We start from the raw sequence: 85,891 nt of genomic DNA, 5'->3' as shown, positions 1-85,891 counted from the left end.
AAACCGCTTCCTGTTCGTCAGGCCAGCATTTTGCCTTCGGCTTCCTTCAGATTTCACCTCGCGGTGAACACCCTTGCCGTTCGGCTAACACTTCCCCTTGCCGGGTGTGCAGAGGACTTTCACCTCCAAGTCATCAACTCACCACCACAGTGAGTTAAACGGTGTCGAAACACCACGCGCCATGCCCGGCGCACGACAGAAAAGGGAGCCGAAGCTCCCTTTGTCACGCATCAGGCTAAGCTTAGCGAGTGCGTGGACAGATTTCTTCTTCTGAGAAGAAATACGCAATTTCACGCGCTGCAGATTCTGGTGCATCTGAACCGTGAACCGCATTCTCATCGATGGATACAGCGTAATCAGCACGCAATGTGCCGGCAGCTGCTTCAGCCGGGTTAGTAGCCCCCATGATTTCACGGTTTTTAACCACAGCGTTTTCGCCTTCCAGCACCTGAACCATTACCGGACCAGACGTCATGAAGTCTACCAGGGCGCCAAAGAAAGGACGCTCTTTGTGTTCAGCATAAAAGCCTTCAGCTTGCTCTTTGCTCATATGAACCATTTTAGAAGCAACGATGCGCAGACCAGCAGATTCGAAGCGGTTATAGATTGCACCGATTACGTTCTTTGCAACGGCATCAGGCTTAATAATTGAAAACGTACGCTCAAGAGCCATTTTCTGTCTCCGGGTTTAATTGTAAAATTTTGGTCGCGAATTATAGGCAATCTTTCTGCCCGTGCCTAGGGGGTAACGGGCAAATATCAAAAAATCTTCATAAAGGCGGCGATAAAGGCGGGCTATCCGCCGTGTTGGGCGGCTAAATGTTGGATTTTACCCACGATGGCACGTAAGCCGTTGCCCCGTGTAGGCGTAATATGACGTTCCAGATCGAGCGCTTCGAAGTACGCATCAATGTCAAAGGCGGTAATTTCGGCCGGCGTTTTATCGTTGTATGCCGCCATCACCAGTGCCAGCAGACCGTGAACAATCACCGCATCACTGTCGACTTCGAAGTGGAGTTTATCCCCGTCCATTGAGGTCATCAGCCACACGCTGCTCTGGCAGCCTTTGACTAACCGCTCAGGGGTTTTCTGAGCATCATCAAGGCGCGGTAACGCTTTACCCAAATCAATGATGTACTGGTACTTTTGTTCCCAATCATCAAAGAATTCCAAATCTTCAACGATTTCCTGACTAGATGGTAACTGCATGATTTACTCTCGAATTAAAAAAACAGGCCGGCTTCGAGCTGGGCTTCTTCACTCATTTTATCCCGCGACCAGGGCGGATCAAACACCAGTTCTACTTTGACATTCTCAACAAATGGCACCAGTCCCACGCGGTATTCCACATCGCCAACCAGCACCGGGCCCATACCGCAACCCGGTGCGGTGAGGGTCATGTCGATAGTGACCTGCTGAGTATCCTGATTAATGTCGACGTTGTAGATCAGGCCGAGTGATACCAGATTAATCGGAATTTCCGGATCGTAGATGGTTTCCAGCGCGTCCCAGACCTGCTGCTTATCGATATTGCCATCGGCCGGCGCGATAAAATCCAGGGCTTGGGGTTTACGACCAATGGCATCGGCGTCGGTACCGTCGATACGCAACATATTTCCTTGCCACGTGACGGTGTAGTTACCACCTAAGTCCTGAGTGATATTAACAAATTCACCATCAGGAATGATCACTGTCTCGCCGGAAGGCACTTTGCGCGACTTCACTTCACGTTCAGTCACTACCATTTTTTGCTTCATAGGTACTCTTATCCGACGTTAAAGCTTTCGCCGCAACCGCATTCATCTACAACATTAGGGTTGTAGTATTTAATCACGCCGTTTACGCCTTCCATCACATAGTCGATTTCGGTGTTCTGTAACAATGATACGGCGTCTTTGGCAATGGCGACAGTTAGCTTATCGGACACGTTAAGCACCTCGTCACCTTCAACCGAGGCATCGGCAAAATCGAGCACATAAGCATAGCCGGTACAGCCACTGACTTTAGTCGATAAACGAATAATCTTGCCCGGCTGATTTTTAAGTTTGCCCTCAAAGTGCTTAATCGCACCCGGAGTGAGGGTAACAACGTCTTTACTGGGTACAAAAGTTTCTACTGACATGGTTATCTCTCCTAGCCCAACATGGTTTGAGCTTTGCGTAAGCCCGCAAAGAATGCAGAGACTTCTTCCAGCGTGTTATACAACGAGAAAGAAGCGCGGGCAGTGCCATTAATTCCGAGGCGATGCATCAGTGGTTGTGCGCAGTTATCGCCGGTACGGATAGCTATGCCCTGACGATCCAGAATAAAGCCAATATCGGCCGGGTGTGCATTGTCCATCACAAAACTGAGGATACCGATTTTGTTTGGTGCCGTGCCAATTAAGCGCATGCCCTGAACATCTGCGGCTTGTGCCATGGCAGAATCAATGAGTGCTTTTTCGTGAGCCTGGACGGCAGCAATATCCAATTGGCTGAACCACTCAAGCGCGGTGCCCAGGCCAATAGCGCCAGCAATGTTTGGCGTACCGGCTTCGAGGCGGTTAGGCAATGCGCCCCAGGTGGCACTCTGATAGGTCACATCGGCAATCATTTCGCCACCGGTTAACCATACCGGCCAGTTTTCCAGCACGTCTTGTTTGCCCCACAGCACGCCAATGCCGGTTGGGCCAAATACTTTGTGACCAGAAAACGCGTAAAAATCACAGCCCAGTGTCTGCACATCTACGTCACCATGAGCAATCCCCTGAGCGCCGTCAACCAGCACTAATGCGCCGTAGGCCTTGGCCATTGCAGTGAGTTCTTTAACCGGGTTAACGGTACCTAGTGCATTGGATACATGCGGGAACGCCACCATGCGTGTATTCGGCCCCAGCGACGCCTTGAAAGTTTCAAGGTCAAGCTCCCCGTTATCAAAAATCGGCGCAACACGCAGCGTGGCTCCGCTTTGCAAACAAGCTTGTTGCCAGGTAACCAGGTTGGCGTGGTGTTCCATTTCGGTTACCACCACTTCGTCACCGGCTTCAAGCTGCTGGGCGAGGCCCTTTGCAACCAGGTTAATGCCTTCGGTAGTACCGCTGGTCCAGATAACTTCGTTACGGTTTGCCGCATTAATGAAACGAGCTACCTGATCACGAGCTTTTTCGTAACGGCGGGTCGCTTCGTCAGATAACTGATGAGCGCCACGGTGCACGTTGGCATTACACTGGGTATAAAAATCCACCAGTGAGTCAATCACGACCTGAGGTTTTTGCGTGGTGGCACCATTATCCAGATACACCAACGGTTTACCGTCTACCGTTTGCGATAAAATAGGGAACTCAGCACGAACTGCCGCTACATCAAAACTCATTTAACCTCCATGCCCACAAAGCGGTCATGTAACTGAGTTAACAACCAGCCAGCGATATCTTGGTTGGGGATCTGATTGATCAGTTCCTGAATAAAGCCAAAGTTGAGCATGATTAACGCCTGACTGCGACTGATGCCGCGAGTGAGCAGGTAATACAATGCTGTATCATCAATCTCTGCCACAGTGGCACCGTGGGCGCATTTAACGTCATCGGCATAAATTTCCAGTTCAGGCTTGGTATTTATTACCGCCCGACGTGACAATAACAGGTTACGGTTATTCAGTTCCGCCAAGGTTTTCTGCGCGTCACGATGAATATGAATGCGGCCGTTGAATACTGCTTTAGCGCGGTCGCCAACGATACCCCGTGCATTTTCCTCGGTAGTACAGTTTGGTACGGCATGCTCAATGGTGGTATGCAAGTCAAACAGCTCGCCTTCGGCCAGCAAATAAATCGCATTGATATTCGCGTTGGCAAATTCGCCAGTGTAGATAACATCCACATCAAGCCGCGATAGCTGACTACCATAGCCAATTAATGTGCTGTTGAGCTGCGCTTTTTCCGCCACTTTAAAATGACAGCCGCCAACGTGCATGGCTTGCTGAGTGAACATAGCAAAACGATAATGCTCCAAATGGGCTTCGCTGTGCAGGATATATTCGCTAAAAGCCGTGTTTACGCCACTGGCATCGCCATAGCCGTCTTCAAGTACAGTGGCTCGCGCACCGGCTTCGACCTGCATCAGTACCCGCAGATGTTGATCGCCTTCGTTACTGGCCAGCTGTGAAATACGAATCGGCGTATCGATAGTTTTGCCGGCAGCAACTTTAATGTACAGACCATCGGCCAGCAATGCGTCATTAACCTGACCAAACAAATGCCTGGCAGGTTTTACGTCTGACAACAGGCTTTCGATTTCCTGTTGTTGCTCAGCGGTAGCTGATGAAAAACGGGCAATTTCCAAGCCTTCCGGTAAAGACAGTGCGTTCACGTCGGTGAGCAATTCATTGCCACTAAACACTATCTCAATGGCGCTTAACTCGCCTATTTTCGGCGCGCTAAATTCGGAATTCCCAGGCTTAGCCAGTGACACGCTGCGTTTTTCTACCGGGATAAGCGGCGTAAAACGCCAGTCTTCCACTTTGCGTAGCGGCCAGCGGACTTTTTCCAGTTCAGCCAGCGCCGCCTGACGATGAGGAGCCAGCCAGTCGTGATGTGTTTGCGCCGAGGCGATTACTTCAGACAGCCATTGGCTCATGCATCGGCCTCCTCATAGGCTTTACCTAAAAAGGCATAACCTGATTTTTCAACTTCCAGCGCCAGAGACGCATCGCCACTTTTAACAATCTTGCCGTCAGCCAGAATATGGACAAAATCCGGCTTGATGTAATCAAGCAAACGCTGATAGTGAGTCACAACAATAAAGCTGCGCTGCCCGTCACGCTGGCTGTTTACACCATCAGCCACCACTTGCAGGGCGTCAACGTCGAGGCCCGAGTCAGACTCGTCAAGAATACACAGCGACGGCTCAAGCAGGATCATCTGCATGATCTCGTTACGCTTTTTCTCACCGCCAGAGAAACCTTCGTTAACACCACGTTTTAAGAAATCCAGTGGCAGATTCACCTGTTTACAGGCCGCCTTGGCTTTCTTTAAAAACTCAGCTGCGGTCAGTGGCTCTTCACCACGGTGCTCGCGCAGGGCGTTAACCGATTCTTTTAAGAATTCCATGTTGCTAACGCCAGGGATCTCAACCGGATACTGAAAGGCCAGGAATAACCCCTCGCGGGCACGCTCTTCCACGTCCAGATCCAGTAAATCTTTACCATTTAGCGTGGCGGCGCCTTCGTTGACTTCGTAGCCTTCACGGCCAGACAACACATAGCCAAGGGTGCTTTTACCGGCGCCGTTAGGCCCCATGATGGCATGAACTTCACCAGGCTTAACGTCCAGATTCAGCCCTTTGATAATGGTTTTATCTTCAACACTGGCGTGTAAATTATCGATAGATAACATTAAATTCTTTACCCCACAGAACCTTCTAAACTAATTTCGAGTAACTTGCCGGCTTCCACCGCAAATTCCATTGGTAATTCTTTAAAGACTTCCTTACAGAAGCCATTGACGATCATGGATACCGCTTTCTCAGCGTCCAGGCCCCGTTGCTGAGCCAGGAATAACTGTTCGTCGCTCACTTTAGATGTAGTGGCTTCGTGCTCAACAATGGCAGACGGATTGCGGCTTTCAATATACGGGAACGTATGCGCGCCACACTGATCGCCAATTAGCAGCGAATCACACTGCGTAAAATTACGGGCGCCATCTGATTTCGGCCCCATTTGTACCAGACCGCGGTAGGCGTTATTACTTTTGCCTGCCGAGATCCCTTTTGAAATAATGGTTGAGCGGGTGTTTTTCCCCAGATGAATCATCTTGGTGCCGGTGTCCGCCTGCTGGCGTCCACGGGTTAAGGCAACTGAGTAGAATTCACCAACACTGTTATCCCCTTTCAGCACGCAACTCGGATATTTCCAGGTAACGGCTGAGCCGGTTTCTACCTGGGTCCAGCTGATTTTTGCGTCGTTATGGCAAATACCGCGCTTGGTCACAAAGTTATAAATACCGCCCTTGCCGTTTTCATCCCCGGGGTACCAGTTTTGTACCGTTGAGTATTTGATGTTGGCTTTATCCAGCGCAACCAGCTCTACAACGGCTGCGTGTAACTGGTTTTCATCACGTTGTGGTGCCGTACACCCTTCCAGATAGCTTACATGGCTGCCTTCGTCAGCAACAATCAGTGTACGTTCAAACTGACCGGTGTTTTGCTCGTTGATGCGGAAATACGTAGACAGCTCCATTGGGCAACGCACGCCCTTAGGGATATACACAAACGAGCCATCGGTAAATACGGCACTGTTCAGCGCCGCGAAGTAGTTATCGGTACGAGGAACCACAGAGCCGATGTACTTTTTAACCAGCTCAGGATATTTCTGGATAGCTTCCGAAATCGGGCAGAATATAACGCCCGCTTCGTGCAGCTTTTCGCGGAAAGTTGTCACTACTGATACCGAGTCAAATACCGCATCAACGGCAACACCAGCCAGCATTTCCTGCTCGTGCAGCGGAATGCCCAGCTTGTTATACACATCCAGTAGTTCCGGGTCGACTTCGTCGAGGGACTTTGGTTTGTCCTTCATACTCTTAGGTGATGAGTAGTACGAAATGGCCTGATAATCCACTTTGGGATAATCGACATGAGCCCAGTCCGGCTCTTCCATTTCCAGCCATGAATGATAGGCTTTCAGGCGCCATTCGAGCATCCATTCCGGCTCATTTTTCATGGCTGATATACGGCGGATAATGGATTCGTCCAGACCATTTTCGAAGGTATCAGACTCGATTTCAGAATAGAAACCCGCCTCGTATTGTTTCGATAGCGCCTGTTCGATTTGCTCGCTCATTGACTCATCTCACTGTTATTGAACATTTCGCCGCGATAATCACCCTGTAGTATCTTCACTACAGCTGTTCAGCGTTTTCGCTGTCACCGCGACATGGATGCCACATTATATAATACCCGAGTATTTCACTCAACTATTCACCCGGGGCGTTTCTGCTCTCTATCAAACCGAATCTCATGACAGTCTGGTATGGCAACGTGGCGCTTTGTATGCACTGAAATCTGGGGGCCGCAATCTTGCCTGAATATTGGTTTAACTGCAATCTTAGCGGCTCCGACTTAGGTCTGAATAAAGCACTGTGACAGGCGGCTGTGTTAACCTGCCTGTCTGACCTCGCGTAATGTTTTTACTGTTTCTATTACTCTCTGCGCGGCAAAACGGATGTCTTCTTCACTGGTAAAACGACCAGCAGAAAAGCGTAAACCCGCGTGGGCTAATTCTGCACTGCGGCCCAGCGCCGTTAACACATAAGAAGGTTCCATACTCGCCGAGGTACAGGCCGAACCGGTAGAGATAGCAAGATCATGCAGTCCCATCACCAGACTTTCACCGTCTACCCCACCAAAACTGATATTGATAATGCCAGGCACGCGTTGGGTGAGGTGACCGTTCAGATACACATTGTCAAGGCAGCTAACCTCCTCCCACAACAACTCGGTATAGCTGCGCAGCCTGGAAGCTTCTTTATTCAGAGATTGCCCGGCAAGCTCACAGGCCTCACCGAAGCCAACTATCTGATGGGTCGGTAGCGTTCCCGAGCGCATGCCCCGCTCATGACCACCGCCATGGATTTGAGCGGCAATTTGAACCTTAGGTCGGCGGCGAACATACAACGCGCCAATTCCTTTCGGGCCATAACACTTATGTGCAGAGAAAGACATTAAATCCACAGGCAGGGCTGTCAGGTCGATAGGCAACTTACCCAGACTCTGCGCGGCATCAACATGAAAATACACTTGATGCTCGCGACATAACTCACCAATAGCCGCAATATCCTGAATAACGCCGGATTCGTTATTTACGTGCATCACCGAGACCAGCACGGTGTCATCGCCTATCGCCTCAGCCACTTGCTCGACCGATATTAATCCATGGGCATCGGGCGCTAGTAGCGTAACTCTGACGCCTTGCCCGGCAAGAAACTCAACCGTATCGAGTACTGCTTTGTGCTCAGTGGTTACGGTAATAACGTGCTTTTGTTGTTTATCCGCGGCGTCGACCACACCTTTAATGGCCAGATTATCCGACTCGGTGGCGCCGGAGGTAAAGACAATTTCGCGGGGATCGCAATTAACCAAATCGGCAACTTGATTGCGCGCCACATCAACTGCTTCTTCAGCTACCCAGCCAAAACGGTGTGAGCGCGAAGCCGGGTTGCCAAAATTGCCTTCCATCGTAAGGCAGGCAGCCATTTGCGCTGCAACCTCAGGATCTACCGGCGTGGTAGAGGCATAATCTAAATAAACGGGAGTACGCGTCATGACCTGTCTTTATAACTGAAAACTGACCTGAATTTTACCGTCAACCGGCATGTTGTGCTTGTCCTGACGACCAGCGACTTCTTGCACATCGCCTTTAGCCATCAATTCTCCAAGGCTTATGCCATCAAGAAAGTGGCTGATGCGATCGCTCAGGTCCTGCCACAGGCTATGGGTAAGACAACGCTCACCGGCCTGACAATCTCCCTGCCCCTGACAGCGCGTAGCATCTACTGATTCATCTACCGCTCTGATCACCTCACCAATAGCGATAAGCTCGGCTTCCCGGCCCAGTTGGTAACCGCCACCCGGTCCGCGCACACTCAATACCAGATTCTCTTTGCGTAAACGCGAAAAAAGCTGCTCTAAGTAAGACAAGGATATTTCCTGCCTGGCAGAAATATCAGCCAGCGATACCGGCCCCTGCTTGGAATGGAGTGCCACGTCTAACATTGCCGTTACAGCGTAGCGGCCTTTTGAAGTCAGTTTCATAACCAAATACGGATAGTGAACAATAGCAAAATTGTTCCATACCTGAGTAAATTGGTCAAGTATAAAACCCTACTATTTACTCAAGTATTATGCCGCACACCGGTACGTCCCGGAGCCAATTTCGTCAGGTACTCAGATCTGCGGATCGAATTCGTCATGATTCGCCTGTTTCGAATTAGGCACAACAGGGGAGATACCGGTGCTGGCGAAGTCTTCTGCGGTCATTGCACTAAGGCGCTCCTTGGATACCTCGCCGCCCATGCCCTGAATAACCTGACACAGCTCTTCGATGCGACCGTCCATAGCGTGGATATGTTCCACCATAATGCCCATGGCATTCGCCACGGGATCAGGATTGTCAGAAGCCACCGCGTAAGCATCAAAGCCGTACTTTTTGGCAATGGCATTACGCTTCTCCTTACCGGTGTCGGTCTCCTTGGCGGGCTGCAGTATATGCCCTGGAATACCCAGCACGGTGGTCCCGGGCGGTGCATCTTTTACTACCACAGAGTTACTGCCAATCTTCGCCCCTTCACCAATGGTGATAGGGCCTAAAACCTTGGCACCCGCACCAACCACAACGTTCTTTTCCAGAGTTGGGTGGCGTTTACCGGCACTCCAGGTAGTACCGCCAAGGGTAACGCCATGGTAAAGGGTAACATCATCACCAATATCAGCCGTTTCCCCAATCACCACGCCCATGCCGTGGTCAATAAAGAAGCGCCGACCGATGGTTGCGCCCGGGTGGATTTCAATGCCAGTCAGCCAACGGCTGAACGTTGATAGTGAGCGGGCCAGCCATTTCAATTCCAGCCGCCAGAGCTTATTGCTTACCCGGTGTAACCAAACCGCGTGCAACCCGGGGTAGTTGGTAAGCACTTCAAAAGCGTTTCGCGCCGCCGGATCGCGGTGGAAGACCGCTCTGATATCTTCTTTCATTCGGCTGAACATGGCTATTTCTCTGCTGATTTATCCACTGATGCCAGAATTCCGCGTAAAATATTCAGTTCCTGAGACTCAGGGCGGGCCCGGTTAAATAAGCGGCGCAGGCGGGTCATTACAATGCCCGGGTGATTTTCATTAATAAAACTGACTTTTTTTAACGTTGATTCCAGGTGCACATAAAAACGCTCTAAGTCGTCGTTTAACGGATACTCAGTTTCTTCGGTTGGAATGGCTTCTTTATTTAAGAATGCCATGCGTATTTCATAACACAGGGTTTGTACCGCAGCCGCGAGGTTTAACGAGCTGTAGTCGGGATTAGCCGGAATGCATACATGAAAATGGCATTGCTGAAGCTCTTCATTGGTCAGTCCATTGTTTTCACGACCAAACACCAGTGCCACCGGATAGTTATCAACCTCTTTGATCAGCTTTTCGCCACAACTACGAGGCTCCAGCATGGGCCAGCTTAAGGTTCTTGAGCGGGCCGAAGTCCCCACAACCAGACCACAGCCCGCCACCGCTTCTTCCAGTTTATTCACGATTTTAGCATTCGCTAATACGTCGCCGGCACCGGCCGCCAGTGCACTGGCTTTGCCATCAGGCGGGCTAACCGGATCCACCAGATACAGGTTACTTAAGCCCATGGTTTTCATCGCCCGGGCGGTAGAACCGATGTTGCCGGTATGTGACGTATTTACTAATACAATTCTGATATTTTCTAACATGCTTAAAACAGTACGGCTGTAAATGGCGCAGAGTGTAGCATACCGCTTACACATTCTCACCGCTTAGCTGCTTATTTCCTCTGTGCTGGCATTGCATTGTGAAGTGGAACTGGTACACTCCGCGGCGTTTATTTTTTGATCTTTTACAATTGGTGGTTTTGTTATGCATCCGATGCTGAACATTGCGGTGCGCGCTGCGCGCGTGGCTGGCTCTCTTATTGTCCGCGGTTTCGAAAATCGTGACGACCTGGTAAAACAGGTAAAGGGCGCAAACGATTATGTTACCCAAATCGATAAAGAAGCCGAGATGGCAATTATTCACAAAATTAAGCAGTCGTACCCCGAGCATAGTTTCTTAGGTGAGGAAAGCGGCGAAACGGCAGGCGATAACGCTGAATTCCAGTGGATCATTGATCCCCTTGACGGCACCACCAATTTTATAAAAGGCATTCCTCATTTTGCCGTTTCGATTGCGCTACTGCATAAAGGTCGTCTCGATCAGGGCGTAGTTTTCGATCCTATCCGTGGTGAGTTGTTCACTGCCTCTCGTGGCCAGGGCGCCCAGTTAAATGGTTATCGCATTCGTGCCAGCAAGGCCCGTGATTTATCTGAAACCGTTTTAGCTACCGGGTTACCGTTTAGGAACAAAACCCAGTATGCGGACTACGCCATTCGTTTAAATAAAATTTTCCATGACTGTGGTGACATTCGTCGTGCCGGTAGTGCAGCGCTGGACTTAGCCTACGTTGCAGCAGGCCGACATGACGGTTATTGGGAACGCGGCATTAAACCTTGGGATATTGCAGCCGGTGAACTGTTGGTTCGTGAAGCCGGTGGCCTGGTAACCGATTTCAGCGGGAATAACGACCCACTTTATAAAGGTGAGATCGTTGCCGGTAGCGTAAAAGTCGTTCAAGGTTTGGTGAAACACTTAAAATAAGCCAATACATACCTAAATAAGAAAAAGGCCACTTCAATGAAGTGGCCTTTTTAATTTAGTGAATATCACTAGCCGTTCAGCGAGGCCAGGTACTCTTTGAAGTCTTCGCCCAGGCTCGGATGGCGCAGCGCATATTCAACATTGGCTTTCATGTAGCCCAGTTTACTACCGCAGTCATGACTCTTACCTTTCATGTAGTAAGCATCAACCTGCTCAACTTTCATCAGTGAAGTGATGGCATCTGTTAACTGGATTTCACCACCAGCTCCCGGCGGTGTGTATTCAAGCAATGGCCAGATTTCATGTGACAACACGTAACGACCTACAACGGCCAGATCAGATGGCGCTTCTTCCAGTGGCGGCTTTTCAACCATGTCATGGATCTTGGCAGATTCACCAGGCTTAATGCTCGCGCCTTCTAAGTCAACAATACCAAACTTAGAAATGTTCTCTTGTGGTACCTGCTCTACCATAACCTGGCTCACCCGGCTGGTATTGAAGCGCGCGACCATGTCTGCCAGATTATCTTTTTTCAGGTTACTGGCGTAATCGTCAATGATCACATCCGGCAAAACTACCGCGAATGGTGCATCACCCACCATAGGATGCGCACACATGATTGCGTGACCCAAACCTTTAGCAGCGCCCTGACGAACGTGCATAATCGTTACGTCTTTCGGGCAAATAGCCTGTACTTCTTCGAGTAACTGACGCTTAACCCGCTGTTCCAGCGTGGTTTCAAGTTCGAAAGAGGTATCAAAGTGGTTTTCGATGCTGTTCTTACTCGCGTGAGTAACCAGAATAATTTCTTTTAACCCCGCCTGCACACACTCGTTAACCACGTATTGGATTAATGGTTTATCGACAACCGGCAGCATTTCCTTTGGAATCGCCTTGGTTGCTGGCAGCATACGCGTACCTAGGCCGGCAACAGGAATAACCGCTTTTTTTACCTGACTCATAGTTTATGTCCTTTTATTGATAGTCCTCGACCAATGGCGTAGTAATGCAATCCGTATTCCGACATGATTTTCGGATCATATAAATTCCGGCCATCGAAAATTAACGGAATGCTCAGTTTTTCTTTAATCAGATCAAAATCCGGTGCCCGGAATGACTGCCACTCAGTACAAATCACCAGGAAATCCGCACTATCAAGAGCAGCTTCTTTCGTGCCAGTTAATTTAAGGTCCGGGCGGCTGCCATAGATACGCTGGGTTTCTTCCATTGCTTCAGGATCGTAGGCCTGAACCGTAGCGCCTTGTTCCCATAACAGCTCCATCAGCACTCGGCTGGAAGCTTCACGCATATCATCGGTATTTGGCTTGAACGACAGGCCCCATAATGCAATAGTCTTGCCTTTCAGGTCACCATCGAAATGGCCAGAGATGTATTCGAACAGTTTTTCTTTTTGGGTGTAGTTAACCGCTTCCACTGATTCCAGGACTTTCGCCTGGTAGCCCACCTGATTTGCACTACGAATGAGCGCCTGCACATCTTTGGGGAAACATGAGCCACCATAACCACAGCCCGGGTAGATGAACTGATAACCTATTCTGGGATCAGAACCGATACCACGACGTACGTTCTCAATATCGGCGCCAAAACGCTCTGCCAGGTTGGCCATCTCATTCATAAAGCTGATTTTAGTGGCCAGCATACAGTTGGCAGCATATTTGGTCAGCTCTGCTGAGCGAATGTCCATCACGATGACTTTGTCATGGTTACGGTTAAACGGTGCATAGAGTTCGCGCAGCTTCTTTTCGGCTGTCTCACTTTGAGTGCCGATGATAATTCGGTCTGGCCGCATACAATCGTTGACCGCTGCGCCTTCTTTTAAAAACTCAGGGTTAGATACCACATCGAAAGTTACCGCTTTCCCTAAAGATTCCAGCGTCTCGCTAACCTTTGCACTCACTCTGTCGGCAGTGCCAACCGGGACAGTAGATTTGTTGATGATGATCTTATGGTTTTGCATATAAGTCGCTACTGTTTCCGCTACTGCCAACACGTACTTCAGATCGGCTGAACCATCTTCATCCGGCGGTGTACCCACTGCGATAAAAATCAGCTCTCCATGTTCGATACCCATCTTGGCATCGGTAGTAAAGTCTACCCGGCCACCTTCATAGTTGCTGGTGACCAGCGGCGTTAAGCCCGGCTCATAAATGGGGATAAGGCCTTTTTTCAGGTTATCAACCTTGACCTGATCCACATCCACACAAACTACGTCGTGGCCCACTTCAGCTAACACTGCTGCCTGCACGAGGCCTACATAGCCAATTCCAAAGACTGTTACCTTCACTTGTTCCCTTCCTTCTAAAACTTAGCAGTGCCTGGGTTAATCAGGCATATCTAATAATACAACTCAATCATTAAAGCATCATGACGTTACAGGCTCAACAGAAAACTTATTGGTCAGCCCTGTAACGGCCCGCACGCTTTCGCAAGCCATCTGTAAGGCCCTGCCGCATGTAGCGCCGGCGTTCCTTGCTTTGCTCCAGACACCAACCATTAATTACCCACCTGACTGGCAGGGCTACACAATTTCTGACTTTCCAGTAGAGGGGCACATATGAGCGACGAAGTAGAATGAGGATATTGCGGTATTGATAGTAAAGCCTGACAGGGCTCCCTACTTTAAACGTCATCCCCAACACGCGCTTACGGGACTCACCTTGTTTATGGCGTAATAAGACTTGTGTATCGCTAATAATCCGAAAACCCTTACGGCTGGCCCGCCAACACCATTCATGATCCACGCCATCTATGAATAATGCATCTTCCATCAAACCAACATCAGAGAGCACTGCCAGCGGAATAATCTTCCCCGATGCGATAATTTGCCTGCTATGCAGAAAACCATGTTCATCGGGTACAGCGCGCTGCACCTTTGCCCGCACAACTTGCCCATCAAACTCACTGACGATTGTCGGGCCATAAGCGGCAAGGTCAGGATAACGAGACTGTGCCTCAATAACCCGCTGCTTTGCCGTTTGAAGTAGATGTTCGGTAAGGTGACTGTCCTGATCAAGCAACATGGCATAATCACGCCCCTGTTGTCTGGCTAATAGCAACCCGATATTCTGCGCGTGGGCAATGCCAGCATTTTCAGGACAATGCCTGAACTCAACGGAAGATGATAACCAGCTCTTATGGCTTTGCGGGGAATTATCCACCACAACGACCTGCCAGCCGTTGTTCTCCAGCAACCTGATGTTGTTGAGCAGAATAGGACGCTCAGGATAAAAGAGAATGATAATAGCCGAGAATTTCAATGCTTTATTATTTTTTCAAGTAGATGCCTGTCGAGCTTGTAAGCCATTTTGACAACCCCTGATGGCATCATGCGCAGACCTAATACCATGCAGGCATAAACAAGGTTATAAGGTGTCAGGCGTTTAAGCCAGCGCATCGCCCGAAAGCGGGCCCGAAATTCATTTAATGATTTTATCAGCCCGCGGCGTTTATAAAAATCATTTACCCGCCGAAAACGCAGCAACTTATCTTTTAAATTACAAAAAATGTAGCCGGCCGCGGCGAGTTCAATCCAGAGGAAATAATCCTGGGTGTTTTGCAGTGCATCGTCATAACGATAGCCGTCGGTAAACACTTTGTAGCGAATACATACTGTAGGGTGATTAATGGTACAACGGCGCGGTAACAGACGGGTGATTTGTCGATTGGTCTGTGGCATCACCCGCGACCCTACCTGATTATTTTGCTCATTAATTTCAATCAGGCCGGTACCTAAAATGGCAACGTGTGCATGTTTGGTCAGGTAGGTTATCTGCTTTTCTAATCGATTAAATTCAGAGATGTCATCAGCATCCATACGAAAAAAGTACTGCGGCTTTAACGACAAGGACCAGTCGATAGCGAAGTTCATACAGGTTGCCAATCCTCTGTTGGCGCTACCTTCAATGATCACCAGACGCTCATCGTTATCAGCATGCTGCATGATGACAGCCAGTAATTCCGGCGAAATATGCCCGTCGATAACAATGACATAAAGAAAATCGCTATAGCTTTGCTGACGAATGCTACCAATTGCCTGATCCACCCAATCCGCGCAATCCTTTTCGTAAACGGCCATAGCAACAATGGCGGGGATTTCATGCACCCGGTAGTTGCTATGTTTAATTGAAAAGTTGGGGGTCAAGGTATAATCCGACTATCGACAGTAGCGCGAAGTGTACCGGATTTTACAACAAATATGCACCACTGTGATGCAATTTATGCAGGTAGAAGGCGCTTTACCGCCCGGAAAAACCGTATGATTTTCCAGATATTCATAATTGCCGCACTGTAAATGACTAACAGCACCATAAATCCCCAGAACATGATGTATGCCGGAACCTGGTACACCTCACCGAGGATACCAATAAGACAATATCCCGCGCCCATCAGAAGGATGGCGACCAGTGAACGGCGAGAACTAAAGCCTGCCCGCATGAAAATATTATGCAGGTGCTTACGATCCGGTTTTAGCACTGACTGACCTTTTCTGGCTCGTCTGAACATAATGGCTGCCATATCCATTAGCGGCAGACCGATTAGCCAAACACCCGTAATCGGGCGTAGTGACGCACCAGGCCCCTGGGTATGATCAACCAGCAGCCACACTATGGTAAGGCCGACAAACATACTGCCGGCATCACCCATAAATATCTTATTCCCCTTGAAACCTTTGAGGCTAAGGTTAAATGCCAGAAACGGCACTATGGCAGCAATGATAACCAACGGTTCCATAATGGCGGCGCCGTTATCTGACAGCAATAGCAAACTGACAACACTCAACAGTACTACAAGACTCATACCGCCTGCCAGACCATCGATACCATCAATCATGTTGATGGCGTTAATGACCCCTACAACACAAACCAGGGTGAAGAAATAGCCAGACAAACCAAGGTAAACTGAACCAAAGCCGAAGATATCGCCAAGGGATGTAATGTAATTTTGCGCACTCCACGCCATAATCGAGGCGACGCCAAACTGACAAACCAAACGACCTTTAGCACTCAGATCAAATCGATCATCAAGCATACCGAGCAAAACAATAAAGGCGGACGCGGTAAAAAACAGCGGATTATTTTTCATCCACACGTCAGTTAGCACGCTGGCTACCAGTACTGCAACAAAAATAGCTACACCGCCCGTCAATGGCACTATACCATTGTGACGTTTTCTGTATGACGGCTGATCAACAAGCCCAAACTGATGGGCCAGGGGTGTCATCACCACCAGCAAAATCAATGCTACAAAAAATGCTGTAAATAACGGAATAAACTGCAGATAGTCCATCATGCCTTACTTTTCTCCACAGAATCCTTACCCACCTGTGTTCTCACGCCCACACTACAAACAGGAAAATCCATTTACTTACAAACTCCGTTGAGAATATCGCCGAACCTATATATGGCTACACCAGCCACCTGAGGCTTCGTGGAGAGGTCACTATAATCACCCGATATAATAGTAAACATTAGTATAACTGACTACCCCCCCAATTAAATTTAAATTTAAACGCACGTTTTTTACACAGTCGGTGTTATTTCTGTTCAGCGTTTACCCAGGCTGTTAATCAGTGCATGCCTTTTTGCTCGGTTATGTTATGCTACGACCACTTTTTTAAATGGACGCATTACTGTCAGGCAATGAGAAGACAAGTTATTTTATCCGCTCTACTTTTCAGCACTATGACAATGCTGGGATGTGTGTCACAACCTCAGAGTGTCAAGGCCAATCTGCCGCTGGTTAATCCAAGCTTTACGCATAACCTTAGCGATACTGGCACCGGTTTACAGGAAAGTGAAGCAAAAGCTATTCCAGAGTTAAACATCAATGCCAATGAGGCTATTGTGATAGATGGAAATAGCTACGCAGTTTCTGATAGTTATATCTCTGCCATGGGTAATCAATGTTATCGGCTAAAACGTCAGGGACGTTCAGGATCAACGGAAGTTCGTCCTATCTGTAACAATCAAACGCACTGGCTGCTATACCCGGCGTTGGTTTTTAGTAACACCCTATAAAGGTTTAATTCGCTTATGCGTATCTCTATCTGGTTAACGCTTACGGCTTTATCGCTATCTGCTTTCAGTAGCGTCCAGGCACAAACAGCTGAGCAAATTCAACAAATTCAACAGCAACTAAGTCAACGAGGGGCCGATAATTCAGCAGCGGCCAACACCGGCAATGCAGGCGTTAGCCCGGTGCAGTTGTCTGCATCCCCTACCTTGCAAGGCAACAGTCAGACTGGTACCCGGCCAAGCTCCGGCCAGTATAGTACACAGCCCCGCAATGGTCTGGTATTACCAGGCGAGCCGACTATGGATATGGTTTTTCCTCTGCAGGAAGCCATGGAGAATCCGCCGTTCGCTGCAAACCTGTTTGTCGGTGGCTTTGAGTCAGAACGCACAAACTCGGTGAACCCCAATTATCTGGTTGCCCCCGGCGACCAAATTTCAATTTGGCTTTGGGGTGCTGTCGATTATTCCGATGTTGCAACCGTCGATAGTCAGGGCAATATTTTTATTCCCAATATTGGCCCGGTTAATCTGCTTAACGTGCCGTCCAGCCAGGTCAATGCCACAGTTACCAGAAGCATCAAACAGGTCTATACCAATGATGTAAATGTTTATGTCAACTTACTGACGGCAACGCCGGTATCTGTTTATGTCTCGGGGCCAGTATTAAGGCCAGGCCAATATGCCGGCCAGGCAACCGATAGCCCGCTATATTTCCTCAAACGTGCCGGCGGCGTTGATTTTCTGCGCGGCAGCTTCCGTAGTATCGATATTTTACGCGCCGGCGAAGTCATTCACTCAATTGATTTATATAACTTTGTTACCGAAGGCGAATTACCAGCGATTTCGTTTCAGGATAAAGACGTCATTCTGGTTCGCCCTATCGGCCCAACTATCACCGTCAGCGAAGGCGCTAGAAACAGCTTCACCTTTGAGTTGAAACCCTCTGACTTAACCGGCGAGGCGCTGGTCGATTACGCCAAACCTGGTGACTTTATCAGCCACGTATCGGTCAGCGGCCTTCGTGACGGCGCACAATTTGCCCGCTATGCCCCACTAACTGATTTTAAACAATTCAGTTTGCATCCTGGCGATCATGTCGAATTCAAAAACGACTATGAAATACAAATTTATCCGATTAATGTAGCTGGCAGTTTCCGCGGCGCCTCAAGGGTCATGGTATCCAAAGGTGCGAGATTGCATCAGGTTCTTAGCAATATTGCGATCGATCCGAACCTGGCAGACTTTAAGAATGTGTATTTGTTACGTGAAAGTGTCGCTGATCAACAACAGTTGATTATCAATCAGGCGTTGGATCGTCTCGAGCGGAGCATTTACACCGCGCCGGTACGCTCTACCGGTGAAGGCTCGATTCGGGTTCAGGAAGCACAGCTGGTAACCGACTTTATCGCCAGAGCCAGGCAGGTAAAGCCCCTCGGTAAAGTCATTATTGCCGAAAACGATAACGTGGCCGACATTCTGCTGGAAGAGAATGACACCATTGTCATTCCAACCAAAACGGATTTGGTCCACGTTGGTGGTGAAGTATTAATGCCTCAGTCGGTAGTCTTTAATCCGGACGCAGAACTTTCCGATTACGTTGCCTGGGCGGGAGGCTTTAGCGAGAGAGCTAATGATGCCCGAATTCTGGTTATCCGGGCCAACGGCATGGTCGATTTCTATGATGTTGATGATAACTCAGATGTGGCAGCAGGCGATCAGGTGATCGTTTTACCTAGGGTTGATGCCAAAACATTGCAGGCAGTCAAAGATATCACTCAGATCATTTACCAGATTGCTGTGGCGGCCAACGTAGCACTCAACTAATGTCAGATATTGTAAGCGTCTCATTTCGCTCTCAACTCAAAGTATGGAAAAGTGTTTGTTTTGCACTTTTCCTGCGAGAGCTTAGGTCCCAGTTTAGCGACAGGCTAGGCTTAGCCTGGGGTTTTCTCGAGCCCTTTGCTTTCATATTTGGTTTATCTTACGTAAGAAGCCTAGTCCGTGAAGGAGATGCTCACGGCATACCTATATTCATATTTATGTTGATTGGTATGGTTGCTATCCAATCGTTTCTGCAACCTTTTACAAAAGTCGCCAGTGCATTTAGCAAGAATAAGCCACTATATGCTTTCAGGCAGGTTCAGCCAATATCAGCGCTGTTGGTGTCAGCATTTGTTGAATATACAATAAAAGTTATAGTTATTGTGCTGGCTATGCTAACTATTTACCTACTTGGGGTAACCTTCCCAGTTCATGATCCCTTACTGCTGTTTTTGTTGTTTCATCTCCTCTGGATTATGACAATAAGTATGAGTTGCATATTGGGCATCGCTTCTTCATATCTACCCGAAGTCAAAAAGATCGTAGGCGTATTCACCCGACCTTTATTTTTTATCTCCTGCGTATTTTTTAGCTTGCAGGATATCCCTGTTGAATATTGGCATTGGTTTACCTGGAATCCACTAGTTCATTTTGTTGAACTTGGCCGTTATGCTTGTTTTGAGTCTTATGGCGATCGCGGCGTCAGCCTCCAATACGCATTTCAATTTACTTTGATTGTGTTTTTCTTTGCTGTTTCGTTGTATCACCTGACCTGGAAAGGCTTGTTATCACGATGACTATCCGTTTAATTAACCTGACTAAGTCTTATCCAAGCCGTTTGGGACCCCAATACATATTCAGAAACCTCAATTTCGACTTCCCGACTGAGAATAATGTTGCCATTCTGGGAAAAAATGGCGCTGGTAAGTCGACCTTATTTCGCATGCTGGCCAAGAGTGAATATCCAGATAAGGGGCAGATTTATACCAATAAATCCATGTCCTGGCCGGTAGCATTGGCAACCGGGGTACATCCGCAAATGACCGGAAGGGAAAACACACGTTTTATTGGCCGTATTAATGATGTGAAAGACTTATCCGTCTATGAAGAAGCCGTGCAGGATTTTGCTGAAATTGGTAAACGGTTTGACTTACCGGTTAAAACCTATTCTTCTGGTATGCGTGCCCGCCTGGTATTTGCCTGTTGCGTGAATATTCATTTCGATATCTACCTTATAGATGAAGCAACCTCAGTCGGTGATCCTAAATTTCGCCGCAAAGCGAGGGAAGCTTTAGAAGTTAAAGCCAAAGAAGCGGGACTGATTATGGTCAGTCACGAAATGGATCAAATACGTGAGTTTTGCACCTCAGCAATCATCATTGAAGACGGCCAACTTAATTACTACGGTGACCTTGAAGAAGGTATCGCAGCCTACATGGAATAAACGAGCAGAAACATGAAACAAGTGCTAGATAATATTACCGCTCAAATTAAAAAGCGCCCTGTACTTTTGGTGGTTATCCCTTGGCTGATTTACGCAGTTTATCTGACGTTTATTGCTGCACCCAAATATGAGAGCACCAGTCAGCTAGTGGTTAAATCTGCCGATGGCGCTAATAGTTTTGACCCTTCTTCGATGCTAATGAGCAGCGTCACCGGAGTAGCCAGTACCAATGACAGTCAATTGGTTGTTGCCTTCGTACAATCTGCCGACATGCTCCACTACCTCGATAAAACGATAGGCTTACGTGAGCACTATATTTCTTCAGAAGGAGACTTTATTAGTAGGCTCTCCTCGAATCACAGCGAAGAGGATTTTATCGAATATTACCTTGCCAACACCGAAGTAATAATTGATTCAAACACCAGCGTGATTGAGCTCTCGGCCAGAGCATATGACCCTGCTTATGCACAGTTGATTAGTCAGACCATAGTTAAGCGTGCAGAACAGTTCATCAACGAGATTAGTAACAACCTGGCTAAGTCACGGCTGGCTTTTGCACAAAGCGAACACGATATTGTTGAAGAGAAATTACAAAATGCCAAACTTGCTCTAATCGATTTTCAAACAAAATATAACGTGTTGGACCCAAATGCTGAAGGTCTTGCCATTCAAAATATTGCGTTTTCTTTGGAAGCCACAATGGCCCAAAAGGAAGCCGAGCTGAACACCTTAAAAAGAATCATGTCTGACTCTGCGCCGGAGATAATCTCTCTGAAACGTCAAATCAGAGCACTGGAAGAGCAAATTAGCAGTCAGAAAACCAAAATCAGTGATGCCCTAAACGGTGATGAAAAACTATCGATTAACCAGCTAATGGCGCAGTATTCTAATTTACAGGTGCAAGCCGAGCTTGCCATGCAAGCATATGGCTCATCTCTGATGACTCTGGAAAATGCACGTGTCGATACTTACCAACAAATTCAGCATCTGGTCACCATCGAATCACCAACGCTACCCGATGAGGCCGCCTACCCTAAAACAGTTTATAACCTGGTTTTGTTTGGCGTTATGCTCATAATGGCTTTCATCGCGGGCCGCATTATTATTGCCACTATCAAAGAATTGTAAGTCAAACGCTACAATAAGATGATAACCGATTTCCCGCCACGAGCAGTGCTTTAACTAAGGTAGCTTGTGTCGGGAATCATCCTCTAGTATAAGAGGGATAACCCGTGTACAAGCAGCTCCTGCCTGCAGACAGTGCACCCAGACGATAATAAATTTAAATAAAAACTATATGGAACTCTGTTGTGACAACAAAAACTTCTAACGACACCAGGTTTTTCGGCCATCCTAAGGGTCTGAAAACGTTATTTTTTACCGAAATGTGGGAGCGCATGAGCTACTACGGCATGCGTGCTCTGCTCGTGCTGTTTATGACAGCCAGCTTGCAAACACAAGGCCTTGGCTTCACCGTAGCATCAGCCGGCGCCATATATGGCTTGTATACCGGAGCGGTATATTTTCTTGGCTTACCCGGCGGCTGGTTTGCTGACCGTCTGATTGGCGGTAAAAAAGCCGTATGGTATGGCGGTTTAATTATCTTCGCCGGACACATTGTACTGGCTGTCGACCTGCAAAACCTTTTCTTCGTTGGACTTATACTGGTTGCCACTGGTACAGGCTTGCTTAAGCCAAACATTTCGGCCATGGTTGGTCAGCAATATGGTGACGATGATAGCCGCCGGGACAGTGGCTATGCCCTTTATTACATGGGCATAAACATCGGCTCTTTGATTGCGTATCTGGTCACGGGTTACTTGCAGGAGAACTGGGGCTGGCACTATGCATTTGGCGCCGCTGCAGTGGGTATGGGCTTTGGTCTCGTGCAGTACTACTTTAGTAACCGTTCTTTAGCTGCAGAGTCGGTTGAACCTGCAAACCCATATGTTGGTGCCGCGAAACAACGTGCCTGGCTAAGCGTATTCGGTGTACTGGCAGCAGCCATTGTGGTCATTATCCTGGCACACATGGGCACCATCGTTATCGAGCCTGTCGCTCTCGCGGAAAAAGTCGCTATTATTTTCACCGCCATTTTCTTTCTTTATTTCGGCTTCATCTATTTTAAAGGTGAGTTAAGCGACAATGAAAAACAACGCATGTGGGCACTGTTCTTAGTCTGTGTTGCCTCTGCGTGCTTCTGGTCAGGTTTCGAACAAGCCGGCTCTTCACTGAATTTATTTGCCCAAAACTATACCGATCGCGCGCTGGAAAGTGGCTCATGGCTGACGTCGTGGTTTGGTATGGATGCTATCCCTACCGTGTGGTTCCAGCTCTCTAATTCGCTCTTTATTATCATTCTTTCACCGTTTTTTGCAGCACTTTGGATTAATCTTGCCAAGCGCATGATTGATCCCTCTTATACCATTAAGTGTGCAATTGGTATTGTAATCATGGCTTCAGGCTTCCTGGTCATGTTTATGGCATCTCAGTATGCGGCGCAGGGACTTAAAGTAGCCCCTATGTGGCTGGTAACAACCTACTTCCTGCATACCGTGGGCGAACTTTGCCTTAGCCCGGTAGCACTAAGTGCGGTAAGTAAATTGTCACCTAAGCGTTTTGCCGGTCAAATGATGGGCGTATTCGTGCTCACCTACTCAATTGGTAATATTATTGCAGGCCTGCTTTCAGGCAACTTTGACCCTGAGAACGTGCAGGAAATGCCAAACCTGTATTTGCAAATCGCCCTGTTTAGTATTGCTATTGCTATTGTGATTGGTCTTATGAGCTTTAAATCACGATTCTGGGAAAAAGCCGGTATCGGGGAAAAGACGCAATAACGCCCCCTGTGTTTTAAACACTGGCTGATTGCCATACAATAACCGCCGTGACGTCATGTCCCGGCGGTTTTTTATTAAGAGCACTTTATGCATTTATATTTTTCGACGCGCAATATTCCTGGTTTAGCTGGCCTGCCTTTAGCAGAACGTATGCGCAGACTGGAACGAGCGGCAAAAAAACTCACGGTTCCGGAAAAGACCGTACTGAACATTCTTAAACTACTGGTGATTGTACCTGCGTTTGCACTACTCCTTCGTGTTGCAGCAGACTGGACGTCACTTTTATGGGCATTGCTGGTTTTCCTGCTGTATCCCATTATTGTGAAACCTGTACAATACTCGTTAAGCGCCAAATATTTAGAATCGTTGTCACACAAGGATAAGCAATGAAAACAATACTTGTCACCGGTGGAGCTGGCTATATCGGCAGCCACACCGTACTGCAATTACTGGAAGCGGATTATGAGGTTGTAGTATTTGATAACCTCAGTAATGCCTCAGAGGAATCTCTCAAGCGCGTGTCAGCCTTAACAGGCAAAGCCGTAACATTTGTACAGGGTGATATCCGTGACACTGAGCAGCTCGATGAGGTGTTCTCAAACCATGACATCGATGCCGTCATTCACTTCGCCGGCTTAAAAGCCGTTGGAGAATCGGTTCAAAAGCCATTGGAATACTATGAAAACAATGTCTACGGCTCTGTCGCGCTATGTGATGTAATGCGCAAACACAACGTTAAGAACATTGTTTTCAGTTCATCAGCCACCGTTTATGGCGATCCGGTTTCATTACCGTTACGTGAAGATATGGCTACTGGTCAGCCAACGAACCCTTACGGTATGTCCAAACTGATGGTAGAGACTATTCTGACCGATCTGTATCAGTCAGACGAAGCCTGGAATATCGTGTTACTACGCTATTTCAATCCTGTGGGGGCGCATCCTTCCGGTCAGATTGGCGAAGACCCTAACGGTATTCCCAATAATCTGATGCCATATATCTCCCAGGTCGCGTCTGGCAAACTCGAACAATTAGCCGTATTTGGTGATGACTATGACACCCCGGATGGCACCGGTGTACGGGATTATATTCATGTAGAAGATTTAGCTAATGGCCATTTGAAAGCCATTGAACGTCTTGACCTGAATATGGGACTGGATATCTATAATCTGGGTACCGGTCAGGGTTACTCCGTTCTGGAAATGATTAAGGCCTTCGAAAAAGCCTGTGGCAAGTCTATAAACTACAAGATTGCACCGCGTCGTTCAGGCGACGTAGCAGCCTGTTATGCCGATCCCACCAAAGCGGCTACCGAGCTTAACTGGAACGCTCAGAAAACCCTCGAGAATATGTGTGAAAATGCCTGGCACTGGCAATCACAAAACCCACAGGGTTATTAACCCTTAAAATAACAAAGGCGCTTAACGCGCCTTTTGTTTAACTCTCTAATTATCTTTTGCTTCGTCCAGTGGCTCACTTTCCAGGTCCACATCGTCAAACAACGCCTCAAATTCGTCGAACTCTTCGGCTTCTTCTTCATCGGGCTGCGCATCGAGGTTTTTACCATCGGTCACCCGAAACTCAAGGTTCTGAAAATAGATGTTTTTAACCTGCTCGTAAGGGTCTCTGGCGTTTTCGATCTGCCCTTCCTGACCAAGCAGCTGAGCACGAGCTTCCAGCGCGCCAATGGTAAACCTTAACACGTTAAGATTACCAGTCATCAGGGTCATCGGAAAATAAAGGTTATCCACAATATCCCCGGTAAAGCTGCGCGGATCGCTGGGCCCCCGAGCGGGTAACATTAAAAATGGACCGCTTCCTACTCCCCACTTTCCGAGGGTCTCGCCAAACTCTTCTTCCTGCCGTTGTAAGCCCATAGCTCCCGCAACATCAAAGAAACCCGCGACACCAACCGTCGAGTTAATAACAAAACGGGTAAAGCTATCAAAAGAAGGCCCTACCTTCCCCTGCAAGAGGTTATTCAGCATATTGGCAGGTTCGGCCAGGTTTTCCACCGCATTAGAGAGGCCGGTACGGGCAAAACCGGGAACTACGGTGACATAAGTGGTTGCGGCAGGACGCAGCAGATACTTATCGAGGATTTCCCAGTTAAAATCCCACACAACGCGGTTAACGCTCTCCAGCGGGTCGCGCGGATCAGAGTAGTCAGACGGTGCGCTGGCAGAGTTGGCCTGCGCGCTGGCCTGTGCCTGCTGCTCAGCATTATTGCTGGCGCAGCCCGAAAGAAACAAAGCGCCAGAGAAAAGGAGAAATATCGAAAAGCGACGCATAGATAATGTCACATTAATTCCTTGTTGATTACGATGGTTTGATCGATAACTTTGCCGTTTTCCACAGCAGCCTCCGTAGTACCTTCAAGATCGCCAGGTTGAGCAGGCGCTTCCTGATCCGTTGAAATACGGGCAATCAGGCGGGCTGTTGAAAGTTGTTCCAGTGAATAATTAGGTGCCATAGCATTCTCACTGGTTAACGTCACAGTTAACGGTAAATTTTCTAAAGGTAACCTTAATACCGCAGCGGGCATCCGGTTGTCACTGTTAGCATCCTGGGCAAACACAAATAAAAACCCATTATCCGGCAGATTGGCTACCAACTCTTCACTGATTTCTACAGTCAGATTGAAGCCGGTGATGGCCGCTTTTGCCGGTTGCTCTCCATTTAAACTGGCCAACCTTTCAGTTAACTGCATGGCGATAGGACTGTCAGCAGGAAGCTTCCCCTCCAGCCTGGCAAGACTATCAGCCAATAGTACCTTATCGCCTAACCGGCCAGCTACAACTGCCTGCATTAGTACCAGGTTATCATTTTGTTGTTGCTCTTCAATCAGTGAGGCTAATAAACGCCGGGCGTTTTCAAGCTGAGCCTTGTCATCACTCATCATCAGTGCACGGGCATAGGTCATGCGCACGTTTTCGTCATCAGGCGAGAAATGCAGCGCTTTCTCTAGCGCCGCGTAGGCTTCTTCTGTCTGACTCAGTACCATCCAGATACGGCCCAGATACATCCACCCCTGACCATCTTCAGGGTTTTCCTGCAGACGCTTTCGGATAGCCAGCGTCAACTGCTGAAAATCCTGCGGGGTAAAGTTTTCGCCCTGCCCATCAGCCAGCTTGGCACTGAGCTTGGGTAACGCATCAAGCGCTGCCTGTGCGTCCTGTAAATGCTCAATATTACTGGCTTTAAAATAAGCAAAGCCACCCACGAGCAAGGCCAACAACGCGCCACTAGCTAATACGAAGGAAGCGTTTGCCGATCCTTTAGAATCTGTCTGTTGCTCTTCCACCAGCGAAATTTTAATTTCGTCACTGGCCTGACGCATATCCTGCTCACTGAGCAAGCCTTCGTCGACTTCGCGCTGCAATTCCTTTAAGCGCTCCTTCACCACGGCAATGTTAGCCTGGGTCAGGTTTTCCTGTTCCGGACGCTGCTTTAACCAGGGTAAAACCACCAGCAGCACCAACACGGCTATCAATACAACGACAGCCCCAATAAACATCCACGACATTACTTATCACCCTGCTTTAACATCGCCTCGGCTTTGGCCAGCTTGGCAGCCATGTCTTCCGGCGGTGTCGATTTACGTCGAACAATAACCATTACAAACGCCAACAAGGCGAATAACACCGGCGCCAGCCATAACCACATTGTCACCGGCGTTACCGGTGGTTTATAACTGATAAAATCGCCGTAGCGGGTCTTCATGTAGTCAATGACTTCATCGCCGGTTTTACCCTGCTTTACCAGGTTATACACCTTACGGCGCATGTCATGGGCAATCATGGCGTCAGAATCGGCAATATTCTGGTTCTGACACATAGGGCAGCGAAGCTCCTCGGTAAGCGACAAAAACAACTGACGCTGCTGCGGCGTATCAAACTCATAGCTATCTTCAGTGGCCACAACCGATGCAGAGATAAGTAGTAAGACCGTGAGTATTACTGTTTTCATTCAGCTGAATTCTCCTGCGCCATTTCCTGTTGTAACTGCGCGTATAACGGGCCTACTTTATTGTTCCAGACACGTTCGTTGATATCACCGATATAATGCATACGGATCACACCGTTGTGGTCGATAAGAAAATGCTCTGGCGCGCCGGTCACGCCCAGGTCCAGTGCCGTATCACGGTACACATCGAAAATATGAAACTGGTAAGGATTACCAAAGCGACTGGTGATCTCTTCCACTTCCTGCTGGACCCGGTTTAAGGTCTTGGTACCAAACTCCGGATCAAGATCCTGATCGAAATATAAACCAACGATGCTGATCCCTTCCTGTTCAGTAAGCTCAGTCAGATAAGGCAATTCCACGGCGCAGGTCACGCACCAGACGCCCCACACATTCAGTAAAGTTACCTTACCTTTGAATACCTCAGGCGTATAAGTCGTTTCCGGTTTCATCAGGTCCGGCAACGAAAAAGCCGGCATGGGTTTGCCTTTAACCTGGGAATCAAGCTCCCTGGGATCAGAAAACAAACCACTGAACAAAAACACCACCAATACCAGAAAGGCCAGCAGCGGTACGCCGAAAATCATTATCTTCTTCATGCTTCAACCTCCTCGCCGGTTGCTACACCGCCTACCGCAGTGCGTACTTTAGCCACTTTAGCCATGCGATAACGTTTATCACTCATCGAGCATATTCCGCCAATGGCCATGATGACAGCCCCGGCCCAAATCCAGGTGACAAAGGGTTTGATATAAACGCGTATCGCCCAGGCACCATCGTCCAGAGGTTCTCCCATAGCGATAAACAGATCCCTGAAGATAGTCGAATAAATACCGGCTTCCGTCATCGGCATACGCTGTACCAGATACAAGCGCTTCTCAGGCTCAAGATGCACCAGCTTATCACCCGACTCGTATACATCAAAAATGCCCACATCGGCGGTATAATTCGGCCCGTTGCGTTGCTCTACCTTGCGGAAGGCAAACTCGTAGCCCGATAAGGTGACGGACTCGCCCGGCATCATACGAACGTCTCTTTCCACTTCGTAATTACTCACCAGCGTGATGCCAATCAGCGTTACCGCAAAGCCCAGGTGACCCAGAATCATCCCCCAATGACTCGGCGTAAGCTTACGCAGCCGTTCAAATGCACTGAGGCTGGTATCCATGGCAGACACTCTTTGCACCACTTCTAACGTCGTTGTAATGAGGATCCAGGCACTTAGCACCAACCCCAACGCCGCCATGTAAGTGGGCGCATCGTAGGTATAGTTAATTAATACCCCGGCACTTACGCTTAAGCCAAAGGCAATTAATAGCGTTTTTTGCACCTGAGAGGCTGGTTGGTGTTTCCAGCGGGTTAGTGGTCCAAGACCCAAAAACAACACAAAGGGCACAATCAGCAGCGTGAACATCTGATTAAAGAACGGTGCGCCGATGGAAATAGACCCCAGTCCAAGCTCTTTATGCACCAGTGGTAAAAGTGTGCCCAGTAACACTACCAGCGTTGCTGCGCACAGGAACACGTTATTCCCCATCAGTAAGACTTCACGAGAAAACAGTTGGTAACGGCCCGGGCTTTTTAACTGCTGTGCACGCAGTGTATACAACACTAGACTGAAGCCGGTTAATAATACCAGAATGCCCAGAATAAAGAGTCCGCGTGCCGGGTCGCTGGCAAAGGAGTGTACCGAGACAATTACCCCCGAGCGCACCAGGAAAGTCCCCAATAAACTTAACGAGAAGGTGGCAATAGCCAACAATACTGTCCAGGATTTAAACGCCTTACGTTTCTCCGTTACCGCCAGTGAGTGCATTAATGCGGTGCCCACCAGCCACGGCATAAAGGAGGCATTTTCAACCGGATCCCAGAACCACCAGCCACCCCAGCCTAGCTCGTAATAGGCCCACCAGCTCCCGAGCGCAATGCCTACTGAGAGGAAGCTCCAGGCGGCAATTACCCAGGGCCGTGACCATCTCGCCCAGGTTGAATCAAGCTGTCCTGAAAGCAGCGCCGATACGGCAAACGCGAAAGCCACAGAAAACCCGACATACCCCATATACAGCATAGGTGGGTGAATGATCATGCCAAAGTCCTGCAGCAGCGGATTCAAATCCCGGCCATCTACCGGAAAATAAGGCAACATGCTGTCGAATGGATTAGAGGTCAGCAGAATAAACATATAAAAACCCACCGACACCAAGCCAAGTACTGCCAGCACCCGCGCAATCATAATTTGCGGAATACCGCGGCTAAACAGGGCTACGGCCACTGTCCATAATGACAACATCAGCACCCAGAGTAAAAACGAACCTTCGTGCCCGCCCCAGACGGCCGTGACCTTATAGTACACCGGCAAACGGCTGTTAGAATTTTGCGCAACATAATTAAGCGAAAAGTCGTCGGTCACAAAGGCATAGACTAAACAGCCAAATGCCAGGGCAGTAAAACTAAACATGGCAATGGCCAGAGGACGGGCGGTGCCAATCATGGCATTGTGCCCTTTGAACGCTCCCCACAGCGGATAGACCGACAATAAAATGGAAGCAACCAGCGCCAGCGCGACGGCAATATTACCTATTTCGGGGATCACGAGCCTGTATTTCCTTGATTGGGGTTAACATGCTTAATACCTTTCATCTTCTCGGCGAGTTCCGGCGGCATGTATTCTTCGTCGTGTTTAGCCAGAACTTCTTCGGCTTCAATCACACCGGATTCCAGCAACACACCGGTAGCGACGATGCCCTGCCCTTCACGAAACAAATCAGGCAGGATACCGGCATAACGTACCGTAACCTGCGGACCGGTATCGATAAGATTAAAGCTCACCGCCAGTGATTCTGAATCCCGACTCACAGTGCCCGGTACCACCATGCCACCAATTCTCAGGCGCTGACCGACCGTCGGTTTCCCCCCTTCTTTGCCTTCAACGATTTCAGAGGGCGTGTAAAACAAATCGATGTTGTCGGTTAATGCGAATAGCATCAGCGTGATCGCACCAACAATCAGTAAACCAATGCCACCAACGGCAGCGAGTCGCTTTTGTCGTCTTGGATTCATACTGCTTAACTACCTGTCTGTTGTGATTCAGATTGCACTGCCTGAGCCTTTCGCGCCGCCGCAATTCGGGCTTGCCGCGCTTGTTCTTCACGGGCATTGCGCAACAACTTTTTATGGGTGCCGGCACTGTCGATAACTACCCACACCAGCGCCAGTAAAGACACACCAAACGACAGCCAAACATAAAGGGCATAGCCGCCCATGGCCAGAAAATCCTGCAAACTATCAAACTGCATGGTCATCTCCGAGCGCTCGCGCCGCCAGATCTTTCACCCAGGGGCGGTGATATTCTCGCCGAATGATTTCATTTTTCATACGCATTACGGTCACTGCTGCAATAAATAAGGCCAAACCCAGTAAAGCGATCAATAATGGCCAAAGCATCTCAGGCGCAATAGAGGGTTTATCAAACTTACTGATTGTCGCTCCCTGATGCAGGGTATTCCACCACTCAACCGAATAATGAATGATAGGGACATTGACCACACCAACAAGAGCCATTACCCCGGCCGCCTTCCCCGCCTGTTGCTTATCTTCAAACGCGCCATACAGGGCAATCACGCCAAGGTAAAGAAATAACAGGATCAGCTCTGAAGTAAGTCTGGCATCCCATACCCACCAGGTCCCCCACATAGGTTTACCCCAGGCCGCGCCGGTAAACAACGCAATAAAGGTCACCACCGCTCCAACAGGCGCCATCGCAATCATGGCCATAAACGCGGTTCGCCATTGCCACACAATGCCCACCAACGCGGCAACCGCCATGGCTACATAGGTACTCATCGACAAAATGGCGCTGGGTACATGGATATAAATAATCCGAAAAGAATCACCCTGCTGATAGTCCTGCGGGGCAAAGGCCAGCCCCCAGATGCTGCCGGCGATTAAGCATAGAATACCAGGCCAGAGAAAATAGGGCTGAAGCATTACGCACAGTTGATACGCTCGCTCAGGTTTCGCATACGGATGTAACCACTTCCACATCAGTTTTGACTCACTTTAAGTGCATAAGCAATTGCAAAGGGGGCTGATGACATCGCCAGCATCAGCATGGCGCCAATAATAGCAAGTTGTGCCCGGTAAGGTAATTGGAGTGCGGCAGAATCTACTGCTGAGGTGGCAAATATCAACAACGGAATAAACACCGGTATTAACAATAACGCCAACAACACACCGCCACGTTGTAAACCTACCGTTAACCCTACTGCAATTGCCCCAACCAGCGACAATAGTGGCGTGCCCAGCACCAGGGTTAGCATTAAGGCGATATACATATCGACCGTCAGGTTCAAAAATAGTGCCAGTAACGGTGAAAAAAGTGCCAGCGGTAAGAAACTCACTAACCAGTGCACCAGTACCTTAACCGCGGCTATAGCCGCCACGGATTGACCACTCAGCATATACTGCTCCAGCGATCCATCCCAGAAATCATCACGAAACAGGCGCTCCATGGCCAGCAGGGAGGAGAGAATCGCTGCTATCCAGATTACGCCTGGTCCTATCTTTTGCAGCGTTACCGGCCCAGGCCCAATGCCGAGAGGAAAAAGCGTGATAACCATGAGCAAAAACATCAGCGGCTGGGCCAGCTCAGAACGCTGTCGAAAAGCCAGCGCCATGTCCCGCTTAAAGATACCGTTTATCAACGTATTCATAATCGATACTCCAGCACTAACTCGGTAAACGGACCTGCGTGCTTGCTAAGCGGCTGATGCGAGGTAGTAATAATCGCGCCCTGATTAGCAACATGCTCGCGCATATGGGATTCAAGCAATTCAATGCCATCGGTATCCAGCGCCGTAAAGGGCTCGTCAAGGATCCAAAAGGTCGCTTGTTTTAGCCATAAACGGGAAAGCGCGACCCGGCGCTGTTGTCCGGCCGACAGCATTCTTACCGGCACATCCTCAAGTCCAACAAGCCCTAGCCTGGCAAGGACTTCATAGGCCTGTTGCGCAATAAAGCCGGTGCTGTGTTGGGCACACCAGAAGCGCAGATTTTCCATTGCAGTCAGCGCACCATTAATACCAGCCTTGTGGCCTACATAGATCAGTTGCTGATTAAATCTGTCCCGCACTTTATCGAGCGGCTCGTCATCGAGCAGTAACTGGCCGCTCTCCGGCGCCGACAAACCGGTTAAGATCCGCAATAAACTGGTTTTACCCGCGCCGTTAGGACCCCGCAGGTAGATGAGCTGACCGGGCGATAAGCAAAACGACAGGTCAGTAAACAATACTCTGTCACGTTTAATACAGGTTAAATTGTCTGCAGCAAGTCCTGCCAAGATGCATCCCGTTCTGTTAGCAAAAAAATCCGTCGCATTCTATCATAAACCAGCGGCTTCGCATCTTACCCAAAGGGCGGATCGGCAAATTTCTGATCTATTTCAATCTTTGGCACGATTGACATTATACTTAACTGTTGAAACTGACTGCCGATAACGACTTATGCAATCATCCAATCTGCCCCCACAAGCAAGCGCCGAAAGCAGTCGAGTCAACGCTGCAGAGTCAGCGAACGTGACAACCAAAAGCCAGGCAATTGCCAGAATTGCTCAGGTTTTACAGCCAGTGCAGATTAACGCCTCTGCCGCCGTTCAGGTATCAGCCTCATCAGCAGGACAGCAAAAAACTTCCAGGGCCTTACCGTCGAATAATGCCAGCGTGTTTATGGCCACAAACCAGCAGTTACTGCAGGTTAGCCCTGCCTTCCGCGTGGCCAGTGCCGAGAACTTGTTGCTGGTTCGATTGCCTGCAGAAGCACCGATTCAGCCGCCGCAGGGTTCCGCGGTCCCATTTAAGAGCGTATTACCGCCGGATGCCGGGTCGATAGCATTACCCACGTTAGTAAAACTATCGCCGGAAACCGTTCGCCAACAGGTTTCCCAGGCGCAGTTTCAATCGCTAATGACGGCATTATCCCGAGCTTTGACTACACCAGTCACGCTACAGGCCACGGTTATTCAGCAAGATAATGCCTCAATAAGGGTTAATGCCGGTGCCCAGCGGCCTTTAATTATCGATATTCCGTTAGCAAAAGCGCCCAAACAGAGCGATGCATTATTAGCCAGTCCCTCAGGTAACAAACCTGTTTTACAGGCATCAGTAACGCTAACCGTTTCAACACGGCAAAACCAGCTACAAGTGCAAATTACTCCGCCTGCGTCATCTTTACAAACAGCGCAAGCGGCGCAACCCAGTGTACAAGGTTCAGCTTCAGTCCAGAATACGCCGGTTAGTTCATCGCGTGTTGTTAACGTGCCGCTGAACTCGCCTCTGGCGAATAAACTCACTCAGGCAGTGACTCAGCAAATGCCACTTAACGTGGAGCTGCCTAAACTGGCAAGTTGGGTAACTCAGTCACTCCCGCCTGCCGCAGCAAAGTCATTTCAGCAATTGAGTCCCATGCTCCCTGCGACAGTGAGTATAAAAGGCAATGAAGTAACCATTACCGGTAGCAAGACTCAGCTTTTAGCCGTTACTACAAATTCAACCACCGCTACCACGCAATTAGCACCAAAGGTCAGTCCTCAGCAAATGGGGCAACTTAATATTCAAAGCACGACTGCCAGGAACATCCCCCAGGTTACGATCAAGCCATTAGCAACCGAGCTTCAATCGAACGCAGGACAATCAACTCAACAAACATTTTCATTGTCGACGAAAGCGGCAGCGCCTAAAGCGGATATCAGCCCGCCTCAGAAGGAAATGGTGCGTTCTGGTGCACCGGACAACGTAGTAGGCAAGCCAGTGATACCGTCAGACGTAGAAAGTATTGCGAAGCATAAACTGGAGCAGCTCCCCGCCGAGGCAAAAACTGCACTCATGCAATTCATTCGCTCTGCGAATCGCATTAATGTCAGTAACACGGATTCGTTACAATCGAGTCTTAATGTGCTTATTACTGCACTGCAAAAATTCGCTAGTGCCAACCCGGCCCTTGCCAAACCCGTTAACTCAGTGATTGCGCAGCTACAACTTAATTTATCAGCGGCCAACAAACTGCCCACGGCAGAATCGTCAGTGCTTAAGCCTGAAGTCACTGGCTCTGCTGAGCCGGTGACTGCAAAAGCCGGTATCGACTCAGCTCAGCAAAGCACTGCGCTTAAACAACTACTTACATCACCAGCCTGGGTTCAGTCTCCGTTAATGCTCTCATCCCCCCCGGCCGGGCAGAACTTTTTAAGCGGGCTTATTCAGTTATTACAGGTGTCGCTGCTCGGCAGACACTTTAAAGGCCATGAGGATCTCGATCAGGCGCTTAACCGCCAGCGAACCTCAACGCCAAAAGGCAATGCACCAAACAGCCTGCTAGGTTCCATAACCGGCCGACAGGTAAGGGAGTTTGCCCAGCTCGACAGCCAGCAAAACCTGTTAAAACAGCTTAAGGGATTACTTGCCGGCCACCAAAGTGCCAAGCTTGGCAATATGGAACAAACGCTACAAGGCAATGACAGTTTTTATTATGTGCTACCCGGACTATTACCTCAGCAAAAGCCGGCTGAATTACTTATCCGCCGCGAGCGTGAACGCCAGACTGAACAGGATAACGAGTCAACTCAAACCCAATGGCACCTCACCATGAAGCTGGACATCGGTGAACAAGGAGAGCTGCTCACTAAAGCGAAAATCCGCGATGAACAGCTTTATCTTGATATTTATTCGTCGAATCAGGCATTACTGGAGAAAGTAGGCGTAACCCTCCCTTTTCTGCTCAAGCGATTTACCCAGCTTGGTTTAACAGTTGAACAGCATAAACTGCAATTAGGCAAAATTCCGGATACCCTTGCCACACGCCCCTATCAGATACTGGAGACCCAGGCATGAGCCGTAAAAGTAAACGCGCGGTTGGGATTAAATATAATGAAGCCGAACCGTCGCAGGCCCCAACGATTGTCGCCAAGGGCTATGATGATCTCGCCGAAGCCATTATTGCCAGTGCAAAGGCTAATGGCGTGCTGGTTCATGAAGATCCCTACCTAAGCGAATTTTTGACTACCCTGGATCTTGGCCAGTCGATACCGGAACCGTTATATTATGTTATAGCCGAATTACTGGCTTACTCGTACGTATTACAGGGCAAAGTGCCAGAGAACTGGAAACAGGCATTTCCGGGAATTGAAGAAAAGATTTAGAGCCTGACATCAACGCTCACCTCAACTATTTTCGAATCATGAACAGTCACCAATATTTTTATTTGTCATATAAAAAAGCCCATCCAAACGGATGGGCAAAACTATAAGTTAGGCTTATAGGGGGAGTTTCCAACGGGTGTTGAAAAAGGTCACTGTTATGTTAAAGCGCGTCTTCAGGCTCTACGTCGTCGGCTTTAATATTTTTCGATAACAGTAATTCTGCACGAATCTTAGTTTCAATATCGTTAGCGATATCCGGGTTTTGCTTAAGGAATTTCACCACGTTGGCTTTACCCTGACCAATTCTATCGCCGTTATAGCTGTACCAGGCACCGGCTTTATCCACCAGCTTTTGCTTCACGCCCAAATCAATCAGTTCAGCTTCTTTGCTGATACCAGCACCATACATAATCTGGAATTCAGCCTGTTTAAACGGTGGCGCCACTTTGTTTTTAACCACTTTCACGCGGGTTTCGTTACCCACCACTTCGTCACCCTCTTTTACTGAGCCAATACGACGAATATCCAGACGAACAGAGGAGTAGAACTTCAGTGCGTTACCACCGGTAGTGGTTTCCGGGTTACCGAACATCACACCAATCTTCATTCGAATCTGGTTAATGAAAATACACAGTGTATTTGAACGCTTAATGTTACCGGTCAGTTTACGCAGCGCCTGCGACATCAGACGTGCCTGCAAGCCAACGTGTGAGTCACCCATATCACCTTCGATTTCTGCTTTTGGCGTTAACGCAGCAACCGAGTCAACAATCACGACATCCACTGCACCAGAGCGAACCAGCATGTCACAGATTTCCAGCGCCTGTTCGCCTGTATCCGGTTGGGATACCAGCAGATCGTCAATGTTTACACCGAGCTTTTCAGCATACACCGGATCCAACGCGTGCTCGGCATCCACAAACGCACAAGTTTTACCTTTTTTCTGTGCTTCTGCAATAACTTGCAGAGTTAAGGTGGTTTTACCAGATGACTCAGGACCGTAGATCTCAACTACCCGGCCACAAGGTAACCCGCCAATGCCTAACGCAATATCAATACTCAGTGAGCCAGTAGAAATAGATTCAATATCCATGGCCTGGTTGTCGCCCAGACGCATAATAGCGCCTTTACCAAATTGCTTTTCAATCTGACCGACCGCAGCCGATAATGCTTTAGATTTGTTGTCGTCCACCGAAAACCCCTCGTTATTCTATTCTGATTGCGTTATCCGCAGTTGCTTTTACTGATGCAGCCGGTAAGCTGATCATCACTAAAATAATGACTGCATAATATACTGTATAGTTATACAGTGCAATATGCTTTTTTCTTTTCTTTATTTCATCACGCCTGGTTTATTTCGCAACTAGTCTGTGGTGCAGTGTTGCAATAACAAACGCAATGGCCTGGGTTCTGACCGCCTCCCGGTCACCCTCAAACTGGCGGTGGATTGTATCGGTTACACCGTTTAAGTAAAAGCCAAACCATACCGTCCCTACCGGTTTTTCTTCACTGCCGCCGCCCGGCCCGGCAATACCACTGATCGCTGTGGTACATTGTGCTCCGGTTTGCTGCGCGGTGCCTTCAGCCATCTCGCGCACGGTTTCGGCCGACACCGCGCCAAATTTATCCAGGGTGTCGCCACTAACGTTAACCAAAGCCTGTTTTGCCTGATTAGAATAGGTCACATAGCTTTGCTTAAACCAGTCCGAACTGCCGGCCACCGACGTTAACGCATAAGCCACTCCGCCACCGGTACAGGATTCCGCGCAGGAAACCGACCAGCCCCTTTGCCGTAGCGCCTCACCAACGGCCAAAATCTGTTCAGCTAACGTATTTATATCCAGTTGCTGTCTCGAAAAAGTTGAAAATGACTGGCTCATAGGAATAATACACTCATAATATTGAGACCGTATTATTGGTCAAAACCACAATCGCAAGCAACCAGCAAGCTGAGGCATTCTTGGAATCACACACGCCAATGATGCGCCAATACCTGAATATAAAGGCGCAGCACCCTAATATTTTACTTTTTTATCGCATGGGCGATTTTTACGAATTGTTCTATGACGACGCCAAGCGCGCTGCCGAGCTGCTGGATATCTCCCTCACCGCCCGGGGTAAATCCGGCGGCGAGCCCATTCCCATGGCCGGTGTGCCCTATCATGCGGTAGAAAGTTATCTGGCGCGGTTGGTAAAAATGGGCGAATCAGTAGCGATTTGCGAGCAGGTTGGCGACCCGGCGACCAGTAAAGGCCCGGTGGAGCGCCAGGTCCAGCGTATTGTAACGCCGGGCACGGTTACCGATGAAGCCTTGCTTGACGAACGCCAGGATAATGTACTGGCAGCGGTTTACAGCGTTAAGGATCAATTCGGCCTGGCCTGGCTGGATATCACCAGCGGCCGCTTTTTAGTCAGTGAATTCAGTGGCACCGACATGCTCACCGCCGAATTACAACGCCTCAACCCGGCAGAATTACTCTACCCCGAAGGCTTCGACTGGCTGTCGAAGATTGATCATATCAAGGGCCTGCGCCGCCGCCCCGAATGGGAGTTCGATCAACAAACTGCTGAGCAACAGCTTAATAATCAGTTTGGCACCCGGGAACTCACCGGTTTTGGTTTAACCAATATTACCCTTGCCATTAGTGCCGCTGGCTGTATTCTGCAATATGTTAAAGACACCCAGCGCACGGCCCTGCCGCATATTCGTGCTATCACGCTTGAGCAGCAATCAACCCGAGTGCAACTGGATGCGGCCACGCGCAAAAACCTTGAACTAACGCGGAATTTATCCGGCGGCACCGAACACACGCTGTTTGCCGTGCTCGACAACACGGCCACAGCTATGGGCAGTCGCTTACTACAGCGCTTCCTGCACGCGCCGATTACCGACCGGAACGAGCTGAACGCCCGTCAGCAGGCCATCGGCGATTTTCTCAATGGAGATTATCCGGCGCTTACCGGACAGTTAAAACATATTGGCGATATTGAGCGTATCATGGCTCGCCTGGCGCTGCGCTCAGCGCGGCCGCGGGATTTCGCTCGCCTGCGTAATGCCCTGGCCAGTCTGCCCGAACTTCAACAAGGGCTGAGTTTATTTGGCGCACCACTCATTAAAAGTTTAAGTGAGCAGATCAGTGAATTCCCCGAACAGTCGGATTTACTGAATAACGCCATTATCGATAATCCGCCGGTAGTTATTCGTGATGGCGGCGTAATCGCCCCTGGCTACAACGCTGAGCTTGACGAACTGCGAGACTTATCCGATGGCGCCACCGAACTACTGCGCCAGATAGAAACCCGGGAGCGGGAACAAACCGGCATCAGCACGCTAAAAGTGGGCTACAACAAAGTGCACGGCTTTTTTATTGAGGTATCCCGTGCCAATAGTCATCTGGTGCCGGCCAGTTATATTCGCCGCCAGACGCTAAAGAATAACGAACGCTACATCACACCAGAGCTCAAAGAGCACGAGGATAAAGTACTTACCTCGCAAAGCCGTGCGCTGGCCCTGGAAAAGCGCCTCTATGAAGAACTCTTCGATTTAATCAACCCGCAGCTTGATACCCTGATCACCAGCGCCGCCGCGCTGGCTAAACTGGATGTACTCATTACCCTGGCTGAACGTGCGGAAACCCTGGAATATCACTGTCCCACCTTGTCGGATGTACCCGGGGTAACCTACCACCAAGGTCGGCACCCGGTCGTTGAATACGTCATGGACTCGCCGTTTATTCCCAACCCGCTGAATATGGATAAAGACTCCCGGATTAAAATTATTACCGGCCCCAACATGGGCGGTAAATCGACCTTTATGCGCCAAACCGCACTGATTGTGTTACTGGCTTATATTGGCAGTTATGTGCCGGCAAAGTCCGCCGAAATTGGTCCGGTGGATAAAATATTCACCCGTATCGGCGCCTCAGACGATCTGGCCTCCGGCCGCTCTACCTTTATGGTAGAAATGACAGAAACCGCCAATATCCTGCACAATGCCACGCCTTATTCCCTGGTATTAATGGACGAAATTGGCCGCGGCACCAGTACCTACGATGGCCTGTCGCTGGCCTGGGCCTGCGCCGAGTATCTCGCCACTCAGTTACAGGCATTTACGTTATTTGCCACCCATTATTTTGAGCTCACCGAGCTTACTCACACTCTGAGCGGAGTACAGAATTTACATCTGGATGCTGTTGAACACGACGACACCATTCGGTTTATGCACTCCGTTGAAACAGGCGCGGCCAGCAAAAGCTACGGTTTACAGGTAGCGCAGCTAGCCGGTGTACCCAAAGCCGTGATCAGTGCGGCAAAAAACCGGCTTCGAACCCTTGAAAGTCAACACACAGTATCGGCCAGCGAGCAAACACTTGCCGTAGCGCCTGCCCAGCAGAACCTGTTACCCGAAGAACCCGCTGAACTGCCAGCCAGAATCAGTGCCCTTGAGCAGGCTTTTGAGGAGGTGGATCCCGATGAACTTACGCCAAAACAGGCCTTAGCGCTGATTTATGAGCTAAAACAGCTAAAATAGTAAAATTACCAAAAAGTCCTTCTTCAGCAAACCTGATTAAACGGCTTCCCGAAAACGGAAGTCGCCAATACCCGTGCCACCTCAAGTTACGTGTTTCAGCACTATCACAGCAATTGCACTACAAGGCATATGGATGCAGAAATGCAGATACCTTTCAAACCAATAGAAAACCAAAATTGAATTGCTGTGAAGCGCCCAAAGGGCCGGGCTAAAAATGCCTGATGCTGCGCCAAATCGTTTTGCTGTAGAATAACTACACCTGCAACAATTTGACTTGCCTCAGACATTTTTTTCTCCGGCTGAAATCAAGTAACTTGAGGTAGCACGGGTATAAAATCAGTCCCCTTGTATAAAACACCAGGAAACAGTATCTTTTAGAGCTGTTATAATTGTGTGAAAGCGCCATATTGGGTATACTGTTGCGCCGTCTACAGTGTTGTTTAAAAACAACGTTTTACCCAAAAATATAACCCAACGTCTTAGGTTTCGCATGACAAACTATATTTTCGTCACCGGTGGTGTTGTTTCATCGCTTGGTAAAGGCATTGCTGCTGCATCCCTTGCCGCTATTCTTGAAGCACGCGGTCTCACCGTGACCATGCTTAAGCTGGATCCGTATATTAACGTTGATCCAGGTACCATGAGCCCCATTCAGCATGGCGAGGTTTTTGTAACTGATGATGGAGCAGAAACAGATCTCGACTTAGGTCACTACGAGCGTTTTATTCGCACCCGTATGACCAAACGTAACAACTTTACCACCGGACGGGTTTACGAAGAGGTATTGCGTCGCGAGCGTCGTGGCGATTACCTGGGTGCCACAATTCAGGTTATCCCGCACATTACCAACGAGATTAAACGCCGCGTTATCGAAGGCGCACAGGGTCACGACGTGGCGATTGTGGAAATAGGCGGTACCGTTGGTGACATCGAGTCACAACCGTTTATCGAAGCCATTCGTCAGTTAGGAACCGAGGTGGGCCGCGACCATGCCATGTTTATGCACTTAACCTTAGTGCCCTACATGCCAGCCTCCGGCGAACTTAAAACCAAGCCTACTCAGCACAGCGTAAAAGAACTGCGCTCTATTGGTATTCAGCCAGACATTCTGGTTTGCCGTTCGGTAGGCGCTATGCCAGCCTCAGAGCGCTCTAAGATTGCCTTGTTCACCAACGTGGCTGAAAAAGCCGTTATCTCACTTAAAGACGTTGATAGTATTTATCGCATCCCGGCGGCGCTTAAAGCTCAGGGGCTTGATCAACTGGTGGTTGATCGTTTCCGTCTGGAGTGCCCGGAAGCCGACCTCACCGAATGGGAACAGGTGTTGTATGCAGAATCTAACCCGGTGGGTGAAGTTAACATCGGTATGGTAGGTAAGTACGTTGAGTTACCAGATGCTTATAAGTCGGTTAACGAAGCACTCAAACATGCCGGCCTGAAAAATCGTTTGACGGTAAATATCCATTACGTGGACTCACAGGACATCGAATCCAAAGGCACCCAAATCCTTGAAAACCTGGATGCCATTCTGGTCCCGGGCGGCTTTGGCGAACGCGGTATCGAAGGCAAGATTGCAGCAGCCCGTTATGCCCGCGAAAACAAGGTGCCTTACTTAGGTATTTGTTTAGGCATGCAGGTAGCGCTGATTGAATTTGCCCGCAACGTAGTCGGCATGGAAAAAGCCAACAGTACCGAATTTGATCCCAGCTCACCCTATCCGGTGGTGGGTTTGATCACCGAATGGCTCGACTCAGACGGCAGCACGGAGACCCGTGACGAGACCTCCGATCTGGGCGGCACCATGCGTCTGGGTAGTCAGCTGTGTCACCTGATCCCTGGCAGCAAGGTACATGCCGCCTACGGTAACGAAGAAATTTACGAGCGTCACCGTCACCGCTACGAAGTTAACAACAACCTGCGTGACCAAATCGAAGCGGCAGGCCTTAAGGTGAGTGGTTTGTCCACCGATAAACGCCTTGTCGAGGTCATTGAAATCCCGGATCATCCGTGGTTTGTGGCCGGTCAGTTCCACCCGGAGTTCACATCAACTCCCCGTGACGGCCATCCGCTGTTTACTGGTTTCGTGGCAGCGGCACAAACGTATCAGAAAGAAAATCATTAATTTATAGAACCCGGCACTGACTACTCCCGCAGTGCCATTATTATTGTTGAGGAAGAAAAAATGGCGAAGATCTCGCGTATCATTGGACGTGAAATTCTGGACTCTCGTGGTAACCCCACGGTAGAAGCAGACGTATATTTAGACTCAGGTGTTATGGGTCGCGCCTGTGCACCATCTGGTGCCTCTACCGGTTCACGCGAAGCACTGGAATTGCGCGACGGCGATAAAGGCCGCTACATGGGTAAAGGTGTAGAAAAAGCCGTAGCAGCAGTAAACGAGAAAATCGCACCAGCCCTGATTGGCATGGATCCAGTCGCTCAGACTGACATCGATAAAACCATGATCGATCTGGACGGCACCGAAAACAAAGAAACTCTGGGTGCTAACGCCATCCTGGCTGTATCACTGGCCGTTGCCAAAGCCGCAGCCATCGAGAAAGGCGTAGCACTTTACGAGCACATTGCCGACCTTAACGGCACCTCTGGTCAGTACTCAATGCCAGTGCCTATGATGAACATCATCAACGGTGGTGAGCACGCCGACAACAACGTTGATATTCAGGAATTCATGGTACAGCCGGTTGGCGCGAAGAGCTTTAAAGAAGCCCTGCGCATGGGTGCTGAAATCTTTCACAACCTGAAAAAAGTACTGAGCGCCAAAGGCCTCAATACTGCCGTTGGTGATGAAGGTGGTTTTGCCCCTAACCTGAGCTCAAACGCAGAAGCCCTGGCCGTTATCGTTGAAGCGGTAGAAAAAGCCGGTTACAAGATGAACGAAGACGTTACGCTGGCACTCGACTGTGCGGCCTCTGAGTTCTACAAAGAAGGCAAATACGTTCTGTCTGGTGAAGACAAGTCATTTGATTCAGAAGCCTTTGGTGACTACCTGGCAGAGCTGTGCGAACAGTATCCAATCGTGTCTATCGAAGATGGTCTTGACGAAAGCGACTGGGATGGCTGGGCGAGCCTGACTAAGAAAATTGGTGACAAAGTGCAACTGGTTGGTGACGACCTGTTCGTAACCAATACTAAGATCCTGAAGCGTGGTACCGAAAACGGTATCGGTAACTCTATCCTGATCAAATTTAACCAAATTGGTTCATTAACCGAAACCCTAGAAGCGATCAAGATGGCTAAAGATGCCGGCTTTACTGCGGTTATCTCGCACCGTTCAGGTGAAACTGAAGACGCCACTATTGCCGACCTGGCAGTAGGTACCGCAGCGGGCCAGATTAAAACCGGTTCACTGTGTCGTTCAGACCGTGTAGCTAAGTATAACCAGTTACTGCGCATCGAAGAAGCGCTGGCTGGCAACGCAGCTTACAACGGCCGTAGCGAAATTAAAGGTCAGTAATCTTAAGCTGGCGGGCAACATTGCCCGCCAACTTTTTGATGCTGTCCCCACAATCAAAACGCTAATGGCGCATTCCTCCGACCCGGCGTCTCCTCAATCCGACTTCTTTAATGCGGTCGAATCAGACACATCCCAACGTATCATCGCTGAGTTGTGTAACGCTTTATATGAGCGCGAGTTAGCGCTTATCGCCCAACAAGGCCCCAACCAAACCAGTTTATTGCGCCGACGTATTGCCGGCCTGAGCCATCATGTCAGACGCACTGCTCGTTTCCTGGCAGCTAAAGCCGTGCCTTTGGAACTGGATGAACACAATGCCAGCTGGCAGGCCAGACAGGCAGCGAAAAATCCCGCTCGGAGTAACGACACGGGCAAAACTAATGCCTGGTTTGCCGAACATGCCAAAGTAGGCCTGGTCGTGCCGGTATGGGTTCAGGAGTTCGATAATGAGCATCTAGAGCTCGACTCTATTGATCATGTGCAGCCAGAAAACCAAACGTTGCATGTGAATAAATTTGGCTGGTTTGATTTTAGCGGTACACCGGTAGAAAGCCCTGCCCGCTATACGGACAGAGAACACATCACCCTGTCACTGGTAAAGCCATCAAAAGCCATTATGACGGCAGCGTGCTGCGGCCACACCTGGAATCACAAAGGGCGCACTTCGCCCCGTACACTCACCTTACGTGAAATCTTACTAGTCAGTACCCTTAACTGGCGCAAGTTCAGCGAACCGCAACGCTTCGATAATAAATAACACGCACTGCTTATATGTCCTCTTCAACAGTTGTTTGTTTCTCAGCGGCATCATCTTCGGACTCATCCAAAGTCACGTCTTGCCATTCCACACTGTTTTCCAGGTTACCGTTGAAGGCCTGAATAAACGCATTTTCCAGGATCCCCGCCAGAGTGGTGAGAACAGGTGTATCAATATCATTAAGTGAACCGCTGATAGGAATTCGGGTAGCAATCTGATCTTTACCCTGATTTTCAAATATCTCGGCGATGAAACCGGAAAACGCTTCAGCAAGGGCTCTGAAAAAGCCGTCATCATCGCGCTTTACATCGCCTTTCCAGCTAAATACTTCTACATCATGCAGCACTGGCTTAGCATAGCCTGTAACCTCGCCCTGCTCGCTGGCCAGTTCAAAGGCGAGCTCAAGTTTTCCGGCTTCTAAATCAAAGGGCGCATAGGTATCCAGCAAATTCCTGAAGTTAACTAAGGCAATATCATTGGCCTGTAGATTGAGATCGAAAGTGGGTTGTTTGGTAGCCGGATTTAGCGAGCCTGACAGCGTGATAGTGCCCTGGCTTTCAGTGCTCGCTGAAGCATCCACAGTGGCAATCAGGTTTCGCGATAACGCGCGACTGTTGACGAGATTTTTAACCACAGCATTAACATGATGAAGGCGAACGCTGATGGGTGGGCGGGTGTCTGGATTTTGGAAGCGGATAACGCCCTGCTCTATTTCCAGCCGATCCACTTTTAATGGCACCAGTTGATCGGTCAGATAAAGCCACTTTTCATCCTCACCTGACTGGCTCGATGCATCAGTGCCGCCATCTACGAAGTTTAATTGCGGTTGCTGCAAATACACCTCCGCAACCAATGCGCCATCGAAAATTGCCGGCCAGAGTAAGCTGAAGTCAACCTGGCTGGCCTCAAAAAAGGGCTCATTTACTTTACCGTTGCGTTTCATGATCACCACATCATTGAGTGCATAGGCGCCCCGCCACAGCATAATATCCACATCCCCCACTAATCCGGTGAATGTCTCGCCTTCATCGAGTGTGTCGTTGATGTACCACTGCACCGTAAAAGGTAAGCTTAAACGAACAACCACCAGCAGCCCTAGGCCAATAGCCAGATACTTCACTCTTTTTGCTGTCTTGTTGCTGCTCACTATGCTTTCCTCTCACCGTTGTTATCACTGAGAAGGTTCAAGTTTGGTGCCAGCTTAGACTGTCTGTTCTGGATTTCCTGATATCTGTGCAATCTATTGAAATTCAGTAAGAAATATCGAGCAGAAATGAATAGCTAAGAATTTAATCAGTACTCTGCAAGTCGCTGACAAGCAAAATTTACACAACGCGGGATAAAACCGCCCTTAAACAACAATTTTGTATCTGTCAGAGCAACCTTGATTTTGAACCTTGATTCTGGCTGGTGACCCGTTTGGTGACCCGGTTGGCGAAATAAAAAAACTAATTTTTGTTCAGCTGAGAAATTTCATCCTAATTTTTTTGTTATGCAGTAATTTATAACTAAAATTTATACCGAAAATCAGAATCAGTGGTTGACCTGCTGCGGTTCAGGCTGTAAATTGTCGGGCATCGGAAAGGTCGCACATGCAGCAAACAACAGGTTTTACCAATGCCGCGTACGTTTATTCTATCTCTTCTACTCCTTATGGCAGCCAGATTGCACGGGTAGATTGCGACCATCGAATCAATACATAAAACCCGTGCACAGCACGGGTTTTTTTTTAACTAAAATCAACGAGAGACAGCCATGACGAATCAGGTAAAAATATTTGATACGACCTTGCGTGACGGCGAACAAGCCTTGCCAGCCAGTTTAAGTGTAAAAGAAAAACTGCAGATCGCACTGGCCCTCGAACGTCTCGGCGTTGATATTATCGAAGCGGGCTTTCCAGTGTCATCGCCGGGTGATTTCAAATCGGTGCAAATGATTGCCAAAGAAATCAAAAACTCAACGGTTGCCGGTTTATCGCGCGCCGTAGCAGCCGACATTGATGCCTGCGGCGAAGCATTGAAAGTAGCAGATCAGTTCCGCATTCATACCTTCATTGCAACATCCGAAATTCACGTGAATAATAAACTACGTAAATCTCAGGATGACGTGGTTGAGATGGCCGTTGCCGCGGTTAAACGCGCCCGCAACTATACCGACGATGTAGAGTTTTCCTGTGAAGATGCCGGGCGTACCGAAATCGGTTACCTGGCCCGTATGGTTGAGGCAGTCATTGCCGCCGGCGCCACGACGGTTAATATTCCGGATACCGTAGGCTATACCACCCCAACCGAATTCGGCGGCATAATCCGTCAGTTATTCGAGCGTGTGCCTAATATTGATAAAGCCATCATTTCTGTGCACTGTCATAACGATTTAGGACTGGCAGTAGCCAACTCACTGGCGGCAATTGAAAATGGCGCCCGTCAGGTAGAAGGCACCATTAATGGTATTGGTGAGCGTGCGGGTAACAGCTCGCTGGAAGAAATCGCCATGATCCTGCAAACCCGCCACGCGCTGTATGGCCTTAACACCAACATTAACAGCAAAGAGATCAGCCGTACCTCTAAGCTGGTCAGCCAACTGTGCAATATGCCGGTACAGGCTAATAAAGCGATTGTTGGTGCGAATGCCTTTAGCCACTCTTCAGGGATCCATCAGGACGGTGTCTTAAAAGCGCAAAATACCTATGAGATCATGACACCAGAAAGTGTGGGCATTAACAAAAATAACCTGAACATGACCTCACGTTCCGGGCGTCACGTTATCAAGCACCGCTTACAGGAGCTGGGTTATAAAGATACCGATTACGATTTGGAAGCCATTTATGCGGCATTTTTGAATCTGGCCGACAAAAAAGGTCAGGTTTACGACTATGATTTAGAAGCGCTGCTGTTTTTCGACCAACAAAAACACGATCAGGCCCACTATCAGTTAACCTATTTGCACGCCACGTCAGGGAAAGAAATTATCCCCAGCGCCACCGTGCAATTGAAAATTGGTGATGAACTGGTGACCCGTTGTGAGACCGGTAACGGTCCGGTGGATGCCTCGTACAAAGCCATTATGTCGATGCTGGGTCACAACGACCTGGAAGTGGTCGACTTTAAATTAGATTCTAAAGGCGAAGGTGCAGACGCACTGGCGTCGGTTAGCGTTATCACTGAATACAAGGGCCGCCGTTTCCACGGCCTGGGCCTAGCCACGGATATCGTTGAAGCCGGTGTTAAAGCACTGATATTCGTTTTAAACAACACCTACCTCGCTGACCAGATTGATCAGCAGAAGAACCAACAAGAACGCGTAACAGGAGTATAAATGAGCCAGTTTAACATTGCCGTGCTTGCCGGTGACGGCATCGGCCCGGAAGTGATGCAGGAAGCCAATAAAGTATTGGATGCCATCGAACAGAAGTTTGCCATCACCTTTAACCGTATTGCTTATCCTGTTGGCGGTTACGCCATTGATACCGAAGGTGAAGCCCTGCCGGCCAAAACACTGCTCGGCTGCGAACAGGCCGATGCCATTCTGTTTGGCTCTATTGGCGGCCCTAAGTGGGATACCCTGCCACTGGATCAACGCCCGGAGCGTGCGGCACTGTTAACCCTGCGCAGCCATTTTGATTTGTTCAGTAACCTGCGCCCGGCCAAAATTTATGCGGGTCTGGAAGACTTATCCCCGCTGCGAAAAGACATCGCCGCCAGCGGTGTGGACGTACTGGTTATCCGCGAACTTACCAGTGGTATTTATTTCGGTCAGCCGAAAGGCCGCGACGGCGAGGGTGAAGAAGAATACGCCTTTGATACCATGCGCTATTCCAAGCGTGAAATCCGCCGCATCGCCGTAAGTGCTTTTGAAGCGGCGATGAAGCGTGATAAGCGAGTAACCTCGGTTGATAAAGCGAATGTACTGGTGTGCAGCCGCCTGTGGCGCGAAGTCACAGAAGAAGTGGCCAAAGACTACCCCGAAGTCGCCCTCGATCACATCTATATTGATAACGCTACCATGCAGCTGGTTAAAAACCCGGCTCAGTTCGATGTCATGCTGTGTTCTAACCTGTTTGGTGACATCATGTCTGATGAATGCGCCATGATCACAGGTTCTATGGGCTTACTGCCTTCTGCCAGTCTGAACGAAGACGGCTTCGGTATGTACGAACCGGCCGGAGGTTCAGCACCGGATATCGCTGGTCAGGGCATTGCAAACCCTATCGCGCAAATCCTGTCTGCTTCGATGATGCTGCGCTTTAGTCTGAATCAGGCAGCCGCAGCCGACGCTATTGATAAAGCGGTAATAGAGGTACTGGAAGCCGGTATCTTAACCGGCGAGCTGCTACCCGCCGATAAGCGCGATCAGGCCGCCTCCACCTCGCAGGTTGGCGACGCCATTGTTAAATCTATTTTAGGTCAGGAGTAATTATTCATGGCTAAAACCTTATACGACAAGGTGTGGCAGGCCCACATCATCAGCCAGTTGGGTGATGACAGCCTGATCTACATCGACCGTCACTTGATCCACGAAGTCACCAGTCCGCAAGCCTTTGCCGGTCTGAACGAAAAAGGCCGTAAGGTGCGCCGCCCGGACCGTACCTTTGCCACTATGGATCACTCAATTTCTACCCGCAGCCTGGCGCTGGATGCCTGTGGTCCGCAAAACAAACTGCAACTGCAAACCCTGGCCGAGAACTGCGAAGAGCACGGGGTTAAGCTTTTCCCCGTAGGTCACCAGAAGCAGGGTATCGTCCACGTAATGGGCCCCGAGTTGGGCTTAATCCTGCCTGGCATGACCGTAGTATGCGGAGATTCGCATACGGCTACCCACGGCGCGTTTGGTGCCCTGGCATTCGGTATCGGTACCTCGCAGGTAGAACACGTGCTGGCTACGCAAACGCTTAAGCAAAGCCGTGGCAAAACCATGCAGATCAAAGTCAACGGTAAACTGGCTGTCGGCATTACTGCCAAAGATATCATTCTGGCCATCATTGGTAAGATTGGTCACGCCGGTGCCACCGCGCACGTTATTGAATACTGCGGAGAAGCCATCGAAGCGTTATCGATGGAAGAGCGTATGACCATCTGTAACATGAGCATCGAAGCGGGTGCCAAGGCAGGTATGATCGCGCCAGACCAAACGACCTTTGATTATCTTAAAGGTCGTGAATTTGCCCCACAGGGTGCCGACTGGGACGCAGCCGTTGAATACTGGCAAACACTGTATTCAGACGACGATGCCGGGTTTGATACCGTGGTAGAGCTTGAAGCCAAAGATATCACGCCACAGGTTACCTGGGGCACCAACCCCGGTCAGGTTATCGGCGTCAACGACCCGGTTCCTGGCCCGGACGACTTCACCGACAGTGTTGAACAGGAGTCAGCCCGCAAGGCCCTGCAATACATGGGCCTGAAAGCCGGCGAGAAATTAGGTGATGTGCCGGTTTCGCACGTGTTCATCGGTTCGTGCACTAACAGCCGTATCGAAGATTTGCGCGCCGCGGCGCACATTGCTAAACAAGGTAAGGTAGCAGCAAACGTTACGGCTATGGTTGTGCCAGGTTCAGCGGCGGTTAAACGTCAGGCTGAGGAAGAAAAACTGGACGTTATATTCAAAGATGCTGGATTTGAATGGCGCTTACCGGGCTGCTCAATGTGTCTGGGTATGAACGACGACCTGTTAACCGCGGGCGATCGCTGTGCCTCTACCAGCAACCGTAACTTTGAAGGCCGTCAGGGCCGCGGCGCCCGTACCCATCTGGTTAGCCCGGCAATGGCCGCTGCCGCAGCATTACGCGGTAAGTTTGCCGACGTCAGAGATTTTCAGGAGTAATTTATGAGCCAGACTACCACAGGCATTACCACCCTGACCGGCACCGCCTGCCCGCTTGACCAGGCCAATGTTGATACCGATCAGATTATTCCCAAGCAATTTTTAACCAGCGTCAGCCGCGCCGGCTTTGGTAAGCACCTGTTTCACGACTGGCGCTATCTGGATCTGGAAGAGAAAGAGCCAAATCCTGAGTTTGTGCTGAATAAACCGGAGCATCAGGGCGCAGCTATTTTACTGGCCCGGGAAAACTTCGGTTGTGGCTCAAGCCGGGAACACGCGCCCTGGGCGTTAACCGACTTTGGCTTTAAAGCGGTTATCGCTACCAGCTTTGCTGACATCTTTTACGGTAACTGCATGAACAACCAATTGCTGCCCATCGCCCTGAGCAGCAGTGAAATGGACGTATTGTTTGCGGCCGTGGCCAAAGATGCCAGTGCAGTCATCAGCATAGACCTGCCTGCGCAAACCGTATCTGTAGGTGATACCAGCATGTCATTTGAGATTGCCGAACACCACAAAAACAATCTGGTAAAAGGCCTGGATGCCATTGGCCAGACCCTTGAGCTGACCGACGATATCGAGTCCTTCGAAGCCAAACAGCCTGCCTGGCTGTAATACGCGCTGAAACGTGCCTTTTGAGTTGGCACAGGTATAAATGCCGCCTATTTGATCCAGATGAGCGGCATTTTTGTTTTTTTCATTTCATCTCCATACAGTTAGGCTATAGTTAGCAAAACGCACACAGACATTAATAAGCCGGCCTGGAGAGGAAATGCTACAACGAATTGCCATCGATGATTTAACCCCCGGAATGTACGTAAACCGGGTGCTCGATGAGACCGGCAAGGTAAAAGTACGCTCCAAAGGTGTTGTCCGTTCAGATGCCGTGATTAATCAATTACGGAGTAAAGGTGTTGAGTTTGTCGAAATAGACACCGACAAAGGCAAAGCACATACCGCGGAGCCCTCTTCATCCAGCGCCGCGGAAGCAGCCAGCGAAAGCCCACCAGACAACGACGTTAACCATGAAGTCAGCAGTGAGCCACTCACCAGCGACGGCCTGAAAGCAGCCGAACAGTTATTCCAGAAAGCTATGGCAATACAACAAAACTTCCTTAACCAGTTAAAATCTGGCAAAGGTGCCGATGTGAATAAATTAAGTACGCTGACCCAAGATATTCTGGAATGCGTATTTGAAAACCAGGCGGCGATGATCTGCTTATCCATGGTTCAACGCGGTAATGATAGCCTGCTTGAGCACTCGCTTAATTGCAGTATCCATATGGCCATTCTGGCCGACGCTGCAGGGTTTGATCAGCAATCTGTTGAGTATGCCAGCCTGGCCGGGTTGTTAATGGATACAGGAATGGTGAAGTTACCCGCCGAACTCTGCGTGCCTGAAGAACAACTCAGCGGCACTGATTTAATGATGTATCAGACCCACGTCGATGAATCCCTGGCGGCTATAGAACATAGCGATGATCTGCCGGAAGTAGTCAAAGACATCGTCAGTCAGCACCACGAAAGAATTGATGGCTCGGGCTACCCTAAAGGCCTCAGCGGTAACGATATTGAGCCGCTGGCGCAGCTTGCAGCTGTGGTTGATGAATTTTCGCGATTAGGTATGCCAGCCCCCTTTGGCAATGCCATGCCGACCAGCAAGGTACTGAAAGCACTGGCTAACAACAAGGGCCTCGAACAAACGCTGGTAAACCGCCTGATTGGCGTTCTGGGTATCTACCCGGTTGGTTCACTGGTTAAGCTGAAAAGCGGCAAACTGGGCATTGTCAGCCGGCGCAACCCCTCTAACCTGTTACAACCACAGATAATGACGTTTTACAGTATCAACAGCGGCCATTTCCAGGAAGTAAAACGGGTAGATCTCGCCAAAGGCAGCGATGAGATAGAGAGCAGTATTGGCCCCGATGAGTTTGCCATAAACCTGCCGAAGTTTTTCACGGAAGTGTTTATTCCACAGGTAAGTGAATAAGACCTAACCGGCACAGAAATTACCAGTCGGTGAGCGCCGTCATGCTAAACACCTCACCTTCAAAGCGCAATATCACCCGTTGCGCCTCAATATTGACTATCTGAACACGATCGGCGATCCAGTCGCCTTCCCCCTTGTCATCACCATTCACCCGCACCCAACGGTCGGCTGGTGCAGAGGCGTACATATGGGCACTGAAATCCATTGCTGGTAAACGGGTAAGCAGATGCGCCGGTAACTGATCAACCCGCTGAATATCATCATGCACCGTCACAACTGTGTCAGATGCTGAAGGTTCTATACCACGAGCCTCTTCTTTTTCCAGATCGGTTAGTACTTTATTAAACCGGGCCATCAATTCAGGCGACACGGCCACCTTATCGCTTTCATTGTCTGCTACCAAGGCGCTTTCTTCAGCCGTTGGCATTTCTGGTTCAATCGCTGCAGGTTCAGGCGTTGCGGTCTCCCTGTCGGTGTTAGCCACCCTGTTGGTTGCTGTTTGCTCTGATGGGCTATTTTCTTCTGCTTTACCGGCCATCTCAGCGGCAGGCTTAGCATTCTCAACTGCCGCTACAGGTGAGCTCGGTACCGCAGGCGGCGAAACGACGACAGTCTGACTCACGACCCGCTCACTGACCGTGTCCGGCCCATCTAATAACGGTTTCAGCATTGCAGGGCCTACAGCCAGCAAGTAGCCGGTAGCGCAACCACCTATGGCCAGCAACAATCCTGTCATGACTGGCTTAAATAAGCGCTGCCATTGTCCGGGCAGGCCATTGACCGTGGGTAAAAATAAGCTGCGGTTAAACTGATCGCTGATGGCGCTATCGGCTTTTTGTGCACGGGTGTCGTATTGCCCGCGCAATAGCGCCTGAGTAGGTGTTTGTTCAGTGGTCACCAGCGCTTCATCGGTGCAGATCTCAACGGTTTGCTCAGGATCATATTCAATTTCCTGCACGCCCATCTCAATCAACCCCTGGATCATGGCATCGCTGGTGATAAGGCCGGACTTTTTGATTTTCACCGGGCCATTTTGCGCTGTCACCTGCACAATCATCATGCCAGGCGAAGCTTGTTGTATGGGAATGATCTGGTTCATGCCATGCCCCACAAATAGCCGCCCACCAGGGCGCTGAAGAAAATACCGGCGTATATCAGTGTTTGCTGGCCGCGCAGGCGCTGCTGTACCACGTCTTCACCTAAAATTTGTTCTGCCGCCGCTAAAAACAGGTGCTTTTTGACTACCGGTTTTTGCTGGGTAAAAGCCAGGGTCATGGCTCTGTCGCAAAGCAAATTAATTACCCGAGGGATCCCGGCAGTTACCCGGTACATGGTGCGCACCGTGGCTGCACTGAATACTGATAAATCGCCGTTGGCCACACTCAGGCGATGGTTCACATAAGCTTTTACTTCGTCGGCATTGAGGGGTAACAGATGATAACGTGCGGTGATCCGCTGCGCCAACTGACGCAGCTCATTACGTTTTAACAATTGCTGTAACTCAGGCTGACCAATCAGCACCACCTTAAGCAGCTTTTCGCGATTGGTTTCCAAGTTGGTCAACAACCGGAGTTGCTCGAGCACCTCCGGTAACAGGTGCTGCGCTTCATCGATCATCAGCACGGTGTTCTTACCGGCGTTATGGTTATCTGCCAGTTTTTGTAAAATCTTATCGGTAAAGTATTTCAGGCTGGCCTGATTAGGATCGGTTTCAATATTAAGCTCATCGCACACCGTTGCCAGCAGCTCAATAGCTGACAAGGTGGGATTAAGGATCATCGCCACCTGGGTTGAATCGGGCAACTGCTGCAACAACTTACGCGAAACGGTAGTTTTGCCGGTGCCCACTTCGCCGGTTAGCATTACGAAGCCGCCACTTTCCCGCAACCCAAAGGTAAGATGCGCCAGCGCTTCCTTGTGACGCGGGCTCATATACAGGTAATCAGGGTTGGGCGCGATGGAGAACGGATTATCAGTTAACCCGAAATATTGTAAAAACATGTTGTGCCAGCTGAACTGTCCATATGTCCGGTAAACTATCAGACTGTCGGTTGAAGTCAACAACACCGTGTTTTCAGGTGTTTACTCAGGCATAATATGCCCATTATTCAACAGCAGATTGTAAGCATGCAGGTTTATCTGGTTGGCGGCGCAGTACGCGACAAATTACTTCATCGCAAAGTCACCGAGCGTGACTGGGTAGTAGTGGGCGCAACGCCGGCGCAGTTACTGGCTGAAGGTTATACGCAGGTGGGCAAAGACTTCCCGGTGTTCCTGCACCCGCAAACTCAGGAAGAATATGCTCTTGCCCGCACCGAAAGAAAAACCGGCGGCGGCTACACTGGTTTCAGCTGCCATGCCACGCCTGATGTGACCCTTGAAGAAGACCTGCTGCGTCGGGATCTCACCATCAATGCCATGGCAGAATCCGCCAGCGGCGAACTCATTGACCCGTACAATGGCCAGGCAGATTTGCAGCAGCGGTTACTGCGCCATGTATCTTCGGCTTTTAGCGAGGATCCACTGCGTATATTCCGGGTTGCACGGTTTGCCGCCCGCTACGCTTACCTGGGGTTTAGCGTGGCAGAAGAAACCATGAAGCTAATGCAAGTCATGGCAACTTCTGACGATATCCGCCATTTGAGTGCGGAGCGCGTATGGCAGGAGACACGCCGGGCGCTAATGGAAGATAACCCCGAAGTGTATCTTAGCGTATTACAGCAATGCGGCGCACTTAAGGCCTGGATGCCAGAACTTGAAGCGGTCATATCAGATGAATCAATAACAGATTCACTGCAGCAGGCAGCAGCATCTGAACATCCGTTAGCTGTGCGGTGGGCGACAGTATGCTGGCCCCTTGAACAACAGTCTTTAGAAGCTCTGCAAAAAAGACTCAAGGTACCCAATCAGGAAGCCGACTGTGCGCAACTGGCGGCAAGAATTCTGCCTTCACTGGCCGAACACATTCACCACAGCGAATGGCTACTGGACGCGCTCAATACCTGCGATGCCTGGCGCCGCCCCGAACGACTCGAGCGCCTGATGCCGCTGTTTACCGTTGTTTATCCTAAGCAAGGGCAACATTTTAATGCAGTATTTACCAGTGCCCTGACAGCGGCTAATCAGGTAGATGTGAAAGCCATTATTGCTGCCGGGCATAAAGGTCCCGACATCAAACAGCAACTTAGCCAGCAACGGCTAAAACAGATTGAACAGAGCATCACAAATCACGGCGTTCAGCAGATTTAATGCTACAATAGCGCCATTCATGCGACAGACGTATTTTTATGACATTCGAACAACTAGAATTAGACGATGACCTGTGCCGGGCACTCGCGGATATGGGCCTGAGCCGCCCTACTACCATCCAGTCTATGGTGGTCCCTCAGGCCATGGAAGGTAAAGACATTCTGGCCTCAGCCCCAACCGGAACAGGTAAAACCCTGGGTTTCTTATTACCCGCCTGTCAGTTTCTGCTGGATTTTCCGCGCAAACAGCCGGGCGCTACCCGTATTCTGGTTCTGACCCCGACCCGTGAACTGGCACTACAGGTCTATGAGCAAGCCGTTGCCGTTACCCGCCACACCGATCTGATTTGCGGTGTGATCACCGGCGGTATTAACTACGGCACCGACCGGGAAACCCTGTCGCAAAACCTTGATATCCTGGTGGCTACGCCCGGTCGTCTGTTTGAACACATCGAACAGGAATCGGCAGATTGCCGTGACATCGAATGTTTAATTCTTGACGAAGCCGACCGCATGCTGGACATGGGCTTTTCCGGCATCGTCAATCAAATCGCTTCTGAAGCCCGCTGGCGTAAACAGAACATGTTGTTCTCGGCCACGCTGGAAGGCGCTGGCGTACGGCATTTTGCCAATGATCTGCTCAATGAACCGGCAATCATCGAAGCCGATCCACCACGTCGTGAGAAAGCCAAAATTCACCAGTGGTATCACCTGGCCGATAACCTTGAACATAAGCTTGCCTTACTGGAAAAAATCCTTAAGGAACAAATCACCAGCGCCGTGGTGTTCGTTAAAACCCGTGAGCGCCTGCAATGGCTGCGTGAAAACCTCCAGCGACTGGGCGTCAACGTATGTTACCTGCAGGGTGAAATGCCCCAGGACAAACGTAATGCCGCCCTGGCCAGCTTTAAATCAGGCAAACTGAATATTCTGCTGGCTACCGATGTGGCTGCCCGCGGTATCGATGTACCCAATGTCAGCCATGTGATTAACTTTGATATGCCTCGCAAGGCCGATGTGTACGTTCACCGTATAGGACGTACCGGGCGCGCGGGCGCTAAAGGCACTGCCATTTCGTTAATCGAAGCCCATGATTTTGAGATGGTCGGTAAAGTCTCGCGCTACATGGATGAGCCGTTTAAAGCCCGGTTTGTTGAAGGCCTGCGTCCTAAGCACAAAGCGCCGGAAAATAAGACTAAGAAAAAGAAAGCCAAAACGTCCAAAACCGCCAAAAAGAAGAAGAGATAATGATTATGTCACTGCCTGCTAAAGTGGTTCTGGCTACCGGTAACGCCGGGAAAGTCAAAGAGTTTGCCAGCTTGTTCGCACCGCTTAATATCGAAGTGTTGCCGCAAAGTGAGTTCAACGTCAGCAGTGTGCCGGAGACCGGTACCACCTTTGTGGAAAATGCCATTATTAAGGCCCGCCATGCAGCGCAGGAAACCGGTTTACCCGCTATCGCCGATGACTCTGGCCTGGTGGTTGATGCTTTGCAAGGTGCTCCGGGTATTTACTCGGCACGTTACGCCGGAGAAGACGCCTCAGACAGCGACAACATTGCGCGATTACTTACCGCTTTAGGCGAAGACAACGCAAACCGTGCCGCGCACTTTCAGTGTGTACTGGTCATGATGCGCCACGCTGACGACCCTATCCCGTTTATTAGTGAAGGGCAATGGCACGGCAGCATTACCCGCCATCCTCATGGTGAAGGCGGTTTTGGCTACGACCCTGTATTTTATGTGGACGAGTTTAAGTGCACAGCTGCTGAACTTGAAAAAGCCCAGAAGAACGCGGTGAGTCATCGCGGTCTGGCCATGCAACAGTTGCTGGCACGTATTAAAGGTCTGTAATGCGGTTACCCCCTCTGGGCCTGTACATTCACATTCCCTGGTGTGTGCAAAAATGCCCCTACTGTGACTTTAATTCCCACGCGCTGAAAAGCGGGCTACCAGAGCAGGAATATATCGCCCATTTACTGGCCGATTTAGAGCAGGACGCCCGCTTCACCGGTGAGCGGCCGGTAGAAACCATATTTATCGGCGGCGGCACGCCAAGTCTGTTTAGTCCCGAAAGCATTGGCTACCTGCTTACTGAGGCGCAAAAACGCGTGCCCTTCGCCAAAGACATCGAAATAACGCTGGAGGCCAATCCTGGCACCATAGAGGCGGCCCGGTTTGAAGGATACGTAGCCGCAGGGGTAAACCGTTTTTCTATTGGTATTCAAAGCTTTCAGGCCAGGCATTTAAACGCGCTGGGGCGCATTCACGACCCGGCCCAGGCTTTATTCGCGATTACACAAGCCGAACAAAGTGGTGTTAAAAGCTTTAACGTAGATCTTATGCACGGCTTACCGGAGCAGACCCTGCAGAACGCACTCGATGACTTAAGCCAGGCAATAAACCAGCAGCCAAAGCATTTATCCTGGTATCAGCTCACTATTGAACCTAATACACCGTTTTACTCCAGGCCGCCGGAATTACCTGACGATGATATTCTATGGGATATCCAGGCTGAAGGTCACAAATTACTGGCGGCATCTGGTTACGAGCAATACGAAATATCCGGCTATAGTAAACCCGGAAACCAATGCAAGCACAACCTCAACTACTGGCGATTTGGCGACTATATTGGCATTGGTTGCGGCGCCCATGGCAAATTAACCAACATCGAGAATCGCTCTATTGACCGCACGGTAAAAGTAAAGCATCCCCGTGGTTACATGACACTTAACCGGCCTTACCTTGATCATCAAAACCAGGTTGAGGAAGACGATCTGGCCTTTGAGTTTTTTATGAACCGTTTTCGACTAGTGGAGCCCTGCCCAAAAGCCGATTTCGCGGCACTCACCGGTACCTCTCTCACCACGCCACAGCAAGATGCTATTGGTCAGGCTATCAGTAATGGGTTGCTGGCTGAAACAGCAAACGACTGGCAGGTCACCTCCCTGGGGCGTCGATACCTTAATACCTTACTTAGCGCTTTTGTTTAGAAACGCCGGTGACAATCAGATTCATTTCAAAAAATTAGCTGAATCGTAAATTTACTCTACTATTAACTAGTAATAACAAAGCAGCCAATTTAGCTGCTGCATTTTTTGCCAGGCAGGGACGCCAGCAAAACCCGATAGTTGCCGGAGTAAGTATGTCCATTCAGCGTAAATTTCTAATTGCTATCACAGTGGTCATTGCCGCTTTTGCGGTGGTGATTGCGATTATTACTTCTGTTTCAGCCTCCTCAGAGGCTGAAGATAAGATAAACCAGCAAAAAGAACAGTTGTCGGCCAGGCTGACAAATATTCTCACCGTCACTGATTCTCTAATGCACGAACGTGTGGTTAGCAGTATGAAACTGCTAAAAGAACGCGGGAATGAAATGGGTATTCCCTCTCAGGGTGGCGAAGTAATGGTGAAGCAGACACCGGCCACCCAACTGTTTATTGGCGGCGAAGCACAGGCCAATAACTTTGCATTGGTTGACGGTCTTACCTCTGTAATGGGTGGCACCGCTACACTGTTTAGCAAAACCGGCGATGATTTTATTCGGGTCAGCACCAATGTTATCAAAGACGGTGAACGGGCGATTGGTACCAAGCTGGCACCGCAAGGTAAAGCTATGGCGCAGATCAAACAACGTAAAGCCTATTATGGCGCGGTGGATATTCTCGGCAGTCCTTACCTCACTGCTTACGAGCCGATGTTTAATGCGGCTCAACAAGTCATAGGTATTTGGTACGTGGGCTATTCTGCCGATCTCAATGTTCTCGAAGAAGCCATAACCAAAAGCAAATTACTTGAAGAGGGATTTGTCGCTCTGAAAGACAGCAAGGGTAACCTTCGAATGTATTCTTCCCACGTTAATGAAAGTTTAGTTAACAGTGCGCTCAGCAATGCCAGCGATGAATGGGAAGTCACCGTAGTTCCGTTCGAGAAGTGGGGCTACGAGTTAATACTGGCGGCTTCAAATGACGAAAAATCGGCCTTGGTTACCAGTGCGGTATTGTCGATATTGCTCAAAATTATAGTCGTCAGTGGGGTTATCCTGGTGGCGTTATTCTATCTGATAAGACATTTTGTCGGTAAGCCACTGGATGAATTTATTGCAGTGATATACGACCTTGCTTCGGGCGAAGGCGACTTAACCTTTCGCTTTAATGCCAACACCAGCGACGAATTTGGCCAGATGGCAAAAGGGTTTAATAAACTGCTTTCGCAACTACAGACCACTCTGAGGAGCGTAAATCAGGCCACAGACACCATGCTTTCCCAGTCCCGGCAACTTAATGACACTGCGGTGAAATCCAGTTCGACAGTAACAGAACTTACCGGTGAAACCAGTGCCATCGGCGACGCATTAACCACGCTACAGGAAAATGCGCTGGCGGTCTCCTCCAATATTAACCATTCAAATGAAGCCGCCGGCGCAGCCGACCGTGATACCCGCAACAGTGTTAGTGTGTTGTCAGCAACCATTAAGGACATTGAGGCCCAGGCACAAAATATCGATACGTCGGTTCAGGTTATCAATGAACTGGCTGCTGCCAGTGAACAAATCAGTGGCGTCATGGATGTTATACGTAATATCGCTGAGCAAACAAATCTACTGGCACTCAATGCAGCGATTGAGGCTGCGCGAGCCGGAGAGCAAGGCCGCGGGTTCGCCGTGGTCGCAGACGAAGTCCGCTCACTGGCCAGTCGCACCCAGTCATCTACAGAAGAAATCCGCGTGATGATTGAGCGCTTGCAACAGGGCAGTCGGGAGGCGGCTGATAAAATGCAGCAAAACAAGGACAATGCGTTTGCTACTGTGCAAGTGACACAAAACGCCGGCGAGTCCCTGGAGAAGTCACTGCATGCAGTGGCTACCATTACTGAGTTAAATCAGGAAGCGGCGACCATGGCGTCACGGCAGGCCAGCATCACCGAGGATGTGGCCAAACGTCTGAGCAGTATTCAGGATGTGGGCAATCAGAACAGTGAATACGCCCGCCAGGTTGCGCAAAACTGTGCGCAACTGGTCGACGAAATCAGCAGCATGCAGCAACAACTTAAACGCTACCGGTTTTAACTTGTCGTCTTCGCTTGTTGTGCCATCAGAGCATCAATGATTTCCCGGTTAGCTGCCGGGAAGTCATCGTAATTCAGGTTATCCAGTGCCAGCCATTTACCCGACTGGCCTTCGGCACCGGTGGGTTCGCCGTCGAACCCGGTAACAGTGTACACATGCAAACGTACACACTTATCACCGTAATCGTGCTCAATGAGTATAAGTGAATCACACTGCGTGGTTACAATGGCCACTTCTTCCTGCAATTCTCTGCCCAGCGCAAGCTCCGGTGATTCGCCTGGCTCGACTTTGCCGCCGGGAAACTCCCACTTACCGCCCTGATGCTTATCACTGGCGCGTAAACAGACAAAGGCTTGGTTATCGCGCAGGATTACCCCTACTGCCACATCGATGTATTTCATATCTCATTACCTGTTTTGCTCAAAAAAAAGGCTGGCAACCTGCTCACCACAGATAACCAGCCTCTTATTCAGCGCTTTCGGTTTAACTTAATTTACCGTGACACTGCTTGTATTTTTTGCCTGAACCACAGGGGCAAGGATCATTACGACCGACTTTTGGCCCCTGTCGCATGGCTGCCTGAGGGCCGCTCACGTCTTCTGATGGCTTACCGTCAGCTTCGGCATGCTGGAAGTTCTTAGGTACATCGTCGGCCTGACGACGTTGCTCTTCCACTTTCTCAACATCCGATTCAGCGCGAACCTGCACCCGGCTTAAAATGGTAATTACCTCAAGCTTAAGCCCTTCCAGCATATTCGAGAATAACTCAAAAGCTTCACGCTTATATTCCTGCTTAGGATTTTTCTGAGCGTAACCGCGCAAGTGAATGCCCTGACGCAGATGGTCCATGGCGGCCAGGTGCTCTTTCCAGTTACTGTCGAGGTTCTGCAGCATCACCGCTTTTTCAAACTGACGCAGTACCTGCTCACCCACCATGTCTTCTTTGGCTTTGTAAGCTGCGTTTAACTCATCCAGAATTTTCTCACGCAGTTTTTCTTCATACAGTTTGTCGTCTGCATCCAGCCATTGCTGAATTGGCGCGTCCAGTGCAAAGTCTGCCTTAAGACGCTGCTCCAGCCCGGGCACATCCCACATTTCTTCCAGCGACTGGGGTGGAATGTACTCATCTACCACGCCACTGATAACGTCTTCGCGGATTGCCTGTACAGTTTCACTGATGTCCGACTCATCCAGCAGTTCGTTGCGCTGCTCGTAAATCACCTTACGTTGATCGTTGGCAACATCGTCGTACTCCAGCAACTGCTTACGAATATCAAAGTTGCGTCCTTCTACCTTGCGCTGGGCGTTTTCAATTGCGCGGGTTACCCATGGATGCTCGATAGCTTCGCCTTTTTCCATGCCCAGACGTTTCATCATGCTGGCCATTTTTTCTGAGGCGAAAATACGCATCAGGGCATCATCCAGTGACAGATAAAAACGTGATGACCCAGGGTCACCCTGACGACCAGCACGACCACGTAACTGGTTATCGATACGACGTGACTCATGGCGCTCGGTACCAATAATGTGCAGGCCACCGGCAGCCAGTACGGTCTCGTGGTCTTTTTCCCACTGCTCTTTAATTTTCTGAATCTGGGCTTCGGTTGGATTTTCCAGCTTATCGACTTCCGCCTGCCAGTTACCACCAAGCACAATATCGGTACCACGGCCCGCCATGTTGGTAGCAATAGTTACCGCGCCGGGCCGACCGGCCTGCGCAACGATATCGGCTTCCTGAGCATGGAACTTGGCATTCAGTACCTTATGGGGAATCTTTTCTTTCTTGAGAATACGTGACAGCAACTCAGAGTTTTCGATAGACACCGTACCTACCAGCGTAGGCTGACCACGCTTAACGCAGCGGCGAATATCTTCCACAATGGCGTCGTATTTTTCCTGAGCCGTCAGGTAGATTAAATCTGCCTTATCATCCCGCACCATGGCGCGGTTGGTAGGAATAACCACTGTTTCGAGGCTGTAGATATGATTAAATTCGAAGGCTTCGGTGTCAGCCGTACCTGTCATACCCGACAGTTTTTCGTATAAACGGAAATAGTTCTGGAAAGTAATGGATGCCAGAGTCTGGTTTTCGTTTTGAATCTTCACGCCTTCTTTGGCTTCAACCGCCTGGTGTAAACCTTCTGACCAGCGTCTGCCTTCCATTGTACGGCCGGTATGCTCATCAACAATAACAATGTTATCGTCTTTGACGATGTAGTCGACGTCTTTGGTAAACAGCTTGTGGGCGCGTAAGGCCGCATTTACGTGGTGCAGTAAAGAAATATTACCGGCGTCAAATAACGATTCTTCTTCGTTGAGCAGACCTTCACGTTTCATGATTTCTTCAACGTGAATCTGACCGTGCTCTGTGAGGTGGATTTGCTTGGCCTTTTCATCAATGGTGAAGTCACCATCGCCATGCTTACCTTCTTCGTCTTCTTTATCCTGTCTGGTCAGTTCAGGAATAATCTGGTTAATGCGTAAGTACAGCTCTGAACTGTCTTCGGCGGCACCAGAGATAATCAACGGCGTACGGGCTTCATCAATCAGGATGGAGTCCACTTCGTCGATTACCGCATAATAGAGTTCACGCTGCACACGATCCTGGGGGCTAAACGCCATGTTATCGCGCAGGTAATCAAAACCAAATTCGTTGTTAGTACCGTAAGTAATATCTGCCTGATAAGCCTCGCGCTTCTGCTCCGGCGCTAGTCCTGGCACGTTACATCCCACGGTCAAGCCCAGATATTCAAATAAACTGCGGCTCCAGTTTGCATCCCGTTTGGCCAGGTAATCGTTCACGGTAATCACGTGAACACCACGGCCGGTGAGTGCATTTAAGTAAGTGGGTAAGGTAGAGGTCAGCGTTTTACCTTCACCGGTACGCATCTCGGCAATTTTACCGGAGTGCAGTACCTGTCCACCAAGCATCTGAACATCGAAGTGGCGCATGCCATACACACGTTTGCTGGCCTCACGAACGGTTGCGAATGCTTCGATAAGAATATCATCGAGACTCGCGCCGTCTTTCAGGCGTTGCTGAAACTCTGCCGTCTTCTGCTTTAGCGCAGCATCATCAAGGGCTTCGTATTCTGCTTCCAGCGCATTAATGGCATTGACGTGCTTTTGTAATTTTTTTAATAGTCGATCGTTACGACTGCCAAATACTTTCCTGAGCATGCTTGCAAACATTGTGTTGGTATTTCCACTTCTGTGATTTATCAAAAACAAAAAAATCTGATCGGCAGATTAATCTGTCGCGTTACAATAGATTGATTGGCGTGTAATAGAGGCTTACGCTATTTTTTGTAAACGTAAGGGAGTGGATCGACTTTCTGACCTGCTTTAATGACTTCGTAATGGACATGGGCGCCGGTAGAACGTCCGGTACTCCCCATTAGCGCGATGACCTGGCCCTTCGTAACCAAATCACCCTTATTAACCAGCAGAGTCTGATTGTGGCCATAGCGCGTTACTAAACCATCGCCGTGTTCTATTTCCACGAGATGTCCGTAACCGTACCGATCGCCTGACCAGGTCACTATGCCTGCCGCGGTGGCAACAACATCGTTGCCTACTTCACCAGCAAAGTCTAATCCGTTGTGCATGGCCGGTTGTCCGGTAAAGGGATCCGTACGCATGCCATAGTAGGATGATAACCATCCTGTCTCTATCGGGCGTCCCGACAAACTAATCTGTTCATCTATATGGTGCCCGGTAACCAATCTTTCAAGTGCGGCCAGTTGCTGCTGCTTGTGCTTTAACTGACTGCTTAATGCTTTTATCGGCGATAACAACCGCCGTTCTTCGTCTTCCAGCTGACTATTTATGGTGGCTGATGCCAGTCCGAAATCGCCCACCGACTGCTCATCCACACCCATTGCTTTGGCCAGTACCTGAGTTTTCGCGTCTATTTTATCCAGCGAATTTTGCATTGCCATCAGTTGCGCCGCCAATGCCTTAACCTGTTCATCGGTTGCGGCAGCAAGGGAATCTACCTGCTGCTGCTCGGCTTCCAGAATATTCTGCGCAACTTTTACGCGGGCGAGGTTTTCAAAGGAGGAGTCGGTAGAACGGCTGGATACAAGAACAAACAGTGACGATAACACGGTAAGGCTCACGATCGAGCGCACACTGATGCTGCGCCTGATGCGTTTATGCTTACCAATAAATGTCACTGTTAGTTTCATTTTGACGTCTTATTTATCGTTCTGCTCTGAGCCGCGGTGCAATGACAGCCAGCTTAATTGTTATGGTTCGCTATTCTAGCGACATTCGCCCCTATTAAACAACAAAAAAGCCGCCACGAGGGCGGCTTTTTCAGCATAAAGTATTAGGCCAGAGCGGGTTGCGCATAGCGAATTGGCGCTTCGTCCTGAGACTCATAGGTGATGTACTCCCAACAATCACGCTGAGCGAGTACCGCATTCAGCAACTTATTGTTAAGTCCATGACCCGTTTTATACGCCGCCAATTCACCAATGATGCTGTGACCACCTAAATACAGGTCACCAATGGCGTCGAGAATTTTATGCTTCAGGAATTCATCATCATAACGCAGACCTTCCGGGTTCAGTACCCGATAGTCATCCAGCGCGACGGCATTTTCCATACTGCCACCGAGAGCCAGATTGTTGGCGTTCATGTATTCCAGATCGCGCATAAAACCAAAGGTACGGGCACGGCTCACTTCACTCACATAAGAGCAGGAATCAAAATCCATTACCATGTGCTGACGGGTCTGGCTGATAACCGGATGTTCAAAGTCAATTTGGAAATCAACCCGGAAGCCGTCATACGGACGTAGTTCTGCCCATTTGTCGCCGTCTTCCACACGAACGGGTTTAGTAATGCGAATAAAGCGCTTAGGCGCGTTCAATTCTTCAATACCAGCCGACTGCAGCAGGAACACAAACGGACTCGCACTGCCATCCATAATAGGCAGTTCATTGCTGTTAACTTCAACAATGATGTTATCGATACCCAGTCCGGCTAATGCTGAAGCTAAGTGCTCAACGGTATGAATGCTCACACCGTCGTCATTATTCAGACAGGTACACAACATGGTATTCCCTACCGCGTTAGCGCGAGAGTGAATGTCCACATGCGGTTCAAGGTCAATACGCCGAAACACGATTCCCGTGTTCGCAGGCGCAGGCCGGAGAGTCATCGTGACCTTGTCCCCTTTGTGCAAACCTATGCCAGTTTCCTGGACTGCATGTTTAATTGTACGTTGTCTAATCATGGCTTTAAAAAACACCTAACCTAAAGCGGCCGAACATTATAGTTAGCCATCACTTACTTGTCAAAATCATCGGTTATTTTATGAACAACTTTAACCTTTTGACCAAGTACCCTGTAAATTTTTGTTTACCGTTCTAGTCCGCTTGCTTACGCAGGAAAGCCGGAATATCCAGGTATTCAAGGTCATTACCAGGCTGCGCATTTTCATCTGCTTTAAGCGCCTGGTTACCTTCAGTACCGCCTACCGCACGGGATTCACCGCTGGACTGAAACTCACGGGCTGAAGCACTCAGGCGTGAACCTTCAGAGCTCACCAGCGAGATGTCGGGCTTACGCTCCGCACCAATGCCGGTTGCTACTACAGTCACCCGCAGTTCTTCGGTCATTTCCATGTCGATAACGGTACCCACTACTACCGTAGCGTTTTCGGAGGCAAATGCTTTAACCGCATTACCCACCGTTTCGAACTCGTCAATGGCGAAATCAGGGCCCGCGGTGATATTCACCAGAATTCCACGTGCACCAGACAGATCGATATCTTCCAGAAGCGGGCTGGCAATCGCTGCTTCTGCAGCTTCTTCAGCACGGTCCGGGCCTGAGGCTGCACCGCTGCCCATCATGGCTTTACCCATTTCAGACATTACAGTACGTACGTCGGCGAAATCCACGTTGATCAAACCAGGGCGGGTGATCAGTTCAGCAATCCCCTGCACGGCACCACGTAATACGTCATTAGCAGCACTAAACGCTTGTAACAGCGGCGTACCCGGGCCCATCACTTTGAGCAACTTCTCATTGGGAATAGTGATCAGCGAGTCTACGTTGCGAGCCAGTTCATCAGTGCCCTGGTTAGCAAAATCAGTGCGCTTTTTACCCTCAAATGGAAACGGCTTGGTAACCACAGCAACAGTCAGGATGCCCATTTCACGGGCAATCTTGGCCACTTCCGGCGCGGCACCGGTACCAGTACCACCACCCATACCTGCGGTGATAAATACCATATCAGCACCATCCAGCGCCTGGCGGATAGTTTCGCGATCTTCCTGTGCGGCTTCGCGACCCTTATTAGGATCAGCACCTGCACCAAGACCTTTCGTCACATTAGAGCCAATCTGCAGAGTGACATCTGCAGAAGAGCTACGTAACACCTGTGCGTCGGTGTTTACTGCAATAAATTCTACGCCTTCAATGCTCTGAGACACCATGTGCTCAACCGCATTGCCACCGCCGCCACCGACACCGATGACTTTGATTACGGCTTCTTCGCCGTGGCTATCCATTAATTCAAACATACTTACTCTCCGGTTCTGTACGTCTTTATAACACTTGAGTTCACCTGCATATTGAGCATTCCATGACTCTCGCTGATAAACCTAAGCGCCCCCTAAAATTTAAAATTCACCTTTAAACCAGCTTTGCACGCGCTTGAATAAACCATCCGCTACGCGTTGCTTGCTCGTTTTTTTATTATCTGCTTGCATCTTTCCATAGTGGAGTAACCCCACTGCCGTTGCGAAACTGGCATCGTCAGTATATTCCGACAAGCCAACCATATTCAGCGGACTACCCACCCGCACCGGCATTTGGAAAATTTCTTCAGCGATTTCAACAGCCCCTTCCATCTTTGCGGTACCGCCAGTTAACACCAGGCCCGCAGCGATCTGCTCTTCAAAACCACTGTTTTTAATTTCTTTATGTATCAGTTCAAACAATTCCTGATACCGAGGTTCTATGACCTCTGCCAGAGTATGACGAGACATTACCCGCGCCGGACGACCGCCAACGCTGGGTACCTCAATACTCTCTTCCATGCTAACCATGTCTTTTAGCGCGCAGGCATAGTTAACTTTTATTTCTTCAGCGTTGCTAATCGGCGTTCTGAAGATTTTTGCAATATCGCTGGTAATCTGATTACCAGCTAAGGGCACCACCGCGGTATAACGAATGGCACCATCAGTGTAGATCACAATATCCATTGTGCCGGCACCGATATCCACTACACAGACACCGAGCTCCCGCTCATCATCTGTCAGCACGGCATAACTGGATGCCAGCGCTGAGAAAATGATTTGATCGGCCTGCAGCTCGCAGCGCTCGATACATTTCACCAGGTTTTTCGCCATATCATCGGCACAGGTAATAATATGGGCCTCGGCCTCCATTCTTACCCCGGACATGCCAATCGGATTTTTAATACCTTCTTGCACATCGATAGTAAATTCCTGTGGCAATACATGCAGTAACCGACGTTCTGCCGCAATAGGAACCGAGCGCGCCGCATGAACCACGTTATCAACATCTTCCTGGGTCACTTCCTGATTATTAATTGGCACCATGCCACTTTCGTTCTGGCATTTCACGTGCCGTCCGGAAATCGACATAAACACAGAAGAGACCTGACAATCGGCCATCAGTTCCATTTCGTTTACTGCACTTTGAACAGACTTCACCACCAGGTTCAAATCGTTCACACCACCCTTGTCCATACCACGGGCAGGATGGGTACCGACACCTACGATACTGATTTGCTCATCGTCGAGTAACTCGCCGAGGACGGCCTTTACACGGCTGGTGCCGATATCCAGTCCTACAATCAAATTACGTTCTGCCGGTTTAGACATATGCCGCTTATCTCTTATTAACTTTTAGTCTGATTAGTATCAGTTTCATTTTGCCAGCCTACGGCCAGCCCTGTGTCGTAACGTAAATCCACGTAACTAACACCCTTAGGTTGTTCACTCAGTAACGGGTAAACATCCACAAATCGTTGTAAACGGTCGATAAACTCCTGTCGACCAAGGTTTATCTCAATCCCGTTTACCAGTTGTACCTGCCAGGCAAAGCGCTCTGATAACGACAACTCTTCAATATCCAGTTGCCGGCTACGCAGTAACCGCTGCATGGCGTTAAATCCTTCTAATGCCGTTTTCTCACTGCCGCCCGGGCCAAACAGGCGCGGTAAGCCTAAATTTTTACCCTCAGCGTTAAAGCTTTCGCCATAAGGGTTGAGCATTAAATCTTCATTCCATCTGGCTACCGGTGTTTGCTCCACCAGGTATACCTTTAGCCGGTTAGGCCACTGTTTGCGTACCGACGCCCGGTACACCCAGGCCTGTTCTTCCAGCAGCCGGTGAATGTCGTTGACATCCAGCGCAAAAAAGCTGCCTGGCTGAGACTGCCGGATAAGCCGCTCCAGTTTCAGTACGTCCAGTTGTTCAAACTGCCCGGAGAAGTCAATGACCTGCACCGGTGCCTGTTGCTCGTCCTGCATCCAGTTGTAGGTATGAATGCCACCGCTTATTAGCAACACCACCAACACAGCTAAAAAAGCAATGCCGCCCCAGGGCGCCTGGTGTTGTTCTGCTGACATTCTCGGGTTACTCCATACTGGTAGCCAGAATCGCTAATACTAAGTCTGTAAAACTAATCCCGGCTGCAGCCGCGGCCTTGGGAACCAGACTTTTCTCAGTCATACCCGGCGCCGTATTGGCCTCAAGCAAATAAAACTCACCAGATTGTTTGTCCTGCATCACATCTACCCGCCCCCAGCCAGTGGCCGATAGCGCTTCAAATGCAGATGCACACAGCGTTGCCAGATATTGCTCGTCTTCATCAGACAAACCACTCGGGCAAAAATATTCGGTCGTATTATCCTGATACTTAGCCGAATAATCGTAAAATATATGCGGGGTTGACATGCGGATCGAAGGTAAAGCCTGACCTTGCACAACGGCAACGGTATATTCAGGTCCTTCAATATACTGCTCCAACAAGACTGTATTATCGTATTTGAATGCGTCTTGTATGGCAGTCGCGAGTTGTTTAGCGCTAGTCACTTTGGCCATCCCGATGCTCGAACCTTCCCGAGCCGGTTTAACCATGACTTTTCCCCCTAATTTATTCATTATAGCGCCGCATGATCCAGCTTCAAAGCGACTTTTTACAGCAATTTCATATTTCGCGGTGGGAATATTCAGGCATTGCCAGATTTGCTTACTATGGATCTTGTCCATGGCCAGTGCAGAACCCAGTACGGAGCTACCTGTGTAAGGTATTTTGAGCTGCTGTAAAGCCCCTTGCATGCTGCCATCTTCGCCGCCACGACCATGTAACATTATCAGTACACGATCGACTTTTTCATCAATCAATTCAACTAGTTGACGCTCAGCTGTATCGAAAGCGATGGCCTCTACGCCGGCTTCTGTAAGGGCTTTTAAAACGGTCTCGCCGGAGCGCAAGGAAACTTCCCGCTCAGCAGAGTCGCCGCCGTACATTACAGCAACACGCCCGAAGGCTTGCGGGGCATAAGTTTTAAAGGCCATTACGGCTCCTCCTGCTGCATCAGTTGCGGGTTTAACTGCATCGCCGCCAGTTTCCTGGCCAGCTGGCCTACGTTACCGGCGCCCTGCGTCATCACAATATCACCTTCCTGCAACTGATTAGCGAGAATCGCAGGCAGTTCACCGTGATCGCTGACATAAACCGGCTCTAACTGGCCGCGGGCACGTATCGAGCGCGCCAGTGAACGACTGTCTGCACCATCAATAGGCTGTTCGCTGGCCGCATAAACATCCAGCAGTAATAAACAATCCACCTGAGACAGTACTTCCACGAAGTCTTCGTACAAATCACGGGTTCGGGTGTAACGGTGCGGTTGATAAATCATTACCAGGCGTTGCTCCGGCCAGTTGTTGCGGGCCGCTTCAATGGTCGCCGCCACTTCCGTTGGATGGTGGCCGTAATCGTCCACCAGGGTCACCTCTCCCACACTGGTGTCAAACTGTCCGAGCACCTCAAAACGGCGGCCAATGCCGCCGAAACCGGCCAGCGCGGCCTGCACAGACTCATCGTCTATGCCTTCTTCGGTCGCTACGGTAATGGCAGCCAGCGCATTTAACACGTTATGCTTACCGGTCTGATTCAGCTTTATAGCCAGTGGCTCTCGGTCCGGGCGATGGACGGAAAAATGGGCCGAACCAAAGCTGTAGTGAATATCGCTGGCGTACACGTCGTTGTCTTCGGCTATACCGTAAGTGATCACGCTGCGACCGATTTGCGGCAACAGCGAACGGATGACCTGATCATCACCACACACTACGGCTTGCCCGTAAAACGGCAGGTTATGTAAAAATTCAATGTAGGTGTCGGTCATTTTACTGAAGTCACCGCCATAGGTTTCCATATGGTCAGCTTCGATGTTGGTCACCACACTCATCATCGGCTGAAGGTGCAGAAACGAAGCATCACTCTCATCCGCTTCGGCAATTAAATAACGACTGCTGCCGAGTCTTGCATTAGTGCCGGCGCTGTTAAGCAAACCACCAATCACAAAAGTAGGGTCGCGCCCGGCCTCGGCAAAAATGGTGGCAATAAGACTGGTAGTGGTGGTTTTACCATGGGTACCAGCCACCGCAATGCCATGGCGGAAACGCATTAATTCAGCCAGCATTTCAGCGCGTCGGATAATCGGGATACGTTTTTCCCGGGCATACTGAATCTCGGGATTAGCCTCGTTGATGGCACTGGATACCACTACAACGTTGGCATCCACCACATTTTCAGCGCGATGGCCAATGGCAATATCCGCGCCCAGCGCGGTCAGGCGCTCGGTCATGGCACCGGTCTGGATGTCAGAACCGGCAATATCGTAGCCTTCATTCAACAGCACTTCGGCGATCCCGCCCATGCCGGCACCGCCAATCCCGACAAAAAATATGCGCGTAATCTTTCGCATCTGGGGACTTTGAAAAGGCGTTTCCAATACCATCTACCGCAATCTCTCTTTAGTTAAAGCTTCACAGGCATCTGCCACCTGCTGAGCTGCATTGTAAGGTGCAAACTGCTTTGCGCTGGCCGCCATCCTGACACAGTCATCAGGATTTTCCAGCCAGTCACGCAGAATCACCGGTAATTCCTGGCTAAGTGCCGATTGTGCCACCACTTTGGCGGCATTCTGGTCGGCCAGATAGCGCGCATTCAGGGTTTGATGGTCGTCTACGGCATGGGGCAGCGGCACAAAAATGGCCGGTTTACCGGCACCGGCAACTTCTGCCACAGTCAGCGCTCCGGCCCGACAGACAACAAAATCAGCCCACTGATAAGCCTCGGCCATATCAGTAATAAATTCATTCACGGTCACCGGCTTGTCGCCATAGGCACTGCGTACGGTTTGTTCGTTGCCTTTACCACACTGATGGCGAATCTGTAGTTCAGGAAAAGACTGGCAGATCACCGGCAGCTGTTCGTTCAGTGGCCGCGCCCCTAAACTGCCGCCCACCACCAGCATACGCATGGGTTGTGAGGTTTGACGTTTAGGCTCAATGGCGAGAATCTCGTCCCGCACCGGGTTGCCCACGGCCTGGCATTTTATTTTAGCACCGGCGAAGTACGGAGCCGCCGAAGCAAACCCAAGCATGACTTTTTTAGCAATGCGGGCAAGTAACTTGTTAGTCATGCCAGGCACCGCATTTTGTTCGTGGATGACAATCGGAATGCCGAGGCTCTTCGCCGCAACGCCGCCTGGCCCACTGGCATAACCGCCCATCCCGATGACCACATCCGGTTTCAGTTTTTGCAGCACTTTGCGGGCGTTAAACAAGGATTTAATCAGCGCCAGTAACCCCGATACCCGGGCAGCAAGACCTTTACCACGCAACCCTTTAACCGGGATAAAGTGAATCGGGAAGCCATGGGCCGGTACCACCTGGGCTTCCATACGTTCTGCCGTACCCAGCCAGTCGATGTGCCAGCCGCGCCGCTGCAATTCATTGGCCACCGCAATGCCGGGAAATACATGCCCGCCGGTACCACCCGCCATCACCAGACAACGTTTACTCATCGTCCGGCTCCTGGGATAAATCCTGGTCGTTAGCCTGAAGCGGTTTCATAGCCGCCTTCACTTTAGCTTTGCCTTCCCGCTTGCGGCCTTTATCCAGCGCCTGAACGCCAGCAACCCGTAATTCAAAATCAATCCGTAACAGCACAGCCACGGTAACCGACATGATAATTAAACTTGAACCACCGTAACTCACCAGTGGCAGCGTTAACCCTTTGGTGGGCAGGATACCGGCGCTGGCACCAATGTTTACTGCGGTCTGGAAACTGAACCAAATGCCAATGGCATAGGCCAGAAAGCCTTCAAATGCCCGTTCACTGGCCAGCGCCTGATTACCAATTTGTAGCGCCCGGATAACCAGCCATAACATCAGTAGCAGCACCACCATGACCCCGGTGAATCCTAACTCTTCGGCTAAAATGGCCATAACAAAGTCAGTGTGCGCTTCAGGCAGGAATTCAAGCTTTTGTAAACTGTTGCCCAGTCCCTGTCCAAACCAGTTACCCCGCCCGTAAGCCATTAAAGACTGGGTCAGCTGATAGCCGCTGCCGAATGGATCGGCCCAGGGATCCCAGAACGAGGTAACCCTTGCCAGCCGGTACTCTGAATCCACAATCAGGGCGACCACGGCTAACACCCCGGCAAACAGTAAAGCGAAAAACTGCCACAGTTTAGCACCGGCTAAAAACAACAGCCCCATGGTGGTAGCCAGCATTACTACTACAGTGCCCAGATCGGGTTGTGCCAGTAACAGCAATGCCAGAATAAAGAACACGACCAGCGGCTTAATAAAGCCTTTCAGATTCTCTGTGACTTCATCGTAACGCCGGACCATATAGCCCGCCAAATAACAGAAGAAAAACAGCTTCGCCGGTTCCGCGGCCTGCACTGTAATAGGCCCGACAACCAGCCAGCGAGTTGAACCATTAACGTTTCTGCCAATCAGCAGCACCGCCACCAGCAGGCCTATGGCAGCCAGTAGCATATAGGGGTTGGTCACCCGCCAGAATTGCATGGGTAACTGCACCGTAATCATGGCAGCGATAATGGCGGCAATCAGGTAAATACCGTGACGAATTGAGAAATAAAACGGATTGTCATGGAGGCGGTCGGCAACCGGCATGGAAGCAGAGGTTACAATAATGAGACCAATCGCCATCAGAGCAAACGCCACTAACACAATGCCACCGTCGAACGCCGGAGCACTGGTGTTTGGCTTATCGTGGCGCGCAGCGAAAAGACCAGCGAGCTGGGAAGTTACAGCATTCATGCGGATAACTCCTTTACCGCCTGCTGGAAAACCTCGGCCCGGTGCTGGTAATTATTGAACATATCCAGGCTGGCACAGGCCGGCGATAACAGCACCGTATCGCCAGGTTTCGCAAGTAGAAACGCCTGCTGAACAGCACGCTCAAGACTTTCAACATAGTAGCCTTGCTCAGCTATATCACTGAGTACCTGTCCATCTTTGCCAAGCGCAATCACCACATCCACATGCTCTGTTAACGCAGGGGCTAATTCGCTTAAATCAGCACCTTTCGCATCGCCACCGGCAATCAGAAGCAATTTACCAGTGACGCTACCAGCCAGCCCTTGCAGGGCCGCTTCGGTGGCGCCAATATTCGTGGCTTTTGAATCGTCGATAAAACTAACGCCTGCGACATCGGCTATTTTAGTACAGCGGTGCGGCGCACTCTTAAAAGATTTCACTGCCTGGGCGGCAGCTGTCATATCCTGACTAAAGACGCTGACCAGTGCCAGTGCGGACTGAATATTCAATGCATTATGCAAACCTACCAGTGCGGTATCAGCCAGAGCCAGTAAGGGTTTACCATTATAAGTAATGGTTTGCCCGGCCGCATCCCAGCCAAAGTCTTCGCTGGCCGGGTTGAGGCCGGTGGCTATTTTGGTTTCGACGGCCGTCATCGGCATGGTATTGCTGTCTTCGCGGTTGACCACGGCTACCTGGCAATGGTCAAAAATTCGCTGTTTGGCTTCACTGTAAGCGGCCAGTGTATGATGACGGTCGAGATGGTCAGCTGAAATGTTAAGTATCGTCCCAGCCCAGAGCGCTAAACTGCGGGTGGTTTCCAACTGGAAGCTGGATAATTCCAGCACCGTTACATCCGCTGCTTGCTGCAGAGAATCCAGGGCTGGTAAACCGACATTGCCGGCCGCCACCGCATTAAAGCCCAGTTGCTGTAATATATGAGTGGTTAGCAGAGTCACTGTCGTCTTGCCGTTGGAGCCCGTGATCCCAATTACCGGCTGCTTAACTGCCAGGGCAAATAATTCGATATCGCCAATCACGCTCACACCGGCTTGTCTGGCCCGTGCAACTTCCGGTAAATCGGTGGCGATACCAGGACTTAATACCAGATGGGTTACGCCTTGCCAGTAATTTTGCGGCAACTCACCACAGGTGATATCAGCGTTTACCCGGGCAGCCAGCTCCTCGCCGACAGTGTAGTCTGCGCGGGTGTCCCACACTTTAAACGCTACCGATTGTTGTAGCAGATAGCGCACACAGGAAAGACCGGTCTGTCCGAGACCGGCAATAACATACTGTGGTAAACGCGCTGTTTCAGTCATAACCTAGCGTAATTTCAACGTTGCCAAACCAATCAATACCAGAATCAACGAGATGATCCAGAATCGCACAATCACCCGGGGTTCCGGCCAGCCTTTTAATTCGTAATGATGGTGAATGGGTGCCATGCGAAAAATGCGTTGCCCGCGCAGCTTGTAAGAGCCTACCTGCATGATCACCGAGACGGTTTCCATTACGAACACGCCGCCCATAATAATTAGCACGATTTCCTGACGTACCAGCACCGCCAGCACGCCCAGCGTTCCGCCAAGTGCCAGCGAGCCCACATCGCCCATAAAGACCATTGCCGGATAGGTGTTAAACCATAAAAAGCCCAGCCCGGCACCCACAATGGCGGTACACACAATAACCAGTTCACTGGTTAGCGGGATATGCGGAATATTCAGATAGCCGGAAAAGTTGGCGTTACCGGTGACGTAAGCAAAAATAGCAAAAGCCCCGGCGACCAGGATTGTCGGCACAATGGCCAGGCCATCGAGCCCGTCAGTCAGGTTAACCGCGTTACTCGTGCCTACCAGTGCAAAGTACACAATGGCGATATACAAAATGCCCAGTTGTGGCAGTACCTCTTTAAAGAACGGCACCAGTAAGGCCGTTTCTTCCATGGTTTGTGCAGAGGAATACAGATAAAACGCAACACAAAGAGCGATTACCGATTGCCAGAAATACTTCCAGCGGGCAATCAGGCCTTTTGAGTCCTTACGCACTACTTTTCGGTAATCATCGACAAATCCGATAATGCCAAAGGTAACCACTACGAATAAGGTTACCAACACATAGGTATTGGTTAAATCTGCCCATAGCAGCACACTGATGACAATGGCCGCCAGAATGAGTAAACCGCCCATGGTGGGCGTACCAGACTTGGATAAGTGCGACTCAGGGCCATCGGTGCGCACCGTTTGACCGATTTGCATCCGTTGTAACCAGCGGATCATCTTCGGCCCAATAATGATGGCAATCAACAGCGCCGTCAGCGTACTCAGGATCGCTCTTAGCGTGAGGTACGAGAAGACGTTAAAGCCGGATTCAAATTGTGTCAGCCAGTCGGCGAGCCATATTAACATGCTATTTTCTCCCGCCGACGACTAAGCTTTCCCAGCGGCGATTTCTCCAACGCCGCTATGACATTTTCCATTCTCGCGCTGCGAGAGCCTTTCACCAGAATCGTCAAGTCTCTTTGCTCATGGCCTAAGTCCTGTTCCAGCGCCTCGATCAGAGCGGCTTGCTCGCTAAAGTGATAGCCATTCTTACCAAAGGCTGTTGAGGCACTCTGACTCAGCACCCCGGAGGTGTACAAACAGTCGATGAATTTCTCTTTGGCATATTCGCCAACCTGTTCATGGTAGTAACGGGCCTTTTCGCCCAGTTCCGCCATATCACCAAGAACCAGTACCCGCCGACCAGAGAAGCTGGCCAGGGTGTCGATAGCCGCTTTAACGGACCCCACGTTGGCGTTATAGGTGTCGTCCAGAATCCGTACCTGGTCAGTGAGCGGCACTACTTTTAATCGCCCGCCAACCGCCTGCATATCCTGCAAGCCATACTTAACATCTTCCAGCGTAGCCCCAACGGCCATGGTCAGCGCCGCCGCAACCAGTGCATTGCCTACGTTGTGCATGCCCGGCACAGCCAGGCGAATATCAGTATTGCCCTGCACCGAGTGCATCTCAAATGCCGCGCAGCCATTCAAATCAATAGTGATGTCGGTAGCATAAAAGTCGGCCTGAGCATTATGGTTATCCGGCGAAAAGGTTTGCACCGGCTGATATTTCAGTTTACCCAGCCAGAATTCAGCAAACTGACTGTCCTGGTTAACAATGGCCAGGCCTTTTTCGCCCAGCCCCTTAAAGATTTCGCTTTTAGCCCGGGCCACACCGAGTAAACTGCCAAAGCCTTCGAGATGGGCTGCTGCTGCATTGACAATGGTTGCTACATCCGGTTTTACCAGATCAGTGGTATAGGCAATCTCACCGAGATGGTTAGCGCCCATTTCCACTACCGCGTACTCATGTTCCGGAGTCAGGCGCAGTAAGGTGAGTGGCACCCCGATTTCGTTGTTAAAGTTGCCAGCGGTAGCCAGCACATTGCCGCGCCGCGATAAGATAGCCGCGCACATTTCCTTTACGGTAGTTTTACCACTGCTGCCGGTAATACCAATTGTTTTAGGTTTTACTTCTGCTTTGACTGCCGCGCCAAGCTGGCCGAGCGCCAGTTTGGTATCTTCAACATAAATCACCGGCAGTGCGGTAGTCACCGGCTGACTGGCAATAACGGCCGCTGCGCCGGCTGCTTCTGCAGCCTCGACAAATTGGTGACCGTCGAAATTCTCGCCCTTAAGCGCCAGATATACAGCCCCCTGCGTAAGGGTTCGGGTATCAGTGCTTACGGCAGATACAGTGCAGTTTTCGCCACTCAGACGACCTTTTATTTGCTCTGTTATCCACATCAAAGACCTGGTAATCATTTGCTGCACTCCTGCTGCAAACGGGTAATGGCTTCCCGTTCGTTATAGTTTATTTTTTGTTCGCCAATAATTTGATAACTCTCGTGCCCTTTGCCTGCAGCCAGAATAAGGTCATTGCTGTTGGCATTGGTCAGGCAATAACGTATGGCCTGTTCACGGTCAGGGATATCCTGCGCATTTTCAGGGTGATTAAGACCCGCGCGAATATCCTCAGCAATAGCCGAAGGTGATTCTGACCGACTGTTATCGGTGGTGATCACCAGCGCATCGGCACCTTGTTCAGCGGCTTGCGCCATCAATGGCCGTTTGCCTTTATCGCGGTCACCACCACAGCCAAACACACACCAGAGCTTACCTTTGGTATGCAGGCGCAGGGCTTTAAGTGCCTGACTCAATGCATCCGGCGTGTGGGCATAATCCACCACCACATTGGCATTGTCCTGAAATTCGAAGACTTCCAGGCGACCGGCGACTGCCTGCACCTGCTCAATGGTTTTCACCACATTGTCGAAACGCTCGCCCTGACAAAGCAGAGCCGCAGTGGCGCTCATCAGGTTGGCAATATTAAAGTGGCCCAGTAAATCGGTTTGTACCACGGTCGTCCCCCAGGATGTTGCGAGCCTGAACTGGCATCCATTGAGATGGTATTGCACATTTGTGGCAAAACAATAGCGACCTTCTGGCATATCCCGGGCAGGTTCTGGCAACACGGCGGTCCAGACCTTCTGAATCGACTTTTTGGCCTTCTTCGCCCAGGCAAGACTTGCCTCGTCATTATAATTAAGCACCACCGAATGCAGGCCGGGTAAATCCAGCAGGCCTAGCTTTGCCTGTGCATAAGCCTCCATGGTGCCGTGATAATCAAGGTGATCCCGGGTCAGATTGGTAAATACCGCAATGTCGGTATTCACCTGTTTGAGGCGATTTTGCACCAGCGCATGAGATGATGCTTCATAGGCCACCTGATGAACTTCCTGCTGCACAAATTCGGCCAGTAAATACTGCATGGAAATGGCATCAGGTGTGGTATTACCGTTGGCTGGTGGCTTAAAGTCGGCATCGTCCCGGTAAATACCGCTGCCCAGCGTACCAATTGACGCGGCGCGGTGACCCAGCAGATGTTTCATCTGGGTAATTAGCTGCACCACAGAAGTTTTGCCGTTGGTGCCAGTCACTGCGATGGTCGCCAGTTTATTGGCCGGATAGTCGTAAAACGCCGCTGCCAGTGAGGAAAGCAGGTCAGCCAGCCCCCACACCTTCACAATAACCGTATGTTCACGCATCATAACCTGGCCGTGTTCACCGGCTTCTTCTGCTTCAGCGAGAATAGCCCGGGCACCCAGACTGATGGCTTGTGGAATAAAGTCACGTCCATCACGGCTGTGTCCTTTAACTGCAACAAATGCCAGCTTCGGTGTCACCTCTCGGCTATCCAGCGTAAGTCCGTGAACCCGGATATCCGGTGCATTAATACCAAATTTAATCAACAGTGCATGCAGACTTTGCATAAACGCGTTAACCACCATTGGTTGACCTCTCTACCACTTGTGTGGCACTTACCTGACGATCATCCGGTGCAATATTCAGCAGCTGTAACGCACCACCCATAATTTCAGAGAACACCGGCGCAGCGGTATCGCCGGCATGATAGAGGTCGCCACCGGGTTCGTTGATCAGCACAACGGTAACCAGTTGCGGATCGTTAAGCGGGGCTATGCCGGCAAAGATATTAACGTACTCTTCACCGTAACCACCGGCCACGGCTTTGCGGCTGGTACCGGTTTTACCCGCTACCCGGTAACCCGGGATCCGGGCTTTAACCCCGGAACCATCTTCCTGCGTAACAGTTTCCATCATGGCCATAATGGCTTTGGCATTTTGCTCGCTGATCACCCGCTCGGCACCGGGCTTGTAAGCCTGATTATCGGTATTTTTAACAATGTTAAGCGGCCGCTTAATACCACCCGATGCTATGGTTGAGTACATTCTGGCTAACTGGGCGGTAGTGACGGAAATGCCGTAGCCAAAAGATAAGGTAGCTAATTCAAACTCAGACCAACGGCTACGTTCGTGAAATATCCCGCTGCTCTCGCCGGGCATATTAATGCCGGTGTCCGACATCAGGCCCATGTTGTAATAAGTGTCCAGCAGGAATGGTTTGGGTACCGACAAAGCCAGTTTCGAGGTGCCCATATTACTGGAATGCTGAATGATTTCTGCCAGACTGAGTTTGCCGTAATTGCGGAAATCCTTTACCAGACTGCCACCAAGACGCATCCAGCCAGGCGAGGTATCCACGATATCGCCCACTTTTACCGCGCCAAACTCCAGCGCGCTGAGAACCGCCAGTGGCTTTAATGAACTACCGGGTTCAAAGGCATCCGTAATCACCCGGTTGCGCATCCGCCGCGGCGAGATATCACTGCGGTCATTAGGATTAAACGATGGCGCGTTAACCATCGCCAGAATGTCACCGCTATGCACATCAATCACGATGGCTGAGGCTGAGCTGGCCTGGTAGTAGAGCATCGCTTCTTTGATTTCACGATAGGCCAGCGCCTGAATTCGCTGATCGATAGTCAGTGTCAGATTGCCCGCGGCTTCGCCGTCCTTGCTCTCCAACACTTCCACCTGACGCCCTTTTGCATCGCGGCGAATTTTTCGGGTACCCGGCGAACCGGTAAGCCAGTCGTCATATAAACGCTCGAGTCCCTCAATGCCTTTGTCATCCACATTGGTGATACCGATAAGCTGCGCAGCAACTTCGCCGGTTGGGTAATAACGGCGTGATTCCTTACGCAAGTAAACGCCCGGGATTTCCAGTTTTTCGACATAATCAGCCATCGCCGGCGAAACCTGACGCTGCAAATACACAAAGCGTCGTTTCGGGTTGCCGACCTTGCCCACCAGCTCATCAACGTCCTGCCCCAGCACTTCGGCCAGCGCCAGCCAGCGGCGGGTTTGATTAAGCCCATTTTGTTCATTAATAATTTTTGGATCGGCCCAGATAGCTCTCACCGGCACACTTACGGCCAGTTCTACACCATTACGATCGGTGATGAGTCCGCGGTATGTCGGGGTGTTGCGGGTTCGCAGGGTGCGGCTGTCACCCTGTTCAATCAGTGCATCAGGGGCGATGACCTGAATAAAAGCCGTACGTAGCGCCAGGATCAGGAAGACCAGAATAATGATGCCCACCACCAGTACAAAGCGCCACTGCATTGGGCCCGGACGGGTATTAATTTTTGCCCCGCCAGCCCTGGCTTTGGAATTTTTTAATGTGATCGCCGTCATTTTATCCGCACCACAACCTCGTCATCCACATCAGGACGATGCATATCGAGTTCCTTCTGAACCATGGCTTCGATTCGGTTGTGCTCGGTTAGGGCACGTTGTTCCAGCACCAGGTTTCGCCATTCCACGTCGAACTGATCTTTCTCTCGCATCAGCTCTTCCAGGGCAATATTTTGCTGGCGATTATGGTGCGTGCTGAGGATCACCGCCAGGGCACTGGCGATAACCGCTATAAACAACAAAACCCGCAGCTTATGGCGGGTCAATTCGGTAACCAGGATGAGGAGGAAATTAAAGTTGGTCGTCGAACCGGTCATCGTTTTTCCGCCACCCTGAGTACCGCGCTGCGGGATCGCACGTTGTGTTTGAGTTCTTCCTCGCCAGGCTTAATGGCTTTGCCAATGAGGGTTAACACTTTCTCGGCGTCGATTTCTGCCTGTGTTACCGGTAGCCCTGGTGGCAATGCTTTGCCCTTGCTCTGCTCCTTCATAAAACGTTTTACCAGGCGGTCTTCCAGCGAGTGAAAAGAAATCACAGCCATACGCCCGCCCGGACGTAAAATACCGGTTGCGGCTTTAAGCCCCACCCTCAGTTGCTCCAGCTCCGCGTTGATGTAAATTCGAATGCCCTGAAAAGTGCGGGTAGCCGGGTGCTTGAATTTGTCTTTGACCGGCATAGCCTGGTCGATAATAGTCACTAACTCACTGGTGCGGGCCAGCGGTTGCTGCTGACGGTAATTGACGATCGCATGAGCGATTCGCTTGCCGAATTTTTCTTCGCCAAACTCTTTAATTACCTGAGTAATATCCTGCTCATCAGCACTGTTCAGCCAGTCTGCGGCACTCAGGCCCCGTGACGTATCCATGCGCATATCCAGCGGTCCGTCGCGCAGGAAGCTAAAACCACGCTCAGCGTCGTCTAACTGCGGTGAAGACACCCCCAGATCCATTAATACGCCATCGATTTGCTGCGTCAGGCCCATTTGCGCAATCACTTCAGCCATGTCGCCAAACGCCGAATGCACAATCTCAAATCGCTTGTCGTCAGCAAACCGGTCGGCGGCTTCAATAGCCTGGGGATCGCGATCAAACGCAATTAAACGGCCATTGCTGCCCAGTTGTTTGAGTATCTCACCTGAATGACCACCACGGCCAAAGGTGGCATCGATATAAATACCGTCTGGTTTGATGGCCAGGCCGTCCAGGCATTCCTGCAGGAGTACAGAGGTATGCGAAAACGATGCGGTCATAGTGAGAAGTCCTGTAAACGCTCAGTGAGCTCAAAGTTACCAGAACGCTCAACTTCCATATCTTCTTCGATACGTTTAGCCCAGATTTCTGAATTCCAGATTTCGAATTTATTTAATTGGCCAACAAGCAGAATTTCTTTGTCTAATTTGGCATGATTACGTAGGGGTACAGGAATGAGCACACGACCGCTCTTATCCATTTCGCAGTCGATGGCGTAGCCGAGTAATAAACGAATCTTTCGTCTTTCCTGCTCAATGTTGCTGGAAAACTTACTCAGCTTGAGTTCGATTTCTTCCCATTCGGGAAGCGGGTAAAGCAGCAAACAGCTTTGTTGTGTGTCAATGGTGCAGATCAGTTGTCCGGCACAATCATCCAGAAGGGGCTGCCGATGCTTTGTCGGTATAGCCAGTCTCCCTTTGGAATCCAGATTGATTGCGTTAGCGCCGCGGAACATTCCCCTAGCCTTTTGTGTATTGATCTTATTATTCGTGTTTTATGAGATCTAATCTGCAAAACGTTGATTATATGATCCACTATTTGCCACTTTTACCCACTTTTGACAGTTTAGGTATCATTCCTCCCCACTGTCAAGCAAAAACGCGCCGTACAGGACGAGTAACAAAATGGGGGAAAATCCCTTATTTTCGGGCTTTGCGCTGAAGTGGCTGATTAGAAAGAAGGAAAAAGGGGAAAAAGTGGGAAAAACCGTCTCCCTTAGAAGAAAAGCTAAGGGGAAGTGGGTATTTAATTCTAAAAAGGTCTGAGATCAGCGGTGAAAAAAAAGTTATTGCGGCTGGTAATCGCGCATATTCAGCGTGTTTTTGATCGTCGGGATCTTATCCTCGCTGTGATGATTAACATACAGCAACGTGGTATTGCCCTCCCGGGCCAGTAAATCGAGCATGGCCAGCACCTTGGTGCGGTTGATCTCATCCAGGCCATTACACGGCTCATCAAGAATCAACAGGCTTGGATGTTTCACCATCGCCCGCACGATGAGCAGTAAACGCTGATCGCCAAATGATAATGACTGAAATGGCGTTTTCGCCTCTTGTTCCAGGCCAACCGCAACCAGCCATTCCCGGCACAGCAGACGCTGCCTGTCGGTGGGTGTTTTGTACAGGCCAATACTGTCGTAAAAGCCAGAGCATACCACGTCTGCAACTGAGCAGTTTACCCGGTACTGCAGGTGCAAACTGTTAGAAATGATGCCGAGGTGTTGTTTTATGTCCCAGATGCTCTCGCCACTGCCGCGTTGATAACCAAACACATTCAAATCGTTGCTGTAACAAAGTGGGTTGTCACCGGTGATTAGCGTCAGTAAGCAGGTTTTCCCCGAGCCATTCGGGCCAATTACCTGCCAGTGCTCACCCGGCAAGATAGTCCAGTTAAGCTGCTCAAACACCACATTGTCACCCCAGGCAACCCGGCCGTTATTCAGTCTGACCAGCGGCGCATTAGGGTCGCTGCGCCGGGGCGCATGGCAATCACTGTCGCGTTCCGGCAGCTTTTCGACATTTTGCTGGATATGCATAATTTGTCTGAGCGGCTGCAGTGTAGTGTCATCAAGCGTGTCGCCTTCAATTTGCCAGGCGATGCGACCATTTTGTAAGAACAACAAGCGCTGTGCCCAAACAGGTATTTCACTTACCCGATTGACCACCATAATCAGCGTACAACGGGTGCTGAGCTTATCAAGGTATTGGGCAAATCTGCTTACCGTTTCAACATCAAGGCCATCAAAGGGCTCATCCAGCACCAGCCAGTCAGGTTTCTTAAGCAGCTCCCTGGCTAATAACACCTTGCGCGTCTCTCCGGTGGACAGGGCAAGAAACTCCCGCTCAAGCAGGCTGCTAATACCCAGTAACCCGGCTAATTCGTTCAGCGCTTCTGTTACGCTTTGTTCGTCGGTAAGGCCGTCCAGGATAACTTCTTTAGCCGTGCTGGGGACTGGCACCACATCAAGGATATCAGCGTCGTCTTTGCGGCGCTCCGCTTCAATCACTGCCTGTTGTTGTCCTACACTCACCCAGCCGCAACGGCCACCTGATTGCCGTTCGCCACTAAGTACTTTCCCTTCTCCGGCCAGCACCGCTGCCAGTACCGATTTACCACTGCCATTAAGACCACTGATAATAGTGTGCTGCCCCTTTTCGATAGTCAGTGTCGGAATTTCAACGGTTAAGGTCGCCGATAATTTTACGCTGGGATTTACTAGAGTGAGTGACATGAAAGGTGTTCCACAGGATGGTTCTGGTTAACTGAGTATCAATAAAAAAGGTGGGCTCTCGCCCACCCTTTTTGGTTTTCTTTGCCGTGCAGTAGCTTACTGCTGTGGTGCAGCCTCGGCTTGTTCTGCCGGCGCTGGCTCCATTTGCATGGCTTTGATTGGACTTTCAGCATTGGTAGAAAGCTCGATCAGGCGGTTCAGCTGACCTAAAGACAGCATCATGGCGTACAGTGCGCCCATGAACCCAGCTCTGTGCAGTTCTACCACTTGCTCGTCTGCCAGCTCTACCAGTTTCTTCTCGTCGATGGTAAGGATGCCACCAACGTTGCGGCCCTGGCCGTTGCTGTACTGAACGCGCAGTTGCATTGGGTTTAATAAGTCCAGTTCAACCACTTTTGACACGAACTGCTGGGTCAGCATTTCGCTGTTAGCCAGGTCGCCCAGCAATTGCTGACGGTTGTTCAGGAAGTCAGATGGGTTGCCATCTTCTTTAAACAATGGCTGACCTTCTTCTTTAATCAAATCGCTGTTTTCATCAATGTAAACGCCCAGCTTATCGCCGTCAGGACGCACGTCGAACGGGTAACGAATGATGTTCATTGGAATATGTGGCGCATTCCATTTGCCATCCTGTAAAAACAGGTTCTGGCCTGGCTCGATACCCAGCATTGCTACAACGTGATGTTTATTAGTTTTAGGATCCTGGATAAACACCAGTGGCATAGCGCCGGCTAATTGTGCAAATTCACGAATGGATGCCGCGGCCAGGTGGGTGTTTTTCGCGTATGGAAAAGCAGGATCTACCGCTACTTTCAGATCTTTATGTGTATTTTTATCCAGCGGTACAAAATTCATTGCCATAAGTACTATCTCGATTCAATTGTAATATGTGGTCTGGTATCCGTATCAGACACCAACACCTGTTATTTTTTAGTTAATGAGGGTCTGGCGACATTATTCAAGGGGCGCATACCAACAAGTTGGTATTTTATTTACGATACCCGCTATGGCGCCGGTTTTATGAGTGGATCATCACAGGTAGTCCATCCTGTGCAGGCCACACTTCCCGCCACCTGTTGCTTCTCAGATGCCAGACAACCGCCCGGCAGTATGGCGTATTTGAACTTGCGCGTCCAGCCACTCAACGGTAAGACCGATAAGAGGGTCAGGGCAAGATCGTACTTTTGTTAAATTACTCTGATATCTGATCGATTTAATTCGTTATATTTATCATCATTAGTGTGATCAAATAGTTTTTTTGATGACACGAGTTAATTATGAGTTTTCTAAGCCATTTTTCAGAAGTTACCGATCCCCGCACGCAAATTAATGTTCAACATGACTTTATTGATGTGATATTTCTGACTGTGAGTGCAGTCCTTTCT

At 49.9% G+C, this 85,891-nt stretch carries 79 protein-coding genes; 25 read left to right on the top strand and 54 right to left on the bottom strand.

All coding sequences use genetic code 11. The features are described from left to right. Nucleotides 1-241: 241 nt before the first annotated feature. From ndk to trmJ, 12 genes are all read right to left on the bottom strand, one after another. On the bottom strand, nucleotides 242-673 hold the full coding sequence (gene ndk, locus C6Y40_RS09445; protein ID WP_073323091.1) for a nucleoside-diphosphate kinase: 432 nt from the start codon (nucleotides 671-673) through the stop codon (nucleotides 242-244). 122 nt (nucleotides 674-795) lie between these two features. Continuing rightward, nucleotides 796-1,209 (bottom strand): SufE family protein, encoded by a 414-nt coding sequence (locus tag C6Y40_RS09440; RefSeq protein WP_105934391.1) that lies wholly within the window; start codon nucleotides 1,207-1,209, stop codon nucleotides 796-798. 14 nt (nucleotides 1,210-1,223) lie between these two features. Further along, nucleotides 1,224-1,757, bottom strand: coding sequence for a putative Fe-S cluster assembly protein SufT (gene sufT, locus C6Y40_RS09435; RefSeq protein ID WP_105934390.1), 534 nt, complete (start codon nucleotides 1,755-1,757; stop codon nucleotides 1,224-1,226). 8 nt (nucleotides 1,758-1,765) lie between these two features. After that, complete coding sequence (locus C6Y40_RS09430; RefSeq protein WP_105934389.1) at nucleotides 1,766-2,122, bottom strand: HesB/IscA family protein; 357 nt, start codon at nucleotides 2,120-2,122, stop codon at nucleotides 1,766-1,768. Between the two features lie 11 nt (nucleotides 2,123-2,133). Then, nucleotides 2,134-3,351, bottom strand: coding sequence for an aminotransferase class V-fold PLP-dependent enzyme (locus C6Y40_RS09425; RefSeq protein WP_105934388.1), 1,218 nt, complete (start codon nucleotides 3,349-3,351; stop codon nucleotides 2,134-2,136). After that, on the bottom strand, nucleotides 3,348-4,610 hold the full coding sequence (gene sufD, locus C6Y40_RS09420) for a Fe-S cluster assembly protein SufD (RefSeq protein ID WP_105934387.1): 1,263 nt from the start codon (nucleotides 4,608-4,610) through the stop codon (nucleotides 3,348-3,350). Before sufD ends, C6Y40_RS09425 begins: the two co-directional genes overlap by 4 nt. Then, nucleotides 4,607-5,368, bottom strand: a complete 762-nt coding sequence (gene sufC, locus C6Y40_RS09415; RefSeq protein WP_105934386.1) for a Fe-S cluster assembly ATPase SufC — start codon at nucleotides 5,366-5,368, stop codon at nucleotides 4,607-4,609. Before sufC ends, sufD begins: the two co-directional genes overlap by 4 nt. An 8-nt stretch (nucleotides 5,369-5,376) precedes the next feature. After that, nucleotides 5,377-6,813: a Fe-S cluster assembly protein SufB gene (sufB, locus tag C6Y40_RS09410; protein ID WP_105934385.1), complete on the bottom strand. Its 1,437-nt coding sequence runs from the start codon at nucleotides 6,811-6,813 to the stop codon at nucleotides 5,377-5,379. A gap of 314 nt (nucleotides 6,814-7,127) precedes the next feature. Next, nucleotides 7,128-8,294 (bottom strand): IscS subfamily cysteine desulfurase, encoded by a 1,167-nt coding sequence (locus tag C6Y40_RS09405; protein WP_105934384.1) that lies wholly within the window; start codon nucleotides 8,292-8,294, stop codon nucleotides 7,128-7,130. Nucleotides 8,295-8,303: 9 nt separating this feature from the next. Next, the gene (gene iscR, locus C6Y40_RS09400; protein ID WP_105934383.1) at nucleotides 8,304-8,783 is read right to left on the bottom strand and encodes a Fe-S cluster assembly transcriptional regulator IscR; all 480 of its coding nucleotides are present in this window, start codon (nucleotides 8,781-8,783) and stop codon (nucleotides 8,304-8,306) included. Between the two features lie 132 nt (nucleotides 8,784-8,915). Beyond that, nucleotides 8,916-9,734 carry a serine O-acetyltransferase gene (cysE, locus tag C6Y40_RS09395; RefSeq protein ID WP_105934382.1) on the bottom strand — a complete coding sequence of 273 codons (819 nt, stop codon included), beginning with the start codon at nucleotides 9,732-9,734 and terminating at the stop codon, nucleotides 8,916-8,918. Between the two features lie 2 nt (nucleotides 9,735-9,736). Further along, nucleotides 9,737-10,453 (bottom strand): tRNA (cytosine(32)/uridine(32)-2'-O)-methyltransferase TrmJ, encoded by a 717-nt coding sequence (gene trmJ / locus C6Y40_RS09390; protein WP_105934395.1) that lies wholly within the window; start codon nucleotides 10,451-10,453, stop codon nucleotides 9,737-9,739. A gap of 163 nt (nucleotides 10,454-10,616) precedes the next feature. On the opposite strand from trmJ, the gene suhB reads away from it, so the two are divergent. After that, entirely contained in the window at nucleotides 10,617-11,393 is a 777-nt protein-coding gene (gene suhB, locus C6Y40_RS09385) for an inositol-1-monophosphatase (protein WP_105934381.1), read from the top strand. A gap of 68 nt (nucleotides 11,394-11,461) precedes the next feature. Here the strand turns inward: suhB and galU are convergent, their stop codons facing one another. The 5 genes from galU to wecA all read right to left on the bottom strand — a co-directional run bounded on the left by galU (nucleotide 11,462) and on the right by wecA (nucleotide 16,703). Next, nucleotides 11,462-12,355 (bottom strand): UTP--glucose-1-phosphate uridylyltransferase GalU, encoded by an 894-nt coding sequence (galU, locus tag C6Y40_RS09380; protein ID WP_105934380.1) that lies wholly within the window; start codon nucleotides 12,353-12,355, stop codon nucleotides 11,462-11,464. Continuing rightward, on the bottom strand, nucleotides 12,352-13,698 hold the full coding sequence (locus tag C6Y40_RS09375; protein ID WP_105934379.1) for a UDP-glucose dehydrogenase family protein: 1,347 nt from the start codon (nucleotides 13,696-13,698) through the stop codon (nucleotides 12,352-12,354). The genes galU and C6Y40_RS09375 overlap by 4 nt, the downstream gene beginning before the upstream one ends. 106 nt (nucleotides 13,699-13,804) lie before the next feature. Continuing rightward, entirely contained in the window at nucleotides 13,805-14,671 is an 867-nt protein-coding gene (locus tag C6Y40_RS09370; RefSeq protein WP_105934378.1) for a glycosyltransferase family 2 protein, read from the bottom strand. Then, the gene (locus tag C6Y40_RS09365; RefSeq protein ID WP_105934377.1) at nucleotides 14,668-15,555 is read right to left on the bottom strand and encodes a glycosyltransferase; all 888 of its coding nucleotides are present in this window, start codon (nucleotides 15,553-15,555) and stop codon (nucleotides 14,668-14,670) included. Before C6Y40_RS09365 ends, C6Y40_RS09370 begins: the two co-directional genes overlap by 4 nt. Before the next feature lie 74 nt (nucleotides 15,556-15,629). Next, on the bottom strand, nucleotides 15,630-16,703 hold the full coding sequence (gene wecA / locus C6Y40_RS09360; protein ID WP_105934376.1) for a UDP-N-acetylglucosamine--undecaprenyl-phosphate N-acetylglucosaminephosphotransferase: 1,074 nt from the start codon (nucleotides 16,701-16,703) through the stop codon (nucleotides 15,630-15,632). Between the two features lie 410 nt (nucleotides 16,704-17,113). On the opposite strand from wecA, the gene C6Y40_RS09355 reads away from it, so the two are divergent. The 8 genes from C6Y40_RS09355 (at nucleotide 17,114) to galE (ending at nucleotide 24,933) form a co-directional block, all read left to right on the top strand. Continuing rightward, on the top strand, nucleotides 17,114-17,431 hold the full coding sequence (locus tag C6Y40_RS09355; protein ID WP_146129534.1) for a hypothetical protein: 318 nt from the start codon (nucleotides 17,114-17,116) through the stop codon (nucleotides 17,429-17,431). Between the two features lie 15 nt (nucleotides 17,432-17,446). Next, nucleotides 17,447-19,252, top strand: coding sequence for a polysaccharide biosynthesis/export family protein (locus tag C6Y40_RS09350; RefSeq protein ID WP_105934374.1), 1,806 nt, complete (start codon nucleotides 17,447-17,449; stop codon nucleotides 19,250-19,252). Continuing rightward, complete coding sequence (locus C6Y40_RS09345) at nucleotides 19,252-20,046, top strand: ABC transporter permease (RefSeq protein ID WP_105934373.1); 795 nt, start codon at nucleotides 19,252-19,254, stop codon at nucleotides 20,044-20,046. Before C6Y40_RS09350 ends, C6Y40_RS09345 begins: the two co-directional genes overlap by 1 nt. Then, nucleotides 20,043-20,693, top strand: a complete 651-nt coding sequence (locus C6Y40_RS09340; protein ID WP_105934372.1) for an ABC transporter ATP-binding protein — start codon at nucleotides 20,043-20,045, stop codon at nucleotides 20,691-20,693. The genes C6Y40_RS09345 and C6Y40_RS09340 overlap by 4 nt, the downstream gene beginning before the upstream one ends. A gap of 12 nt (nucleotides 20,694-20,705) precedes the next feature. Next, entirely contained in the window at nucleotides 20,706-21,821 is a 1,116-nt protein-coding gene (locus C6Y40_RS09335) for a KpsE/RkpR family capsule polysaccharide export protein (RefSeq protein ID WP_105934371.1), read from the top strand. A gap of 182 nt (nucleotides 21,822-22,003) precedes the next feature. After that, entirely contained in the window at nucleotides 22,004-23,533 is a 1,530-nt protein-coding gene (locus tag C6Y40_RS09330; protein WP_105934370.1) for a peptide MFS transporter, read from the top strand. A gap of 87 nt (nucleotides 23,534-23,620) precedes the next feature. Continuing rightward, nucleotides 23,621-23,923 (top strand): DUF6170 family protein, encoded by a 303-nt coding sequence (locus C6Y40_RS09325; protein ID WP_105934369.1) that lies wholly within the window; start codon nucleotides 23,621-23,623, stop codon nucleotides 23,921-23,923. Next, entirely contained in the window at nucleotides 23,920-24,933 is a 1,014-nt protein-coding gene (gene galE, locus C6Y40_RS09320; protein ID WP_105934368.1) for a UDP-glucose 4-epimerase GalE, read from the top strand. The genes C6Y40_RS09325 and galE overlap by 4 nt, the downstream gene beginning before the upstream one ends. 45 nt (nucleotides 24,934-24,978) lie before the next feature. Here galE and C6Y40_RS09315 read toward each other — a convergent pair whose 3' ends face one another. The 10 genes from C6Y40_RS09315 to ccmA are packed head-to-tail and all read right to left on the bottom strand — an operon-like array spanning nucleotide 24,979 to nucleotide 32,837. Continuing rightward, complete coding sequence (locus tag C6Y40_RS09315; protein WP_240621894.1) at nucleotides 24,979-25,836, bottom strand: MlaA family lipoprotein; 858 nt, start codon at nucleotides 25,834-25,836, stop codon at nucleotides 24,979-24,981. After that, nucleotides 25,833-27,059: a c-type cytochrome biogenesis protein CcmI gene (gene ccmI, locus C6Y40_RS09310; protein ID WP_105934366.1), complete on the bottom strand. Its 1,227-nt coding sequence runs from the start codon at nucleotides 27,057-27,059 to the stop codon at nucleotides 25,833-25,835. Before ccmI ends, C6Y40_RS09315 begins: the two co-directional genes overlap by 4 nt. Continuing rightward, the gene (locus C6Y40_RS09305; protein WP_105934365.1) at nucleotides 27,059-27,502 is read right to left on the bottom strand and encodes a cytochrome c-type biogenesis protein; all 444 of its coding nucleotides are present in this window, start codon (nucleotides 27,500-27,502) and stop codon (nucleotides 27,059-27,061) included. Before C6Y40_RS09305 ends, ccmI begins: the two co-directional genes overlap by 1 nt. Continuing rightward, entirely contained in the window at nucleotides 27,499-28,098 is a 600-nt protein-coding gene (locus C6Y40_RS09300) for a redoxin family protein (RefSeq protein WP_105934364.1), read from the bottom strand. The genes C6Y40_RS09305 and C6Y40_RS09300 overlap by 4 nt, the downstream gene beginning before the upstream one ends. Beyond that, complete coding sequence (locus C6Y40_RS09295) at nucleotides 28,095-30,092, bottom strand: heme lyase CcmF/NrfE family subunit (RefSeq protein ID WP_105934363.1); 1,998 nt, start codon at nucleotides 30,090-30,092, stop codon at nucleotides 28,095-28,097. The genes C6Y40_RS09300 and C6Y40_RS09295 overlap by 4 nt, the downstream gene beginning before the upstream one ends. After that, nucleotides 30,089-30,559 (bottom strand): cytochrome c maturation protein CcmE, encoded by a 471-nt coding sequence (gene ccmE / locus C6Y40_RS09290; protein WP_105934362.1) that lies wholly within the window; start codon nucleotides 30,557-30,559, stop codon nucleotides 30,089-30,091. Before ccmE ends, C6Y40_RS09295 begins: the two co-directional genes overlap by 4 nt. A gap of 5 nt (nucleotides 30,560-30,564) precedes the next feature. Continuing rightward, entirely contained in the window at nucleotides 30,565-30,795 is a 231-nt protein-coding gene (ccmD, locus tag C6Y40_RS09285; RefSeq protein WP_105934361.1) for a heme exporter protein CcmD, read from the bottom strand. Next, nucleotides 30,785-31,543, bottom strand: coding sequence for a heme ABC transporter permease (locus C6Y40_RS09280; protein ID WP_105934360.1), 759 nt, complete (start codon nucleotides 31,541-31,543; stop codon nucleotides 30,785-30,787). The genes ccmD and C6Y40_RS09280 overlap by 11 nt, the downstream gene beginning before the upstream one ends. Beyond that, entirely contained in the window at nucleotides 31,543-32,211 is a 669-nt protein-coding gene (ccmB, locus tag C6Y40_RS09275) for a heme exporter protein CcmB (RefSeq protein ID WP_105934359.1), read from the bottom strand. The genes C6Y40_RS09280 and ccmB overlap by 1 nt, the downstream gene beginning before the upstream one ends. Next, nucleotides 32,208-32,837, bottom strand: coding sequence for a cytochrome c biogenesis heme-transporting ATPase CcmA (gene ccmA, locus C6Y40_RS09270; RefSeq protein WP_105934358.1), 630 nt, complete (start codon nucleotides 32,835-32,837; stop codon nucleotides 32,208-32,210). Before ccmA ends, ccmB begins: the two co-directional genes overlap by 4 nt. 235 nt (nucleotides 32,838-33,072) lie before the next feature. On the opposite strand from ccmA, the gene C6Y40_RS09265 reads away from it, so the two are divergent. After that, nucleotides 33,073-35,379 (top strand): hypothetical protein, encoded by a 2,307-nt coding sequence (locus C6Y40_RS09265; protein ID WP_105934357.1) that lies wholly within the window; start codon nucleotides 33,073-33,075, stop codon nucleotides 35,377-35,379. Next, on the top strand, nucleotides 35,376-35,687 hold the full coding sequence (locus tag C6Y40_RS09260; RefSeq protein WP_105934356.1) for an EscU/YscU/HrcU family type III secretion system export apparatus switch protein: 312 nt from the start codon (nucleotides 35,376-35,378) through the stop codon (nucleotides 35,685-35,687). The genes C6Y40_RS09265 and C6Y40_RS09260 overlap by 4 nt, the downstream gene beginning before the upstream one ends. Before the next feature lie 160 nt (nucleotides 35,688-35,847). Here C6Y40_RS09260 and recA read toward each other — a convergent pair whose 3' ends face one another. Further along, nucleotides 35,848-36,879, bottom strand: coding sequence for a recombinase RecA (gene recA, locus C6Y40_RS09255; protein ID WP_105934355.1), 1,032 nt, complete (start codon nucleotides 36,877-36,879; stop codon nucleotides 35,848-35,850). A gap of 160 nt (nucleotides 36,880-37,039) precedes the next feature. After that, on the bottom strand, nucleotides 37,040-37,567 hold the full coding sequence (locus tag C6Y40_RS09250) for a CinA family protein (protein WP_105934354.1): 528 nt from the start codon (nucleotides 37,565-37,567) through the stop codon (nucleotides 37,040-37,042). 98 nt (nucleotides 37,568-37,665) lie between these two features. Between C6Y40_RS09250 and mutS the strand changes: the two genes are divergently transcribed. Next, nucleotides 37,666-40,218, top strand: coding sequence for a DNA mismatch repair protein MutS (gene mutS, locus C6Y40_RS09245; protein ID WP_105934353.1), 2,553 nt, complete (start codon nucleotides 37,666-37,668; stop codon nucleotides 40,216-40,218). A gap of 104 nt (nucleotides 40,219-40,322) precedes the next feature. Here the strand turns inward: mutS and C6Y40_RS09240 are convergent, their stop codons facing one another. After that, nucleotides 40,323-40,505: a hypothetical protein gene (locus tag C6Y40_RS09240; RefSeq protein WP_105934352.1), complete on the bottom strand. Its 183-nt coding sequence runs from the start codon at nucleotides 40,503-40,505 to the stop codon at nucleotides 40,323-40,325. Nucleotides 40,506-40,708: 203 nt separating this feature from the next. Here C6Y40_RS09240 and C6Y40_RS09235 point away from each other — a divergent pair, with 203 nt between their 5' ends. The 3 genes from C6Y40_RS09235 to C6Y40_RS09225 all read left to right on the top strand — a co-directional run bounded on the left by C6Y40_RS09235 (nucleotide 40,709) and on the right by C6Y40_RS09225 (nucleotide 44,450). Then, nucleotides 40,709-42,340 (top strand): CTP synthase, encoded by a 1,632-nt coding sequence (locus tag C6Y40_RS09235; RefSeq protein WP_105934351.1) that lies wholly within the window; start codon nucleotides 40,709-40,711, stop codon nucleotides 42,338-42,340. A gap of 60 nt (nucleotides 42,341-42,400) precedes the next feature. Next, complete coding sequence (gene eno / locus C6Y40_RS09230; RefSeq protein WP_105934350.1) at nucleotides 42,401-43,693, top strand: phosphopyruvate hydratase; 1,293 nt, start codon at nucleotides 42,401-42,403, stop codon at nucleotides 43,691-43,693. A 64-nt stretch (nucleotides 43,694-43,757) separates the two neighbouring features. Further along, nucleotides 43,758-44,450, top strand: coding sequence for a hypothetical protein (locus tag C6Y40_RS09225; RefSeq protein WP_105934349.1), 693 nt, complete (start codon nucleotides 43,758-43,760; stop codon nucleotides 44,448-44,450). A gap of 10 nt (nucleotides 44,451-44,460) precedes the next feature. Here C6Y40_RS09225 and C6Y40_RS09220 read toward each other — a convergent pair whose 3' ends face one another. Continuing rightward, nucleotides 44,461-45,597, bottom strand: coding sequence for a DUF748 domain-containing protein (locus C6Y40_RS09220; protein WP_105934348.1), 1,137 nt, complete (start codon nucleotides 45,595-45,597; stop codon nucleotides 44,461-44,463). A 608-nt stretch (nucleotides 45,598-46,205) separates the two neighbouring features. Here C6Y40_RS09220 and leuA point away from each other — a divergent pair. From leuA to C6Y40_RS09195, 5 genes are all read left to right on the top strand, one after another. Further along, nucleotides 46,206-47,765 carry a 2-isopropylmalate synthase gene (gene leuA / locus C6Y40_RS09215; RefSeq protein ID WP_105934347.1) on the top strand — a complete coding sequence of 520 codons (1,560 nt, stop codon included), beginning with the start codon at nucleotides 46,206-46,208 and terminating at the stop codon, nucleotides 47,763-47,765. Then, nucleotides 47,766-48,863: a 3-isopropylmalate dehydrogenase gene (leuB, locus tag C6Y40_RS09210; protein ID WP_105934346.1), complete on the top strand. Its 1,098-nt coding sequence runs from the start codon at nucleotides 47,766-47,768 to the stop codon at nucleotides 48,861-48,863. A 6-nt stretch (nucleotides 48,864-48,869) separates the two neighbouring features. Then, nucleotides 48,870-50,270, top strand: a complete 1,401-nt coding sequence (gene leuC / locus C6Y40_RS09205) for a 3-isopropylmalate dehydratase large subunit (RefSeq protein WP_105934345.1) — start codon at nucleotides 48,870-48,872, stop codon at nucleotides 50,268-50,270. A gap of 3 nt (nucleotides 50,271-50,273) precedes the next feature. Continuing rightward, nucleotides 50,274-50,885, top strand: a complete 612-nt coding sequence (leuD, locus tag C6Y40_RS09200; protein WP_105934344.1) for a 3-isopropylmalate dehydratase small subunit — start codon at nucleotides 50,274-50,276, stop codon at nucleotides 50,883-50,885. Between the two features lie 157 nt (nucleotides 50,886-51,042). Next, the gene (locus tag C6Y40_RS09195; RefSeq protein WP_105934343.1) at nucleotides 51,043-52,260 is read left to right on the top strand and encodes a cyclic di-GMP phosphodiesterase; all 1,218 of its coding nucleotides are present in this window, start codon (nucleotides 51,043-51,045) and stop codon (nucleotides 52,258-52,260) included. Nucleotides 52,261-52,279: 19 nt separating this feature from the next. Here the strand turns inward: C6Y40_RS09195 and C6Y40_RS09190 are convergent, their stop codons facing one another. Together C6Y40_RS09190 and C6Y40_RS09185 are read right to left on the bottom strand one after the other, a co-directional pair. Then, the gene (locus tag C6Y40_RS09190) at nucleotides 52,280-53,359 is read right to left on the bottom strand and encodes a general secretion pathway protein GspB (protein WP_105934342.1); all 1,080 of its coding nucleotides are present in this window, start codon (nucleotides 53,357-53,359) and stop codon (nucleotides 52,280-52,282) included. Continuing rightward, nucleotides 53,356-54,261, bottom strand: coding sequence for an ExeA family protein (locus C6Y40_RS09185; protein ID WP_105934341.1), 906 nt, complete (start codon nucleotides 54,259-54,261; stop codon nucleotides 53,356-53,358). Before C6Y40_RS09185 ends, C6Y40_RS09190 begins: the two co-directional genes overlap by 4 nt. Before the next feature lie 126 nt (nucleotides 54,262-54,387). On the opposite strand from C6Y40_RS09185, the gene C6Y40_RS09180 reads away from it, so the two are divergent. The 5 genes from C6Y40_RS09180 to C6Y40_RS09160 all read left to right on the top strand — a co-directional run bounded on the left by C6Y40_RS09180 (nucleotide 54,388) and on the right by C6Y40_RS09160 (nucleotide 60,575). After that, nucleotides 54,388-55,509 (top strand): tRNA nucleotidyltransferase/poly(A) polymerase-related protein, encoded by a 1,122-nt coding sequence (locus C6Y40_RS09180; protein WP_105934394.1) that lies wholly within the window; start codon nucleotides 54,388-54,390, stop codon nucleotides 55,507-55,509. A gap of 38 nt (nucleotides 55,510-55,547) precedes the next feature. Further along, on the top strand, nucleotides 55,548-56,756 hold the full coding sequence (gene srmB, locus C6Y40_RS09175; RefSeq protein ID WP_105934340.1) for an ATP-dependent RNA helicase SrmB: 1,209 nt from the start codon (nucleotides 55,548-55,550) through the stop codon (nucleotides 56,754-56,756). A gap of 5 nt (nucleotides 56,757-56,761) precedes the next feature. Next, entirely contained in the window at nucleotides 56,762-57,361 is a 600-nt protein-coding gene (gene rdgB / locus C6Y40_RS09170; RefSeq protein WP_105934393.1) for an RdgB/HAM1 family non-canonical purine NTP pyrophosphatase, read from the top strand. Beyond that, complete coding sequence (hemW, locus tag C6Y40_RS09165; protein WP_105934339.1) at nucleotides 57,361-58,500, top strand: radical SAM family heme chaperone HemW; 1,140 nt, start codon at nucleotides 57,361-57,363, stop codon at nucleotides 58,498-58,500. Before rdgB ends, hemW begins: the two co-directional genes overlap by 1 nt. Before the next feature lie 152 nt (nucleotides 58,501-58,652). Next, nucleotides 58,653-60,575: a methyl-accepting chemotaxis protein gene (locus C6Y40_RS09160; protein ID WP_105934338.1), complete on the top strand. Its 1,923-nt coding sequence runs from the start codon at nucleotides 58,653-58,655 to the stop codon at nucleotides 60,573-60,575. On the opposite strand, the gene mutT is transcribed toward C6Y40_RS09160, so the two are convergent. The 21 genes from mutT to C6Y40_RS09055 all read right to left on the bottom strand — a co-directional run bounded on the left by mutT (nucleotide 60,572) and on the right by C6Y40_RS09055 (nucleotide 85,367). Continuing rightward, on the bottom strand, nucleotides 60,572-60,976 hold the full coding sequence (mutT, locus tag C6Y40_RS09155) for an 8-oxo-dGTP diphosphatase MutT (protein ID WP_105934337.1): 405 nt from the start codon (nucleotides 60,974-60,976) through the stop codon (nucleotides 60,572-60,574). The genes C6Y40_RS09160 and mutT overlap by 4 nt on opposite strands. Before the next feature lie 82 nt (nucleotides 60,977-61,058). After that, on the bottom strand, nucleotides 61,059-63,767 hold the full coding sequence (gene secA, locus C6Y40_RS09150; RefSeq protein WP_105934336.1) for a preprotein translocase subunit SecA: 2,709 nt from the start codon (nucleotides 63,765-63,767) through the stop codon (nucleotides 61,059-61,061). A 107-nt stretch (nucleotides 63,768-63,874) separates the two neighbouring features. Then, the gene (locus C6Y40_RS09145; protein ID WP_105934335.1) at nucleotides 63,875-64,765 is read right to left on the bottom strand and encodes a M23 family metallopeptidase; all 891 of its coding nucleotides are present in this window, start codon (nucleotides 64,763-64,765) and stop codon (nucleotides 63,875-63,877) included. Nucleotides 64,766-64,908: 143 nt separating this feature from the next. Continuing rightward, entirely contained in the window at nucleotides 64,909-65,820 is a 912-nt protein-coding gene (gene lpxC, locus C6Y40_RS09140; protein ID WP_105934392.1) for a UDP-3-O-acyl-N-acetylglucosamine deacetylase, read from the bottom strand. A gap of 133 nt (nucleotides 65,821-65,953) precedes the next feature. Next, nucleotides 65,954-67,111: a cell division protein FtsZ gene (gene ftsZ, locus C6Y40_RS09135; protein WP_105934334.1), complete on the bottom strand. Its 1,158-nt coding sequence runs from the start codon at nucleotides 67,109-67,111 to the stop codon at nucleotides 65,954-65,956. A 99-nt stretch (nucleotides 67,112-67,210) separates the two neighbouring features. Continuing rightward, a complete protein-coding gene (ftsA, locus tag C6Y40_RS09130) occupies nucleotides 67,211-68,440 on the bottom strand; it encodes a cell division protein FtsA (RefSeq protein WP_105934333.1) in 1,230 nt (409 codons plus the stop codon). A 17-nt stretch (nucleotides 68,441-68,457) separates the two neighbouring features. Further along, nucleotides 68,458-69,189 (bottom strand): cell division protein FtsQ/DivIB, encoded by a 732-nt coding sequence (locus C6Y40_RS09125; protein ID WP_105934332.1) that lies wholly within the window; start codon nucleotides 69,187-69,189, stop codon nucleotides 68,458-68,460. A gap of 7 nt (nucleotides 69,190-69,196) precedes the next feature. Next, nucleotides 69,197-70,141 (bottom strand): D-alanine--D-alanine ligase, encoded by a 945-nt coding sequence (locus C6Y40_RS09120; RefSeq protein ID WP_105934331.1) that lies wholly within the window; start codon nucleotides 70,139-70,141, stop codon nucleotides 69,197-69,199. Next, a complete protein-coding gene (murC, locus tag C6Y40_RS09115) occupies nucleotides 70,141-71,586 on the bottom strand; it encodes a UDP-N-acetylmuramate--L-alanine ligase (protein WP_105934330.1) in 1,446 nt (481 codons plus the stop codon). The genes C6Y40_RS09120 and murC overlap by 1 nt, the downstream gene beginning before the upstream one ends. Further along, nucleotides 71,587-72,657: an undecaprenyldiphospho-muramoylpentapeptide beta-N-acetylglucosaminyltransferase gene (murG, locus tag C6Y40_RS09110; protein WP_105934329.1), complete on the bottom strand. Its 1,071-nt coding sequence runs from the start codon at nucleotides 72,655-72,657 to the stop codon at nucleotides 71,587-71,589. Further along, nucleotides 72,650-73,924: a cell division protein FtsW gene (ftsW, locus tag C6Y40_RS09105; protein WP_105934328.1), complete on the bottom strand. Its 1,275-nt coding sequence runs from the start codon at nucleotides 73,922-73,924 to the stop codon at nucleotides 72,650-72,652. The genes murG and ftsW overlap by 8 nt, the downstream gene beginning before the upstream one ends. Beyond that, entirely contained in the window at nucleotides 73,921-75,246 is a 1,326-nt protein-coding gene (gene murD, locus C6Y40_RS09100; RefSeq protein WP_105934327.1) for a UDP-N-acetylmuramoyl-L-alanine--D-glutamate ligase, read from the bottom strand. Before murD ends, ftsW begins: the two co-directional genes overlap by 4 nt. 3 nt (nucleotides 75,247-75,249) lie before the next feature. Continuing rightward, entirely contained in the window at nucleotides 75,250-76,332 is a 1,083-nt protein-coding gene (gene mraY / locus C6Y40_RS09095) for a phospho-N-acetylmuramoyl-pentapeptide-transferase (protein WP_105934326.1), read from the bottom strand. Beyond that, the gene (gene murF, locus C6Y40_RS09090) at nucleotides 76,326-77,732 is read right to left on the bottom strand and encodes a UDP-N-acetylmuramoyl-tripeptide--D-alanyl-D-alanine ligase (RefSeq protein WP_105934325.1); all 1,407 of its coding nucleotides are present in this window, start codon (nucleotides 77,730-77,732) and stop codon (nucleotides 76,326-76,328) included. Before murF ends, mraY begins: the two co-directional genes overlap by 7 nt. After that, nucleotides 77,729-79,258, bottom strand: coding sequence for a UDP-N-acetylmuramoyl-L-alanyl-D-glutamate--2,6-diaminopimelate ligase (locus C6Y40_RS09085; protein ID WP_105934324.1), 1,530 nt, complete (start codon nucleotides 79,256-79,258; stop codon nucleotides 77,729-77,731). Before C6Y40_RS09085 ends, murF begins: the two co-directional genes overlap by 4 nt. Next, nucleotides 79,248-81,026, bottom strand: a complete 1,779-nt coding sequence (locus C6Y40_RS09080; RefSeq protein WP_105934323.1) for a penicillin-binding transpeptidase domain-containing protein — start codon at nucleotides 81,024-81,026, stop codon at nucleotides 79,248-79,250. Before C6Y40_RS09080 ends, C6Y40_RS09085 begins: the two co-directional genes overlap by 11 nt. Further along, entirely contained in the window at nucleotides 81,023-81,343 is a 321-nt protein-coding gene (ftsL, locus tag C6Y40_RS09075) for a cell division protein FtsL (protein WP_105934322.1), read from the bottom strand. Before ftsL ends, C6Y40_RS09080 begins: the two co-directional genes overlap by 4 nt. After that, nucleotides 81,340-82,275, bottom strand: coding sequence for a 16S rRNA (cytosine(1402)-N(4))-methyltransferase RsmH (gene rsmH, locus C6Y40_RS09070; RefSeq protein ID WP_105934321.1), 936 nt, complete (start codon nucleotides 82,273-82,275; stop codon nucleotides 81,340-81,342). Before rsmH ends, ftsL begins: the two co-directional genes overlap by 4 nt. After that, nucleotides 82,272-82,730, bottom strand: coding sequence for a division/cell wall cluster transcriptional repressor MraZ (gene mraZ / locus C6Y40_RS09065; protein WP_105934320.1), 459 nt, complete (start codon nucleotides 82,728-82,730; stop codon nucleotides 82,272-82,274). The genes rsmH and mraZ overlap by 4 nt, the downstream gene beginning before the upstream one ends. Before the next feature lie 330 nt (nucleotides 82,731-83,060). Then, nucleotides 83,061-84,506 (bottom strand): molybdate ABC transporter ATP-binding protein ModF, encoded by a 1,446-nt coding sequence (gene modF / locus C6Y40_RS09060; RefSeq protein WP_105934319.1) that lies wholly within the window; start codon nucleotides 84,504-84,506, stop codon nucleotides 83,061-83,063. Between the two features lie 96 nt (nucleotides 84,507-84,602). After that, nucleotides 84,603-85,367, bottom strand: coding sequence for a SapC family protein (locus C6Y40_RS09055; RefSeq protein WP_105934318.1), 765 nt, complete (start codon nucleotides 85,365-85,367; stop codon nucleotides 84,603-84,605). Nucleotides 85,368-85,891 lie beyond the last annotated feature (524 nt).

This window comes from Marisediminitalea alba (genome assembly GCF_002993365.1).
GTDB classification, from domain to species: Bacteria; Pseudomonadota; Gammaproteobacteria; order Enterobacterales; family Alteromonadaceae; genus Alteromonas; species Alteromonas alba.
This window is presented reverse-complemented; position numbering and strand designations above follow the sequence as displayed.

Coding starts and splice junctions, on each gene's coding strand:
- C6Y40_RS09345 (WP_105934373.1), top strand. CDS start 19,252: ATGTCAGATATTGTAAGCGTCTCATTTCGCTCTCAACTCAAAGTATGG.
- mraY (WP_105934326.1), bottom strand. CDS start 76,332: ATGTTAATATGGCTCGCCGACTGGCTGACACAATTTGAATCCGGCTTT.
- wecA (WP_105934376.1), bottom strand. CDS start 16,703: ATGATGGACTATCTGCAGTTTATTCCGTTATTTACAGCATTTTTTGTA.
- lpxC (WP_105934392.1), bottom strand. CDS start 65,820: ATGATTAGACAACGTACAATTAAACATGCAGTCCAGGAAACTGGCATA.
- C6Y40_RS09120 (WP_105934331.1), bottom strand. CDS start 70,141: ATGGCCTTTAAAACTTATGCCCCGCAAGCCTTCGGGCGTGTTGCTGTA.
- C6Y40_RS09335 (WP_105934371.1), top strand. CDS start 20,706: ATGAAACAAGTGCTAGATAATATTACCGCTCAAATTAAAAAGCGCCCT.
- secA (WP_105934336.1), bottom strand. CDS start 63,767: ATGTTTGCAAGCATGCTCAGGAAAGTATTTGGCAGTCGTAACGATCGA.
- murC (WP_105934330.1), bottom strand. CDS start 71,586: ATGGTATTGGAAACGCCTTTTCAAAGTCCCCAGATGCGAAAGATTACG.
- ftsL (WP_105934322.1), bottom strand. CDS start 81,343: ATGACCGGTTCGACGACCAACTTTAATTTCCTCCTCATCCTGGTTACC.
- ftsA (WP_105934333.1), bottom strand. CDS start 68,440: ATGTCTAAACCGGCAGAACGTAATTTGATTGTAGGACTGGATATCGGC.
- C6Y40_RS09185 (WP_105934341.1), bottom strand. CDS start 54,261: ATGTTTTTACAATATTTCGGGTTAACTGATAATCCGTTCTCCATCGCG.
- C6Y40_RS09250 (WP_105934354.1), bottom strand. CDS start 37,567: ATGAGCCAGTCATTTTCAACTTTTTCGAGACAGCAACTGGATATAAAT.
- galE (WP_105934368.1), top strand. CDS start 23,920: ATGAAAACAATACTTGTCACCGGTGGAGCTGGCTATATCGGCAGCCAC.
- C6Y40_RS09440 (WP_105934391.1), bottom strand. CDS start 1,209: ATGCAGTTACCATCTAGTCAGGAAATCGTTGAAGATTTGGAATTCTTT.
- galU (WP_105934380.1), bottom strand. CDS start 12,355: ATGAGTCAGGTAAAAAAAGCGGTTATTCCTGTTGCCGGCCTAGGTACG.
- C6Y40_RS09195 (WP_105934343.1), top strand. CDS start 51,043: ATGCTACAACGAATTGCCATCGATGATTTAACCCCCGGAATGTACGTA.
- mutT (WP_105934337.1), bottom strand. CDS start 60,976: ATGAAATACATCGATGTGGCAGTAGGGGTAATCCTGCGCGATAACCAA.
- C6Y40_RS09180 (WP_105934394.1), top strand. CDS start 54,388: ATGCAGGTTTATCTGGTTGGCGGCGCAGTACGCGACAAATTACTTCAT.
- C6Y40_RS09240 (WP_105934352.1), bottom strand. CDS start 40,505: ATGTCTGAGGCAAGTCAAATTGTTGCAGGTGTAGTTATTCTACAGCAA.
- ndk (WP_073323091.1), bottom strand. CDS start 673: ATGGCTCTTGAGCGTACGTTTTCAATTATTAAGCCTGATGCCGTTGCA.
- C6Y40_RS09430 (WP_105934389.1), bottom strand. CDS start 2,122: ATGTCAGTAGAAACTTTTGTACCCAGTAAAGACGTTGTTACCCTCACT.
- C6Y40_RS09300 (WP_105934364.1), bottom strand. CDS start 28,098: ATGAAGAAGATAATGATTTTCGGCGTACCGCTGCTGGCCTTTCTGGTA.
- modF (WP_105934319.1), bottom strand. CDS start 84,506: ATGTCACTCACTCTAGTAAATCCCAGCGTAAAATTATCGGCGACCTTA.
- hemW (WP_105934339.1), top strand. CDS start 57,361: ATGCGGTTACCCCCTCTGGGCCTGTACATTCACATTCCCTGGTGTGTG.
- rsmH (WP_105934321.1), bottom strand. CDS start 82,275: ATGACCGCATCGTTTTCGCATACCTCTGTACTCCTGCAGGAATGCCTG.
- murF (WP_105934325.1), bottom strand. CDS start 77,732: ATGATTACCAGGTCTTTGATGTGGATAACAGAGCAAATAAAAGGTCGT.
- C6Y40_RS09405 (WP_105934384.1), bottom strand. CDS start 8,294: ATGACGCGTACTCCCGTTTATTTAGATTATGCCTCTACCACGCCGGTA.
- sufC (WP_105934386.1), bottom strand. CDS start 5,368: ATGTTATCTATCGATAATTTACACGCCAGTGTTGAAGATAAAACCATT.
- ccmB (WP_105934359.1), bottom strand. CDS start 32,211: ATGAATACGTTGATAAACGGTATCTTTAAGCGGGACATGGCGCTGGCT.
- trmJ (WP_105934395.1), bottom strand. CDS start 10,453: ATGTTAGAAAATATCAGAATTGTATTAGTAAATACGTCACATACCGGC.
- sufB (WP_105934385.1), bottom strand. CDS start 6,813: ATGAGCGAGCAAATCGAACAGGCGCTATCGAAACAATACGAGGCGGGT.
- C6Y40_RS09280 (WP_105934360.1), bottom strand. CDS start 31,543: ATGTGGAAGTGGTTACATCCGTATGCGAAACCTGAGCGAGCGTATCAA.
- murG (WP_105934329.1), bottom strand. CDS start 72,657: ATGAGTAAACGTTGTCTGGTGATGGCGGGTGGTACCGGCGGGCATGTA.
- sufT (WP_105934390.1), bottom strand. CDS start 1,757: ATGAAGCAAAAAATGGTAGTGACTGAACGTGAAGTGAAGTCGCGCAAA.
- ftsZ (WP_105934334.1), bottom strand. CDS start 67,111: ATGTTTGAATTAATGGATAGCCACGGCGAAGAAGCCGTAATCAAAGTC.
- sufD (WP_105934387.1), bottom strand. CDS start 4,610: ATGAGCCAATGGCTGTCTGAAGTAATCGCCTCGGCGCAAACACATCAC.
- murD (WP_105934327.1), bottom strand. CDS start 75,246: ATGACTGAAACAGCGCGTTTACCACAGTATGTTATTGCCGGTCTCGGA.
- C6Y40_RS09225 (WP_105934349.1), top strand. CDS start 43,758: ATGGCGCATTCCTCCGACCCGGCGTCTCCTCAATCCGACTTCTTTAAT.
- C6Y40_RS09305 (WP_105934365.1), bottom strand. CDS start 27,502: ATGAAAACAGTAATACTCACGGTCTTACTACTTATCTCTGCATCGGTT.
- C6Y40_RS09260 (WP_105934356.1), top strand. CDS start 35,376: ATGAGCCGTAAAAGTAAACGCGCGGTTGGGATTAAATATAATGAAGCC.
- C6Y40_RS09235 (WP_105934351.1), top strand. CDS start 40,709: ATGACAAACTATATTTTCGTCACCGGTGGTGTTGTTTCATCGCTTGGT.
- C6Y40_RS09055 (WP_105934318.1), bottom strand. CDS start 85,367: ATGGCAATGAATTTTGTACCGCTGGATAAAAATACACATAAAGATCTG.
- C6Y40_RS09425 (WP_105934388.1), bottom strand. CDS start 3,351: ATGAGTTTTGATGTAGCGGCAGTTCGTGCTGAGTTCCCTATTTTATCG.
- iscR (WP_105934383.1), bottom strand. CDS start 8,783: ATGAAACTGACTTCAAAAGGCCGCTACGCTGTAACGGCAATGTTAGAC.
- ccmE (WP_105934362.1), bottom strand. CDS start 30,559: ATGAATCCAAGACGACAAAAGCGACTCGCTGCCGTTGGTGGCATTGGT.
- C6Y40_RS09085 (WP_105934324.1), bottom strand. CDS start 79,258: ATGGTGGTTAACGCGTTTATGCAAAGTCTGCATGCACTGTTGATTAAA.
- ccmI (WP_105934366.1), bottom strand. CDS start 27,059: ATGTCGTGGATGTTTATTGGGGCTGTCGTTGTATTGATAGCCGTGTTG.
- C6Y40_RS09190 (WP_105934342.1), bottom strand. CDS start 53,359: ATGAACCAGATCATTCCCATACAACAAGCTTCGCCTGGCATGATGATT.
- leuA (WP_105934347.1), top strand. CDS start 46,206: ATGACGAATCAGGTAAAAATATTTGATACGACCTTGCGTGACGGCGAA.
- leuB (WP_105934346.1), top strand. CDS start 47,766: ATGAGCCAGTTTAACATTGCCGTGCTTGCCGGTGACGGCATCGGCCCG.
- srmB (WP_105934340.1), top strand. CDS start 55,548: ATGACATTCGAACAACTAGAATTAGACGATGACCTGTGCCGGGCACTC.
- C6Y40_RS09340 (WP_105934372.1), top strand. CDS start 20,043: ATGACTATCCGTTTAATTAACCTGACTAAGTCTTATCCAAGCCGTTTG.
- C6Y40_RS09145 (WP_105934335.1), bottom strand. CDS start 64,765: ATGAAACTAACAGTGACATTTATTGGTAAGCATAAACGCATCAGGCGC.
- leuD (WP_105934344.1), top strand. CDS start 50,274: ATGAGCCAGACTACCACAGGCATTACCACCCTGACCGGCACCGCCTGC.
- C6Y40_RS09325 (WP_105934369.1), top strand. CDS start 23,621: ATGCATTTATATTTTTCGACGCGCAATATTCCTGGTTTAGCTGGCCTG.
- eno (WP_105934350.1), top strand. CDS start 42,401: ATGGCGAAGATCTCGCGTATCATTGGACGTGAAATTCTGGACTCTCGT.
- suhB (WP_105934381.1), top strand. CDS start 10,617: ATGCATCCGATGCTGAACATTGCGGTGCGCGCTGCGCGCGTGGCTGGC.
- ftsW (WP_105934328.1), bottom strand. CDS start 73,924: ATGAATGCTGTAACTTCCCAGCTCGCTGGTCTTTTCGCTGCGCGCCAC.
- cysE (WP_105934382.1), bottom strand. CDS start 9,734: ATGTTCAGCCGAATGAAAGAAGATATCAGAGCGGTCTTCCACCGCGAT.
- C6Y40_RS09160 (WP_105934338.1), top strand. CDS start 58,653: ATGTCCATTCAGCGTAAATTTCTAATTGCTATCACAGTGGTCATTGCC.
- C6Y40_RS09350 (WP_105934374.1), top strand. CDS start 17,447: ATGCGTATCTCTATCTGGTTAACGCTTACGGCTTTATCGCTATCTGCT.
- C6Y40_RS09125 (WP_105934332.1), bottom strand. CDS start 69,189: ATGTCAGCAGAACAACACCAGGCGCCCTGGGGCGGCATTGCTTTTTTA.
- mutS (WP_105934353.1), top strand. CDS start 37,666: ATGATGCGCCAATACCTGAATATAAAGGCGCAGCACCCTAATATTTTA.
- leuC (WP_105934345.1), top strand. CDS start 48,870: ATGGCTAAAACCTTATACGACAAGGTGTGGCAGGCCCACATCATCAGC.
- ccmD (WP_105934361.1), bottom strand. CDS start 30,795: ATGCAGTTTGATAGTTTGCAGGATTTTCTGGCCATGGGCGGCTATGCC.
- C6Y40_RS09080 (WP_105934323.1), bottom strand. CDS start 81,026: ATGACGGCGATCACATTAAAAAATTCCAAAGCCAGGGCTGGCGGGGCA.
- rdgB (WP_105934393.1), top strand. CDS start 56,762: ATGTCACTGCCTGCTAAAGTGGTTCTGGCTACCGGTAACGCCGGGAAA.
- mraZ (WP_105934320.1), bottom strand. CDS start 82,730: ATGTTCCGCGGCGCTAACGCAATCAATCTGGATTCCAAAGGGAGACTG.